General features: G+C 40.3%; 112 protein-coding genes, 1 tRNA gene, 1 pseudogene and 1 riboswitch (2 of these 115 cut by a window edge). Of the genes and pseudogenes, 76 read left to right on the forward strand and 38 right to left on the reverse strand.

Features of this window, described 5'->3' with window-relative positions; translation table 11 throughout:
- Positions 1–178, forward strand: the 3' end of a protein-coding gene (locus M3204_RS10730; RefSeq protein WP_251481277.1) for a hypothetical protein. The gene continues 338 nt to the left of window position 1, outside the view; only the last 178 of its 516 coding nucleotides appear in the window; the start codon falls outside the window, past its left edge; it ends in the stop codon at positions 176–178.
- A 54-nt stretch (positions 179–232) separates the two neighbouring features.
- Here M3204_RS10730 and M3204_RS10735 read toward each other — a convergent pair whose 3' ends face one another.
- Together M3204_RS10735 and M3204_RS10740 are read right to left on the reverse strand one after the other, a co-directional pair.
- The gene (locus M3204_RS10735; RefSeq protein WP_251481279.1) at positions 233–2,317 is read right to left on the reverse strand and encodes a peptidoglycan D,D-transpeptidase FtsI family protein; all 2,085 of its coding nucleotides are present in this window, start codon (positions 2,315–2,317) and stop codon (positions 233–235) included.
- Between the two features lie 135 nt (positions 2,318–2,452).
- Entirely contained in the window at positions 2,453–3,364 is a 912-nt protein-coding gene (locus M3204_RS10740) for a VanW family protein (RefSeq protein WP_251481281.1), read from the reverse strand.
- 146 nt (positions 3,365–3,510) lie between these two features.
- Between M3204_RS10740 and M3204_RS10745 the strand changes: the two genes are divergently transcribed.
- The 12 genes from M3204_RS10745 (at position 3,511) to M3204_RS10800 (ending at position 16,003) form a co-directional block, all read left to right on the forward strand.
- Positions 3,511–4,641 carry an acyltransferase family protein gene (locus tag M3204_RS10745; RefSeq protein WP_251481283.1) on the forward strand — a complete coding sequence of 377 codons (1,131 nt, stop codon included), beginning with the start codon at positions 3,511–3,513 and terminating at the stop codon, positions 4,639–4,641.
- A 412-nt stretch (positions 4,642–5,053) separates the two neighbouring features.
- The gene (locus M3204_RS10750) at positions 5,054–5,434 is read left to right on the forward strand and encodes a GntR family transcriptional regulator (protein WP_251481284.1); all 381 of its coding nucleotides are present in this window, start codon (positions 5,054–5,056) and stop codon (positions 5,432–5,434) included.
- 1 nt (position 5,435) lies between these two features.
- Positions 5,436–6,335: an ABC transporter ATP-binding protein gene (locus tag M3204_RS10755; protein WP_251481285.1), complete on the forward strand. Its 900-nt coding sequence runs from the start codon at positions 5,436–5,438 to the stop codon at positions 6,333–6,335.
- Positions 6,310–8,265: a DUF6449 domain-containing protein gene (locus M3204_RS10760; protein WP_251481286.1), complete on the forward strand. Its 1,956-nt coding sequence runs from the start codon at positions 6,310–6,312 to the stop codon at positions 8,263–8,265. Before M3204_RS10755 ends, M3204_RS10760 begins: the two co-directional genes overlap by 26 nt.
- Positions 8,266–8,455: 190 nt before the next feature.
- Positions 8,456–8,977 (forward strand): RNA polymerase sigma factor, encoded by a 522-nt coding sequence (locus M3204_RS10765; RefSeq protein WP_251481287.1) that lies wholly within the window; start codon positions 8,456–8,458, stop codon positions 8,975–8,977.
- Between the two features lie 106 nt (positions 8,978–9,083).
- Complete coding sequence (locus M3204_RS10770; RefSeq protein ID WP_251481288.1) at positions 9,084–9,782, forward strand: ABC transporter ATP-binding protein; 699 nt, start codon at positions 9,084–9,086, stop codon at positions 9,780–9,782.
- Positions 9,772–11,115 (forward strand): ABC transporter permease, encoded by a 1,344-nt coding sequence (locus tag M3204_RS10775; RefSeq protein ID WP_251481290.1) that lies wholly within the window; start codon positions 9,772–9,774, stop codon positions 11,113–11,115. Before M3204_RS10770 ends, M3204_RS10775 begins: the two co-directional genes overlap by 11 nt.
- 638 nt (positions 11,116–11,753) lie before the next feature.
- A complete protein-coding gene (locus tag M3204_RS10780) occupies positions 11,754–12,665 on the forward strand; it encodes an ABC transporter ATP-binding protein (protein WP_251481292.1) in 912 nt (303 codons plus the stop codon).
- The gene (locus tag M3204_RS10785) at positions 12,658–13,488 is read left to right on the forward strand and encodes an ABC transporter permease subunit (RefSeq protein ID WP_251481294.1); all 831 of its coding nucleotides are present in this window, start codon (positions 12,658–12,660) and stop codon (positions 13,486–13,488) included. Before M3204_RS10780 ends, M3204_RS10785 begins: the two co-directional genes overlap by 8 nt.
- A 163-nt stretch (positions 13,489–13,651) precedes the next feature.
- Complete coding sequence (locus M3204_RS10790) at positions 13,652–13,999, forward strand: hypothetical protein (RefSeq protein WP_251481295.1); 348 nt, start codon at positions 13,652–13,654, stop codon at positions 13,997–13,999.
- 132 nt (positions 14,000–14,131) lie between these two features.
- On the forward strand, positions 14,132–15,490 hold the full coding sequence (locus M3204_RS10795) for an amino acid permease (RefSeq protein WP_251481297.1): 1,359 nt from the start codon (positions 14,132–14,134) through the stop codon (positions 15,488–15,490).
- A gap of 57 nt (positions 15,491–15,547) precedes the next feature.
- On the forward strand, positions 15,548–16,003 hold the full coding sequence (locus M3204_RS10800) for a YndM family protein (protein ID WP_251481298.1): 456 nt from the start codon (positions 15,548–15,550) through the stop codon (positions 16,001–16,003).
- A gap of 59 nt (positions 16,004–16,062) precedes the next feature.
- Here the strand turns inward: M3204_RS10800 and M3204_RS10805 are convergent, their stop codons facing one another.
- From M3204_RS10805 to M3204_RS10815, 3 genes are all read right to left on the reverse strand, one after another.
- The gene (locus tag M3204_RS10805) at positions 16,063–16,707 is read right to left on the reverse strand and encodes a phosphatase PAP2 family protein (RefSeq protein WP_251481300.1); all 645 of its coding nucleotides are present in this window, start codon (positions 16,705–16,707) and stop codon (positions 16,063–16,065) included.
- 557 nt (positions 16,708–17,264) lie between these two features.
- Positions 17,265–17,338: transfer RNA gene (locus M3204_RS10810), tRNA-Arg, on the reverse strand.
- Positions 17,339–17,575: 237 nt separating this feature from the next.
- Positions 17,576–18,388, reverse strand: coding sequence for a YitT family protein (locus M3204_RS10815; RefSeq protein WP_251481302.1), 813 nt, complete (start codon positions 18,386–18,388; stop codon positions 17,576–17,578).
- 208 nt (positions 18,389–18,596) lie between these two features.
- Here M3204_RS10815 and M3204_RS10820 point away from each other — a divergent pair, with 208 nt between their 5' ends.
- Both M3204_RS10820 and M3204_RS10825 read left to right on the forward strand, forming a co-directional pair.
- Positions 18,597–18,854 carry a DUF1292 domain-containing protein gene (locus M3204_RS10820; RefSeq protein WP_251481304.1) on the forward strand — a complete coding sequence of 86 codons (258 nt, stop codon included), beginning with the start codon at positions 18,597–18,599 and terminating at the stop codon, positions 18,852–18,854.
- A 103-nt stretch (positions 18,855–18,957) separates the two neighbouring features.
- Positions 18,958–19,485 carry a GNAT family N-acetyltransferase gene (locus M3204_RS10825; RefSeq protein ID WP_251481305.1) on the forward strand — a complete coding sequence of 176 codons (528 nt, stop codon included), beginning with the start codon at positions 18,958–18,960 and terminating at the stop codon, positions 19,483–19,485.
- 214 nt (positions 19,486–19,699) lie between these two features.
- Here the strand turns inward: M3204_RS10825 and M3204_RS10830 are convergent, their stop codons facing one another.
- Positions 19,700–20,593: a YitT family protein gene (locus tag M3204_RS10830; RefSeq protein WP_251481307.1), complete on the reverse strand. Its 894-nt coding sequence runs from the start codon at positions 20,591–20,593 to the stop codon at positions 19,700–19,702.
- A 200-nt stretch (positions 20,594–20,793) separates the two neighbouring features.
- Here M3204_RS10830 and M3204_RS10835 point away from each other — a divergent pair, with 200 nt between their 5' ends.
- Positions 20,794–21,939, forward strand: coding sequence for a cation:proton antiporter (locus M3204_RS10835; protein ID WP_251481309.1), 1,146 nt, complete (start codon positions 20,794–20,796; stop codon positions 21,937–21,939).
- A gap of 91 nt (positions 21,940–22,030) precedes the next feature.
- Here the strand turns inward: M3204_RS10835 and M3204_RS10840 are convergent, their stop codons facing one another.
- Both M3204_RS10840 and M3204_RS10845 read right to left on the reverse strand, forming a co-directional pair.
- Positions 22,031–22,225, reverse strand: a complete 195-nt coding sequence (locus tag M3204_RS10840; protein ID WP_251481311.1) for a YwbE family protein — start codon at positions 22,223–22,225, stop codon at positions 22,031–22,033.
- Positions 22,225–22,413 (reverse strand): hypothetical protein, encoded by a 189-nt coding sequence (locus M3204_RS10845; protein WP_251481313.1) that lies wholly within the window; start codon positions 22,411–22,413, stop codon positions 22,225–22,227. The genes M3204_RS10840 and M3204_RS10845 overlap by 1 nt, the downstream gene beginning before the upstream one ends.
- 831 nt (positions 22,414–23,244) lie before the next feature.
- Here M3204_RS10845 and M3204_RS10850 point away from each other — a divergent pair.
- The 3 genes from M3204_RS10850 to M3204_RS10860 all read left to right on the forward strand — a co-directional run bounded on the left by M3204_RS10850 (position 23,245) and on the right by M3204_RS10860 (position 25,789).
- Positions 23,245–23,955 carry a hypothetical protein gene (locus M3204_RS10850; RefSeq protein ID WP_251481315.1) on the forward strand — a complete coding sequence of 237 codons (711 nt, stop codon included), beginning with the start codon at positions 23,245–23,247 and terminating at the stop codon, positions 23,953–23,955.
- Between the two features lie 243 nt (positions 23,956–24,198).
- The gene (locus M3204_RS23855) at positions 24,199–25,023 is read left to right on the forward strand and encodes an STAS domain-containing protein (RefSeq protein WP_251481317.1); all 825 of its coding nucleotides are present in this window, start codon (positions 24,199–24,201) and stop codon (positions 25,021–25,023) included.
- Positions 25,024–25,042: 19 nt separating this feature from the next.
- On the forward strand, positions 25,043–25,789 hold the full coding sequence (locus tag M3204_RS10860; RefSeq protein ID WP_285856806.1) for a Cof-type HAD-IIB family hydrolase: 747 nt from the start codon (positions 25,043–25,045) through the stop codon (positions 25,787–25,789).
- Between the two features lie 94 nt (positions 25,790–25,883).
- On the opposite strand, the gene M3204_RS10865 is transcribed toward M3204_RS10860, so the two are convergent.
- Positions 25,884–27,566, reverse strand: a complete 1,683-nt coding sequence (locus M3204_RS10865; RefSeq protein WP_285856807.1) for a glycosyl hydrolase family 28-related protein — start codon at positions 27,564–27,566, stop codon at positions 25,884–25,886.
- Positions 27,567–27,796: 230 nt separating this feature from the next.
- On the opposite strand from M3204_RS10865, the gene M3204_RS10870 reads away from it, so the two are divergent.
- From M3204_RS10870 to ppc, 8 genes are all read left to right on the forward strand, one after another.
- The gene (locus M3204_RS10870; protein ID WP_251481319.1) at positions 27,797–28,879 is read left to right on the forward strand and encodes an FUSC family protein; all 1,083 of its coding nucleotides are present in this window, start codon (positions 27,797–27,799) and stop codon (positions 28,877–28,879) included.
- Positions 28,880–29,207: 328 nt separating this feature from the next.
- Complete coding sequence (locus M3204_RS10875) at positions 29,208–30,593, forward strand: M48 family metallopeptidase (protein ID WP_251481321.1); 1,386 nt, start codon at positions 29,208–29,210, stop codon at positions 30,591–30,593.
- 26 nt (positions 30,594–30,619) lie between these two features.
- Positions 30,620–31,051, forward strand: coding sequence for an RDD family protein (locus tag M3204_RS10880; RefSeq protein ID WP_251481322.1), 432 nt, complete (start codon positions 30,620–30,622; stop codon positions 31,049–31,051).
- 101 nt (positions 31,052–31,152) lie between these two features.
- A complete protein-coding gene (locus M3204_RS10885) occupies positions 31,153–32,124 on the forward strand; it encodes a glycerophosphodiester phosphodiesterase family protein (protein WP_251481324.1) in 972 nt (323 codons plus the stop codon).
- Between the two features lie 35 nt (positions 32,125–32,159).
- A complete protein-coding gene (locus tag M3204_RS10890; protein WP_251481326.1) occupies positions 32,160–33,131 on the forward strand; it encodes a DMT family transporter in 972 nt (323 codons plus the stop codon).
- 45 nt (positions 33,132–33,176) lie between these two features.
- Positions 33,177–34,025 (forward strand): GNAT family N-acetyltransferase, encoded by an 849-nt coding sequence (locus M3204_RS10895; protein WP_251481618.1) that lies wholly within the window; start codon positions 33,177–33,179, stop codon positions 34,023–34,025.
- 197 nt (positions 34,026–34,222) lie between these two features.
- Entirely contained in the window at positions 34,223–43,330 is a 9,108-nt protein-coding gene (locus M3204_RS10900; protein WP_251481328.1) for a carboxypeptidase regulatory-like domain-containing protein, read from the forward strand.
- Positions 43,331–43,579: 249 nt separating this feature from the next.
- Complete coding sequence (gene ppc, locus M3204_RS10905; RefSeq protein ID WP_251481330.1) at positions 43,580–46,342, forward strand: phosphoenolpyruvate carboxylase; 2,763 nt, start codon at positions 43,580–43,582, stop codon at positions 46,340–46,342.
- Positions 46,343–46,540: 198 nt separating this feature from the next.
- Here ppc and M3204_RS10910 read toward each other — a convergent pair whose 3' ends face one another.
- Complete coding sequence (locus M3204_RS10910; protein WP_251481332.1) at positions 46,541–47,002, reverse strand: hypothetical protein; 462 nt, start codon at positions 47,000–47,002, stop codon at positions 46,541–46,543.
- 130 nt (positions 47,003–47,132) lie between these two features.
- Between M3204_RS10910 and M3204_RS10915 the strand changes: the two genes are divergently transcribed.
- The 4 genes from M3204_RS10915 to M3204_RS10930 all read left to right on the forward strand — a co-directional run bounded on the left by M3204_RS10915 (position 47,133) and on the right by M3204_RS10930 (position 49,334).
- Positions 47,133–47,420: a hypothetical protein gene (locus tag M3204_RS10915; protein WP_251481333.1), complete on the forward strand. Its 288-nt coding sequence runs from the start codon at positions 47,133–47,135 to the stop codon at positions 47,418–47,420.
- A 56-nt stretch (positions 47,421–47,476) separates the two neighbouring features.
- A complete protein-coding gene (locus tag M3204_RS10920) occupies positions 47,477–48,082 on the forward strand; it encodes a CBO0543 family protein (protein ID WP_251481335.1) in 606 nt (201 codons plus the stop codon).
- A 191-nt stretch (positions 48,083–48,273) separates the two neighbouring features.
- Positions 48,274–48,600, forward strand: a complete 327-nt coding sequence (locus tag M3204_RS10925; RefSeq protein WP_251481337.1) for an MGMT family protein — start codon at positions 48,274–48,276, stop codon at positions 48,598–48,600.
- Between the two features lie 98 nt (positions 48,601–48,698).
- Entirely contained in the window at positions 48,699–49,334 is a 636-nt protein-coding gene (locus M3204_RS10930) for a metal-dependent hydrolase (RefSeq protein WP_353056009.1), read from the forward strand.
- A gap of 93 nt (positions 49,335–49,427) precedes the next feature.
- Here M3204_RS10930 and M3204_RS10935 read toward each other — a convergent pair whose 3' ends face one another.
- Positions 49,428–49,586: an aspartyl-phosphate phosphatase Spo0E family protein gene (locus M3204_RS10935; RefSeq protein WP_251481340.1), complete on the reverse strand. Its 159-nt coding sequence runs from the start codon at positions 49,584–49,586 to the stop codon at positions 49,428–49,430.
- A 262-nt stretch (positions 49,587–49,848) separates the two neighbouring features.
- Between M3204_RS10935 and M3204_RS10940 the strand changes: the two genes are divergently transcribed.
- The 4 genes from M3204_RS10940 (at position 49,849) to lepB (ending at position 52,686) form a co-directional block, all read left to right on the forward strand.
- Positions 49,849–50,532, forward strand: coding sequence for a DUF2294 domain-containing protein (locus tag M3204_RS10940; protein WP_251481342.1), 684 nt, complete (start codon positions 49,849–49,851; stop codon positions 50,530–50,532).
- 791 nt (positions 50,533–51,323) lie between these two features.
- Complete coding sequence (locus M3204_RS10945; protein ID WP_251481343.1) at positions 51,324–51,692, forward strand: YbaN family protein; 369 nt, start codon at positions 51,324–51,326, stop codon at positions 51,690–51,692.
- Positions 51,693–51,732: 40 nt separating this feature from the next.
- A complete protein-coding gene (locus tag M3204_RS10950) occupies positions 51,733–52,005 on the forward strand; it encodes a hypothetical protein (RefSeq protein WP_251481346.1) in 273 nt (90 codons plus the stop codon).
- 129 nt (positions 52,006–52,134) lie between these two features.
- The gene (gene lepB, locus M3204_RS10955; RefSeq protein ID WP_435367707.1) at positions 52,135–52,686 is read left to right on the forward strand and encodes a signal peptidase I; all 552 of its coding nucleotides are present in this window, start codon (positions 52,135–52,137) and stop codon (positions 52,684–52,686) included.
- Between the two features lie 64 nt (positions 52,687–52,750).
- Here the strand turns inward: lepB and M3204_RS10960 are convergent, their stop codons facing one another.
- Positions 52,751–54,298 (reverse strand): HD domain-containing phosphohydrolase, encoded by a 1,548-nt coding sequence (locus M3204_RS10960; protein ID WP_251481349.1) that lies wholly within the window; start codon positions 54,296–54,298, stop codon positions 52,751–52,753.
- 183 nt (positions 54,299–54,481) lie between these two features.
- Here M3204_RS10960 and M3204_RS10965 point away from each other — a divergent pair, with 183 nt between their 5' ends.
- On the forward strand, positions 54,482–55,249 hold the full coding sequence (locus tag M3204_RS10965) for an alpha/beta hydrolase (protein ID WP_251481351.1): 768 nt from the start codon (positions 54,482–54,484) through the stop codon (positions 55,247–55,249).
- Positions 55,250–55,400: 151 nt separating this feature from the next.
- On the opposite strand, the gene M3204_RS10970 is transcribed toward M3204_RS10965, so the two are convergent.
- The 3 genes from M3204_RS10970 to M3204_RS10980 all read right to left on the reverse strand — a co-directional run bounded on the left by M3204_RS10970 (position 55,401) and on the right by M3204_RS10980 (position 58,132).
- Positions 55,401–55,847: a hotdog fold thioesterase gene (locus M3204_RS10970; RefSeq protein WP_251481355.1), complete on the reverse strand. Its 447-nt coding sequence runs from the start codon at positions 55,845–55,847 to the stop codon at positions 55,401–55,403.
- A 276-nt stretch (positions 55,848–56,123) separates the two neighbouring features.
- Positions 56,124–56,486, reverse strand: a complete 363-nt coding sequence (locus tag M3204_RS10975) for a cyclic-phosphate processing receiver domain-containing protein (RefSeq protein ID WP_251481362.1) — start codon at positions 56,484–56,486, stop codon at positions 56,124–56,126.
- A 308-nt stretch (positions 56,487–56,794) separates the two neighbouring features.
- Entirely contained in the window at positions 56,795–58,132 is a 1,338-nt protein-coding gene (locus M3204_RS10980) for an FAD-dependent monooxygenase (protein WP_251481366.1), read from the reverse strand.
- Between the two features lie 133 nt (positions 58,133–58,265).
- Between M3204_RS10980 and M3204_RS10985 the strand changes: the two genes are divergently transcribed.
- Together M3204_RS10985 and M3204_RS10990 are read left to right on the forward strand one after the other, a co-directional pair.
- Entirely contained in the window at positions 58,266–58,634 is a 369-nt protein-coding gene (locus tag M3204_RS10985) for a MazG nucleotide pyrophosphohydrolase domain-containing protein (protein ID WP_251481371.1), read from the forward strand.
- 54 nt (positions 58,635–58,688) lie between these two features.
- Positions 58,689–59,294 (forward strand): methyltransferase, encoded by a 606-nt coding sequence (locus M3204_RS10990; RefSeq protein ID WP_251481375.1) that lies wholly within the window; start codon positions 58,689–58,691, stop codon positions 59,292–59,294.
- Between the two features lie 90 nt (positions 59,295–59,384).
- Here the strand turns inward: M3204_RS10990 and M3204_RS10995 are convergent, their stop codons facing one another.
- A complete protein-coding gene (locus tag M3204_RS10995) occupies positions 59,385–60,305 on the reverse strand; it encodes an aldo/keto reductase (RefSeq protein WP_251481379.1) in 921 nt (306 codons plus the stop codon).
- Between the two features lie 244 nt (positions 60,306–60,549).
- On the opposite strand from M3204_RS10995, the gene M3204_RS11000 reads away from it, so the two are divergent.
- Entirely contained in the window at positions 60,550–61,032 is a 483-nt protein-coding gene (locus tag M3204_RS11000) for a PaaI family thioesterase (protein ID WP_251481383.1), read from the forward strand.
- Positions 61,033–61,138: 106 nt separating this feature from the next.
- Here M3204_RS11000 and M3204_RS11005 read toward each other — a convergent pair whose 3' ends face one another.
- Positions 61,139–61,648 (reverse strand): hypothetical protein, encoded by a 510-nt coding sequence (locus M3204_RS11005; protein ID WP_251481389.1) that lies wholly within the window; start codon positions 61,646–61,648, stop codon positions 61,139–61,141.
- A gap of 189 nt (positions 61,649–61,837) precedes the next feature.
- Between M3204_RS11005 and M3204_RS11010 the strand changes: the two genes are divergently transcribed.
- Together M3204_RS11010 and M3204_RS11015 are read left to right on the forward strand one after the other, a co-directional pair.
- The gene (locus M3204_RS11010; protein WP_251481621.1) at positions 61,838–62,611 is read left to right on the forward strand and encodes an SDR family oxidoreductase; all 774 of its coding nucleotides are present in this window, start codon (positions 61,838–61,840) and stop codon (positions 62,609–62,611) included.
- A gap of 14 nt (positions 62,612–62,625) precedes the next feature.
- Entirely contained in the window at positions 62,626–63,339 is a 714-nt protein-coding gene (locus M3204_RS11015; protein WP_251481392.1) for a nucleotidyltransferase domain-containing protein, read from the forward strand.
- Between the two features lie 29 nt (positions 63,340–63,368).
- Here the strand turns inward: M3204_RS11015 and M3204_RS11020 are convergent, their stop codons facing one another.
- Both M3204_RS11020 and M3204_RS11025 read right to left on the reverse strand, forming a co-directional pair.
- The gene (locus M3204_RS11020; RefSeq protein WP_251481395.1) at positions 63,369–63,830 is read right to left on the reverse strand and encodes a hypothetical protein; all 462 of its coding nucleotides are present in this window, start codon (positions 63,828–63,830) and stop codon (positions 63,369–63,371) included.
- A gap of 24 nt (positions 63,831–63,854) precedes the next feature.
- A complete protein-coding gene (locus M3204_RS11025) occupies positions 63,855–64,271 on the reverse strand; it encodes a hypothetical protein (RefSeq protein WP_251481397.1) in 417 nt (138 codons plus the stop codon).
- Positions 64,272–64,405: 134 nt separating this feature from the next.
- Between M3204_RS11025 and M3204_RS11030 the strand changes: the two genes are divergently transcribed.
- From M3204_RS11030 to M3204_RS11050, 5 genes are all read left to right on the forward strand, one after another.
- Positions 64,406–65,170: a hypothetical protein gene (locus tag M3204_RS11030; protein ID WP_251481400.1), complete on the forward strand. Its 765-nt coding sequence runs from the start codon at positions 64,406–64,408 to the stop codon at positions 65,168–65,170.
- Positions 65,171–65,234: 64 nt separating this feature from the next.
- Positions 65,235–65,570 (forward strand): hypothetical protein, encoded by a 336-nt coding sequence (locus M3204_RS11035; RefSeq protein ID WP_251481402.1) that lies wholly within the window; start codon positions 65,235–65,237, stop codon positions 65,568–65,570.
- A gap of 24 nt (positions 65,571–65,594) precedes the next feature.
- The gene (locus tag M3204_RS11040) at positions 65,595–65,888 is read left to right on the forward strand and encodes a hypothetical protein (protein WP_251481404.1); all 294 of its coding nucleotides are present in this window, start codon (positions 65,595–65,597) and stop codon (positions 65,886–65,888) included.
- Between the two features lie 22 nt (positions 65,889–65,910).
- Positions 65,911–69,558 carry a multicopper oxidase domain-containing protein gene (locus tag M3204_RS11045; protein WP_251481406.1) on the forward strand — a complete coding sequence of 1,216 codons (3,648 nt, stop codon included), beginning with the start codon at positions 65,911–65,913 and terminating at the stop codon, positions 69,556–69,558.
- A 25-nt stretch (positions 69,559–69,583) separates the two neighbouring features.
- Positions 69,584–70,507, forward strand: coding sequence for a hypothetical protein (locus tag M3204_RS11050; protein ID WP_251481410.1), 924 nt, complete (start codon positions 69,584–69,586; stop codon positions 70,505–70,507).
- A gap of 50 nt (positions 70,508–70,557) precedes the next feature.
- Here M3204_RS11050 and M3204_RS11055 read toward each other — a convergent pair whose 3' ends face one another.
- Positions 70,558–71,112, reverse strand: coding sequence for a hypothetical protein (locus M3204_RS11055; protein ID WP_251481411.1), 555 nt, complete (start codon positions 71,110–71,112; stop codon positions 70,558–70,560).
- A 169-nt stretch (positions 71,113–71,281) separates the two neighbouring features.
- Here M3204_RS11055 and M3204_RS11060 point away from each other — a divergent pair, with 169 nt between their 5' ends.
- The 5 genes from M3204_RS11060 to M3204_RS11080 all read left to right on the forward strand — a co-directional run bounded on the left by M3204_RS11060 (position 71,282) and on the right by M3204_RS11080 (position 74,413).
- The gene (locus M3204_RS11060; protein ID WP_251481413.1) at positions 71,282–71,668 is read left to right on the forward strand and encodes a hypothetical protein; all 387 of its coding nucleotides are present in this window, start codon (positions 71,282–71,284) and stop codon (positions 71,666–71,668) included.
- Between the two features lie 234 nt (positions 71,669–71,902).
- Positions 71,903–71,945: riboswitch (PreQ1 riboswitch) on the forward strand.
- A 55-nt stretch (positions 71,946–72,000) separates the two neighbouring features.
- Complete coding sequence (gene queC / locus M3204_RS11065; RefSeq protein ID WP_251481415.1) at positions 72,001–72,654, forward strand: 7-cyano-7-deazaguanine synthase QueC; 654 nt, start codon at positions 72,001–72,003, stop codon at positions 72,652–72,654.
- Between the two features lie 2 nt (positions 72,655–72,656).
- Positions 72,657–73,133 (forward strand): 6-carboxytetrahydropterin synthase QueD, encoded by a 477-nt coding sequence (gene queD / locus M3204_RS11070; RefSeq protein WP_251481417.1) that lies wholly within the window; start codon positions 72,657–72,659, stop codon positions 73,131–73,133.
- On the forward strand, positions 73,126–73,854 hold the full coding sequence (gene queE / locus M3204_RS11075; protein ID WP_251481420.1) for a 7-carboxy-7-deazaguanine synthase QueE: 729 nt from the start codon (positions 73,126–73,128) through the stop codon (positions 73,852–73,854). Before queD ends, queE begins: the two co-directional genes overlap by 8 nt.
- Before the next feature lie 19 nt (positions 73,855–73,873).
- On the forward strand, positions 73,874–74,413 hold the full coding sequence (locus M3204_RS11080) for a VUT family protein (protein ID WP_251481422.1): 540 nt from the start codon (positions 73,874–73,876) through the stop codon (positions 74,411–74,413).
- 17 nt (positions 74,414–74,430) lie between these two features.
- Here M3204_RS11080 and M3204_RS11085 read toward each other — a convergent pair whose 3' ends face one another.
- The 3 genes from M3204_RS11085 to M3204_RS11095 form a co-directional block, all read right to left on the reverse strand.
- The gene (locus M3204_RS11085; protein WP_251481424.1) at positions 74,431–75,450 is read right to left on the reverse strand and encodes a hypothetical protein; all 1,020 of its coding nucleotides are present in this window, start codon (positions 75,448–75,450) and stop codon (positions 74,431–74,433) included.
- Positions 75,447–76,373, reverse strand: a complete 927-nt coding sequence (locus M3204_RS11090) for a hypothetical protein (protein ID WP_251481427.1) — start codon at positions 76,371–76,373, stop codon at positions 75,447–75,449. Before M3204_RS11090 ends, M3204_RS11085 begins: the two co-directional genes overlap by 4 nt.
- 97 nt (positions 76,374–76,470) lie before the next feature.
- The gene (locus M3204_RS11095; RefSeq protein ID WP_251481429.1) at positions 76,471–77,301 is read right to left on the reverse strand and encodes an SDR family oxidoreductase; all 831 of its coding nucleotides are present in this window, start codon (positions 77,299–77,301) and stop codon (positions 76,471–76,473) included.
- Between the two features lie 372 nt (positions 77,302–77,673).
- Here M3204_RS11095 and M3204_RS11100 point away from each other — a divergent pair, with 372 nt between their 5' ends.
- The 3 genes from M3204_RS11100 to M3204_RS11110 all read left to right on the forward strand — a co-directional run bounded on the left by M3204_RS11100 (position 77,674) and on the right by M3204_RS11110 (position 80,616).
- The gene (locus tag M3204_RS11100; protein ID WP_251481432.1) at positions 77,674–78,708 is read left to right on the forward strand and encodes a fatty acid desaturase; all 1,035 of its coding nucleotides are present in this window, start codon (positions 77,674–77,676) and stop codon (positions 78,706–78,708) included.
- Positions 78,709–78,880: 172 nt separating this feature from the next.
- Positions 78,881–80,020: a sensor histidine kinase gene (locus M3204_RS11105; protein WP_251481435.1), complete on the forward strand. Its 1,140-nt coding sequence runs from the start codon at positions 78,881–78,883 to the stop codon at positions 80,018–80,020.
- Positions 80,017–80,616 carry a response regulator transcription factor gene (locus M3204_RS11110; RefSeq protein ID WP_251481436.1) on the forward strand — a complete coding sequence of 200 codons (600 nt, stop codon included), beginning with the start codon at positions 80,017–80,019 and terminating at the stop codon, positions 80,614–80,616. Before M3204_RS11105 ends, M3204_RS11110 begins: the two co-directional genes overlap by 4 nt.
- A gap of 421 nt (positions 80,617–81,037) precedes the next feature.
- Here M3204_RS11110 and M3204_RS11115 read toward each other — a convergent pair whose 3' ends face one another.
- The gene (locus M3204_RS11115) at positions 81,038–81,412 is read right to left on the reverse strand and encodes a nucleotide excision repair endonuclease (RefSeq protein WP_251481439.1); all 375 of its coding nucleotides are present in this window, start codon (positions 81,410–81,412) and stop codon (positions 81,038–81,040) included.
- A gap of 379 nt (positions 81,413–81,791) precedes the next feature.
- On the opposite strand from M3204_RS11115, the gene M3204_RS11120 reads away from it, so the two are divergent.
- Positions 81,792–83,459, forward strand: a complete 1,668-nt coding sequence (locus M3204_RS11120) for a DEAD/DEAH box helicase (protein WP_251481441.1) — start codon at positions 81,792–81,794, stop codon at positions 83,457–83,459.
- A gap of 52 nt (positions 83,460–83,511) precedes the next feature.
- On the opposite strand, the gene M3204_RS11125 is transcribed toward M3204_RS11120, so the two are convergent.
- Complete coding sequence (locus M3204_RS11125; RefSeq protein ID WP_251481444.1) at positions 83,512–83,631, reverse strand: DUF4023 domain-containing protein; 120 nt, start codon at positions 83,629–83,631, stop codon at positions 83,512–83,514.
- 161 nt (positions 83,632–83,792) lie between these two features.
- Here M3204_RS11125 and M3204_RS11130 point away from each other — a divergent pair, with 161 nt between their 5' ends.
- A complete protein-coding gene (locus tag M3204_RS11130; protein ID WP_251481446.1) occupies positions 83,793–84,356 on the forward strand; it encodes a GNAT family N-acetyltransferase in 564 nt (187 codons plus the stop codon).
- Between the two features lie 176 nt (positions 84,357–84,532).
- Here M3204_RS11130 and M3204_RS11135 read toward each other — a convergent pair whose 3' ends face one another.
- Entirely contained in the window at positions 84,533–85,069 is a 537-nt protein-coding gene (locus M3204_RS11135; RefSeq protein WP_251481449.1) for a histidine phosphatase family protein, read from the reverse strand.
- Positions 85,070–85,319: 250 nt separating this feature from the next.
- Between M3204_RS11135 and M3204_RS11140 the strand changes: the two genes are divergently transcribed.
- The 5 genes from M3204_RS11140 to M3204_RS11160 all read left to right on the forward strand — a co-directional run bounded on the left by M3204_RS11140 (position 85,320) and on the right by M3204_RS11160 (position 90,430).
- The gene (locus tag M3204_RS11140) at positions 85,320–86,324 is read left to right on the forward strand and encodes a LacI family DNA-binding transcriptional regulator (RefSeq protein ID WP_251481453.1); all 1,005 of its coding nucleotides are present in this window, start codon (positions 85,320–85,322) and stop codon (positions 86,322–86,324) included.
- 54 nt (positions 86,325–86,378) lie between these two features.
- The gene (locus M3204_RS11145) at positions 86,379–88,061 is read left to right on the forward strand and encodes a glycoside hydrolase family 13 protein (RefSeq protein ID WP_251481455.1); all 1,683 of its coding nucleotides are present in this window, start codon (positions 86,379–86,381) and stop codon (positions 88,059–88,061) included.
- Positions 88,062–88,235: 174 nt separating this feature from the next.
- Positions 88,236–88,964, forward strand: coding sequence for an SDR family NAD(P)-dependent oxidoreductase (locus M3204_RS11150; RefSeq protein WP_353056010.1), 729 nt, complete (start codon positions 88,236–88,238; stop codon positions 88,962–88,964).
- Positions 88,964–90,004 carry an S-adenosylmethionine:tRNA ribosyltransferase-isomerase gene (locus tag M3204_RS11155; protein ID WP_251481457.1) on the forward strand — a complete coding sequence of 347 codons (1,041 nt, stop codon included), beginning with the start codon at positions 88,964–88,966 and terminating at the stop codon, positions 90,002–90,004. The genes M3204_RS11150 and M3204_RS11155 overlap by 1 nt, the downstream gene beginning before the upstream one ends.
- 21 nt (positions 90,005–90,025) lie before the next feature.
- Entirely contained in the window at positions 90,026–90,430 is a 405-nt protein-coding gene (locus tag M3204_RS11160; protein ID WP_251481461.1) for a VOC family protein, read from the forward strand.
- Positions 90,431–90,455: 25 nt separating this feature from the next.
- On the opposite strand, the gene M3204_RS11165 is transcribed toward M3204_RS11160, so the two are convergent.
- On the reverse strand, positions 90,456–90,932 hold the full coding sequence (locus tag M3204_RS11165; RefSeq protein ID WP_251481463.1) for a DUF2062 domain-containing protein: 477 nt from the start codon (positions 90,930–90,932) through the stop codon (positions 90,456–90,458).
- Between the two features lie 260 nt (positions 90,933–91,192).
- Here M3204_RS11165 and pssA point away from each other — a divergent pair, with 260 nt between their 5' ends.
- Both pssA and M3204_RS11175 read left to right on the forward strand, forming a co-directional pair.
- On the forward strand, positions 91,193–91,888 hold the full coding sequence (pssA, locus tag M3204_RS11170; protein ID WP_251481467.1) for a CDP-diacylglycerol--serine O-phosphatidyltransferase: 696 nt from the start codon (positions 91,193–91,195) through the stop codon (positions 91,886–91,888).
- Between the two features lie 451 nt (positions 91,889–92,339).
- A pseudogene (locus M3204_RS11175) lies at positions 92,340–92,544 on the forward strand (hypothetical protein); the annotation flags it as partial.
- Between the two features lie 154 nt (positions 92,545–92,698).
- Here M3204_RS11175 and M3204_RS11180 read toward each other — a convergent pair.
- Positions 92,699–92,893 carry a CsbD family protein gene (locus M3204_RS11180; RefSeq protein ID WP_251481469.1) on the reverse strand — a complete coding sequence of 65 codons (195 nt, stop codon included), beginning with the start codon at positions 92,891–92,893 and terminating at the stop codon, positions 92,699–92,701.
- A gap of 108 nt (positions 92,894–93,001) precedes the next feature.
- Here M3204_RS11180 and M3204_RS11185 point away from each other — a divergent pair, with 108 nt between their 5' ends.
- Positions 93,002–93,787: a nucleotidyltransferase domain-containing protein gene (locus tag M3204_RS11185; RefSeq protein ID WP_251481472.1), complete on the forward strand. Its 786-nt coding sequence runs from the start codon at positions 93,002–93,004 to the stop codon at positions 93,785–93,787.
- 63 nt (positions 93,788–93,850) lie between these two features.
- Here the strand turns inward: M3204_RS11185 and pduL are convergent, their stop codons facing one another.
- A complete protein-coding gene (gene pduL, locus M3204_RS11190) occupies positions 93,851–94,414 on the reverse strand; it encodes a phosphate propanoyltransferase (RefSeq protein ID WP_251481475.1) in 564 nt (187 codons plus the stop codon).
- A gap of 156 nt (positions 94,415–94,570) precedes the next feature.
- On the opposite strand from pduL, the gene M3204_RS11195 reads away from it, so the two are divergent.
- Both M3204_RS11195 and M3204_RS11200 read left to right on the forward strand, forming a co-directional pair.
- On the forward strand, positions 94,571–95,617 hold the full coding sequence (locus M3204_RS11195) for an ATP synthase beta subunit C-terminal domain-containing protein (protein WP_251481478.1): 1,047 nt from the start codon (positions 94,571–94,573) through the stop codon (positions 95,615–95,617).
- Positions 95,618–95,759: 142 nt separating this feature from the next.
- A complete protein-coding gene (locus tag M3204_RS11200; protein WP_251481480.1) occupies positions 95,760–96,647 on the forward strand; it encodes a hypothetical protein in 888 nt (295 codons plus the stop codon).
- Between the two features lie 78 nt (positions 96,648–96,725).
- Here the strand turns inward: M3204_RS11200 and M3204_RS11205 are convergent, their stop codons facing one another.
- On the reverse strand, positions 96,726–97,214 hold the full coding sequence (locus M3204_RS11205; RefSeq protein ID WP_251481483.1) for a hypothetical protein: 489 nt from the start codon (positions 97,212–97,214) through the stop codon (positions 96,726–96,728).
- On the reverse strand, positions 97,207–98,571 hold the full coding sequence (locus tag M3204_RS11210) for a GGDEF domain-containing protein (RefSeq protein WP_251481485.1): 1,365 nt from the start codon (positions 98,569–98,571) through the stop codon (positions 97,207–97,209). The genes M3204_RS11205 and M3204_RS11210 overlap by 8 nt, the downstream gene beginning before the upstream one ends.
- Positions 98,572–98,912: 341 nt before the next feature.
- On the opposite strand from M3204_RS11210, the gene M3204_RS11215 reads away from it, so the two are divergent.
- Positions 98,913–99,920: a DUF3231 family protein gene (locus M3204_RS11215; protein ID WP_251481488.1), complete on the forward strand. Its 1,008-nt coding sequence runs from the start codon at positions 98,913–98,915 to the stop codon at positions 99,918–99,920.
- A 154-nt stretch (positions 99,921–100,074) separates the two neighbouring features.
- On the opposite strand, the gene M3204_RS11220 is transcribed toward M3204_RS11215, so the two are convergent.
- Positions 100,075–100,443 carry a hypothetical protein gene (locus M3204_RS11220; protein WP_251481491.1) on the reverse strand — a complete coding sequence of 123 codons (369 nt, stop codon included), beginning with the start codon at positions 100,441–100,443 and terminating at the stop codon, positions 100,075–100,077.
- A gap of 55 nt (positions 100,444–100,498) precedes the next feature.
- Positions 100,499–101,578, reverse strand: coding sequence for an AbrB family transcriptional regulator (locus M3204_RS11225; RefSeq protein WP_251481494.1), 1,080 nt, complete (start codon positions 101,576–101,578; stop codon positions 100,499–100,501).
- A 112-nt stretch (positions 101,579–101,690) separates the two neighbouring features.
- On the opposite strand from M3204_RS11225, the gene M3204_RS11230 reads away from it, so the two are divergent.
- Both M3204_RS11230 and M3204_RS11235 read left to right on the forward strand, forming a co-directional pair.
- Positions 101,691–102,311 (forward strand): pyridoxamine 5'-phosphate oxidase family protein, encoded by a 621-nt coding sequence (locus M3204_RS11230; protein ID WP_251481497.1) that lies wholly within the window; start codon positions 101,691–101,693, stop codon positions 102,309–102,311.
- 302 nt (positions 102,312–102,613) lie between these two features.
- On the forward strand, positions 102,614–103,360 hold the full coding sequence (locus M3204_RS11235) for a Type 1 glutamine amidotransferase-like domain-containing protein (protein WP_251481500.1): 747 nt from the start codon (positions 102,614–102,616) through the stop codon (positions 103,358–103,360).
- Positions 103,361–103,367: 7 nt separating this feature from the next.
- Here the strand turns inward: M3204_RS11235 and M3204_RS11240 are convergent, their stop codons facing one another.
- Complete coding sequence (locus M3204_RS11240) at positions 103,368–104,234, reverse strand: glycerophosphodiester phosphodiesterase (RefSeq protein ID WP_435367696.1); 867 nt, start codon at positions 104,232–104,234, stop codon at positions 103,368–103,370.
- Positions 104,235–104,353: 119 nt separating this feature from the next.
- Entirely contained in the window at positions 104,354–105,661 is a 1,308-nt protein-coding gene (locus M3204_RS11245; protein WP_251481506.1) for a MerR family transcriptional regulator, read from the reverse strand.
- A 362-nt stretch (positions 105,662–106,023) separates the two neighbouring features.
- Between M3204_RS11245 and aspA the strand changes: the two genes are divergently transcribed.
- Positions 106,024–107,448 (forward strand): aspartate ammonia-lyase, encoded by a 1,425-nt coding sequence (gene aspA, locus M3204_RS11250; protein ID WP_251481509.1) that lies wholly within the window; start codon positions 106,024–106,026, stop codon positions 107,446–107,448.
- A 72-nt stretch (positions 107,449–107,520) separates the two neighbouring features.
- Here aspA and M3204_RS11255 read toward each other — a convergent pair whose 3' ends face one another.
- A complete protein-coding gene (locus tag M3204_RS11255; RefSeq protein WP_251481512.1) occupies positions 107,521–108,777 on the reverse strand; it encodes an MFS transporter in 1,257 nt (418 codons plus the stop codon).
- 12 nt (positions 108,778–108,789) lie between these two features.
- Positions 108,790–109,392, reverse strand: coding sequence for a PadR family transcriptional regulator (locus M3204_RS11260; protein ID WP_251481514.1), 603 nt, complete (start codon positions 109,390–109,392; stop codon positions 108,790–108,792).
- A 190-nt stretch (positions 109,393–109,582) separates the two neighbouring features.
- Between M3204_RS11260 and M3204_RS11265 the strand changes: the two genes are divergently transcribed.
- Positions 109,583–110,428, forward strand: a complete 846-nt coding sequence (locus M3204_RS11265) for a formate/nitrite transporter family protein (protein WP_251481517.1) — start codon at positions 109,583–109,585, stop codon at positions 110,426–110,428.
- Between the two features lie 31 nt (positions 110,429–110,459).
- On the opposite strand, the gene M3204_RS11270 is transcribed toward M3204_RS11265, so the two are convergent.
- Entirely contained in the window at positions 110,460–111,248 is a 789-nt protein-coding gene (locus M3204_RS11270) for an HAD family hydrolase (protein WP_251481521.1), read from the reverse strand.
- 159 nt (positions 111,249–111,407) lie between these two features.
- On the opposite strand from M3204_RS11270, the gene M3204_RS11275 reads away from it, so the two are divergent.
- The 5 genes from M3204_RS11275 to M3204_RS11295 form a co-directional block, all read left to right on the forward strand.
- Complete coding sequence (locus M3204_RS11275; RefSeq protein WP_251481524.1) at positions 111,408–111,563, forward strand: lmo0937 family membrane protein; 156 nt, start codon at positions 111,408–111,410, stop codon at positions 111,561–111,563.
- A gap of 129 nt (positions 111,564–111,692) precedes the next feature.
- Entirely contained in the window at positions 111,693–112,322 is a 630-nt protein-coding gene (locus M3204_RS11280; RefSeq protein ID WP_251481527.1) for an NUDIX hydrolase, read from the forward strand.
- Positions 112,323–112,802: 480 nt separating this feature from the next.
- A complete protein-coding gene (locus M3204_RS11285; RefSeq protein WP_251481529.1) occupies positions 112,803–113,627 on the forward strand; it encodes a M55 family metallopeptidase in 825 nt (274 codons plus the stop codon).
- Positions 113,628–113,684: 57 nt separating this feature from the next.
- Positions 113,685–114,617 (forward strand): ABC transporter permease, encoded by a 933-nt coding sequence (locus tag M3204_RS11290; RefSeq protein WP_251481532.1) that lies wholly within the window; start codon positions 113,685–113,687, stop codon positions 114,615–114,617.
- Positions 114,617–115,343, forward strand: the 5' portion of a protein-coding gene (locus tag M3204_RS11295) for an ABC transporter permease (RefSeq protein WP_251481627.1). The gene runs 227 nt beyond the window's last position; only the first 727 of its 954 coding nucleotides appear in the window; its start codon is at positions 114,617–114,619; its stop codon lies off the right edge, out of view. The genes M3204_RS11290 and M3204_RS11295 overlap by 1 nt, the downstream gene beginning before the upstream one ends.

Raw genomic sequence — 115,343 nt, forward strand, 5'->3', positions numbered from 1 at the left:
TCTTGAAGCTGCACTTAAGGATATTGCTGAGTCTTATAAGTTGAAGTCTGAGGAATTGAAGAAGGATGCACCAGTTTTAGATGCCGCTGATGAAAAATTTGCTCAAGGTGAAGAGAAAATTGGCGCAGCGTTCGAAAGCCTGGAAATGAACAAGCCATCTCTTGCAAAAGAACTATAATTCTATTATGAAAATGCTGTGCCAGATTTGGCACAGCTTTTTCATATTCAATAATCATTCTTCCTCAACTGTTTCTATCACACCAGAATTTTTTTTCAAGTTAAAATAAGCATCCATAACAGCTCTGCCAATCTTAAGATTCGCCCTGTGGTCTACGCTGCCCTGGTAAGCCCAGGGAACCAAGACTGCCATTGCTACTTCTGGTTTTTCCGATGGGGCAAAGGCTACCAGGCTTAAATTCATAGTATCCATTGGTTTATCACCTTTTTTCCGCAATGGACCGTCATAAAATGCTTGAGCTGTCCCAGTCTTTCCTGCGGGAGAATATGGTGCATCACTGAAAAATCGGTATGCGGTACCACCAGATTCCTGCATCACTTTTTCAAAACCTGAATGAACACGATCCAGCCATTGTTTTTCCACGCCTATATCATTCAGTACATTAGGAGGATAAGAGATATACACCGGTCCAAGCTGATCGCTGGAAGAATCTGGATCTCGTATTTCCTTAACGATTCTAGGCTGCATTCTTTTCCCTCCATTAGCAATAGTAGAAATATACTGTGCGAGCTGCATATTTGAATAGGTATCATACTGGCCAATAACTAAATCGAGGACCTTACCTACAGGATAATTAACACCCTTAGCACCAGTTTGTTCGTTCGGCAGGTCAATTCCAGTACGAATGCCCAGACCGAAGGAAGCAAATGAATTACGAATTGTATCCCAAACTTGTGGATTAAGGTTCAAAGGCTGTTCATATCTGTAAACTCCATTGCCAATCCTGATTGCAGTATGGAACATGTATACATTTGAGGATAGTTTAAGTGCATTTATATCATTGAGAACACCCAAATATCTATACGACTTCTTCCAATCAGTATCCGCTATTTTAATCCCTTTATCATCAAAACGAGTGGATGAATTGATTGCACCATTCTTATAGCCTGTCAATACAGTCGCCCCTTTAACAACAGAACCTGCGTTAAAGGTATTCAATATATTCCCAAGTGCATCGTCTTCAAGATAGATCTCATTGGTTTTCTTATCTTTTACGATTTTCTTGCCTGCCATTGTTAAAACTTCCCCTGTGTTGGGGTCCATCAATACAACATAAGCTCTGTCGAGTAAACCAGTTCCGGGGGAGCTTTTCGCAGTCCATAATTCTTTTGCTATGATTTCCTCTACAGCAATCTGCAAGTCCATGTCGATGCTCAGAACCAAATCTTTCCCTCTTTGCCCTTCAGACACAAGCTCCTTTTCTAAAAGCTCACCGGCTTTATCAGTGACATTGGTTACTTTTTCTTTTTTTCCCTGGAGAACATCTTCATACTCCAATTCCAGGTAACTCTTGCCAACGCGGTCGTTTCGCGTATAGCCTCTGGACATGTAATAATCGATTCTTTCCGCAGGAAGGCCTTCATTAGAAGTCGTGACCCTGCCAAGGACTGGTTTAAAAGTATCTTCATATTTGTATTCTCTGTTCCAATCTGTAGTCGCATTCACACCCGGAAGCATATCAAGGTTTTCGTTTACGACCGCAAATTCCTTAGAGGTCACATCCTCATTCTTGATGATTTGGGGTGTGAATTTATAGCCGCTGTTCATGATTCTGAAGATAGCCAATTCTTCAATATCCTGCTTGGATAGTTGTGCTAAATGGTTATCAGTTATCCTCTCAAGCTGCTTTTTATATAGGTCTTTATCTTTTAGTTTTTTGTTCTTGAATAATTCCATTTCTTGATTTGTAATCAATTTCTTGGCTTCATCAGGATTTTTTATCATCCAGAAGTCTTTCTTGTCTCTTTCGCGGACCTTATCCGTCTTTTGGTCGATAATCCTGGCCAAATTTTCAGCCACCTGGAGCATTTCCTTTTGTGACGCACCTTCATTCGTATATGTAATGGCGTTAAGCGGCTTGTTATCGACAATCACCTTGAGGTTTCGATCGAGCATTTTACCGCGGGGGACAGGGTTGTTGACGGTCACATCTTCTTTTCGGTCTATTTCACGCTTATAGTCCTCACCATGGACAATCTGGACAATACCAAGCCGAAGCACAAGAAGGGAAAAAAGGATAAACACGGAAAAAAACAGGATATTGACCCTTAATGGTGTTGGATTTTTCTTTTTAGGCAAGCATCTCACATCCTATGAAGATATTATTATATTAAATCCATCTATTACCATAAGTGTACGTAATATTTGTATAAGATGTAAAGGTTTTCCTGTAAATATAAAAGAACCTGTTACTTAACAGGATTCTTTTTTAGATTATATTGCTTCCTCAGGAATAAGAGTACTGCTGTCTGTGCTCGGAACATTTCGTTTTTCAATGTTAATTTCATCAGAAGAATAAATCATTACAACCATTTTTCCATAATAAGTTTTTGCACGGATCAAAATCGGCTGATTGTATCTATTTGTGAAGGTGAAATCAGGTCCATACCAACTTACTGTTGCATCTCTTCCTGGCGGGACATAGGGAACCTGCTTGCTATGGGAATAGCGCTCGAGAATTTTCAAGCCAGACCTGTCAGCAGCGTTGAATAGAGTTGATGACACCTGGCAGATGCCTCCGCCAATTCCTTCCGATAGTTCACCACGTACAATGATTGGCGCAGGCTGATAGCCCTTTGATGCTGTCCTTTTGCCTACCACCTTGTTAAAAGAAAATGTTTCTCCCGGAAAGACGACATTGTTATTGATTGCTTCAGCAGCCAAAGCAATATTATGCGAACGTTCCTGATTGCCGCTATTAAAATAGGTTATGTAATGGCCTATAAGCTTTGTGCGGATATTTGAGATAATCTCACTATCAACTTTTGGATGGACAGGCTGTGTTGGGATGTCAATCCTTATAGGTTTGTTCCCAAAGAAGCTGGCAGTGAACTGTTCTTTGAATTTTTCTTGATCGAGCATATAGCCGACTTCTTCAGGAATGATTCTTCCGTAATCATCCAAACCAGCATTCGTCGGAGATTTTTTTATTTGCCGTTCAAGCTGGTTGTTTAAGGTTTCAAGCATTGTATGGTTAAGCAATGGATAGCCGAACCAGGGGATAGAGAAATCCGACCGGTTCACCTCGACCACGGGTTCACCATCCCATATAATCGAAATTTTATCATTCTTATCCACAGTGGAGCTTGTAAGGACCAATCCAAGTATCAATAAGAATCTCAACATTTTCACCTCTCAATTTATTATGGTTAACCTGGATTAATTTAATGTGCTTTTCGTTTATTGGTTTTTAATGGAAGTGAAAAAAGGAATTTATAAAAATATGCCGAATAAGGAATATTACCTATTGTAGAGGAGTGAAAAGGTGTAATATGGTACAGAATCGAAGGGCAGACTTGGATTGGATTAGGATCCTTGCAACTTACGTGGTTTTCCTTTTTCATTGTTCGATGTTTTTTAATCCCTTTCCCTGGCATGTAAAAAATGAAATTATCAATTCAAGTTATATCCTAGTGTTCAGTTTGTTGGTAGGGACTTGGATTATGCCCATTTTTTTTGCATTATCGGGAATTAGCACCTATTTCGCGCTAACTAGAAGGACAGGCAAAGTGTTTTTGAAGGAGCGAATAGTGAAGCTTGGGGTTCCACTTTTGTTTGGAATCCTCATTTTAAGCCCGCCACAAGTTTATATAGAACGTTTGAGTCACCAGCAGTTTTCAGGATCATTCCTTTCCTTCTTACCTAAATATTTTGATGGGCTTTATTTGGAAATAGGCGGGACTGGCAATTTTGCTTTTGTTGGGCTTCATTTATGGTATCTCTTTGTTCTTTTTCTTTTTTCCGCAATAACCTTGCCACTCCTGACTAGAAAAAGGAATAACGTGAAATCCTTTAAGCTCAACCATTATGCGGTAATACTGGTGATCTTGGTTGTCATAGCGCGTTATTTCAACTTCGTGAATTTAGGCGGCTGGGGTATACCATATTACTTTGCATTATTCCTGTTTGGCTATTATTTTTTTTCAAATGAATCGTTCAAGGAATTTTTAATGATGAATAAAAATACTATTGCGATTCTGGCAGTTAGCATGACCGGTATTTATATAACATGGTTCATGCTAGGGATTCCAAAGATGACCGAATTGACGTTTTTCTTGTTCACAATCGTCAAAGTAGTAAGCAGTTTGAATAGCATGTTATTTATTTTTTATTTGGCAAATCGTTTTTTGACTCAGGAAAACAATTTTTTCAACTATAATTCTGCCTTATCAATGCCGTTTTATGTACTGCACCAGCCGGTAATTGTTATGGTGGGCTTCTTGATTTACCAATTAGACTGGCCAATTGCTGTCAAACTGGTCTTTTTAATCACCACATCTCTCAGTATGATCTTATTTAGTTACGAATTTTTCATTAAGAAAATTACGGTATTGCGTGTCTTATTTGGCATGAAGGGAAAGAAGCCCAGCAAAATAGAATTGGATACGGCATTGAAAGGATAAATCAGTTTGAATAACGAGGTTATAGCGAAATCCGGACTAAAAAGAACAGGTAGATGAACTAGGATTATCTATTATAAGTTCAGCTCATGTTAACAACACTCTAGACTTATAGAGTGTTTTTTTCCTTTTTTTATTGAATAATTAGAACTTTATGTTATAATTTGTGTAAAATTACACCACAAAAACATAGTCAACATGATTTTTTAGTGGGAATTGTCTCAATTACTCTCCAAAGTTTTTTATCCTCATTAGACATCTGCATACATCTTCCTTTAATTTCACAACCGAAATCATTTCTTAACTTTTCTTAAGAAATTATTAAGAAATTAACACCTATCTTTTTGGAAGAGGTTGGCATATAATTTAACTGTATTAATAATAATAGTACACTTAGTACAGTTAGGGGGTCATTATGTTTGAGCTTGACCTGAGAAGCCGCAAACCGATTTACGAACAGCTTATCGATAAAATGAAAGAGCTGATCATTAATGAAGTGCTCAAACCTGATGAACAATTGCCTTCCGTCCGCCAGCTGGCACAACAGCTGACGATAAATCCGAACACAATCCAAAAAGCATACAGGGAGCTGGAATTACAGGGGTTTATTTATTCCCAAAAAGGCAAAGGGAGCTTTGTAAATCCGATAAGTCCTGGCAAAGATAACGAAAAAATCGAGCAAGTGAAACAGGAGCTGGAAAAATTGCTGCTAGAAGCTTTGTATCTTGGCGTTCAAGCAGATGAACTTCATGCTCTAATAAAAGATTTAGACGCTTCAAAAGGGGGGGGCAAGTGAAATGATTCAAATGAGAGAGATAAATAAAACATTTGAAAAACATCCAGCCATAAATGATGTCAATTTAACGATAGAAAAAGGTTCGATCTATGGATTGATTGGGTCAAATGGGGCCGGAAAAACTACTGTCATAAAATTGCTCGCAGGGATTTATAAACAGGATTCAGGCGAAGTGCTTCTTAATGGAACATCGATTTATGAAAATGAACAATTGAAAGCAAAGTTATTTTATATATCAGACCAGCCATATTTTTTCCCGCAATATACAGTCAAACAAATGGCCCAGTTTTATAAAAGTATCTATCCATCCTGGAATGAAAGCAGATTCATCAAACTTGCAGAAGTCTTTGAGTTCAGCATGAACAAGAAGATTCAAACTTTCTCAAAAGGAGTCCAGCGGCAGGCAGCGTTTTGGCTGGCTTTATCGGCCATGCCTGAAATCTTGATTCTTGATGAACCAATGGATGGCTTGGACCCGGTAGCTAGGAAAAAAGTCAAAAACCTGTTAATACAGGATGTCGCAGACAGGGAAATGACCATTTTAATTTCATCCCATAACCTGCGTGAAATCGAGGATATTTGTGATCATATCGGAATTTTACATAACGGCGCACTTCTTCTCGAAAAAGACCTTGATGATCTGAAATCTGATATTCATAAGGTACAAGTAGCATACAAGGGTGATCCTCCTGCTTACCTGGAAGATAATTTAAAGGTGCTCCATTGCGAAAAGAGAGGAAGCGTAATGCTTTGTATTATCAGAGGCAAAGAAGAGGAGATTGAAGAAAAGATTCGCAAAAGCCAGCCTGTCATCTTCGATTTACTCCCATTGACACTTGAGGAAATATTCATCTATGAAATGGGGGATATCGGCTATGCAATCAAAAATGTCATTGTTTAATAGAGAAATGATTCTTCAGGTTGGCAGAAATGTAGGCTGGATCTCGGTCATTTACTTCCTTGGTTTATTTTTCGTGATTCCGTTAAGAATCATGATGAATTACTCCGGAGATAATTATCAGTATTTTAGACCGATTCACAGCATCTTTGATTTAGAGTATGGTGTTCAGTTCATGATGTACATTACAGTACCGGTTATTCTCGCTGTATTCCTTTACCGTTTCCTTCACGTAAAGGCGGCTGCAGACTTAATGCACAGTTTGCCGCTGAAAAGGGGAAAAATCTATCAATTTTATACGCTGACAGGTTTTGCTTATTTAATCCTCCCTGTGATCCTAATTGCTTTGATTTCAATCTTTATACACAGTGTCTATGATTTAAATCTATACTTTCAGCTAGAAGACGTATGGAGATGGACTGGAACGGTCATTCTCTTTAACGCTGTCTTATATATGGCAGGAGTGTTTGTTGCCATGGTTACCGGTATTTCAGTGGTACATGGGGTATTAACCTACATTATGCTGCTGTTTCCGGCAGGTTTCACCTTACTGATTATCTATAATTTAGGGTTAATGCTTTACGGCTTCCCCAGTGATTACTTTCAGATAAGGAATATCGAAAAACTTTCACCAATAACACATCTTTCACTAATGGAAAGTCAGAATCTTTCTTTTAAAGGAATATTGATATATTCAGTATTTTTGATCAGCTTTTACATTCTGTCACTCATCCTTTATAAAAGAAGAAAAATTGAAGCAGCATCTGAAGCAATCGCATTCTTCAGCCTGAAAGTAATCTTTAAATATGGAGTAGCTTTTTGCATGATGCTTCTTGGCGGAATGTATTTCGATGCAATGCAAAATAAGTTTGGCTGGCTGTTATTTGGCTATGCTGCTGGCGGAACCATTGGTTATTTTGCCGCAGAAATGGTCCTTCAGAAAACCTGGAGAGTCTTTGGACATATTCGAGGACTTGGCATTTTCGGTGTTGCAGTGGTCATTTTCGTATTGATTATCCAAGCTTTCGCTCCATACGAAAAAAGAGTTCCAGAGCTTGAAAAGATAAAGAGTGTCACATATACGAACATGATCTATTCTGGTCTGGATGAGGACCAGGCTGCTAAACCGTTAAAAGAACTTGAAAACATTAAAGCAGTCAGGAACCTTCATGCAGATATCATTAAAAACGAAAAACGCAATGAATTAGATATGAAGTCAACTGAATTCGCACTCTTTATCTATGAACTAGAATATGGAACAAGAATGGTCCGCCAATATTCCATTGACCGACTTGATTACGTAAATCATCTTAAAAAAATTAATGAATCTTTGGAATACAAACATGCCAACAATCCAATTTTCAAGGTGAAATCTGATGAAGTAGTTTCAATCAGAATCATCAATGGCAGTAAAGACAATAACTTGATTATCTCAGATCCCGATAAAACCAAAGAGGCAATGGATATTTTAAAGAAGGAAACCGTAATTGATCCGTACGATTCTGATTACTACCCACGCGGCAATCGATCAACCGTGGAAATTCAAGCAGGTAAGGGTGATTATGTCCATACTGAATTGAAACAGTCGTATTCACTCATGATTGCCTGGCTGAAGAATAACGATATGCTAGAGCAAGCCTTGGTTATGCCGGAAGATTTAGAGTATATCCTAGTGACAAATGAAGCAATAAAAGAAAATCAGTTCAAAGAATTTCCTGAGGCGGAAATTCAGGAGACGCTTGAGGCAAATGAAAACACACTTAAATTGACTGATAGAGACGATTTACAAGCGGCTATTGAAAATGCTGGTTACGGATGGTTCAATGAAGAACCCTATACAGCCATTTTCGTCTATAAGTCCGGAAATCGTAAAGAAATTCGAACCTTCAGCGAGAAGCATGTTCCCGACTTTATTAAAGAACATTTTAAATAAGGGTTATTTTGCAATGATTGTTCCTGTTCGGAAAAACAATAATACAGTATTTTAATGGGTTCGACTACTTTTTTGAAGATCCAATATGCAAGAAAGCATTAAAACCATAAAATCTGAAAAGCCAAATTGTACTTTTGTTTGTAAAACAAGGAAGTTAGGAACTTAGTAACAAATGCAAGGGGGATGGAATATGGCTTACATTGACTTTGACGAGCTTTACAGAAAACATGAGAAAAAGCTTTGTCACATCGCATTTAGCATAACGAAAGACAGGCATTTAGCAGAGGACGTAGTTCAGGAAACATTCATCAAGGCTTACAAAAAAATCGAAACGATTGAAGACACACAAAAAATCGGTGCATGGCTTGCTGCTATAGCGGGCAGAACAGCAATTGATTATTTGCGAGCGGAAAAAAGAAGAAAATGGCTGCCTTCCGACCAAAGCTTAATGGAGCAAATATTCAGCGACCAAGACATTATCCACTCGATTGAAAAAGAAGTGGAAATCATTCTCTTCAAAGAGGAAATCCAGCATCTTCTCTACATGCTGACCCAAGAATACCAGCAGGTGCTTGTCCTGAGGCTTCAATACGGATTAAAAGAAGATGAGATTGCTTACAAATTGAACCTTAAATCTGGAACGGTGAAAACAAGGCTACACCGAGCCCGGAAACAATTAAAAAAGGTCATGACCGAAAAATACCCAGCCTAACATTCCATTTACAGGGCGATTTATTAAACGATCGCCTATTTTTTTTCATCAATTCCATCTGGAAATTTTTTATATTATTTCAATTTAGTAGAAAAAGAGGTGCTGCATGATTACGATAAAAGATATAAGCCACGAATTCGAAATTGGTAAGAAAGGCAACAAAACAATCATCCCTGTTTTAAAGAATGTATCCTTCGAGGTAAACAAGGGTGAGATTGTAACCATCGTCGGCCGAAGCGGGTCCGGCAAATCCACATTGTTAAACTTGGTCAGCGGGTTCATAAGACCAAAAAAAGGTGAAATCATAATTAATGGTGTCGCTATTTCTACCATGAACGAATCTAAATTTGCTGATTTCCGTATTGAGCATCTGGGGTTTATATTCCAAAGCTTTCAGCTTATTCCCAGCATGACTGCGTATCAAAATGTTGAGCTTCCTCTAATACTAAAGGGAGTTAAGGAGAATGAACGGAAACACAGGACTAATGAAATTTTACAGATGGTTGGATTGTACGATTATAAGGACCATTATCCTGGCGAACTCTCAGGAGGCCAACAGCAGCGGGTCAGCATTGCACGTGCGCTTATTGTGAACCCGCCGATCATTCTTGCCGATGAACCAACAGGCAGCCTTGATTCTGAGACAGAAGAGGATTTATTAAATTTTATCATTACACTTAACAAAGAATTAGGGATTACTTTTTTAATTATTACCCACGACGAAAAAGTATCGCAGATAGGACATCGAACGATTGAATTAAGGGATGGTCGTGTTTTAGAGGAGGCATATGCATATGAGGCTTAAAGATCAATTCCAATTTGTTAGGCAAAATATGAAAAAGAACCGCACAAGACTGTTCATGACAATCCTTGCTACGGCTATGAGTGTAGCATTCCTGATTGTCCTTGCTTCTGTCGGATTCGGTCTACATAAGTCAATCGTCAAGGAAACATTGGAGAGGCGGATTGTGACAGAGATAGAGGTACCGGGAAAAGAAGACGAAAATGGCGGGTACAAACAGCTGACTGATGAAGATATCGCCTACTTCGAAAAGATTATAGATGTCAAAGCGGTAACAAGAAGAAAAAGCCTCCAGGAGTATTTATTCGTGACCGGGAACCATGAAGTTTTCGCCCAGGCGGTTGTAGCCCATATGCCATCCGAGACCAAAGCCGGACTTGAATTATCGAAGGGGCGTCTCCCAAAGGCAGAAAATGAAGTAGTGGTAGGTTATCACTTTGTTGAAGAACTTCATCCAAAGGATGCCAAGGATGATTTATATGATGAACGTGGCCAAATTAAAGACGAGTATCGCTATAAAGAAGATTTGATAGGGCAAAAGATTTCCATGAACGTCATTAAGCTGGAAGAAGGCAAAGAAGTAAAAGAGCCTATCGAAGTCACAGTAGTTGGAATCCGGAAACAGCCAACCAAGGAATGGAATTACGATAATATTGTCTTTGTATCAGAGGGAGTTCTTAAACAGGTGGAAGATTTCACAGGAACTCCGCGGGGTATTCTGAAAGATTCAAATAATCCTGATGTGGAGGTTCCCAATATCGCTGCCGATCAATATGATCAAGTAAAGGTTTATGCAAAAGATATGGAATCTGTAAAAAATATCACCAATGAGTTAGAAGCAAATAATTATCCTTCCTACTCAGTGATAAATGAATTAAAGGATGTCAATATGATGTTCACAATCGTAAAGACTGGCTTGATTTTTATCGGGACAATCGCCATCCTCATCGCATCAATAGGAATATATAATACTATGACAATGGCTGTTACCGAGCGGGCACCTGACATCGGAATCATGAAAGCGATTGGAGCAAATCCAAGAACAATCAAGAAAATTTTCTTGCTTGAAAGCAGCTATATTGGTTTGATTGGGGCTACAATTGGGACACTTGTTGCCTATGGCATTAGTTTTATCGTAAATTTTGGTCTGCCTTTAATCATAAAACAAGCATTTGGAGAAGAGCCACCCGAGGAGCTGACTTTTAGTTACATTCCGATAACTCTGCCAATCATTAGTTTTCTGATCTGCTATATCGTAACCATTCTTTCTGGTCTTAGACCAGCCCAGCGCGCTACGAAAGTCGATGTTCTTCAAGCAATGAGAAGAGAAGTATAGAAAGAAATGACAAGAACCAGCCACAGCGCAGGTTTTAGTCATTTCTTTTCTTTTGGCTCTGTAATAATAGAATGTTGATTTCACTGTGATAGAAAAATAAACGGAAAATTTCCGGTTAAATTGGGAAATACCAACGTTTCCCTAAAAATAAGGGGAGTTTTTCCGTATATATTAACCTAATCTTTAGATTTAGTTATATATAGTGGAGTTAATCGGAATATCTCCGCTTATATCTGCTTCTTAAGCCCCTACTTTATACTTTAGCCGGAATTTCTCCGCCTATGAATTCCTATACCTAAGCGAAAAATAAACAAATTATAATAACAGAGCCTTTCTTTTATGAAGGCTCTTTTCGTAAACATTGTTGCTTTCACAACATAAAGGAAAAATCAGCATTTGAATTTTCACGATTTATAATGCCTTCCTGTACAGAATCCTCCCGAAAAGAGCTCGAATTCAAGAAATATGCGAGATGAAAACTTGACTAGAAAAACAACAATTTATGCAAAAACAGCCTTTAAGAAAAATTTTTCTATCTACTGTATTATTGATTTGCTAAAATCAATCTTAGAATATTTTGAACGATTTTCAGATATCGACCGTCCTATAGAGAGAATTGTAAACCAGGGGGAATGTGCATGGCACTAAATATGATTGAGTTGGAATCAGTTTCAAAAAAATTCTGTGAACAGCTGGTACTTGCAGATGTTTCAATGACTGTTAAAGAAGGAGAAATCGTTGGTCTGCTTGGCCCGAACGGCTCAGGAAAAACCACTATGATCCGTCTGATGAATGGTGTCATCAACCCGACGAGCGGTCAATTGTCTGTAAACGGACTGAATCCACAGCATGATGGGGATGAACTCCGTAAAAACTGCGGAATCCTTACTGAAAACGCTGGTTTATACCACGAAATGTCAGGGATGGATAATCTGATTTTCTTCGCAAAGCTTTACGGACATTATGATAAAAATCAAATCGCAAATCTTTTGGATGAGTTTGAGCTTGCTGAGCACAAGCATAAAAAAGTTGGGACTTATAGTACTGGGATGAAGCGAAGGCTAGGAATCATTAAAGCGATCTTGCACAAGCCAAGGATTCTTTTCCTTGATGAGCCTACGAACGGACTGGACCCGGAAGGTATAAAGCTTGTGCTGAAATTTATTAAAGAGCTAAACGAGCGTGAAGGAACGACAATTTTTCTCTGCTCGCACATATTGCATCAATTAGAGAATATATGTGAGCAATATTTATTTCTTAATGATGGAAAGATTATCGAGTCTGGGACATTAACTGAGTTACAGACCAAACATGTTAGCCGAATCCAATTAAAAGTAGTGACAAACCTCGAACCTGAGGAAGACCATTGGGCTGACTATCCTGTCATAAAGAAGGGGAAGAATACGCTGCAATTCACTTTGCCTTCAAGGGACCATATTTCACCTCTGCTTGAAAAAATCATTCGAAAATCATGGATTCACCATGTTGAGATAGAAAATAATGATTTAGAATCAATATACTTCAGGGTTAGGGGTGGGAGAGATGAATAATAAACTCATCTGGCTGATCGCTTCAAAGGATATAAAGGCTATAACCAGCTCTACCCAGGTTTGGCTCGGATTAGTATTATTACCGTTTATCTTTTCCGTCATTTTTCCTTTAGTCTTTATTTTATTGATAAAAAACTTCCCACTTTCCTCTCCGGAATTAACAGATTTAGTCAATAATGTACTCAACGGCCTAAAGGAAGCGAATAGCGGGGGGCTGATCAACAGTCTTCCTAGCATGAAGCATCAAATCATTTATGTAGTCGTGAATTACCTCCTCGGATCTATATTTTTGCTGATCCCAAGCTTAAATGCGATGATGATCTCTCTGCACAGCTTTGTCGGGGAAAAGGAAAGAAGAACTCTTGAAACATTATTATTCTCGCCAATTACAGTGAAAGAGTTATTCATTGGTAAGGTACTTGCCGCGTTTATCCCGTCTATTGCCATAACATGGGTTAGCTTCTTTTTATTTGGTCTAATCACAATAAGCATGACATACGAGATGTTTGGTTTTCTGATCTTTCCGAACGCAAACTGGCTAATTTTAATGTTGTGGGTCGCACCCATGATCACAATCCTGACCATCCTTGTAAATGTATTCGTTTCTGCGAGGTCCAAAGGTTTTCAGGAAGCCCAGCAACTAGGCGGAATTCTGATTCTCCCGATCATGGGTCTTTTCATTGGCCAGGCAACAGGATTCCTTATTATTAATCCCATGTTATTGACTTTAATTGGGGTAGTTATTTCACTGATAAACTTCATATTATTAAAAGTGATGACAAAATATAATGATCGAAATACGTTATTTGAGAAACAGATTTAAGTTGGCTCCTATCATAAGCCAAACTATTTTGCGTATAAGGATGTCTTACCTAACAGCATAAATCATATTCCTCAAACCATGCTTTTGATAAACCCAGCATGCATAGATGGTCCAACTTTTGAAAAATCTAATCCTATCGAAGAATTTTACAGGGGGATAGGATATGTCTGTTATCGTTATACAAACATTCGAAATAAAGCAGGATAAGTTTCCCGATGCTATTAAAAATTTACGATTGATGCAGAACTTCCGGAATGAACAATATGATCACAGAGTCGAGTTGTTATCACCTATTTCCGGCGAGGACCATAAATATGCTTTAATTTCAACCTACGAGGGATTGGCGGAAATGGAGCTTCAAAACAAAAAGATGTTTGAAGATGAAGAATATAAAAAGTTGATCGGGGAATTCTTCCTGGAAAATATCGTACAGGGTAGTATGTTCACACAGATGTACCGTACAATGACTGGCCTGAAAAATGATTCCGAATCAGAGAAAAACAAAAAATGATTAAAGCTGCGACAAAAAGCCGATTCCTTTGGAGTCGGCTTTTTAAGTAACTCGACGCCGGCATGGAGAGGATCAGTACATAAAATAACTTTATTACTCGAATGATAATACGTGTTGAAGGAGGTAATGGGTATGGATTTCTTTCTCCCATCAGGAAATTCGAGTAAAGGGAATGCCTCTAATGAAGGAGATTTAAAATGGTGGCAATTATCCCTGATAGGGGTAGGCTGTACAATTGGTACCGGATTTTTTCTTGGTTCGGCCATTGGAATTAAAATTACTGGCCCATCTATCGTATTTTCATTTATTTTGGCGGCAATAGGAACCTATATTGTATATAACTTACTGGCTAAAATGACCGCTGAGGACCCTCATGAAGGATCATTCTGTTATTATGCCAATAAAGCCTATGGCCAGTGGGCTGGATTCAGCTGCGGATGGAATTATTGGAGCTCCAATATCTTGATCATGGGCAGCCAATTAACAGCCCTTTCAATTTTATCGCAATTCTGGTTTCCGGACGTCCCTTTGTGGGTTTTCGCTTCTGGCTATGCAGTCTTGTCCATTGGTGTTGTCCTCACGGGAAATAAGGGGTTTGATAAGGTAGAGGATTTGTTGGCGATCATTAAAACGGCAGCAATTATAATGTTCATTATCATCGCTGTTGCAGCTTTCTTAGGCTGGTTCAACTTGGATGCAAGAGAACCCTTGATCCCCAATTCCTCACAAAAATTATTCCCTGAGGGTTTTAAAGGCTTTTGGTCTTCATTGATTTATGCCTTTTATGCATATGGAGGAATTGAAGTAATCGGTCTGATGGCCACCAGGCTTAAGAAGAAAAAGGATGCCCCAAAAGCCGGCATAATCATGTTAATCTTACTGGTTATTACTTATGTTCTTGCTCTGGGACTTGCTGTGCTGATGGCTGCACATGGATCCTTCCATGAGAAAGAGAGTCCCTTTGTAACGGCTCTTGGTGAATACGATTTAGCTTTCTTCCCACATGTATTTAACGGAGCGATTATCGTGGCAGGGTTCTCTACCATGACGGCATCATTGTTTGGCGTTACGACTTTGCTGGTCACACTAGCTAACGATGGAGATGCACCAAAGGTCTTTTCTAAAAAACTTAAGAAATGGAAGCAGCTGCCTTTGCCGTCTCTGGGTTTAGCGGTAGTAGGCCTGATTGCTTCGATTGTAACAGCCTTGCTGCTGCCAGGAAAAATTTATGAATACATTACAACTGCAGCAGGTATCCTCATTTTGTTCAACTGGGCTTTTATCATCATATCCTCGCTTAAGATCCTTGAAATGAAAGCCTGGGGAAAATTGGCTGCTTTCACCGGTATAGCATTGATTCTCGCAGCTGTTAGCGGAACACTGATGGAGAAAAGCATCAGAATGGGGTTCTTCGTGAGCATAGTTGTGGTCTTTATCATCGGTATTATTGCGGCAGTCTTACAAAAAAAGGTATGGAATAAGAGAAGTTGAACAAAGTAATGGATTAACCGGTCTCTTTAAAACAAATTTCATAAAGGAGATTCAAATATGAAGCATCTTAGAGCAATTGCTACAAAATTCGTTGTAAGCCTCGTTGTTCTATATGTCATTCTTGGAGTAATGTATGACATGTCATTTACGAACGTATTTTGGATTTCTCTGGTCCTTGGACTAGCTTCTTATGTAATAGGAGACTTGTTCCTTCTGCCGAAAACCAATAACACGATTGCCACAATGGCAGACTTTGGACTGGCATTCATGGTCATCTGGCTATTGGGGGAGAGCCTGACATACGGGGAAAGTTTATTGTTACCTTCACTTATTGCAGCAGCAGGAGTAGCGGTTTTTGAATATTTTTTCCACAAGTATATGGCAGACAGAGTATTGGAAGACGAAGATAGAAGACATCAACCTCATACAAATTATCGTTACCAAACAGAGGCTGCTGAAGAGCTTTACCCCGTCAAACCTGATGTAAGAAGCGACGACCCAGAAAAAGAATAACCAAAAAGAGCTGCCCTCGGCAGCTCTTTTCAATTTACTAACTTGGACGGCAGGAATACTCATTCTTTTATATATACAGTATTCGACTTTGCAGCGAATTTAAGTTCATAGAGTTCAAAAACGATTCCATAAATGAAGGACGTTAAAAACATAGAAGCAAACATGTCCAAGATGTAATGCTGTTTTACAAAGAGGGTAGAAATAATGATCATCGAACCCATTACTGATACAAAGACTGAATGAAAAATATGTTTATTGCGGATATTGATGTTTCCGAGAATGATTGCAAACGTCGTTAAAACATGGATGCTCGGAAATGCATTAAAAGGCTGGTCATGGCTATAAATCATCCCTACCAGGTCGACCAGAAATCCATCTCCAACGAGTTTAGGCCGAGGAACTGTCGTTTGAAAATAAAAGTAAATCACAAAACAAACTAATTCGCCAACGACTATTACACTCAATGTTTTTAGATATACACTAATATCCTTATACCAGAAATATATCAGATAACCCAGGATGAACGCATACCAAACTATATACGGCACAATAAAAATCGGCAGGAAAGGAATCATTGTGTCCAGATTGGTTGAGAGGATAACTGGATTACGAGGATTGGTATTTAAAATCTTATATATTAATCCTAAAACTGGCATCACCAGTAAAAATAATAAATAAGGCGTTTCTTTCAATTTAGCGTTCATAATTTGTCCCCTTTAACTTAATTGGTCCTGATGTATAAATACCACAAAACATCATTAATAATCACAAAGAAGATAATAATACTTTTCAGAAATATTATAGTTAAAAAAAACAACTCCAATTATATAGACGTTCAGAACTTCATGATGGTTCCAACGCCCTAATAAAAATTGTTTAAAATAACTCCCTTTTAAGGACAATCTCTCTCATTGGGAGCATTGCATATTAAATTGGAAAGCACCAGGATAGGCTACAAAATTTCAGGGATTATTTATGTTGGCCGAATAAGAAGGTTATGTGGATTAAATAAAAGAAAATAATCAAGGGGAAGCAAAATAGTAGAAAGAACAAAAAGCGCAAGCGCCTCGTTCAGCCCCGACAAGCGCTGGAGGGCCGACCGGTGAAGTCGTTCTTTGACTTCATTGGGCGGACCGAAGCGACTCGAGGGGCTAGGCGCTGGAGCTGGATTAAGAAGACTACATATAGTTATCCACAACTAAATAATTTTATAATTTCCTAAAGAATAAAAAAAACCTTGATAAGTCAAGGCTTTTAAAAGCGTCCCAGAGAGGATTCGAACCTCCGACCTACAGTTTAGGAAACTGTTGCTCTATCCTACTGAGCTACTGAGACAAGGATATAATTTTAACGACTCAATTATTATATGATGAAACTCGAGATATTTCAAGATGAATTTTAATGGAATTTTTAAAAGCATTCATAAAGCTAAATTTTCAGCTTAATGAATGCTTTTAAATTAAGGGTATTTATCCATGTAATACTGCTTACCAGGCTTACACCATGAATATCTCCTAGCTTCGTAAAATCCAGAATTAGGTGTGATAGCAACAAATTCAAAAAGAGTCTATATTAATGATGTTTTCTGTGAAATAGTCCCATGACTTCCAATGTTTCCGTTATGTTCACGAAAGCATCGGGATCGATTTCTTCGATCAATGTTTTCACTTCTGTAAGTTCGTAGCGGGATATTACCGTTATGATTACATTACTTTTTTCGTTTGAATAGCCGCCCACAGAATCAATGACAGTGACGCCTCGATAGACATTCTTCAGCAGGTGCTGTTTTACTTCCTCACCTTTTCTTGTGATGATCATCAATGTGAGTTTGACATGGTGGGTGTGAACTTTATCTATTACTTTGCCTAGAGCATAAATGGAGACAAGTGTGTTCAGTGCTGCATCCCAGCTAAACAAAAAACCAGATAGTAATATAACAATCGAATTCATTGCAAACAGCAAAGTCCCCATCGGGAAATCCTTCCGTCTTGTAAGCAGCATACCAATAATATCAAATCCGCCGGAGGAACCTGAGGAACGAAAAATGATTCCAATACCCAGGCCGGCTATCGCACCGCCAAAGATGGAAGAGAGAATAGGGCTTTTGGCAAGAGGCACAACTGGAATTATATAGAGTGTCAACGAAATGGTAATTACAGACAGAATCGTGTACAGGATGAATTTCCGTCCCAATTTAAAATATCCAAGGACCAATAATGGGAAGTTTAAAATAAAATTGAATACTCCCGTGTTAATAGAAGTGAGCATTGAGAAAATAATTGAAAGGCCGCTGATTCCACTGCTCATGATTTCGTGCGGAATTAAAAACAGATTAAATGCAAATGAAACGATCGTGGATCCAATGATGATTCCTGTGGTTTTCACATATGACGCCTCCAAAAAACATGTTCGTTAGAAATATTATATAGATGAAAAGAAAGAAGTAAATTTAATAGTTTATTTAAAATTAATTAAGAATTTAAATTTGAGGTTCCTAATTAATATTGTTAGACATTTGACCCTGAAAAAATCCTATCAGATTGGAGAGAATAGGAGGGAAAGTTAAAACAGAACTTCTGGAGGTGACCAAACAATGGAAAATGATTCAATCAGAGACCTGGTAACGGTACTGGATGAAAAGGGAAATCAACGGCAGTATGAAGTGGAAGCGTTGTTTGAGATGAATGGGGAAACCTTTGCAATGCTGAGGGATCAAGAGGGAACAGTATTGATGCGGGTGGAAGATCAGGATGGACAACAATTTTTAGTGGGCCTAAATAATGAAATGGATAAATCAAATTTGCTAAATGCTTATCAGATTGCTGTTGATGCTGCACCTGCAGAAGAGTAATCCAAGTCGTCCAATAATGGACGGCATATTTCAATTTTTAAAAGGGAATTTCATCTCAATAAAGAATAGAATAATTAGATCGATTTAAAATCACGGAGGGCTTATGGAATTCCCTAAATTAGAAACAGAAAGGCTTATACTTAGAGAAATTACCGAGGAGGATGCGGATGAATTATTCAACAATTTTTCTAATCAGGAAGTGATGAAATATTACGGATCCAATCCGATGGAAAATAAAGAGGAAGCTGTAGGTTTGATTAATGGATTCACGATTAATTTCAGACAAAAAAGAGGAATTAGGTGGGGAATCCAATTAAAGGGCAAAAAGAATTTAATTGGCACTGTAGGTTTTCATGCTTGGTCACCAAAAAATAATAGAGCTGAAATTGGTTACGAGCTTAACCCTGAATTCTGGAACCAAGGGTTTGCCAAAGAGGCTATCAGTAAGGCAATGGAATATGGATTTCAGGAAATGCAACTGAAGAGAATTGGCGCGGTGGTATTCCTTGAAAATAATTCTTCAGAAGAATTACTGTTAAAACTCGGTTTTATCAAAGAGGGGATATTGAGAAGTTATATCGTACAAAACTGCATATCATATGACACAAATATTTATTCAATTATTAAATAAATGCCAGGTTTTAAGTTTGGCTGTGAAAGCAACAAATTTTACGAAAAGAGCCGAAATAAAACCGAAAAGGAAAGAGACAGACTCTTTCCTTTTTTCTTTAAGCTGGGTTAATTTACTGGTGATTTCCGCTTTGGTGAGGCCGCAGGAGTCGACTGATCACATCTCCAATCACAAGGTGCTAGAAATCAACAATTTCCTATAACACAGCCTTTCTTTAATGAATATTCCTCTTCTTAAATCTTCCGCCGCGGACTTCTGCTATATTACCAACAGCCAGGAACGCTGATTCATCCAGCTCTTCAACTATGGATTTCAATTTCGCTTCCTCAAGACGAGTGATGACACAAAAAATGACTTTTTTATCATCTCCCGTATAGGCCCCTTCACCAGTCAGGTATGTAACCCCACGGCCAAGACGTGCCATGATTGCTTCCCCAATTTCTTTATGCCGGTCACTGATGATCCATGCGGCCTTTGATTCATCAAGACCGGCAATTACAACATCTATTGTTTTGAAGGCGATAAAATAAGCAAGGATAGAATACATGGCGCGATCCCAGCCAAAGACAAATCCAGCAGTACCAAAAATAAAAATATTAAAAAACATGATTACTTCACCGACAGAGAATGGCAGCTTCCTATTAGCCAGAATAGCCAATATTTCCGTCCCGTCCAGAGAACCGCCATACCGGATGACAATTCCTACTCCAGCCCCAAGAACGATGCCGCCGAAAACAGTTGCCAGCAACAGATCCTCTGTAAAAACAGGAACATTATGCAGGAAAGTAGTGGTCAATGATAATACAGTGATCCCCAATAGGGTTGATAAGGCAAAGGTTTTTCCGATTTGTTTATAACCGATGAAAAAGAAAGGGATATTTAAGATAAAGATGAATAGTCCAAGGCGAAATCCTGTTATATGAGAAAGGATTATTGAAATACCAACAATACCACCGTCCAGTATTTTGTTAGGAACGAGGAATTCCTCAATTCCAACACCCATCAATACAGCACCAAATATTATAAAAAAAATTCTTTTTGCCAGTTTTGTTTTAGAAATTCCCTTATGCTGATATTGGACAAGGGCTTCCGCAGGAATGTTGTTCATTTTTTCCCCCTAAACTAAAAAAATAAGATGTTTCAAATTCTTTACATAACAACTTAATTTTAGCATATTTTCGTACTCATAACCGAAATTAGCACTGAGATTATTTACTTTTCCAGTGTTGATTGCTAATAAAATGGGTACAAAAAAGAGAAGTTAATTAGGTAGATTGCTTTTAATTATAGAAAAGGTGTTGTTGACTATTGAATTTAACCTTAGCGATCGGGCTATTTTTACTGGTGCTGTTTCTTATTGGCATCATCGGAATCAAATTAATTAAAATACCCGATATATTATTATATATTTTACTCGGGCTCATTTTATCCAAGTTTATTGAGGAATCAAAGGTGATAGAGGTCGCAGGGGAAATAGGTCTGGTATTATTATTTTTCCTTCTTGGCATGAAGTTTTCCGTCAAGCGACTGATTACCAAGAGCGGGAAGGTATGGAAGGGTGGGTTGCTTGATGCATTCCTGGGGGTTGTCGTCACTGCAGGAATTAGTTATCTCTTTGGCCTGGATTGGGTATCTTCGTTAATAGTCGGGGGAATTGTTTATGCAACTAGTTCCTCTATTACTGCTAAACTGCTCGAGGATAAAAACAGGACGGAGAACAAGGAATCCGATTTCATCTTGCTTATACTTATTTTTGAAGACTTGATTGCTCCAATTCTTGTAACGGTTTTGATCGGTCTTACGGGTGAAGGGTTTACCTTTACAGACTTCTTAGTCATTTTACTTAAAATCGCACTTCTTGCAGGAGTAGCCATTTTCTTTGCAAAAGTAATCTTTAAAAAAGCTGAACCCATTTTGAAGGAAATAAACCAAGATGATATATTTATTGTTTTGATAGCAGGTATCGCGCTTACTTACGGAGGTATTGCCATCCTGCTGGGATTGTCAGAGGTCATCGGTGCATTTCTGGCAGGTATGATGCTATCAGAACTGACAATCAAGGATAAGGTCGAAAAAGTTGCTTTGCCTGTACGGAATATCTTCCTGCCATTTTTTTTCTTGAATTTCGGACTTCATATCGAGTTGACAAGTGAAATACCGTACGCAGGATTATTAATTGTACTTGTCATTTGGTCGCTGATTCACAAGTTAATAGTAGGATATTTCGGTGGTCAATGGTATGGTCTTTCAAGAAGCCACTCATTGAAGGCTGGCTTGTCCCTGACACAAAGGGGAGAGTTTTCGGTCATTATCGCTGCGCTGGCCACAGGAGAATTAAAGATGTTTGCCAGCATCTATATATTAGTCATTGCCTTCATTGGTACAATCCTATTCCAGTTGGCGCCGAGGCTGAATAAAAGGATAGTGGAAAAAGTAAAAGAAAAAACGAGTTAAAATAGAGCCAAAAAAGCATCAAAGGATGGAGATCCTTTGATGCTTTTTTGATATCTAACTATTGTTTTTCATGCTAAAACAGCAGAAATATTTATTCCGAAATTCCCTTAACCCGGCCGACTTGGCCATCTTCGAGCCTTACCTTGATTCCATGTGGATGTGAACTTGATTTTGTAAGGATGTCTTTAACAATTCCGGACGTAAGCTTGCCGCTTCTTTGGTCCGCTTTTAGTACAATATTCACTTTTAGCCCGGGTCTGATATCATTGCGGTTCTGGCCGTTCATTATACACCCATTTTCCGGCGTTGATTGCTTACTTTTTTCGTTTGCTGGCTCTTCATTTTCTTTGTCTGGTCCAGTTGATTAGAAACGCCTTTACCGCTTGCTGCATTCTTTTTCTTATTTTCAAGCTGCTGCTTAATTGCTTCCTGCAGGCTCATTTTCTTTTTAGGTTCTTCGTTATTGTTAACCATGAGTGTCCTCCTGAACTAATTTTTGGTACATACAGTATAATCCTTTTTAAATAAAAAGGGAATTATGTCTTTAACGAAATGCTCTATTAAACTAGTTTGTTGATTTTCGTTCCAGGCACTTCGCTTTCCGCGGGGCTGGCGATGAGCCTCCTCGTCGCTTCGCTCCTGCGGGGTCTCATCTGACCAGCTAAGCCCGCAGGACATTGATTGAGCTTCCTCGAACCTGCCCACGCACGATGGAAATGCGTTAGCATTTTCGGAGGAGTCTACGCGCCTTCCACTACAATCAACAGGTCTTTAAAACAACAATGGGCTTTAACAGGGCCTAACGAAAAAAATCAGGATTTTATTCTTCCATTATTTGCATTATTATAGATTATACAATTAGGCTCTTTTTATTAGTGTAACTTATTTTTAGGCTCTGTTAAACAAGGCTGTTGATTTTCGTTCCAGGCGCTTCGCTTTCCGCGGGGCTGGCGCTGAGCCTCCTCGTCGCTTCGCTCCTGCGGGGTCTCACCTGACCAGCTAAGCCCGCAGGACATTGATTGAGCTTCCTCGAACCTGCCCACGCACGATGGAAATGCGTTAGCATTTTCGGAGGAGTCTTCGCGCCTTCCACTACAATCAACAGGTATTAAAAACAGCAATGGGATTTAACAGAGCCTATTTTTAATAGAAAACTGTGTTAAATTATACAATTGCGCTCCGGTCACTCGCTTTCCGCGAGGATTCCGATGATCACCTGTTAACCGAAAGATGGCAACAAATGCTAAACAGCTTTTTATCATATACAATTCATATAGAAAAAAGGGAATGGGGGACGCATTTAGCTTGAAAAAAACTGCTATTGTTATCTTTTTTATTTTGTTATTTGCAGGAGGTTTTTACGTTTACCATCAGGAACAAAAGGAAAGGTATAACGGGATGACCTTCATACCCGAACACTCAGAAGATGTTCCCCTCTATAAAGGCTTAAAGCCTAAAAGTACGGAATACACCATTGACGGCGATTCTTGGCAGGATATACTGAGTTTTTATAAAAGAGTGCTCCCTGAGCATGGATGGAAAGAGATCTATGTTCAATCTTCTCCTGATTCTACGGAGGATGGTGCCGGTTTCATGTCTGCCTGGCAAAAAGAAGGGCAGGAATGGGAATTAACAATTAATGCATCGTATTTTCACAGTAACAATCAAACCGAGGTTGTTTTTGATAAGAGAGAAAAAATATCGGCGACAAACTGGATTGAGAACGAACCTGTAGAAATCTGTATCAATGAACAGCCTGATCGAAGTGATGATTGTTTTAAAATGACAGATAAACCAACAATAAGCAAGATTGTTGAACTTGTAAATGGCGCAAGTGACTGGAATAGAGAACGTACTCTTTATAGTGGAATAAGTACGATTGATTTTGGATCAGTAAGTGTAGAAGTTTATTATGAAATGGATAAAGGAATCTATTTCGTTTCCGAAAAAGGTACGAAATGGATGAAACCTGAACAAGAGTTTTTTGAGTTATCAAGAATATCAAAGGAATATTAAATAGAGTGGTAGGTGAAGGAGCATTTACTGAAGCACAAATCCTATTGCGATTCCTTTCACAAAGCTAAAATGAGGATTATCTACCTAGGACAACCAGAGTGTTTTTCATAGAGAGTCTTTAATCCTGCACCTTGAGACAAGATATTTCTTCTGTAAAAGTGTATTCTAGTATTAAAACGGTATTACTACGGAAAATCTGATTAAACTAGAATGATTTTAGAGAAGAAAAGGGAAGTGACCTCGGTGAACTCAATTTCAGCGGTAGCAAATGATCTTCAGAAAAATTCCGAATCGATCGCGAACGAAATAGTCGAAAAAATAATTGAAAAAATCGGGATGGAAATACCACAGCCTGAAATAGACCAGGCAGTTGTTGTTTATACAGAGTACTTAGGATACTTAGGTGACGCTATCAAAAGTTTTGATGAAACAACTCCTGATGCCTTGCTGGAATGGAGCAGGGCGAACGGGGAACGGGAAGCGGCAAAAGGAGGCAGGGTCTCGGATATTATTCTCCGCTATCCTCCGACGAGGCTTGTATTTATAGATAAAATGGCTGACATCTGTATAGAGCACAAGCTAAAAATAGAGGATTTGCTCTGGATCAATAAACGAATCAACAATATGCTCGACATCAGCATAAATGAAACTGTTTTTGCATTTGAAAGACAGAATGCCAAGCTGATGAAGGAAGTCCAAGATGAAGTGGATAATTTGTCGGCACCAGTAGTCCCAGTTCAGGAAAATGTTGCAGTACTGCCTCTGGTGGGAAAAATGGATCATGACAGAGCCACATTGATCATGGAACGCGCTGTCCCATTAGTAGCTAAACAGAAAATCCAATGCCTGATCATTGATTTCTCGGGAATAGTAACTATTGACGCCACGATTGCCAAGCATATTTTTGATATACACAATGTATTGAGATTGTTGGGCGTGGATTCGATTGCTACTGGCATGAGGCCTGAACTGGCTCAGGCAGCAGTAGAGGGTGGAGTAGATTTCTCCAGCATTAACACGTTCTCAACAGTAAAACAGGCAATTGAAAGTATTAATAATAATTTTTAAGAAGAGAAGGAGGTACGTTTTGGATCATAGCAGACCAGAAATCAAACTAATTGCGCTCGATATGGATGGGACACTCTTAAATGAGCATCATGAAGTGTCTGATGAAAACAGGGAAGCCATCAAGGAGGCCGAGAAAAAAGGCGTCCATGTTGTATTAAGTACAGGTCGCAGCCTGAAAACAGCGAGAGATTATGTCATTTCGCTTCAACTATCTTCTTATCTTGTCACTGTAAATGGGAGTGAAATATGGGGCCCTAACGGCGAGTTGGTCGACAGAAATCTTGTATCGTCAGAGGAAATTCAATGGATGTATGATTTATCCGTAAAACACAAGGCCAAATTCTGGGCTATCAGCAGCGAGGAAAATTGGAACAATAATATGCCTGAGGATATCCTTTCATTAGAATGGCTGAAGTTCGGCTTCCATATTGAAGAGGACGAAATACGGGATAAAGTGCTAAACGAGTTAAAGGATAAGGGAATATTTGAAATCAGCAATTCAAGCCTTAAAAATATTGAAGTCAACGCTATGGGAATCAATAAAGCCAGGGGCTTGGAAAAGGTTTGCAGCCTGCTTGGAATTACTTTGGACAATGTGATGGCTGTAGGAGATAGCTTGAACGATATAGCTATGATTACCGAGGCCGGGCTCGGGGTTGCAATGGGAAATGCACAAGAACTCGTCAAGGAAGCCGCTGACGACATCACCGGAAAAAATACCGAGAGCGGTGTCGCCCAGGCTATCAGGAAATGGGTTCTCTCATAATCTCAAGGAAGCAGATTCAAACTGCTTCCTCATTTTATTTATGATTTAGGTTTTCAGGAAACGAATTCCTGTTCATTAAACTAATATTCTTAACTTATCCTAATGTCCGACTGCCTTCACCGTGATGCAAAACCGTTGTCTTAAAACCCTTAGCATGAATATCTGCAAGCCTGGCATTTTTTACTGCTACGTCTACAGCTGCTCCGCCATTAACTGCCTCCGCATACATATTCTCAACTGCAACATTTTCTATCTCTTTGCCAATATGAATTGCTTTTGGAGCTGAATGCCTCACAGTTATATTGCGGATTTTGACATTGTCCGCATGGTTGCTGCCACCAAACACTTTTAGATCATTGCCGGCACTTGTAAAACCACTGACATGAACATTCTTTAAAATAACATTCCTTGAACGATATTGAATCGCAATAACAGGCTCGCCTCCATAATCGTAAGACGGATCACCAATAACGGTAAAATGATTCACAGCGACATTTTTATAAGCTGAAACGACCATCGCACGAGGCGATGAATTGGCATATAAATCTGTATGGATCGGGTTGACTGAAACTAAATTGGCTGCTCTGATATTAATTGCCGTTTTGGATTCCGGATCATTTTCTTTGTGATGGCCAATATGCCTGAAATTATAGGAACGGTTATCATTTACTGAAATATGGCCAATGATGACAATATTATTAGCGGCAGATGATGTATGGTGGGCTTTGATTTCTACTCCCCCAAAACATCTTGCAGACGAATTATTCAAAAGCCATACATTGCGGGAACCATCATCAATTTCAATTCCATTGGAATTTGAAAATCCTTTTTTATGCGCTCTGCCGCTCGGGTCGCTCATATGGCAATTCGAGATGAAGATATTGTCACTATGGTGGGTGGTGATGCCATCATCTCCAAAACCATAACCAGAAAGCTTGTCCATCCAGATAAATTCACTCCCTCCCCGCGCACGATAACCATCGCCATAATAATTATAGAGAGGAGATGAAATATCGAAGCAATGCAAACCTGGATTAACACCTTCCACATCCTTAACCCATCCATATTTCACGTTGGCATACAACAGGCAGCTAGAATGATTCCCCCATGTACTTGTCTTATCAACGTTTCCAAGACGTTCAACATTCCAGTCAAGCGTCATTCCTTTTACATATATATTTCTGTTACCTGTCCGATGATTTCGATTTGTAACGAGCCTGTTGCCTTTCGGTGCTAAATTATGGAGCTTAATGATTGTTTTTCCTTTTCCGGCACCTGCTAGTATAGTCCAGGAAGGGAGTTTGATTCCTTTAGTAACAAAAACACCTTCCGGAATATACACCTTCACTCGTCCATTGCCAAGGGCGATTCTGAAAGCTTCAGTACAATCAGTAATACCATCGCCAACAGCACCATAATCCTCGATGTGAACCTCGCGATCTATTTCTTTCACTAAGCGATTGTATTCTTCATTTAACAATTCCATCCATTCGGGATATACATTCCCGTTCTGGTCGGCTATTGTTTCATAGTGTTCAGCTTCATCAAACGCAGATTTCGTCTGGACTATCTTTCTTAATGTAGCCCTGAAATTTGTTAACCAAGAATATATAGCTGTAGTTTTTCTTGCTATAAAAGGAGAGTAGTCCTTGCTAGCTTCTAGAAATAATGCATTTGTGTCCTTTACTAATTCTTCTATATCTAAACTTTTTCCAGTAATATCAAAGATAATTTGGGAATTCTTTTTAGGATCATGATTTCTATCCAAATGGATCATATTTATCCCACCTTTTTAAAAATGCTGCTTGAATATTATTTCCCGCTCTGGGGGATGATAACCATTTTTCGGGCCAATTTGAATAAAGCATGCTGGGTAGCTAAAAAAGCTGTCTACGCGGTTTCATTTAAAGTTTCCTTCAATATCAGTTATGATGATATTGGTTTCAATTACCTCTTAAAGGTAATTATAGACTAGAATGATTCTCTTGAGAGAGTAGGGTGTTTTAAATGATTACACTAGGTCCGCGTGTCTTAAAAACCGGACTCGCCGTGGTGCTTGCCCTTTACATAACGAAGTGGCTTGGATTGAATCCTCCCGTTTTTGCAGCGATAGCAGCTACATTTACAATCCAGCCGTCGATTTACCGTTCCTGGAAACAAGTGCTGGAGCAGTTTCAGGCGAATACTCTTGGAGCAATCATTGCAGTAAGTTCCATTTACCTTTTTGGGAACAACCCCATTGTCATCGGCCTTGTCATGGTCATAGTCATTATCGTAAGTTTGAAACTTAAAATGGAAGGTTCGATTTCATTAACATTAATTACCGTTTTGATAATGATGAGTTCGCATGAATTCGAGGGAATTGTTGCAGCAGGAAATAAATTTTTAATCGTCCTTGTTGGCATGGGATCAGCCTTTTTCATAAATCTTGTCATTTCGCCGCCAAATTTCAATAAAAATTTCATCGAAAAAATGAACTCCAGCTTCAGGAATATGTCATTGCTGATCAGGACAGCAATTTCAAATGAATTGACGGAAAAAACATTCCAGGATCAATGGAGCGATCTTAAGAAAGACGTTTCTAAATTAGAGGAGCTTTATAAAATCCTCGACGAAGAACGGGAAAAAATTTCAAAGCTGAAGCCGCTTGACGTGAGGGAAATAGTTGTTTTCAAACAAATGCTTTCCTGCCTGCAGCAGGGCTTAAAGCTGCTGGATATCATTGAAGATCACTTTTTCCAAAGCCGGCCAGACGAGCAGGAAACCAAGGAATTCGATCAACAGCTTGAGGAATTGATCAACTATCATGAAATGATCCTGCTTAAATATGCTGGGAAAATCAAAGAAATAGACAACGAGGATTTAATTGGAGAGAGTGCCCATTTCCTCGAATCAATCATTAATGATATTACCTTCGAACGGGAACATAAGCTGCGCATAATCATCATCGGCTCAGGAATTTATGATTACGCACTACAGCTCGAAAGGCTGGATGAATTAATCGATCAGTACCAAAAGAAAAAGCAGCCCATTCAAAAAGCACAATTAAAGGATATTTTAAAAAATCCTAAGTCATTTCTAAAAAGATGAAATGGAGAAGGCCGGTACTGGCCTTCTTTTTCATGTTTAGAAGAACGGAGAGCAAAAGGGTTAAGAAAGTCAATTTATTTTCAGTACTCACAGGCGCCAATCTTTTTGGTTAAGAACCAGAAAAATTTAATTAGACTAAACAACATCAACATCTTTTAAACTTTCATTTGCATTTATCTGTAAGTTTTGTAAAATTATATAGAATATTGTCAAAAGGAAGGTTTCTAACTGGCAAAATAAGGTCTAAGAACCTATAAAACTCTTCTATGCCAATTTATTAATTTTCTTTATAATCATCTTAATTGTGCCTAAGGAGACCGGAAACCAAATGACAGAACAAACATTAGCTCAGAAGGACCTTATTCATAAAAACGAGAATAAATACTTCTGGATCGTATTAAGTATAAGTATTGTGTCTTATATCCTTTTTGCTTTAAGCGTAGTTGGTATTTTGATTATTGCTGCGTTTTTAACTGTGTCACTATTGCTTCACGCTTTGATGATTGGACATATACGCCTTAATGGTGTGAAAATTGGAGCAAATCAATTTCCGCTGATCCATAATACAGTCGAAGATCTCTGCGCAAAAATGGAAATCAAGCAGATTCCTGACATTTACGTCATGCAGTCAGGAGGGGTACTAAACGCGTTTGCAACCCGTTTCTTTGGAAGGAACATGGTAGTAATTTACTCTGAAATTTTCGACCTTGTGGAACAGAATGCAGAAGATGAAGTCCATTTTGTACTTGCACATGAACTTGCCCATATCAAACGTAATCACTTAGGGAAGATGTTGTTCATTTTACCGTCTATGTGGATACCAGGTATCGCGGAAATGTATTTGCGTGCTTGTGAGTACACATGTGACCGCTATGCAGCTTACTATACGGGGAATTACGCTGCTGCAAAAAACAGTCTTACGATGCTGTCCATTGGCAAAACATTATATAGAAAAGTGAACAGGGCTGCATATCTTGACCAAATCAATAATGAAAAGGGATTCTTCGTCTGGTTAGCGGAAATTTTGTCCACACACCCGCCACTCCCTAAAAGAATTAACGAAATCAGCGCCTTTTTTGGTGAAGAGGACCAGGTTTTTATCAAGTATACCAAATCAAAAGGACCGATTGTTTTTGCTGTAATTTCTCTCATGCTTATTGTTTTTGTATGGGCAGGAAGCTATTACGCTATAAATATCTTTAACTCCTCTTTCTTCGCAGAAGAGGAATACATGGATGAGGATGAAACAGAGGTTTCTCCATTAACAGAAGCCGTTCTCTCACGAAACATGAAGAAGGTTGAAAGCCTGATCAATGATGGAGAAGAGATCCATACAGTCGATTATAATGGCTATACGCCTTTGGATTGGGCCATCAAGGATGGAAATGAACAAATGGTGAAGTTACTCATAGATTTAAAAGCAGATCCAAACTTTGAGTCCGATTATGGAATGACTCCATACATGACGGCCGCTGAAACGGGAAATACCGCGATGATAAGAATGCTCCATAAGGCAGGCGGGAAACCAAACTACCAGGAAGCAAGCGCAGGATATACTGCGTTGACCTACTCTGTGTTCAGCGGAGAAATCGAAGCGGTGAAACTGCTTCTCGAGTTAGGTGCTGACCGCAATAAGAAAGACTATTCGGGTATGACTGCAAGAATGCACGCCCTGCAATCAGGCGAGCAGGAAATTGCAGATTTATTAAAATAAATAAGAACAACCAGGAGGAAAAACGAATGAACAGACCAGCAGGATTTTGGGTAAGACTTGGTGCAGCAATTTTAGATGGATTGATTATTGGGGTACCGTTAGCAATTATCAGTTACTTAGTAACAGGAAGTGCAGAGGATAATATTTTCACTTCTACACTTAATTTCTTATACACCCTTCTCGTACCTGTTGTTTGGGCAGGCTATACGGTGGGCAAGAAAATTGTGGGAGTCAGGATTGCAAAAGTCAACGGAGAGAAACTCGGTTTCGGAACGATGTTTATGCGTACGATAGTTGGTGGACTTGTATATCTTTTAACTTTAGGAATTGGTGTTATCGTCAGTGCATTCATGGTGGGTCTACGGCAGGATAAAAGGGCGATTCACGATTTTATCGCTGGAACATATGTGACATATGAAAAGCCAAATGAAGTAAGCTATGAACAAAAAGTGATGTAATGTTTTAGAACGCCTGGGAATCCCAGGCGTTTTTATATGGGAAAAATCGGTGATTCATTTCCTCTCGATATGATATATTCTAAATAGATTGGAGGATCCTAATGAATTTTTTTAAAAATAAAATAGTCATTTCCATATTAATTTTGGTCGCTTTCACCTTTTTTAACAACACTACACTCTTTACAACAACGAATACCAAACCACGATTGCTTGCACACAGGGGAGTGGCGCAGACATTCAACATGGAAGGAGTCACTGGTGAATCTTGTACAGCAGAACGCATTCACAAGCCTGAACATAATTATCTGGAAAATACCATTCCGTCAATGGATGCTGCTTTTACAGCAGGTGCAGATATCGTCGAATTCGATGTGCATCCGACCACTGATGGTGAGTTTGTCGTTTTCCATGACTGGACACTCGAATGCCGTACAAACGGTAAAGGGGTTACAAGGGAACACAGCCTGTCCGAATTGAAAGCCCTGGATGTCGGTTATGGATACACAGCTGATGATGGCAAAACATACCCTTTTCGCGTTAAAGGTGTAGGGATGATGCCGACTCTGGGGGAAGTTTTGACAAACTTTAATGGTAAAGAACTTCTCATCCATGTTAAGAGCAATGATCCCACAGAAGGCAGGAAGCTCGGAAAGTACCTAAAAAGTTACCCCATAGAAACTGTGAAACATATTTCCGTATATGGAGGAGATGAGCCTATAGCCGCTCTGCAAAAGGAAATCCCGGAATTGCGCACAATGTCAAAGGAAACGATGAAAAGCTGTTTATTGCCATACATAGCGGTTGGCTGGACCGGCTACGTACCTGAAGCCTGTAAGTATACCCAGCTGCATATACCTGAAAAAATCGGTCCATGGCTTTGGGGGTGGCCGGAAAAATTCGTTCAACGGATGGAGAAAAACGATTCAAGAACAATTATCGTTGGCGGAAACGGCAGCGGATTTTCGGAGGGTTTTGATTCACAAGATGACCTGAAGCGGCTCCCTGAAGATTTTTCCGGATTCATATGGACTAATAAAATCGAAAAAATGGCTCCGGCTGTAACAAATCCTTAGTAAAGATAATGAGAAATGAAACAAGGGGTGACTGAATGGGACCGATACTGTTAGGCGTTTTAGCGGCTTTCTTTTTTGCCTTTACTTTTGTTTTGAACCAATCGATGGAGTTATCAGGCGGAAGCTGGATTTGGAGCGCTTCACTAAGGTACATTTTCATGGTGCCATTCCTGCTGGCAATAGTCGCGGCGAGGAAGAACTTAAGCCAATTAATCCAGGTAATAAAAACGAACCCCTTACCATGGATGCTCTGGAGTTTTGTGGGCTTTGTTTTATTTTATGCACCATTAACCTACTCTGCTGCTTATTCACCAGGCTGGCTGATCGCAGGTACCTGGCAGGTTACGATTATATCGGGTGCCTTGCTGACACCGTTATTTCACGAAAAGATCCAGACACCATACGGATTGATTAATGTCCGCGCTAAAATCCCGTACAAAGGTGTTGGGATGTCCCTGATCATTCTGTTAGGGATTATCCTGATGCAAGTGGAGCATGCAAGGCATATCCCACTCGAAAAGGTATTCCTGGGGGTATTGCCAGTAATGATAGCTTCATTTGCTTATCCATTGGGAAACAGGAAAATGATGGACGTCTGCGAGGGAAGATTGGATGCTTACCAGCGTGTCCTGGGAATGACACTGGCAAGTTTGCCATTTTGGATCCTTCTTTCGTTATACGGTTTATATACTGTGGGACCGCCGACGATGAACCAAAGCTATCAATCTCTTTTAGTAGCTATAAGTTCTGGCGTGATTGCTACCGTACTATTTTTTAAAGCAACTGATCTTGTTAGGGGAAACATGCAAAAACTAGCTGCGGTAGAAGCAACTCAGTCAATAGAGGTGCTTTTTGCGTTAGCTGGTGAATTCATTATTTTATCAATGGCTTTGCCTGCATTAATGTCATGGGTTGGCATTTCCATCGTGATGGCAGGCATGGCACTCCATAGCTATTCATCCCACAGCACCAAGGAAGATCATATCAAAGGTCAAAAAACTGCATAAGTGAATCCAATTGGCCGCTAATAATTTTAGGGAGGTGACTTCTTGATGGTTTTAACGAATGTAAAGCTTACAAGACAAATGGAAAAAGCATTCATGCTTGCAGAACAAGAGTGCCTTAAGGAAAATATTCATTGTTTATATCCAATGCACTTATTGATCGGCTGTTTGGATGAACCTTCCTTTCCTGTAAAAGAAGCCTATGAAAAAAGCGGGATTGATATTGATTTGATTAGAGAATCAATCATTGATGAAGCTCGGGATTTTTCATTAGCAATCTGCGAACCTTTTAAAATTCCGTTAAGCCAAGGAACCATACAGGTCATCGACCAAGCAATAAAAAATATGGTCAACTACAATCAAATTTTTCTTAATGAGGGGCATGTACTGAAGGCAATCATCACTACTGGGCATGCAGATGGACTTTTATCAGAGGAGCAAAAACAAGCTCTCATTACCTTCTCGGTTGTTTCAAGGGATATGTTGCTGAATCTCACTGACTACGTGTCTCCTGAAACTAGCTACAAAAATATAAGGAAAGCAACCAAAACTGATGAAGAAGCATTAAGAAGGTTTATTGACGAAGAATTTTCCGGTCGCTGGAATGAATCGATTAAAAAAGGATTATCAGCAGATGAGCCCCCGATTTTCGTCGCTTTGGATTCTACAGGCAATATAGTTGGCTTTGCAGCGTTCAATGTTACAAAAGGCAATGGATATTTTGGTCCAATGGGTGTCTCTATTAGAAAAAGAAATGAAGGGATTGGTGAATCGCTGCTTCATCAAACTCTGGATAAAATGAAACTCCTGGGTTACAAAGAAATAATTATTGGCGAGGCAGGGCCGATTGAGTTTTATGAAAGAGCATGCGCTGCTAAAGTTATTCCTGTTGATTGATATAGTGAAACTGAAAGGCCATATTAATGGTCTTTTTTTCATAGCTTCTGTCTCGATAATATTTCCTATATATTACAAAAATAGTAATACTATGGAATCATTTTTATTAAAATAGATTTAATATTCAAAAATTTAAAGGTATTTACAAAATTTTGCAGTATTTTTTCGTTAATCATATTTTCTGGGGGTGCAAGTAATTGAAGTTGACAAAGAAGAAAACTGCAAGAAAACTTTCTACAATGATGCTTGCTTTGCTGATGGTAATCTCTACATTTACCCCACAGCTGGCATATGCTTCTGTAGAAAAACCAAAAAGTTTCTCTGAACAAGAACTAACACTCGAAAAACAACGGGAAAAGGCCTATGAAACAGGGGAGGAACTGCCAGAATCAACAGCGAAGACAAGAACTGGAAGTGAAGAGTTGACCAACCTGCTTAATGGTCTCGGGATTGAGCCACCGCCTTTAAAAGGTGAAACTGAAGCAGGGACAGGCGATGAGAAAGATAAAGCAGCTAATCTTCTAAAAGCATTTGAAAAGGAACAGGAAGTCAATGTCATCATCAGGATGAAGGACAAACCAGACCTCACCCAGATCTATCCTCAGGTAAAAACAAAGAAAAACCGCTCAGAAAAAATCCAAACCATCCAGGATCACCTCAAGGATAAAGCAAAAAACTCACAAAAAGGAATTCAGCAGGCATTAACTGCTCTCGAAAGCAAAGGGAAAGGGAAACAGAAAGATTCACTATGGATTATTAATGGTATTACGGCTTCAATTACAATTGAGGCCCTAAATGAATTACAAAAGCGTGATGATATCGCGGAAATATCACTTGACGAAACGCTAAGTTTGCCAGAAGTAAATGTGGAGGAGAACCCGCCTCGTATGCCTCAGTGGGGACTCGAAAAAATCTTTGCTCCGCAGGTATGGGGAGAATATGGGTTAAAAGGAGAAGGAATTGTCGTCGGAATCATGGACTCCGGCGTTGATGGCAACCATGAAGCGCTCAAGGGAAATTACCGTGGCCGGGATGGTAACCATCAATATTCGTGGATCGATTTATCAGGAGAAAAGTATGAAAGTCCAAATGATGGGTATGGACATGGGACTCATGTTGCGGGAACAGCAGTTGGCGGAGGTTCTGGAGAACCAATCGGGGTGGCTCCGGAAGCTGAATGGATCGCAGCAAAAATTTTCAACGATGGAGGATCCACGACTCTATCTGCAATTCACCAGGCATTTCAGTGGTTCATGGCACCAGGCGGGGACCCAACAAAAGCGCCGCATGTAGTCAACAACTCATGGGGCAATTCAAATGCTTATAACCTTGAATTCTATGAAGATGTCAAAGCTTGGGTATCAGCAGGTATATTTCCATCTTTTGCTGCAGGGAATGACGGACCGGGTTCACAGACAATCGGTTCCCCAGGAAGCTTTCCACAAACCTTTGCAGTTGGAGCAACTGATATTTTCGATCAAACAGCATCCTTTTCAAGCCGTGGACCAGTGTTCTGGAAAGATGAAAATGGCCAGGAACAAAGGATCATCAAACCTGATATTTCAGCACCAGGACATAAGATTTATTCTGCATGGCCGGCCAAATTGAATGAAGGAAAATACAACACTATCAGCGGGACATCCATGGCCACTCCACATGTCTCTGGGGCAGTGGCATTACTGCTGCAGGCGAATCCAAACCTGACAGTTGACCAGGTAAAAGAACTGCTAAAGCGGACTTCAAGGGTTGAACCACATATGGGAAACTTGCCTAATGACTCCTATGGAAGCGGAATCATGAATATATACCAGGCAGTGACTGAAGCCGCCTTTGCAGGTGAACTCACAGGCAAGCTTACAAATAAGGATGGGAAGACTATCGGAGGGAAGCTTGAAATAAAAGAAAAAGGAATTTCCTATAACATCGAAGACGAAGGGGATTTCAGCTTTAAGATCAGGGAAGGCAGCCATAAAGTCAGGATCACAGCCTTCGGCTACAAAGATTTCGAAACTACAATCGAGATAAAAAAAGGCGAAGCACTTACGGTTAATTGGGTATTGGAGAATGCCCAGACATTTTCTCTATCGGGAAAAGTAACGGATGAAAATGGGAAAGCTGTTCCTTATGCGTATGTAAGAGTAAATGGGACACCGTTACCAATATATCGTACAGATTCAAACGGGACATTTGAGGTCAAAAATCTGCCTGCTGGCAAATATGTCCTCCAGCTTACAGGCGAAGGAATAAACGGCTTGCCGAAAGAAATTGAGGTAGACAAGGATACTTCCCTCGAATTGAAAGTCAACAATAAGACATCAACGTTCAATGGTCACTGGGGGATGGCAAACGGCAACATGCATCGTAATGCAGTCTCAGCAAACGGGATAGACCTTGATGCACTTGAAAAAAGCTGGGAGTACGATGCCTCAGGAAAAGGGAAAATCTTATTTTCCACTCCTGCCGCGGCAACGAACAAAGTGGTCCTGGTAACTGACAGCGGTTATGTGGTAGCGCTTGATTCAGCTACTGGTAAGGAACAATGGACCGTAAAAATCGGAAACACGAATAGATCGTCACCTACGATTGCAGGAAATACTGTATATCTGTCAGGCGGGGAAGACGGGAAGATCTATGCCCTGGATTTGAAATCTGGAAGCATTGTTTGGACTACTGATGTTGGATCTATGGCAATCTATGAATCTCCAATATTCCTTGATGGTACTCTGTTTGTCGCATCAGATCTGACAGATAACGCAAAGCTAAACGCATTAAATGCAGAAACTGGTGAAAAGAAATGGAGTGTAGCTCTCGGTGCTCCAACCTATTTTGGGCCAAGTGCAGGGGATGGGATGCTATTTATCGGAAGCTATGATAATCAAAAGCTAAGGGCGCTTAGAATCGAAGATGGTTCCGAGGTATGGAACAAAACGCTCGTAAATGAAGGAGTTGCCTCCAAGCCGGTATACGACAATGGGACACTTTATCTGGCAGGCACCAATTTTAACACTGGAGGAGGTACCCTTTATGCCCTTGACGCCAAGACAGGAGAAGAAATCTGGAACGCTGAGGGAATAGGGGATACACAGGCTGGTTCTCCAATCGTCTATGAAAATATTGTCGTCATCGGTTCTGCGGCACAGCCAGCACTGCGTGCGTTCGACGCTGAAAATGGACAACTGCTTTGGGAAAACCGTTTAGTTGGCACAACCCTGAACAATGGTTCAGTTTCCGCCAATGGACTCTTATTTTTTGCAGGCACAAGTGGAAACCTCTCCGTGATAGATGTATACACCGGTGAAAGATTGAAAGATTTCAGCCTCCCTGTCTATAGTACGTCCGGGATTCCAATTCTGGCAGGTCAGGTTATTGTTCCTTACCAGACTGGGGTCCAAAGCTTTAAGGCGCCAGGTACAATAAAAGGTGCACTTAAGGATAGCGGTGGAAAGGCTGTCAAGGGTTCTGTCACTGTAATTGAAACGGGAGAATCTGTCAGCACAGATGAAAATGGAAGCTTCTCATTGAAACATACGCCTGGTGATTACACAATAAGAATTTCCTCTTATGGTAAAAAGCAGATTACAGAGAAAGTAAAGTTCGCCTCAGGTTACCAGTATACTAAAAATTATGACCTAGTAGATGCAGACAAGGGTTCATTCTCCATGCTAGTAAAAGATAAGCGAACGAATCAGCCTTTAGAGGGAGCATTGATCAAATTTTCGGATTCACCAGTAGAGGGGAAGACAAGCAGTGATGGATCCTTTACCCAAGAAGAAGTATTTGAAGGAAATTACTTTGCGACGGTTGCTTTAAATGGCTATAAGCCAGGCAGCGTGGAAATCGTTGTCAAAGCTGGTGAAAAAACTGAAATAAAATACGAATTGCAGCCGATCGACATTGCTGTCCTTAACGATTATAAGAGTGAAATTACCAGCCTGTTGAATGTCAATGGATACATCGCCGAAGAACGCGGCTGGGATGTGGTGGAAGATATCGGCCGGTATAAGGTCCTCTACTTAAACGGCAGCTATGGTTCAGATGGAATCAAGCCTACAGAAGCTCAATTTAAAGAATTGGCGGAAAAGGCAAAGAATAATAATGTAAGCATCATTTTCACTGACCAGTGGGGAGCAAATTATGGATCAATCCACCATTTGAAAGATTTCTTGCAGAACCCTAAAGAGCTTGGGCACGATTATGATGGCGGTGAAGTGAGAATCCAGGTTGAAGCAGAACATCCTATTTTCAAAGGATATAAACCTGGGGACAGAATAAATGTATTAGAAAATAACGCTGACTTTGCATGGTTTAATCAGTATTCCGGCAGGACAATAGGAAAAATCGGCAATACTGACCAGGGGTTTGTAGGATCAGGTGTCGCTTATAATGCAGTATCAGAAGATAGCGCCCATTTATTATTGTCCAGCCATGCTTCCGTTCTTTGGGAATCAGCAAAAGGATGGCTGCGCGGGCAACAGCAGATTCTCTTCAACAGTATTGATTTTCTTTACAACGCGAAATTCGGAAAAATTTCGGGTACAGTAACCAACGCAGCAGGTGAACCTGTCGAAGCGAATATTGAAGTGATGGAAACTGGCGTGAAAACGCAGACGGACGCTAATGGAAACTTCACAATATTCCATGATCCAGGTGTCTATAAACTCGAAATCCGTTCCAAAGGTTTAGGTTCAAAATCGGAAACTGTAACAGTGGCTAAAGGAGCACCTGCAAATGTCCTGATTGCCCTGGGGGAATCGGAGAAAGGATTGCTGACAGGGCTGGTAACGGATTCTATTTCTGGTATGGAACTACAGGATGTCAATGTTGCAGTGAAAAACGAAGCAGGGGATCTTATCGCTGAAGTAAAAACTGCAGCGAATGGACGATATCAAGTATCAGGGTTAGAAGAAGAGGTGTATGAAATTTCATTCAGCAAGGCGGGATACATCGCCCATTCACAGAATGTCGATGTCGCACGCCATTCGGGCGATCTTGATATCCAGCTTCATACGATGCCATCCGTGGGAGTTGTGGGAGATTACTATTCATCTGATAAAAATTTCAAGGCTCTTTTTAATGAATTAGGTGTGAATGTCTTAGATGTGCAGCCTGCTGATTTGGTGAAAAGGATGGCTGAATTTGATGTTATCTTCTTTAATGACCCAATCTCCTCAGCTATTTCCGATGAGATGATGGAAGCGGCAGACAAAGCACAAACAAGCTTGATTTTTGGTGATGCTGTGTGGGGTGGAGGCATAAAGCAGCTCGTGAACGTCAGAAAGGATCCAAAAGAACTGAAAACGATAAGGAAAACTACAGAAGCAGCCCAGTATAAGGTACTCGAGGAGCATCCGATCTTCAATGGATCAAAGGTAAATGATCTCATTGACATCCTTACACCAGCAGCCAGCTATGTCGGATATTTCAAAGATTACAGCGGCTACCCTCTTGCTGAAATCAAACATGAAGGATCAGATGATACACATGGTCTGGGTATTGCTTATAAACCAAGATCTGCGGGCAGCGTCGAATTGCTGATGAGTGGACATGGTTTTGCCTATTACCACGGAGCGAAAGACTATACCGAGGAAGGGAAACAGCTGCTCGTCAACTCCGTTCTCTGGGCGGCAAATGTAAACTTCCCGGTTGTAAGCGGTACAGTTCTTGATGAAGAAGGCACTCCATTAAAGGCCGATATCAAGGTAAAGGGGCAGCCTTTCCAAACCAAGTCAAACAGTGTGGATGGCAGTTTTTCAATTGCAATGTTGTCAGGTGAGTATGAAATTGAAATCAGTGCTTTTGGCTATGCCAATAAAACAATAAAAGTGACGGCCGAAAAGGATAGTGAACCTAAAACGATTCAGATGGAAGCATCTGGAAATATCGGTTCAATTTCTGGTTCAGTCGAGAACCTCAAGGATGGAAATGCAGTTGAGGGAGCAATACTTACGGTATTAGACAAACCGAGAGAAGCTGTGACCAATGTCCAGGGCCAGTACAGCATTTCAAAAATTGAACCTGGAGATTATATGTTAAGGATTGAAAAGGAGGGGTATGTACGACAGGATATTGCGGTGAAAATCACGGACAATCAGAAGGCTTCCCTAAAGGTAAAACTAAGGCCATCACCGACAGTGGGAATCATAGGGGACTTGACTGCTTCTGGCACCACTTATAAGCAATATCTTGAGGAAAGAGGATATAAGGTACTTTACCTGGATTATAAAGATATAGCTAAATTGGATGAAGTAGATCTTGTTTTTGCAAACTCTGATTATAAACCTGATGTTATACCGTCGAAAGAGGTATTTTTGACATTCCAGAAAGCACTAGATGAAAAGAGGAAATCCGTTATCTGGACCGGTCAGGCTGGAGCCCGTGGTTCAATCCGCTACCTTCAGGAATTCTTGAACGATCCGAAAACAATTTATGAACATAACAACAGGCCAGGGGCACAAGGAACAGTACTGGCAGAACATCCATTGACATCCGGTTTTAAACCGGGAGAAACAATCGCGATTCCTGGCAAGTCCGGTTATTATTATGGGTTCGATGGATACTCTGGCAAAACAATCGTGGATTTCTCCCATAGTGGAACGGGTGAGAAGGGCAGCATGGTTGCGTACAAAGGCAGGACAACCGATTCAGTAGAAATCCTGCTTGCCAATATGACGATCAGTCATGTTTTCAAACCAAATGATTCTTTTGACCCGGCCAGGGAACGCCTTTTGGCTAATGCATTGAACTGGGCTCTCGACGAAAAGGAAGCACTCGTCGGTGAATTACATGGTATTGTCATGAATGAAAGCGGCCCTTTAAAAGGTACAGTCACAGTCACAGTAAAAGAAACAGGAAAGAGCTATCAAACGGATGACAAAGGGAAGTTCTTTGCCGCTTTGGAGGAAGGAACATATACCCTTACTGTTGAAGCATTCGGTCATTCAGCAAAGGATTTCACAGTAACCTTAAAAAATGGAGAGGCAGCTGCCGAAAACTTCATCATCAAATCTGTAGATTCCGGTATTCTAGCTGGCAAAATTGTAGATACAGCTACTAAAGACCCCGTTCCTGAAGCCAGGGTAGAGGTAATTGGCACACCTGTGACAGTAAAGGCAAATGAGGAAGGTAAATTTCAAGCGACACTTCCTGCTGGCAGCTATGAAGTAAAGGTAATCGCAACAGGATTTAAGCCGGTTTTCCAGACTGTGGAAATTGTAACCCGTGAACAAACAGAAATAAATGTCTCTCTTGTTGTTGCGGAAAAAATTGCCGTGCTGGCGAATCCGTATCAAAAGGATAAGATCTTGCCATTCCTTGAATCAAATGGATATGACTTTGATTTCTATCCTTATGCAGAATACGAAAGCTTGATAGAGAATGTACCAAATTACAAATTAATCATCGCCAATGACACATCTTATTATATGAAGGATGACCGATTTAAAGCGATGGTCGAAAAAGCGAATGAAAATGAAGTCAGTATAATGTTTACTGCCATGTTTGGTGGAGTTATCGGAGATTTAAGGGATGCATACGGAGATCCGGAAGAACTTGTGAACAGTTATGTCGACAAGGAAATCAACCTGAGAGTGGAAGAAAGCCATCCGATTCTCAAAGGATTGAATAAAGGAGATGAAGTTCCTTTCCTTTTAAATCCGAAAGGCGCTGTACAGTATTCTGTCTATAAAAACTACAGCGGCACTACCCTTGCTACTCTTACCAATCCCGCTAAAGGAGATCTTGGAAGTACGATCGGCTACAAATTCAGTTCATCGAACAGCGTCCACATTCTATTGTCCGCTCTGCAAATTGGCAACTACGGGCAGCCAAATGACAGATGGACGGAAAATGCAAAGGCGATTTACTTAAATGCTATTGATTATGCGTTGACAGCAAGCCAGGGTGAACTCAAAGGAGCAGTAGTAGACAGCCAAGGAAAACCAATTGCAGGGGCATTAATCACCATCGAGGGAACCAGCCAAAAGACAACAACCAACGCAGCTGGTCAGTATAAGTTTGGCATCGGTGCTGGCGATTATGAATTGAAGGTACAGGCAAGAGGGTTCGCCGAGCAAACAAAACAGGCGAAAGTTGCAGAGCTGGGAAGCAGTGTAGAGCTGAATTTTACGCTTGAAGCAATTGATGGTTCCGACTTGAATGGAATGATCACCGGCAAGAAAGGTAAAGAACCAGTGGCCGGGGCTTCACTAACACTGATGCCTAAAGATGATGCAGATTTTAAAATGGAAATTGCCAGTAAAGAAGACGGGACCTTCACATTTGAGAATTTGCTGCCTGGAGACTATACCATGAATGTACTTGCAGAAGGTTATCTGCAGGAAACATTCGATGTTGTGATCGGAACAGAAGATAAGAAATTCAACCTCGAGCTAAATGCATTTGAAGCTGCTGTGCTGGGTGATGTCAACGGTTCACTGACAGGATTGCTTAACGAGCAGAAGCTCTATGCAGAAGAAAAAGCCTGGGATATCTTAGGGAACGTAGGTGCCTACGATGTTATTCTTGTCAATACGGGCAAAGGAACTAAGGAACAGTTTGAGCAGCTGATTAAAGAGAGCGATGAACATAAGACAAGCCTGGTATTCACTGGAACATGGGGCGTCGCTGAAGGTTCGATCCAAAGACTGAAAGAAAATCAGGGCAGTCCGGAAATGGATCAACAAGGATATAATGAAGGAGCAATATATGTCGAGGCCGCAGATGGACATCCGTTATTTGAAGGAATCAATGCAGACAATAACGGCAAAGTTAAAATCCATGCAGCGAAGAGTCCTTACTCAACCTTCAAGAATTACACCGGTATTCCTATCGCAAGCCTATATGTAGACGATGAGAGCAAAGGTGATTCGATTGCATATGAATACAGAAGCAAAGAGCACATGCACCTTTTGATGTCTTCCTTTGCGGTAACGAATATCATCGGTCCAGACTATGGATGGACTCAAGATGGCAAGCAGTTGTTCGTAAATGCACTTCGCTGGTCAAAGGATGCAGACCAGGAAATTCCTGAAGAGCCAACATGGGCTAAAGAGGAACTCATGGTCAAGAATGAGCCAGCATTAATAGAAGGCAGTGCAGAGCTTGGTACGACAATCAATATTTATGAACAGCATGGCAATGACGTATCTCTGTTAAAATCGGTCAAAACTCGATTGGATGGGACTTTCTCGATTGTGTTAGATCTTGATAATGGAAGTCACACTTTGATCGCTGAAGCCGAAAACTTCGCCGGAAAAACAAAAGCATTAAAATCAATGAAATTGATCGTTACTGGCAAACCAGAGTAAAAGGACAGAGCAAGCTAAATAATATGAGGCAAATGCTGATATTGGCTTCCCATTTAGGGAAGCCTTTTCTTTGGAAGGGGATTGAGAAAAAGCAAAACTGTGGAAAATTATTTGATGAATAATGATGCTCAATCTAATAAAATTCCAAGCTAACAATTAAAGGTTATATGCATAACATTTCACATTCTATGTATTTTTATGATATATTAATATTTAAAATATTCTTACAAGTATTAGGAAGGTGACACTATGACATCAGGAATCGAAGTGAACGACAGCAGTTTACCATTACGCAGAGATGTAAAGATGCTTGGAAACATCCTTGGCGACATTCTAGTCTACCATGGCGGGGTGGAACTATTTGAAAAAGTTGAAAAAATACGGGCAATGTGTAAAACGCTCAGAAATGATAGTGACCCTGACACATACCTGGGTCTAAAAGAAGAAATCACAGGTTTGTCTGTTCCTATGAGAAGAAATATAATCCGTGCATTTTCCGTCTATTTTCATTTAATCAATGCAGCGGAACAAAACCACCGGATCCGCAGGCGCCGCGACTATCTGCTCAAGTCTGAAATCAGCGCACAGCCAGGCTCAATCGAAGCAGCCGTCCTTTCATTAAAAGACAATTATATATCCTCTGAAATTATCCAAAATGTACTCAATACCATTTCCTTGGAACTGATTATCACCGCCCATCCGACGGAAGCAACTAAACGTTCTATCCTGGAAATCCAAAAAAGGATTGCTGATATCTTAAAAAGCTTGGATAATCCGCTCCTGTCAAATAAAGAGCGCGAACAGATCGAAGAAAGCTTGTTCAATGAGGTATCTGTCCTATGGCAAACAGATGAATTGAGGGACCGAAAGCCAACTGTTATTGATGAAGTAAGGAATGGACTCTATTATTTTGACCAAACCCTTTTCGACGTCCTTCCGGAAATACACCAGGAAGTTGAGACAAGCCTAAAAGATCATTACCCTGACCATGTATGGAAAGTGCCTCACTTCCTTCGTTTTGGCTCATGGATTGGCGGTGACCGCGATGGGAACCCGAATGTAACGCATGATGTCACATGGGAAACCCTTCAAAGGCAAAGGCGTCTTGTCCTGAAAAAATACAAGGCTGTTCTTGTCGATTTAATGAAACGCTTCAGCCATTCAACAACTCGTGCGGCAGTTAGTGAGGAGTTAGTTGAATCTGTCGTGAGGGACGAGGAAAAATTCCTGACAGAAGAGCAGAAATGGAAAATCGAAGGTGAAGTATACCGCAGGAAATTTGCTGTCATCATCCAAAGACTGAAAGAAGCAGGTAGATCCGAGGTTGGTTATAAATCGTCCGAAGAAATGCTCAAAGATTTAATGATGATCCGGGAAAGCATTTATCTCCATCACCCTGTACATCATGAGCTTAAAACACTGCAAAAGATGATTCGCCAAGTACAGCTGTTTGGTTTTCACCTTGCGACGCTTGATATTCGAAACCATAGCGGAGAGCATGAAGCCGCAATCACTGAAATCCTGCGGAAGGTAGGAGTTACTCAAGATTATCCATCTTTATCGGAAGAAGCGAAACAAGATCTACTGTCAAAAATTTTAGCTGATCCGCGCCCATTGCTGCTCTTGCATGATGATTATTCAAAAGAAACACAGGAAATGCTCCAAGTGTTTGAAATGATCAAACGCGCGCACAGTGAATTCGGTAAAAGATCGATCACAGTTTACCTAGTAAGTATGACTCAATCAGCAAGTGATTTACTTGAAGTGCTAGTTCTTGCAAAAGAAGCTGGCATTTACAGGCTACATGCAGACGGAAGCTTTGAGACAGACTTGAATGTAGCACCATTGCTTGAAACGATAGACGATCTTACAGCGGGACCTAAAATTATGGAAACTTTATTTAAGATGCCAGTATACCGGGATCACTTGAAGAAGATGGGCGACCAGCAGGAAATCATGCTCGGTTACTCTGATGGAAGCAAGGATGGCGGAACATTGACAGCTAACTGGAAACTATATAAAGCCCAGTTGGAAATCAATGAAATGGCGAAAAAATATCAGATTGGACTGAAATTTTTCCATGGACGTGGCGGATCCCTAGGCCGTGGCGGCGGACCGTTAAATAGGAGCCTTCTTTCACAGCCAGTCGAAACGCTTGGACAGGGAGTAAAAATTACTGAACAAGGAGAAGTTCTATCGTCCCGCTACCTGCTCAAGGATATTGCCTACAGAAGTCTTGAACAAGCTACATCGACAATGGTCAAGGCAGCCGCAAACGTATTGAAGGAATCTGAACAGGGACATTTACGTGATCAAAGATGGGTAGATGCAATCGAACAAATCTCTGCTGTATCACTGAGAAAATATCAATCCCTTGTTTTTGAAGATCCGGATTTCATTACGTACTTCAACCAGGCTACACCATTAAAAGAACTTGCCGAGCTAAATATCGGCTCTCGTCCCATGAGCCGTAAAAACAGCAGCAAATTTGAAAACCTGCGCGCAATTCCTTGGGTTTTCGCCTGGACACAGAGCAGGCAGCTATTCCCGGCATGGTACGCAGCAGGTTCCGGGCTGGAAAGCTTTGTGCAGCAAAATCCAGAAAACTTGAAGCTTTTGCAGGAAATGTACGAGGAATGGCCTTTCTTCAGAAGCACTGTTGACAACCTGCAAATGGCATTGATGAAGGCCGATATTACTACGGCACAGGAGTATACTTCTCTTGTGGAAGATAAATCGATCGCAGACCGTATTTTCGGCAATATTGTAGAGGAGTATGAACGGACCAAGAACATCTTGCTTCAGATTACTGAGGATGATGAGCTTCTTGACCATACTCCAAATATCAAGGATTCTGTGCATAGACGAAATCCATATGTTGATCCACTTAACTTTATCCAAGTCGAACTGATCAAGGAACTTCGCAGTGATGAAGATCCGGATGATGAATTGCTCACACAAGTACTGTTAACGATCAGCGGCGTTGCTGCAGGATTAAGGAATACAGGTTGATAAGAAAAGACCCGCCATCTTAAAAATGGCGGGTTTCTTAATTTAAAAAATATATTTAAACCTCGAATTTCCGATGCTATTATCCAGTTCTCAATACTAATGCTGGTTTATTCAAAAAAAATCAAGATTTAGCCCACAAGATTATGGTTCTTGCTCGTAAAATGGCATTATGTTATTAAGCTTCAGCTAGCTGCAACTTTAGCCCAGAAGTTTCATTTGCCGTTCCGTAGTAATCTGACTCAAAATTTCATGATTAAGCGAAGAGGCCATTTTCAATGTGAGTTCGAGCACTTTGCGCATACCCTCTTTATGGCCGTTTTTGATTGCCAGGCCATCGCATTGAATTTCGCTGTCAACGTTCAGCTCCTGTTCATATACCGGATACTCAATATGTCCCAGCTCATGCCAGATTATCGCCTCTTTAATTTCTTGGTCGGCGCAAAATGCAGGATAATCATACACAACGATAAACCAATCAAATTCTGCCTCATACGATTTATAAAACAGGGTCAAAATCCGCGGATCAATATTCCATACCTTAAGCCATTGCTCTTGTTTCAACCCAAATACCTTCATGACTGCTTCCTTATTTTCAATGATAGCGATCCGGCCATTGACATAATACTTTTCTGAGTCCAACAGTTCCCCGATACACTTCAAATAAATCCCCCTTCGCGGCATTGACCTGTTATTATTGTTAAATATATTAGTTATTCCTAATCAACATGAGTAAAATAAAAAAGATGGGATATAAGACAGTTAAGCAGAATATCTGAAAGGGGGGCTGCAGGTGCTATGTTCACATATTTACTTAACAGTGAAACGCAGAATTAAAGATAATGAACAAATATTTGAAGAGAATGAAGAACTAATTAAGGTGTTTGAAGACAGAATAACAACAGCTTCCGAGGATTTTAAACTGCACGACATTTTAGATATTTCTTTTAAGAATATGTCCGGGAAAAAAGGATTCCTTTATCTGCACACAACAAGCGGAGTTTATTCTTATATCACAAACATTGAGCCCGTCCGGCTTATTGAGGTATATAAAGAGCTAAAGAATCAACATTTAATCTAAAATAAATACATATAAACAACAAAAAATCACACTCTATATACAAAGGGTGTGATTAAATGCTTTCGTGGACTATAGAACTTATACAACCACTCATGACTTTCCAAGGAAAAGTTCTAGCCTCCATCTCATTGCAAGATTTACTTGAAGCTGAGAAGAACTATCATAATGTTTTAAAAGCTTATTGGCATGATAATAATTTTCTTACCTTAAGATGGTGGTTCCTAGTAGTTCTATCAATTATACCTGCTATAATTTGGTGGCTTGTAGTCGATAAAAAGAAATTGGTTGAAAATACAGCCTATGGATTATTTTATGGTGTAGCAGCCATTTTTTTAGATTCGATTGGAAGCAATGCAATGGTCTGGACTTATCCTGTCCGATTGACGCCATACTTGAACCCGCAGCTCTACCCATATGATGTCGGAGTAGTGATCATCCCCTTCATGCTCATTTATCAAAAATACGGATATTCCTTAAAAAAATTTATTCTCGCAACAGCAATTTTATCTCTATTTCTCGCTTTCATTGCTGAACCATCTATGGTTTACCTTGGTATATATAAAGAGCTGACATGGAAACACATTTATTCGTTTCCTATTTACTGGCTTTTAGGGTTGAGCTGCTGGGCAATCATTAAAAAATTCAAATCATATGAAAAATAGGAAAGAATGCCTGTTTCGATGGGATTTTTTCATTGAACAGGCATTATATATTCTATTATCCACTGCAGGAGCCTCACCGGACGTTCTGCGCATGACCGGAACGGAAATCAACAGTATAATGTAAGAAAGCTAAAAAATTAAATCTTTCTCTTCTAAATTGAAATTCTTGATAAAAGATAGGATGAAAAAACATGACGAGTTTTACCGAAAAAGCCCTTCAAATCATCCAGAGTATTCCTTCTGGAAAAGTGATGACATATGGCCAAGTGGCAAGCGAAGCAGGAAGCCCAAGGGCTGCCAGACAGGTGGTACGTATTCTGCACTCAATGTCCAATAAATACAATCTGCCATGGCACAGAGTTATTAATTCAAAAGGCGAAATAGGTTTTAAAGATGAAGAAATGCTTTTTACGCAAAAAACGCTCTTGGAATCAGAAGGAGTCGAATTCGTAGAAGAAAAGAAAATTTTAATTAGCCGATTCCTATGGCAAACGGATATGACTGATTTTAATCAATAACCCTAAGATCTTTTCGCCTTATAAATAAGCCATTTACAGGATTGTCACTATTATTATATTAAAATATAATTAATAAATATTTTACATAGAAAGTAAGGGTGGAAGGGTTGAAAGGTACAATGCATGCAGCATTAGGGGCCGGAGCAGGATTCATAACAGCTAATTCCTTGCAGAGCGATCCTTCTGCTACCATGTTTTTAGTGACGGTGGGAGGCATAGCAGGTTTGCTCCCAGATGTGGATGTAGATGGAAAGTTGAGCAACAAAATTACTTTTTCTTATAAATTGATACGAACTGTTGCCCAGCTTATAGGATTTCTTATGATCTTATACAGTTTTTTGGAGGGAAGCAGTTCTGAAAAATGGATCGGGATAATTATTGGGGCAGGGATGATGATTATATCATCCTTTCTTACACAGCGACGAATGCTGACAGTCACAGGTATAGGAGTACTGGCGGGGGGACTGTCGCTGCATGAAAGTTGGCTGATCTTGCTGGGCATCTATATTATCGTCGCATCATTTATTTCTCACCGAAGCTACACACATACCTTAATAGGAATGCTGTTCTTCGCTGCAATAGCTTTAAGATTCGAGCAATCAATAGGGGTAGAAGGTACATTTGCCGCTTGCATGGGGGCATACGCCAGCCATCTGATTGCCGATATGAAAATCCTGCCGTTTAATAAAAGAGGCGTGAAATATTTCTTGCCTATTTCTAAAAAGGAATTTTAAGTCTGGAACTGAAATCAACATTCTAATTTAATATTGCCTAAAAATAAAAGATCACCGACTATGGTGATCTTTTTTGGGGTGTAGCTAATCTATTTAATGAAGCATTTCCTGGTATTTTAAAATTAACTCATCAAGCGTTTGGCTGATCTGTACCGTTTCAGGACTTCCAAAACCAGTTTTTAGTCCCAATTTGATCATTTCTTCTCTAAACAATTCAATTTTCATCGTAAGAATTTCTTTAGAAATATCCATGGCAGGCTCCTTTGGAAGTTTTAATTCTGACTTACTAATAATATCGGCAAAAAAAGGGGAATTTACAGGGGAAAAGGTATTTTTCTTTTAGGCTCTGTTAAAGCTCAATATTGTTATTTAACCCTGTTGTTTGTAGCGGAAGCACCCATACTTTTTTATACATAAATTATCAGGTTCCAAAAATTTATAGAAGACGTTTAGAGTTTTATTATTTATAAAATAGGGAAAATGAAGAGGAGTATATTGTATAGCGAGGTATATTATGGAAGCAGTAATTTTAGAAAAAGAAATAAGTGGTTACATTGGTAGATTGCTGCGTGAAAATTTCGGCCGCGGTCCTGGCAATGTATTTTGTACAATATCCCGACCTTTCGTCTCTATTTATATTACAAATTTTTTATCACCGATGGAGAATACACTAATTTCGAATCAGCAAAGCGTGTATGTCCAAAAGACAAGGGACCTGATGATGGAAACTTTAGAAGAAGAGATAAAATATTTTATAGAGCTGCATACAGAGGATAAAATAAAGGAATTTCATTATGACTGGAATCTGGATGCGAAGTCAGGAATGTTTTTATTTGTTTTTGAGAATGGCCAGCCATATGACTTTGCGTCATATGAGAACAAAGAGAAGATCCATGAGGAAATTGGCGAGCTGAGCATGGAAATCCAAAAGGCACCGGAACACACACATTCCCTGCTCATGAATGAACGCACATTGATTATTATTAGGCATGGTATCTTAATCAGTCTTGAAAAGGAGTTTATTGGACTGGGCTTCCAGGAAACATTAAAAATCGCAAAGCGGAACTTGGAGAAAAGAATAATAAACCGGCATAGAGTGAAATTTGAAGCCTTTCTAAATGCAAAGGTCATTGATTATTTCATCGACTGGAACTTTGACCAGGATAAAAGCTATACATTATTCATATTGAAGCCATGAGTGGATGACCTTGATTTATTTTAATATAGATGATATTATAATCATCAGGGTAATGATTAAAACTCTTAATCATACTAAATAGCAATAAACCACCATTTTAACAATAATATAAACTTATAATATTTATTCTGATAGCAATGAATGGGCATAGAACCAGACATAAGTCAGAAAAGGATTTGTTTGCTTATAGTCCTTTTCTGGCTTTTTTTATTGGAATTTAATAAATGGTAAGAATTTAACGGCAGGATTGACAGAGACAATGGATAAATAAGATGCAAAGGAATGATTCTTTATAATAATGACCAATAACAACACCGATTTAACTTCATTCATCGATCAGTTTATTAAAGAAAAACAACAAATCAGTTCAGAAGTGCAACGACCTAATACTATTAAAAGAAAAGAATTAGAGTTATATTTAGAAGAATACGCAGAGAACCATGCAATCGAATTTCAAAAAATATCTGAACCAACAAAAACCATTTATACCTTTTCAATAGTGGACCAAGATACCCTAGTTGAATTTTTCTATAGATATAGCAATTATTATACAAGGCATTCAATCACCGTCAAATAAACTGCTGTCCTTAGGGAACAGCAGTTTTTTATATACGGAAAGGTATTGTATTACCACCCTGCTTATAGGATAATTTTGTCATTGTTAATAATAGGGGTATACTTATGCAATTGTCATTCAACTGTTCTTTCGATCGGTATCCCGATCAATATTTACAAATTAATAGTAAATTTATAGAGACAAATTGCAGCAAAAAGCAGGAGGGAGGACTCAAGTGAATTTCGCAGTCAGAGCTTTATTGATTACTATTGGCACAATCTCCATCTCACTAGGAGTAATCGGGATTGTACTTCCTCTTTTGCCAACCACGCCGTTAATTCTGCTAGGTGCAGCCTGCTATGTCAAAGCATCAGAAACACTTTATCAAAAATTGATTAGGAACAAATGGCTTGGCGGCTATATCAGGGATTTCCGCGAGAAAAACGGAATCACCCTCAAGAATAAAATCCTCAGTCTCACCCTGATGTGGCTCTCTATTTGCGGTACCATTTTGTTTATGGATCTCCATTTTTGGCTGGCAGCAATTTTAATCATAATTGCAGTGACCGTCAGTGCATATATTTTATCTTTTGATACCCTATAACAAAGTTGAATATTTAAATGAGCAAAGGTGAGAGCCAGGCATGTATGAATTCAAGCATGAACGCGAGCGCAAAGAAAAAATTCTCAAGATCTATCTAATTATATTTGGTATTACAGCGATTGCTACTTTCTTTTATGGTTTATATACGAATAGAAGTTCACTTGCAGGTTCGTTTTTCAGCCTAGTATTTTCGTTGATCATCTTAATTTTCGCAAGAAAAAGGAAAGGATGGGCCATCTTTTTGATACAACTCTTAGTATGGATGCATGTGGTTGTATTATTGCTCGTTATTGTTGTTAGTATTTTACAATAGACGTATGGATTCATTCCCACAAATACTTTACCAATTCATTATCACTAATAACTAATATATAATCATAAAAATAGCAGGAGAGTGAAAGGAAAAAATAGAATATATTCGTTAAGAATCTTCAGTTTTAAAATGCAGGGAGTGCTGGAAATGAACCCTAAAAAAGAATTGATATCTTGGATAAAATCCTTGATGCTGGCCATAATTTTGGCCTTATTCATGAGGACTTACCTTTTTTCCCCCTATATAGTAGAAGGAGCATCAATGGAGCCGACCTTGCATAATCAGGAAAAGATTTTCGTCAATAAATTGGGCACCTCGAATGACCTAAAAAGAGGCGATATTGTTATCATCAAAGGAAAAGGTGAGAACTACGTTAAAAGAGTGATTGGTTTCCCTGGTGAAAAAATAGAAATGAAGAATGATGAATTATATATTAACAAAGAAATAATGAGAGAATCATATTTGACAGCGAATCTTCATTCAGCTAACAAAAGCGGAAGCAAGTTGACTGGAGACTTTGGACCATTAGTGGTTCCGGAAGGACATTTATTTGTGATGGGGGACAACAGGCTGCACAGTATGGATAGCCGGAATGGGCTTGGTTATATCAAAAAAAGCAGCATCGTTGGTAAAAGTGAGATTGTCTTTTTACCGGTAAAGAATATCCGGAAGATAAAGTGATATTAAACCACTTTAAGAAAGGAGCAATGGAATAATTCCATTGCTCTTTGCGCATATAAATAAATTAACTTATATTCCTTATATAATCTTGAAACTGGACAGTTCCAAAAGACGTCTCGTTGAAAACACCTTTCTTCATCAAATCTCCGAACAAACTTGAGAATTCCGGATCCCATTGAACTCCTTTACCATCTTCAATTATTCGAAGGGCCTTTTCGAACGGCATTCCTTTGCGATATGGCCTGTTTGAAGTCATGGCATCAAACGCATCCGCTACTGCAATAATCCTTCCGAAAAGAGGGATATCATTTCCCTTGAGCCCGGATGGATATCCATTTCCATCATAACGCTCATGATGATACATGATGCCTTCGATTACTACACTCATTTCTGAAAATCCTTGTACTTGCTGGACAATATTTGCACCTATTTCAGGATGTTTTTTTATTTCGTAATATTCAGCATCTGAAAGCTTTTCGTCTTTGAGCAAAATTGCATCTGGGATGCCTATTTTTCCAATGTCATGGAGAATGGCTGATTTCTTCAATAAGGATAAATCGTATTCTAACAGGCCGTACCTTTTTCCAATAGCGAGGGAATAAGCGGTTACCCTAGTTGAATGTCCGGCGGTGTATGGATCCCGCGCGTCCAATACAGCCGACAAGCTCTCGAGAAAACTCTCAAACATTAACTGTTTTTGATTATCGCGGTCCTTAATCGCTTCAACCATATGATTGAATCCGCTAACCAAACCGGCAAATTCATCAGAATACAATTCATCTGTTTTTATTAAGTTGCCTTGCTGAATTTCTTTCATCGATTCCTGGAGCTGAAGGATTGGCTGTTGGACATCTAAAAACAATAGCTTTGCCCCGAAATAGGCAAACGCCAAACCTATGAGAATAATGACAAATGCCCAGCTCCAATAATTCTGACCCGATTCTTTCAAGATATCAAGTTTCACCTGAGTTGCAAGGCCGAATAATAGAATAGGAAAAACAGTGATATAGAGGAAGCTTAATTGGAATTTCCGCTTGATGGACATGACCATTTTACCCTTTTGCGTAAAAGTGTGATTGAATTGTGTTGTGGAGATTAGATCCAATTCCTTTAATAATGGCTGGACTGCTTTAATCGTCATGAAAAATTCAATAATAGCATGCATGCCGGCAACCAGAATTGCCCCGATGATTGCGAAAGTAATGAAGATATAAGGTATACTTAACAGGTTGAAAGAAATAAATGAAGCAGCCAAAATTACTGCAGGAATTGTCAAGCCAAATAGATGCGGTCCCATAATCCTTTTGAAGGTCTGGATAGGAAAACAGTGCAGTTTGTTAAACGCATTGTGAAGATCTTCCAAATCCATTTTGTCATTTTCAAATACCTGCAATATAGGCTGGATATCTTTAGAGAATGCACGATATTCAAAGAAAGCCATCACCAAAAAAGATATCCCCAAAATGACTCCCATGTAGTAGACTTCAGTTATGGAGAGTGAAAGAGTGAAGAAAATAAAAACACCGCCAACCCCGAGAACAGCTAATGTCGAGCCAAAGATATAATTATATAAAAGCTGTTTTCTAAATAACAAAAAAGATTCCACGTACATTTCTCCTATAAACAAGTTGTTTTGTTAATTATTAACTATCAAAGGATATCTGTAAAGCAGATTTATATTAAGACTGGAACAGGAATTATGTGACTGCAGGAGCGTCAAAATGGGAGCGAAGAGTACAAGAAAATTAAATTATCACCTTGTTCCATACAACAACAAAAAAACAGGAGGATTAGCATGTTTGAACATTTCAATGTTACTATTACACCTTTGAATAGAGAAAGAATGGTAAGAGTTTATCTGCCTAACAAGTACAATGAAAGTCAAGAAAAAAGATATCCTGTCCTCTATATGCATGATGGCCAAAACCTTTATAAAGACGAAGATGCTGGCTACGGTATGTCTTGGGGCATTTCGGATTTCCTCGACCACAGAGAGCTGGAAATGATTGTAGTGGGAATCGACTGTAATGATGGCTATAAAAGGCTCGATGAATATTCACCATGGGCAAGCTCGGAAATGCGGAAAATTTTCGCGCCAGAACTTGATGGGATAGGCGGGGAAGGGAAGGATTATATCGAGTATATTGTCCACGAATTGAAGCCAATGATCGATAAGAAATACCGGACAAACCCGGAAGAAACATCGATGGCCGGCAGCTCCATGGGAGGCTTGATTTCTACATACGCAGCCTGCAAATATCCTGATATTTTTAAAAAAGTAGCATCTGTATCATCCGCATACTGGTTTACTCAAGAAGAAATTGAACAACTTATTAAAGATAGCGATTTATCAAGCATTGAAAAATTTTATCTTGATGTTGGCACAAATGAATCTTCGGGCACGATCGACAGCAGAAGGTATATTGAGTCCAGCGAGGCTGTATACACGTTATTAAAAGATAAGGTTAAGGATGTGGAATTCATCGTTGCCGAAGGCGCAGTCCATAATGAACTCGCATGGCGCGAAAGGGTACCTGCAATTTTTAACTATTTATATGAATAAATTAGGCTCTTTTCGTAAACTTTGTTGCTTTTCAAACGAACAAAAGTTTCCGGTTTTCACGCTATCTTGGGTAGGGACCGATTCGAAACGCAACAATCCATGTGAAAACAGCAAAAATAAAGTGGACCAAGCTAACCTGGTCCACTTTTTATCAATCCACTTGAATGAAATATTGTTCCTTCCGGTAAGCGACTGCTTCCATGGTCGCGATTAATTCCCCGTTGCTTTCTACCCTGATTTTATACCATGCAGTCCTGTAATTCTTCTTTTCCTCTTCCGCTGTGGCCATTACAACTGTGCCAAGATGGCCGGCTGACATATAATTGACTGTAGTTGTCAAGCCAACTGATACCCTGCCATATGAGTTGCATGCAGCCTGGAAAACGAAATCAGCGAGGGCAAAAGTAACAGCACCATGTAGTGATCCATGCATATTTAACATATTGTCTTTCACTTCCATTTCAGCAGCTGCTGAGCCCTCGCCAAGATCGATAAGTTTAATTCCCAAAGACTTAGCATAGGTATCTTTCTCAAACATATCAAAAATCACTTGCTTATATTTTTGATGAATATCATGTTCATTGATTCGATTTTTCATAAGATTGGCCTCCATTTTTTTATCTATTCGATAATTTAGAGGCCATATCCTTTAAATTGAAGATTGTTTTTCTTAAAAACAGTTTTCGCATAGATTGTTGTTTTTCGAAGCAAGTGACCATCCCGCATATCTCTGTTAACATTTCTGAACAAGTAATGCATTTAAACTCGTAAAATTTGGTTGTAGAAGCAACAAAGTTTACGAAAAGAGCATTTTGAAATTACCTGCTAATAAGCGAGTTTAATTTGTGGAACCTTGGATTATAGGGAAAGGGAATTATTTGTAAGTCAATAACATCCGTGAAGTAAAGGAATGGAGGGGCAGAGGACGTAAGTTAATATTGATGGACGGCGGCATCTGGTAGTCATGTTGGGCTTGTTTAAACCATTTATACATCGCTTTTCCACCGACCGAATTGGCAGAATGGATCGTAATCCGATTAGCAAAAAGCTGTTCTTCAACCATAATTTTAACGAGTAACAAACCATTCCTTGTATAACTGGTAAGATCGTGATCCAAGGAAAGATGGTCGATGTCATAGTTTTTCAAAAGAATAAGACATTCATCAATTGTCTCTGCTAAAACATAGCCTTCAGGTGGTTGTCGATAGTCATCCAGGAAAACACTGATTTTCTTCATTTCTAGCACTCCTTCCCAAAAGAGGGGTGACTGGCTAAGAAAAGATGGATAAAACCTAGACAGTTTTTGTTCTTCTCTTAAGCCTAACACATTAACTGACAGAAAGGGACAATATCAACTTGGGAAATTCTACTATATTTGTCTCGACGAGATTCCACAGACACTTTGAAGAAAGTCAGAGTCTTCGAATTCACCTTTGTAAACCTTTAGTGTGAGGCAGCAACAAAAGCTACGAAAAGAGCCTGCTAAATCTATTCTTAAGACACCGAATCTCATTGATAACGGTGTCTTAGTCTTTTAAGTAATTTCTATTTAATAATCTTATGTTCTCCGAACACCCCAACAAGAACCATAGGTTTAAATAAACTGATTGGGTGAGCTTTCAGATGGAGAACGTTCATAAATTGCCCGTAAACTTTTTCATTATGGGAACATGCTTTCACGACTTTTTTTACATACCACTGAAGGAATGGAAGTCCAAATGGTCTATTTCCACTTGTATTTTTAAAACGAAAGTCTTCGGTAAGGGCGATCAGCCATGGGATATCAATAATCTTGCTAACTTTATTGTGAAAATCCTTCGTTAATTTCTGTTTACTTCTATACCTTAGAAGCAAGGACCTCATAGCATAGGCTTCTAGTGCAGCAATGCTCATGCCTTGCGCGAATACAGGGTCTACCCGGCCGAAAGCATCCCCAATAACGAGCAGACCTGCTGGGAAATTCCTGTATTTTTCATAATGGTAGCGACTAAGTGCAGGGAAACGGTAGACCTCAATCTCTGAATCGGGAACGGCGTTTTTTATCATTTCATGTAGATGTGGTTGTCCAAGTGTTTTGGTGTATCTTAAAAACGATGTAAGATCATTAGGTATTTCCTTTTCTCCATAACCAAGAAGTGTAACCAAAAATCGATTTCCTTCTATCGGGGATATGCTGCCGCCGCGCTCGATTTCCGGAGGATTAGGATAGACGAGAATGCTATGCCAATTACACTCTTTATAGCAAAGATTTTTGTATATCATGCTCGCATAAAACAAATCAACCTCAACCTCTGTTTTCTGAGGTTGTTCAAACCCGAAATCTTTCAGCCAGCGTGTTGTAAATGCCGCTGCCCCGGAAGCATCGATCACTATATCCGCCTCGAGATCTACTGTACTGCCATCGGCATTTTCTGCGACAACTCCGCTAATTTCATTTTCGAAGAAAATAAGCCCTTTAACTTTGGAACTATATCGATACATGATATTAGGAATAGCTTCAAGTTTTCTCTGGATATGCCACTCAAGGAACGGGCGGCTCTGTTGAATGATCGTTAAACCTGAATCATACCTGGCTTTCCAGCTTCCGTGATGAAACCAGGATAGGTCTTCAGCGAAATCAGATTGTTTCGAACCATCCTGGACCAAATCCTGAATGATACCAGGAAATAGTTCTTCAAGAATTTCTTCACCGCTTTTAAGCAATACATGTCCCTGGGCCCCCTGTGGAACTCCTTTGGTCGTTGCGACATTTTCATCCTTATGGTCTTTCTCTATTATTATTACTTCCGCAAAAAAATCGGAAAGGACCCTTGCAGCAAGCTTGCCGGCAAAGCTTCCCCCAATCACTACAACTCTTTTGCCAATTTCTCTTTGTAATGCCATCACCAAACCCCCGAATACGAACTCTCTATTAAAATGATTTATTATTATCAGCTGGATGAGTTGTGTTACATTTAATAGAATAATAAACTCATGTCATAACAACACGGATAATTTTACCTAAAGAGGTGTGAAAATGAAAGAGCTGCAAATATTTTCGAGACAATACCAAAAAGAAATGGGCTGGGACATCAATGCAGAAAGCTATTCGCAAACAAGGGAATCTTTACTGAATAATTATATGCTGTTGACAACCGAGATAGCCGAGGTGGCAGAAGAGTTAAGGAAGGCATTCAATCAAACTCAGCAGGGAATCCTTTATGGCATGGATGAGGAAAAAGCTTTCATATTGGCGAAAGCGACTATAAAAGAGGATATAGGTAAAGAACTGGCAGATAGCCTGGCATATTTGCTGAAATTTTATAATTACTTTGACATCGATATAGAAGAAAGCTTCTATGAGAAAATGGCAGAAGTAAAAGCCCGGAAAAATAAAGATATATAAATCGCCTGGGCTTAAGGATTTTACATTACAGAAGCAATGAATGGAGATTAACTGATGAAGGAACACCAATTTGATAAAATGATGAACGTAAAAACCACGGGTGATCAAAAAGGTTTCCTGCGGTCGCTTCATTACCATCGGTATGAGCCTACTCCATACGCTGCATTGGAGCTATTCGTTAAGGAGTATACCTTCAACTCAAATGACACGGTCGTTGACTTTGGCTGCGGAAAAGGCCGGTTGAATTTCTACTTAAATTCCCTATTCAACACGTTTGTTGTCGGGATAGAAATGAATGAAGTCTTTTATCATGAAGCACTTGAAAACAGAAAAAGCTATTTGAAAAACTTTAAAAACCTGTCAGATAAAATTAATTTCCAACGCTGCCTGGCAGAAGAATATTCAATTGCACCAAATGAAAATCGTTTTTATTTTTTCAATCCCTTTACTGTTCAAATTTTCATGAATGTAGTGAAAAACATTATGCTTTCAGTCGAAAAATACGGAAGAGAAGTCGACCTTATTTTATATTATCCATCTGAGGATTATATTTACTTTCTAGAGAATCAGACACCCTTTGAATTGGCACTTGAAGTTAACCTGCCTGACAATAATATCAATGAGAGATTTTTAGTGTACAGGATGTCTTATTATGATTAGAAGGTCAAATGCCTCAAGTGCTATGGCGCAAGAAACTCACTCATCGCTTAAAGAATTAAAGCCCCAGCATTAATGCCGGGGCTTTGTATATTATAGATTTACATTTTGTGGATGATTGTGATCTGCCAATTCGGCTGCTCTGGCATTCAGTTCAACCTGCTCTGGTGTTTTGCATCCTGGAATGACCGCTGTGACTGCCTGATGCTTCAAGACCCAGGCCAATGCCCAGGTAGCCATCTCGACATCTTGAGGAACTTCGTGTTTCCTTATTTCTTCAACCTGCTTCAACAAATGCGCTGTTTCTTTACTGTCATGCTTCGAACGGACATCGTCACTGCTGAAGATAGATCCCGGCTTGTATTTACCGCTTAAATAGCCACTGGCAAGTGGAACCCGTGCAAGCACACCAAGATTTTGTTTTTGGCTGGAAGGGAAGATGTTCTCTTCCGGCTTTCGGTCAAGCCGATTGTAGACAACCTGAATCGCACCAACATTCACTTTTGAGGCTTGGTCGGTCTGGTAGCTTTCCTCATTTGAACGAAGTGATATTCCCAGGTGGCGGATCTTTCCGGCCTGTATCTGTTTGTCGAGCATTGTCCATAGTTCGTCATTGCTGAATTCTTCATCGGTACAAGAGTGTGCCTGGTATAAATCAATGTAATCTGTTTTCAGTGATTTAAGTGAAGCGTCGAGCTGGTCTAACACATCACTTGCATTCCAATGGCGTGTCCGGTCAAAATTCCCATGGAAATGGTGGCCGAATTTTGTTGCAACAATCCAGTCATCACGGTTGCTTCGATTTAGGTAATCTCCAATGAGGCTTTCAGATAAATGGTCCCCGTAGCATTCTGCAGTATCAATAAAATTGATACCTGTTTCTCTCGCTTTGTTTAATATTGCATCGACTTCATATTGAGTAAAATCCTTGCCCCATTCACCACCATATTGCCAGGTTCCTATCCCAACTACAGATATATCTAAACCCGTTTTGCCTAATTGTCTGTACTTCATGTCATCACCTCGAAAATGTAGTTTGGACAAGCTTAACATGGAATGATTATTTTTTGAAACCTGAAGCAGCCGTGTTATTTATGAACCAAATAATCTCTAACACAGAATATAGATAGTAGAAATCTCATCGAAAAGATTATTCCTTTTTTAAAGTCTAAGAGCTTTTTTATTTTTCCTGGTTTGAAGGAGATTTTGCCTATTAAAAAGAATTTTAAAAGCTAAGGCAGTAAAAGGAGGATATGTCATGGAAGATCAAATCTTGAAAGCAATACAGGATGAATACCCGGAAGATTTCGCCTGGTGTTATGGATGTGGGCGTATGAATGAACACGGCCACCATTTTCGGACAGGATGGGACGGAGACAGAACAGTGACGATATACAATCCAAAGCCAGAGCATATGGCACTCCCTGGTTTTGTGTACGGAGGTCTCATAGCATCGCTAGTGGACTGTCACGGGACAGGGTCTGCAGCCCTTTTCCTGCATCGGAAAAATGGCAATGAACCTGGTGATGGAGAAGAACCGCCAAGATTTGTAACGGCTTCACTTCATGTTGATTTCTTAAAACCCACTCCTCAGGGAGCGGCTCTGAAAGCTGTAGGGAAAGTGGTTGAAATTCATCCAAAAAAATACAAGGTGGAAACAGAAGTATATGCGGGTGAAACCGTATGTGCAAGAGGGGAAGTAGTCGCTGTCGTAATGCCAAGCACTTTTACAGCCAATTAGAACTCAAGCTTTCATTACATATCAAAAGCCCAAACACTGGACAAGGCCCTGAAATTTTTCAGGGCCTTGTCCAGTTAAATTATTAGATTCTGGAAATCAAACTAAGTTATTTAACAGGTTCAAGCAAAGACGTTGGCAAATATCCTTCATCACCAGAATCCTTCATTTTCACTTTCGTTCTCCTGATGTCTCTCTCTATGATTTCAGCTTCACTGTCCTGGCTTATTTCCGATACCTGCTTTTCCTTAACAAACTGGTCCACACCTTCAATGTCATTGACCTCGATCAACTGATATAATTCATCGTATACTTCAGGGGTAAGAGCAAGATAGGCATCTTTTTGGACAGTTGCTGTATCTCCTTTTTGAAGGGTATTGTCTTTGATTTTCTGTTCACTTTCTTTGTAAGTATCTTTCATGTTCTGGATAATGCCCGGAGTTTCAGCCTTAACCTTATCTGCAACTTCTTTGGACTTTTCTTCTGTAGCGTTTGCGGCATTTTTTGTTTCTTCTTCGATTTTCTTTGCGCCTTGTTCGGCTTCTTCACTGCTGCAGCCGCTGCCTATAAAAACGGCCAAACCAAGCGGTATTATCACACTTTTTAATGAAAAGGCCATTGGTTATATCCTCCCTTAATTTGTGATGCCTATAAGGTAGGATACCACTGGAGCATTGATGTAAAACATGCAATACAATATGAATATACTGGCATCTCGGGTAGGAGTAAAAGGTTTTTTCACAACAAATCATCGACAATAATTTGGAAATGAACAATAATTATATTTAAACAAATTAAAGGAAGGGGGATTAGCTTGATAGGAAAAAAGGTTGCTATTGTCACAGGTGCCAGCCGGCTGCAAGGAATTGGTGCTGCGATTTGCCATGAGCTGGCGGATACAGGTTATGATCTTTTCTTTACATATTGGACCAACTATGACCAGGAAATGCCCTGGAGTATTGTAAATGACGAACCACAGAAGCTTCAGGCCGAGCTTTTAGAAAAGGGTATAAAAGTTTCATGCATGGAGTTGGACTTAACTGAAAATGCAGCAGCAGCAACATTGTTTGATACTGCGGAAGCGGAAATCGGTTTTGCTGATGTTTTAGTGAACAATGCTGCTTATTCTACAAGCAACGACTTTTCGAATTTGACTCCAGCTGAGCTGGACCGGCATTACATGGTAAATATCCGCGCCACTACTCTCATGAGTATTGAATTTGCCAGAAGGTTTAATAAAAATGATGGAGGAAGGATAATCAATATGACCTCGGGCCAATTCAAAGGACCCATGCCAGGAGAGTTAGCATATGCAGCCACCAAAGGAGCAATCGACGCATTGACGATCACGCTGGCAGCTGAACTTGCAGCTAAAGGGATTACCGTTAACGCGATAAATCCTGGACCAACTGATACCGGCTGGATGGATGAAGCAATTAAAAACGATTTGCTGCCGCGGTTCCCGTTTGGGCGTGTAGGGCAGCCAAAAGACGCTGCAAAGCTTGCGAGGTTTTTAGCTAGTGGAGATGCTGAGTGGATAACAGGGCAAATCCTCCATTCAGAAGGCGGATTCATACGATGAAAGGGGGAGAATACATGAATTTAAAAGATAAGCTTAATCCTTTAGGGGCAGCGAAGCTTTTTATAGAAGACCGGTTTCCCGCATGTGACGCCGCATTGCTAGCCGGCAGTGTAACAAGAGGAGAAGCTACCTCCACTTCAGATTTAGATATTGTTGTATTTGATCACCTTGTCCCCTCGGCATACAGGGAATCATTGACTGCATACGGATGGCCTATAGAGGTTTTTGTACATAATTTACAATCCTATAAATATTTTTTCGATAGTGATGTAAAACGAGCTAGGCCCAGTTTGCCAAGAATGGTTGCAGAAGGAATACCAGTCAAAAAAAACACTCTTCTTCCCACTATCCAGGCAGAAGCTGCAAGAACCATAGAGTATGGACCGGTAGAGTGGACCACAAAAGAAGTAGATATGAAACGGTACTTTATAACAGACATACTTGATGATTTCATCGGCTCAGAAAATAGGGCTGAAGAGCTTTTCATCGCAAACGCTTTAGCTGAGAGTTTGCATGAATTTGTGTTAAGGACTAACAAGAGATGGATTGGGAAATCCAAATGGATGATCCGGGAATTAAACAATTTTGATCCGTTCTTTACAAACCGTTTCGTCGATGCATTTGACAACTATTATCGAACTGGCGAGAAGAGCCTGATCATAGATCTGGCAGATTCGGTGTTGGAACCATTCGGCGGAAAGTTTTTCGAAGGTTTTTCTATAAAATAAACAAAAGCAGCCAATTAAGCTGCTTTTTCCTATGCTCTAAAAGAAAAAATAAGCAATATAGCGGAAATACCCTGGATACAGATACTTAGCAGCGCAAAGAAAATGATGATTTGCTGTTCCGTCAATGCGGTTGCCGGCAATCCGCAAATAGCAGGATTCATGATAACAGCACCAGCCATCGTCCCCATAATTCCACCTATGCCGCCATTATAAATGCCGGCAATCAGTGATTGGGCATTCAGCATCGAACCAAACAGCCAGCCAATACAAATGCCGAGCAATAAATTAATCATACCAAGAATTTCGAAATGATCAGGAAAAAGTAAAAAAAGGTTAAGCGCAGCTATCAGACCAAGCGTGCTGCTTGCAGAAAAGGTTGCTGTAAATCCGAATCTGTCATTATACAAAACTCGGGATTTATTAAGGACATAGTAAAGCCAGACACCGAATGTGAGATTAATAAAAGTTGTTGAGATTAATATTATGTGCATTAGAGACCTCCGATGCAAACTCCATTAACTTTTGTAGGCAGAGGATGCCAGTATGAAGAAGCAGCTGATAATGAAAACCTCAATCATGATCAAAAATAAAATCCCTTCTGACGCGGCGGCGCCTACCATCGGTGCCATGATTCCCATCATCAGGCCGTTAATATATCCGGTCAGCAAAGTTTGATAGTCGAATAGGTTTCCGAATAAAATTCCCGTTATACTGCCAATAACTACTGCAAACAGGGTGGTCTCCAAAAAATACAAAGGATATAGATTAATAGAGATAATCCCTGTCCCCAGTGCCATTCCCCCAGCCGCAACCATGGCAATATTCATTCCTAAATGGAACCCAATTTGCTTCCTGCGATTGTAAATGTAGATATACAAAATATACGCTGAAAAAAAATTCAAGGGATAAAACAGAATAATCCATTCTGGCAAAACACATCACCTCTTCTCTTTAATGTATTCGTATATGAATTTTATGGTGTTTGAATTTTTTACCAATTCATATGTCAATTAGGGAAATCTGCTCATAGGATAATGAGATACTTTGCTCGAGAGGAGTGACAATTTTGAAAACGGGGATGCGCCATTCGGATTATATTAAAGTTCTTTTAGATAAAAGAAAGGACGAAATCAGGCAAATCGACCCTATTCATGAAGTAGGCGATCGAATCACCTCGCCCCCTGGTGCAACACCTCTGGAAGAAAGCAGATTCATGATCGAATATATGGAGCAGAAGAATCTGCATACTGTTGTAACCGCGAAGCCAGACATGAAAAAACCATTATTGTTAAAAAAATTCTTTAAAATGCGGAGAAATCAAGAAGTCATCGTTTATATACTCTCTAAAGGTGATACATCTGAAATTACCGGAAAGGTAAGTGCAATCGGTAGGGATTTTGTCATGCTGACAAGTTTAAAGGACCGTATCTGGATTCCATATAATACAATCCAGTCCGCAAATGTCCCGGCTGGTGTACCAACTTTTGACAGTGCACATCAGAACTTTATTTATGATAACGACCTGAAAAGGAAGCTGACGACAAATTTTGGTGAAACTGTGGCAAAAAGAGATGTACTCGTTCAACAGTTTTTTGAAGAAACCCTCATGACCAATTTGGGCAGATGGCGAGGGGTATGGGTCAAGGTCATCACTATAGAAAATACCTATTGGGGAAAAATCATCTCTGCAACGGATAAAAGTGTAATGATCAAACCTCTTACGGATCCAATTGAAATTGAGCTAAATCAAATAACACATATATACTCTATGCGGCTGTTAATGCGGTTGTACATGATGGGGAAAAACATGATCAAAAGTTTTGCAGGTTGAGATTGTTGCTGTTTTAGTCCAATTCTCTAAATCAAGATTTATTCTACAAAAGAAAGGGTGAATTATGTTGCATGATGAATTATTAAAGTCGTTAGCACCTTCACCAGATCCATCACAGGTTCAGGATGAATTACTTGAACTCTTCCAGAACATGATGGGGAAACAGGTACTGATCATTACAGAATCCTCACAGCTAAATTTGCTCGGGCAAACCTTCAGACCCATTTTTTGCGGCAAAATTGCGGAAGTGGAACCAGGTCATATTACACTTACTCCAGTTACAATCAAGCTATTAAACGCACCATTCTACCAATTCCCAACACCAATATCGATCCCTTTTGAAAAAATTGCCCATTTCACAACTGATGTTGATTGCACTATGAGATTTCCGCTCGTTTAAAAAAGCATATAAGGAGGCTTTCGTATGGCACTAGATTTTTCACAAGTGACAGACGTTAATGAAATTCATGATCAGGCGATCATTCAACATTTCAAAAATGGAATTAACCATAAAGCTCTCGTTCTGTCGCCATCCTATCCTTATATTTTTATAGGGATAATTAAGAAGGTGCTTGGCGATACGGTAGAAATTGACGTTGAAACCACACACTTTGCCCAACTGGAAAACAGGAAGTGGTATATCCATATCCACAATATTGAAGTTTTTTATATCGAACGTCCAGGTGCGCCCAAAATACCAAAATTAGACGACTTGTAAAAAAGTTGAAGGGGGGAACTTAATGATACGGAAATATCATGTCGTCGCCATCTCCTTAAGGATTGTCGTTAATAATTTTGGTGACCACAATCCCAACGGGAGAATTTATGTATTAAAGGAAAATGAATCAAAAATAAAAGATCTAGTCAGCAAAAATCCATTTAAGCCAGTAGAACTCGTTCAGCCGTTGGCGATTCGAGCCAATGAAGGGGATGTAGTTGATATTCTATTTGAAAACCAGCTGCCATTTTCAGCTGGGATGCACTTTCAGGAAGCAGATTACAATGTATTGACTTCAGACGGTGCAGATGCAGGTTTCTATCCCGATACCACCGTAAAGCCCGGGGAAAAAATCCTTTATCGCCTCAATGCAAGCCAAGAAGGAATTTACTTTTTCACTGACCTTGGCAATGTCTCGAGCACTGAGCAAGGATCAAGCGTCCAAGGATTATTCGGAGCCCTACTAGTACAAAAAAGGGGATCAACCTGGACCGACCCCATTACAGGCGGCCCAATTAACAGCGGGGTTTACGCAGACATCCATCATCCTTTCCTGCCATCATTCAGGGAATATGCCTGGTTTTTCAACGATGAAATGGAGGTCAAGGATTTAACAGGAAATAGGCCGCTTAATCCGATGACGAATCAGGAAGCGGAGTCCTTCCATGGAGTTAACCTGCGATATGAACCTATGACGAACCGGAAAAGGCTGATTGAAGAAGGCGTCGTTTGCCCTGATTGTGATTCAGAAGAGGTCCACCATGATTCTTGGGTTTTCGGCGATCCCGCTACACCGATTCTGCGCGGTTATGTCGGCGACCCAGCGATCATCCGGCTGATACACGGCGGTGTGCGGGAAACTCATGTATTCCATTACCATGTCCATCAATGGCTGGGGGATTCGAAAAATATTGAGGCAGAGATTTTGGATGCTAAAGCAATTAGTCCCCAATCGCATTATTCAATCCAGCCGCTTTATGGCCTCGGAAGTCTTCATGGTGCCAAAGGGGATGTTATCATCCATTGCCATTTGTATCCTCATTTCGGGGCTGGTATGTGGGGTATAAATCGCGTATTCGACACATTGCAGGATGGAAGCCAATGCTATCCTAACGGGGTGAAAATTGAAGCCCTGCAGCCTCTGCCAGATCGGCCACTGCCGCCAAAACCTACACCTGAAAAACCGGGATTTCCTAATTTTATTCCCGGGAAGGTTGGCTTTAAGGCTCCCCGTCCCCCGCTTGGTATTGTTGGCGGACGTGAAATGACAGTCTTAGAAGAGAATGCAGCTATCCCTAATGCAAGACCCGGGGCTGTCTTTGCTGATCCATGCCTTGATAATCCTGTCGTTGTTGAATTCGATATTTCAGTCATAGAAATGCCCGTAGTTTATAACCGGCAAGGCTGGCATGATCCTAAAGCGCGGTTTTATGTGTTCGACGAAGACTTTGATGATATTCTTTCAGGAAAAAAAGAGCCAGAGCCATTGGTATTTCATGTACCCGCCGGAACGTGCATTCGGATTAATTATACGAATCGTGTGCCTCATATTCTTGATGGCGATGCATTTCAACTAGTTACAAGAACATATGAAAATGGATTTCACATCCACTTTGTGAAATTTGATGTGCTCGTTTGTGATGGAGGAAATGTAGGCTGGAATTATGACAGTTCGGTTTTGCCGGGACAGACAATCAGATATGAATGGTTTGCCGATACAGAGTTAAAGGCTTTCTTCTTTCATGATCACCTTTTTGCCAACTCACATCAACAGCACGGAATATTCGGTGCAGGCGTCATCCAGCCGAGGTTCTCTAGGTGCCTTGATTCAAGGACAGGAGAAGAGGTTGATCATGGTACTCAAGTTACAGTAGAACACCCTCTAATTCCGGACTACAGAGATCAAACACTTTTTGTCCACGACTTTGCCTTGTTGTTTGATAAAAATGGCTGTCCTATCCAGCCGCCGGATTATCCAGGATCTGAAGATGATCCAGGAGTGTTCGGGGTCAATTATAAATGTGAACCATTGAAATTCAGACTTGGGAAAGATCGTGATCCTGCTTATTCATTCAGTTCCTATGTGCATGGCGACCCTGTTACCCCGATCTTGCGTGCATATGAAGGGGACCCGATAAGGATCAGGCTTTTACAAGGGGCACATGAGGAATCACACAGCTTTAATATTCACGGCCTGAAATGGAAGGAAGAGAGGCCGGATTTGAGCTCCTCAATGAAGGCACAACAGCATATCGGTATTTCTGAGTCGTTTACATTTGAAATGGAGATCCCTTCATCTGGAGATTATCTTTGGGCGTTTGAGGATGAAGAGGATATTTGGCTAGGCACTTGGGGATTGATCCGAGCCTATGAAGAGAAAGTCGATGATTTAATTACTTTACCTGACCGAAATGATCCTCCTGGACGAACTGAAAAACTTCCAAAACAAACAGGCAAACCACCTGAACTTGCAGATCCGCAGGGAAGCCTGCCACCGAATGCGTATCCAGATGCACCTGTTAAAAAGTTTGATGTAATCGCCTTCCAAACGTCGATAAAATACAATTCATACGGTGACCATGACCCTTATGGAATCATTTTTGCTCTTGAGGAAGATGTTGATGATATCCTGTCCGGAAAAAAGAATCCGGTTCCATTGATTCTTCGGGCAAATGTAGGCGATCTTGTAGAAGTAACACTTACAAGTAAATTAAAAAAGGAACTATTCCCTTTCCCTGATGGGATCCATCCTTATCCTCCAGTAAAAGAACAGGCCTTTTATCCACCGTCGCTTCGTATTTCGCTGCACACCAGTCTTCTTGATTATGATGTAAAAACTTCGAGCGGCGACACGATTGGATTCAATCCGGACCAGACAGTCGGCCCTGGCGAAACAATCACGTACAGATGGTTTGTGGATGGACAATTTGGCACTTGCTCAATGTGGGATATGGCGGATTTACGGAATCACCGATCTTTTGGGACGTTTGGTGCTTTCATTGCCGAACCCCGCTTCACAACCTACCACGACCCATACAGTCTGGAAGAAGTGAAGACGGGTGAAAATGTTGTCCTGCGCAATCCACTGCTGCCAACCACCCGTGAATTTGTACTAATCATGCACGACGGCGTACGGTTGGAAGACAAAAACGGGAAGGTAATTATTGACCCGATCGATGGAGTCATCCCGGAAACGGAAGTATTGGAAGAAGTGGATACCTATGATTATGGATCAAGAGGATTTAATTATCGGAGCGAAAGATTGATTAACCGTTACAAAGAACATTCTGTCATGCACGAACTTTTTTCATCAGAGGTGTTTGGGGATCCATCCACTCCTGTATTTGAAGCATATCCTGGCGAACCTGTCGTCATTCGGCTGACCAATCCGGCAGAACGAAGAAGAGCTCACACTTTTCATCTACACGGGCATTCCTGGAAGTTCGATACCAAGGATTTGGATTCACGAACCCAATCCTTTATTGGACATATAGTCGCTGGACATTCAGATGATTTACCTTTAATAGGCGGCGCTGGAGGCGTCTTCAATTTCCCCGGCGATTATCTGTACCGATCTGGCAATATCCGCTGGGATATCGAACTGGGAATGTGGGGAATATTCAGGGTTCATCACGAGCTTCAGGAAAACCTGCCGCGGCTTAGTGACTGAATAAAGAGAGAAAGGATGTGACTGCATGAAGAAAAGGCACAAAATAGAGCAGACCGAGTTCGAAAGCGAAAGCTCAGAGGAATGCGAAAGCAGTACTTCTTCAATTCCGGTGGACGATTTTTGTATACCAGATGGGTGCCCTGAAAGAATTGAAACACCAAAGTTCCCATCACCGACCTCCTGCCTTTCGGAGGAAAGGCTGCATGCGCTTGAGGAAAGGATTGACGCTGCCAATCGGCTCCTTTTAGATCTGGGATTATCTAACGAACAATCTGAAAACGGCCGACGGATTTTATTTGATCGCTTAAAAGGGAAGACAGTCAAGATCAAAGTCCGCTGCTCCCATGAAGAATTAGAGGAACATCCCGAAGCAGAGGCAGGAACCGGAACAATAGGAGCGGATGTGCAATCTGATATAGAATTAAAGAATCATTGCAAAAAAAGCAAAAAGAAAAGATTGCTGAAGAAAAAGCTATCAAAGAAGAATCGTTTACAATTCAAAGCAAAAAGAAAAACCTGGAGAAAGAACAAAAATATTATTGAAGGAGTAGTCGAGCTGGTTGGCCGGGATTTTGTACAGCTCAAGAAAAAAGGTCAAAAGTTCCTCATACCGTACAGCAAGGTTTGTGTTACCTTAACTAAAAAACATTACCAGCTACCTGTCCACGAACCCTCTCTCATTGACATAGAGCCTTGCTTCCGCAGGGAACTTACTTTTAATTTTGGGGAGACTGTCGCAAACGATCCGGATTTGATACAGCTTTTTTTTAGGATAAAGTTATCCATGTACTTGAAAACCTCGGTGGGAGAAAGGATACTCGTTAAAACGGATCATGAACGACTGCAAGGAATTGTAAGAAGCATCGACAGCCATAACATAATAATAGATAATACAGCCGCCAGTTCAACTAGCATTTCCATGAATTCAGTCTGTTACATTATAAAATAAGAGTAAAATAAAGAACGCTCGAATCAGCAGGATTCAAGCGTTTTTTATGTTTACGCCTCAAAGGAGGTATCATTATCAAAATCCATCCAATTAATTGTATCAAAAGGGATCATGGTGTATCCTTTTTGTTTATGCTTTTTCTTACCTTTACTTTTATTAAGCTCTGAATCAGAATCTTTATCTGTATGGATTTCAACAAAATCAGCTCCAACATGAGTGATTTTGCCAGATACTTTTTCCACCATGCTTTCACATTGAATTCCAATTTCGATTTTGCAACCTAAGTATTTCCTTAACTTAGACGCCATTCGATTCCCTAATCCGCCGAGCCGCAAGCTGAAATTCCTGCTGCATATCTCTCGGTCACTATATTCATACCTTCGGTCAAATATGATAGCCGACTTCCACGCATGCCTGTGATGACAACCACATTGTTCAGCAGAAGTTGATTCTAAATTTTCATCCCCTGGTGATTGATGATGACTTCTACAAGAATCAATTGAAGCAAAAGGTGAATCGTGTTTGTTGCATTCAGGATTCTCACATTCCTTATGAAAAGAGTGCAGTATATCGTTAAACTGCTGCCGGTTAAATTCATTTTCCATACTATCCCTCCTTGTTATTAGTCCAAGCAATATTAATATGCAATATTTCTTGTAATCAGTTTATGAATAGAATAGTAAAACGCTTGAACAAATGCCCGGGTTTATAAAAAAACTCCATTGACCATTTAGTTCAATATGTAATATTGTTTTTGTAAGCACAGTTGGAAGGATGAGTTTTTTGGAAGAATTAATTAAAAAGCTGCGTTATAAGCAGGGGCCTGCTTTGGTATTAAACCCACCCGAGGGATACATTCTAGGCATTGAAACGGACAAGGGCGCTTCAGAACATTTTGATTTCATCCAGCTATTCGTCAACAACAGTGAGGATGTAAGAAAATGGCTCCCAGATGCACTCCCATTGCTAAATGAAGATGCACTGTTCTGGATTACATATCCTAAGCAAAGCTCCAAAGTGAAAACAGACATCAACCGTGACAGCTTATTCAAATTGGTACAGGAGCTTTCACATTTTAGGGCTGTCAGCAATGTCTCCGTCGATGAAAAGTGGTCTGCGCTGCGTTTCAGGCATAAGGACAAGGTTAAGTCCAAGAAATAATACATGAAAAAGAAAAGCGCAAGCGCCTTGGTCAGCCCCGACAAGCGCTGGAGGGCCGACCAGTGAAGTCGTTCTTTGACTTCATTGGGCGGACCGAAGCGACTCGAGGGGCTAGGCGCTGAAGCTGGACAATTCTCGAAGTGAATTTTATACTTTCTGATTTTGTAAGAAAAGCTTTCCTTTTATAAAATGTATGATAAAATTAATAAGTCAAAATTATATAAGTCCGTCTTTACGGAAGAGGTTCTAGCTACCCTCTCAAAAAAACTAAGGAAAAACAGTACTGCTGTCTTAGTGGTGCTGTTTTTTTCTGTGTAAAAGGAGATTTCGGGATGAAAAAAGACAAAGCCTTAGTCGTTTTTAGCGGCGGCCAGGATAGTACGACCTGCTTATTCTGGGCAATTAAGGAATTTGCAGAAGTGGAAGCGGTGACCTTTGATTATAACCAGAGGCACAAAACTGAAATTGAATGCGCGAAGGAAATCACGAAGGAACTTGGGATTAAGCATCACATTCTCGATATGAGTCTATTGAATCAATTGGCGCCTAATGCTCTGACAAGAACCGATATTGAAGTGAAAGATGGGGAAGACGGGGAATTGCCTTCAACGTTTGTCCCAGGCCGCAACTTATTGTTCATGTCTTTTGCCGGCGTGCTGGGAAGCCAGGTTCATGCAAAACACATCGTGACAGGTGTTTGTGAAACTGATTTCAGCGGGTATCCGGATTGCCGGGATGTGTTTATAAAGTCTTTGAACGTCACGCTAAACTTGTCATTGGATCAAAACTTTGTTATCCATACTCCGCTGATGTGGCTGAACAAGGCCGAAACATGGAAGCTTGCTGACGAACTTGGAGCATTTGACTTCGTTAAAGAAAGAACTCTAACTTGTTATAACGGAATCATTGCCGATGGATGCGGCGTTTGCCCTGCCTGCAAGCTAAGAAAAAATGGGCTGGATGAGTTTTTGAAAGGAGCTGTATAAACATGTTCGGATTTCGCATCGTAGAACAGCTTCAAAAAATAGATCAAGATATTAAGAGGGAACAGTTAAAGTATCATACAAAACGTGTACTTGTTAGCAAGGAATTCACGTTTGACTCGGCGCACCATCTGCACGACTATGAAGGTAAATGCAAAAATCTTCACGGGCATACGTATAAAGTCATTTTCGGCTTAAGTGGTTTTGTAGATAACCGAGGATTGATGATCGATTTTGGCGATATTAAGGAAATTTGGAAATCTGAAATCGAGATTCACCTTGACCACAAATACCTGAATGAGACCATGCCTCCGATGAATACAACTGCTGAAAACATGGTAGTCTGGATCTATGAAAAAATGGCTGAGGCCTTGTCTGACAGGCGCGAACTTTATTTTGGAGCGAGAGTGGAGTTCGTCCGCCTCTATGAAACTCCTACAAGTTATGCAGAAGCAAGACGGGAGTGGATCGAGAGTGAGTAAGATCCCCGTTATGGAAATCTTCGGGCCTACGATTCAGGGAGAGGGAATGGTCATCGGCCAGAAGACGATGTTTGTGCGGACTGCCGGCTGTGACTATTCCTGCTCCTGGTGCGATTCTTCTTTCACTTGGGATGGGTCCGGAAAAGATTTGATCAAGCAAATGGATGCAAGCGAGATATGGGCAGAACTTAAATCGCTTGGCGGTGAGGGCTTTTCATTTGTCACAATCTCTGGCGGCAATCCGGCGCTTCTAAAAAACTTATCTAGTTTGGTAGAGTTATTTAAAGAAAAAAATATCAAGGTTTGCCTGGAGACACAGGGAAGCAGGTGGCAGGATTGGTTTTTACAAATCGATGAATTGACTCTTTCGCCAAAACCGCCAAGTTCAGGTATGAATACAGATTTTGAGATACTGGACAGTATCATCGATCGTCTGCAAGAAAATCAATCCTCGCAAAATGTCAGCCTGAAGGTAGTTGTTTTCGATGCGGTTGATTATGAATATGCCAAGCTGGTTCACCATCGTTATCAAGATCTGCCATTTTATATGCAAGTGGGAAACGACGATATTGTCTCTTCCAAAAAAGAAAAATTGCTGTCAGACCTGCTTGATAAATATGACTGGCTTATCAATAAAGCCATGCTGGACATTGAACTTAAAAATGTAAAAATTCTTCCACAACTGCACACTTACATCTGGGGAAACAAAAGAGGAGTTTAGATTAATAGGAGGAGAGAAAATGAGAATCTTTTTATATTTAATATCTATTGTCACTGCAAACGTCATAACGGCTGCGTTTGCACCACTTACGCTGGGAATGTTCATCGTGCCAATGGGAACATTATTGATTGGTGCGACTTTTATATTCCGTGATTTGGTTCAAAACAAATATGGGCGCGCGAAAACGTATATGTTCATCGGGGCAGCACTTGTCCTGTCTGCCATCGTTTCTTTCATTCTTGGAGATACACTTTTAATCGTATTCGCTTCTGCATTGAGCTTTGCCGTTGCTGAAACAACCGATACGGAAATCTACTCAAGGCTTAAGCTGCCGATGAGCTGGAGAGTTTTCTACAGCGGATTAGTAGGAGGATTACTAGATTCAGTTATTTTCGTCATTATTGGTTTAAGCCCAATAGGAGCGAATTTCCTTCCATGGGAAGCAGTTCCCGCAGCGATTTTGGGCCAAGTGATTGTGAAAACTATTATTCAGGCAATCGGTGCGATGCTGCTGAATCCTATAAATACTATTTTCAATAATAAAGCTTTGTCCAATTAGAAGAAGGAGGTGCTCGATCATTGATCAAGCACCTTTTGTTCTATAGGATTAAATTTTCCAGGGCTAATGTCTCTTTTTACTGTTTCTGTGTTCATTTCCAGCTTATTTTTAGAGAAGACGCTGTACTGCTCCATTTTCCCTTCTATATTAGCGACCAGTTCATTTTTTATGACATTCACCAAAATGAAGATAATCAACAACATCCCCAGTGAGCTGAAAGCAACCCAGGGAGCGTTTTTTAGGGTCCAAAAATTTTGCCCAGTAAGTCCTGCAAGTTCGTTCGTAATTGATTTATTATATGGCGTATTATATATTTTTTCTTTATGAGGGCCGCCAAGGAAAAGAGTGAACATTGCCAGGCCCATCAAAATTTGCAATGTCTGAAGAACCTGCTGAACAAACATAATGACAAGCTGCGGTTTTAGATGGGGCAAAATCTGCTTCATAATAATATGCAGTTTGCTGCCACCCAATAGATAAGAACTCATCACATATGACTTTGATTTGATTTCATTGACAAAATCTGTTGTGAAGAAAAATACCGTCGGGAAACCAAGCAGAAATAACACAATAAGCTGGAATTCAATCTTTACGATTATGGGAATTTCATTATACAGAAATATTACTGGGTCCATTAAAAGGACGCCGATTAGCAGTAGCGGAACATAGTGAAAAGGCAGAAAAAATGCTTTGAACATTGATTTACATGCTGGCATCCATGTTTCAACAATCATACCCAATAATGATCCTATAACCACCCTCATAAATGACACAACTAAAACCGCAGCAAACGTGTACTTGAGTCCATCGATTATAAGAAGCAGATTATCCCGTCCATCCCGGTCGGTTCCGAGCGGGTATTCTTTGCTTGGTGGATAAGGAGGATTTTCAATTACTTTTCCATTTTCATCATAAAGCTGGTTGATCATGGTGCGATAATCTTCAGGGCCTACAAAATCGTATAGAATACTGCTTATCAAAAAGACGAGAAGTATGCCCAGACTTATTTTGGTTTTTTTATAGTTTTGTGTTCTCATAACGGCAGTGCACCCCGTTTCCTGATGACAGTCACTTTAACAATGAATTTTACTAGGTACTCAAGCAGGATCACAGGAAGAACAAACATGACAATACTATAAATCAGAGGCAGGACATGTTCGCCCCTGAACATCTGCATCATGATTAGGTTAGTATGAGCTGTTTCGTAATAATACATATGCTCTACCAGCACAAGATTAGAAAGCAGCATGTATAAGATGATCCTGAATTTAATAATGAATACAGGCAAAATATTTCCGGTCAAATGAATAAGGTATACGTAGCTTTTTCTTAGACCTTTGGCAAATCCAAATTGGATATAATGTTCTTGTTCTTCATCCTCCATGCTCTTCAATAAAAACAATCCAAAGAGAATCGCGGGCAGGAAAGAGATCACAATAACCGGAAAAGCGATTGGCTGGGTTGAACCAAGTCCATACATAGGAAAAATTTTAAAGTTATATTCTTTAAGAAGGATAATGTTAAGCATATTAATGGCAAATATGAACACAAGGTCGGGCAATCCTTCAAAGAAATCAAGAAACTGATGGAGCTTCCTCCTTAGATTGACAGGGGAGAGCATGGTAATGATAGAAAGAATACTTCCTACGGTTATTATTATGGCTAGAGAGATTCCAAGAATCGTATGGGAATGCAGGAAGCCATCCAATACCGTCGGGTTTGATGCGTATTCTATAAAGCTTTTTGGGGTGAAATCCATAAATTGATTTAGAACATATTTAAGCTGCTTATAAAACCCATCAAATGAGAAGCCTAAATGTTCCCCTTTCTTTTTATTAAAATCAAACAAATATATAAAGGATAGGAAAAATGCAATTCCCAGAATGAAGGTTCCTGTCATGACTAAGTAATAAGCTGTTTTTTTAATTATCTTTAAAAAAGTCCTCGAATTTATTTTCATGAGAATTCTCCTTTCAGACTTTTTAAATTTCTACACGATGGTAAAAAAAACCTTTTTAAAATAAAAAAAACTCCTTTCGATTGAAAAGAGTCTAATGTTATTTATATAACTTCTTCGTTAGGAATTTCTCGATCACTTTCCAGGGGAGGAGATTTTTAAGCAGGATTGTCCTGTTTACTCCTTTGCCGATCGGATACCTTAATCGGCTTTTTTCGCTGGCTGATGCAATCTTCGTTACAAGCATGGCGACTTCCTGAGGATGGCCATACTGCGTTTCTCCTTTCTTAACCTCTTTAAGGATTGCAGCCATTGATGAATTGTAGGGTGACTGTTGTCCCAATTGGACATTTTCAATGCTTGACCAAATATTTGTGTTATATGATCCAGGCTCAACAAGAATAACATCGATACCAAAGGGTCTAAGCTCCAGCCGCAGACTTTCGCTAAATCCCTCCAAAGCATGTTTCGAGGACACATAAGCGGACAATCCAGGAAAGCCAAACCTGCCGCTGATGCTGCTCATATTGATAATTTTTCCTGAGCCCTGTTGCCGCATAGCAGGTATGATTGCCTGCGCGACAGCAACCGCCCCAAAGAAATTTGTCTCAAATTGAACTCGATATTCATCCAGCGAAAGCTCCTCACAAAAACCGCCTTTGGCAAAACCCGCATTATTCACAAGCAAGTCCACTGAATTGATATCCTCTATATAAGCTTTAAATCCATTTATTGAAGCAGCAGAAGTGACATCCAGCGGATAAACATCGATAAATTCGGTTAGTTTTTCAGCTTTGGCTATTTCCAGCAAACTGTCTGCCTTCTGCAGGTCTCGCATCGTTGCGATTACATTAAATCCGGATCTAGCTAACTCGATTGCAATCAGCTTCCCAAAGCCGCTCGACGATCCAGTGACAATTGCGTTTTTCATACTATACTCCTTCTGCAACATCTTTTTAGACCATTCTACAGTTTAAAAATACATTTGAATATGTAACTTTGCTTGTTCAGCGAAAAAAATGGATTAATTTAAAATTTTTTTACATTCAAGGCGTTGAATCCTAAGTGTTTTAATAAAGCGTTAAAAAATTGCAGGAAAAATGAATTCTAAAAAATTTAACAGCAAATAATATTACCTGGTAACAATACAAAAAAACCGCTATATATAAGGATTTAAAGGGAAATTTTTATCCGAACATGACATTTGTCATGTGTCACATATGACACCTGCTACTGCACAAAAGCATTTCCCTTATTTATAATTTGGTTAACTAACAAATCCGAAAGGGGAAATTTTATCAAGATGACAACTCACAACGCAAAAGAACTTAGAAAACAGGTCGCCCCTTATGAAAGCTCAAACACAAAGGACAGCATCATTCAAATGCTGAATACAATCGTGCCATTTTTGGCATTTTGGTTCTTGGCTTATCAGAGCCTTGCCATTTCCTACTTGCTGACACTGGCATTTGCTGTGCTTGCGGCAGGATTTATGATCAGGATCTTCATTATTTTTCATGACTGCACACACCATTCGTTCTTTAAAAATCGTAAAGCCAACAAAGTAGTTGGCACATTGACTGGAGTATTGACGCTGTTCCCATATAGCCAGTGGGGTCATGAACACTCCGTCCACCATGCAACAAGCAGCAATTTGGACAAACGTGGCACGGGAGATATTTGGGTAATGACAGTTGATGAATATTTGGCTGCTCCATCATTGCAGAAGCTTGCTTACAGAATGTACCGCAATCCTTTTGTCATGTTTGTATTGGGACCGATTTATCTAGTGTTGATCACCAACCGTTTCAATCGTAAAGATGCAAGACTTAAGGAACGATTGAATACCTATCTGACTAATGTATTGATTTTTGGCATCTCTGCCCTGCTTATATGGGCAATTGGCTGGGAAGCTTTCTTGATGGTAGAGGGACCGATTTTCTTCATTGCTGGTATGTTTGGCATCTGGTTGTTCTATGTTCAGCATACTTTTGAAGATTCTTATTTCGAAGGAGACAAGGAATGGGAATACGTAAAGGCAGCAGTCGAGGGCAGCTCATATTACAAGCTTCCAAAGGTACTTCAGTGGATTACCGGAAACATCGGATATCACCACGTACATCACTTGAGTCCGCGCGTACCGAACTATAAGCTTGAAGAAGTGCACAATAACACTAAGCCTCTGCAAAATGTACCAACAATCACACTTGCAACAAGCTTAACTTCTTTGCGATTCCGATTATGGGACGAAAAAAGCAAACAATTCATCAGCTTCAAAGAAATTAAATCATTGCAGCATAACAGTAAAATGACGGCTCAGACTAAGCCTGAACTTTAAAAATCACTCCCCTTATGACAGGTGCAACTCTGAAGAACGCAAAGCGTTTTTTCAGGTGAGAAGCCTGGAGCGAGGGGAGTAATTTTATGTAAATTTTTATTGGAGTTTTCCTGGCTGTGAGGTTCCCTTATGATAAAATTAAAGCAGTTATTAATAAAGCAGAGGTTTTGATATGTTTAAGAGATTTTTTAATTCACTTAAAAGTACTGGCATTTCACCCTACATATGGACAATTCTCGCAATATTGCCTTTTTATTTTATTTGGCAAATGCCATCTACAACTGTTAAAGTAGCCGGCACTATTCTGACTCTCATGTTCTTTCTCGTATACTGGCTGGCTTTCGTATCGAAAAGCTGGACTGTATATATTTGGACATGTATTCTGATAGGCATTTCCATTGCGTCTGCAAGCTTGTTCAGCTACGTATATTTTGCGTTTTTCATTGCCTATTTCATCGGAAATATAAAAGACCGAATCCCGTTCCTGGTGCTCTATTTTATTCATCTTGTGGGCACTTCGATTGTCATCAACTTGGAGATTGTCCTGAAGGAAGAATTTTTTATAAAGCAGCTGCCGATTATCGTGATTGTCTGGATCAGCGTCATCCTGCTGCCGTTCAGCATCTATAACCGAAACAAGAGAGGCGAGCTTGAAGAGAAGCTGGAGGATGCGAACAAGCGGATTTCTGAGTTAGTAAAAATAGAAGAACGCCAGCGGATTGCGCGTGATCTTCATGACACTCTTGGACAAAAACTTTCTTTGATTGGACTAAAAAGTGATCTCGCCCGTAAATTAATATATAAAGACCCTGAACAGGCTAGGGAAGAATTAAAGGATGTCCAGCAGACAGCGAGGACCGCATTGAATGAGGTCAGAAAAATGGTGGCGGAAATGCGGGGGATACGCGTCAGGGATGAACTCATCCATATCAAACAAATACTCAAAGCCGCGGAAATAAAATTTGTTGGCAAGGATGAGGAATTCAATATAAACAATGTGTCCCTGTTATCAGAGAATATTCTCAGCATGTGCTTAAAGGAAGCGGTAACGAATGTTGTCAAACATAGCGAAGCATCCATTTGTTCCATTTCAATTATGCAGACTGAAAAAGAGCTGATTGCCGAAGTCAGTGATAATGGCGTTGGCAACATTACTGAGGAAGATTATTACAAAGGAAGCGGACTTCTTGGGATGAGAGAGCGCCTCGAATTTGTTAACGGCACACTAGAGATTTTTTCGAAAGATGGGATAAAGCTCTTGATTAAAATACCTAAAGTTCTAAAGCAAACTTACAGGGAGGACCTGATATGATTCAGATTGTCATAGCGGAAGATCAGCGCATGCTGCTGGGGGCATTAGGATCCCTGTTAAGTCTTGAGGATGATATGGAAGTAGTGGGAAAGGCCACTAACGGGGAGGAAGCAGTCGCTCTCGCTAAGCAGCTTATGCCCGATATATGTATTATGGACATTGAAATGCCCGGAAAGACCGGACTAGAAGCAGCAGAAGAGTTAAAAGGCCTAGGCTGCAAAGTAATCATCTTGACGACGTTTGCACGGTCAGGGTACTTCCAGCGTGCGTTAAAGGCCGGTGTGAGCGGCTATTTGTTGAAGGACAGCCCTAGCGAGGAGCTGGCAAGCTCGATTCGCAGTGTCATGGGAGGAAGGCGTGTGTACGCACCTGAACTCATGGATGACGTGTACAGTGAGGAAAATCCGCTGACAGAACGGGAAATGGAAGTACTCGAGCTTGTCGCTGATGGTAAGAACACAAAAGAAATCGCCGGGCAGCTTAGCATTACAACCGGTACTGTCAGAAACTACATCTCTACAATTCTAGATAAACTAGAAGTAACAAACAGAATCGAAGCAATCACTCAATCAAAGGAAAAAGGCTGGTTCAAATGAAAGTCGAAAGCGAACTAAAGAGCAAGTAGCTTCCTGTACATCCTGATGAGTTATAAATTAGATTTGTTATCTATAATAAAGAAAAGGTTTAAAGTGACCATCTCTAATCGATCTCGTTGGATTATATTGTATTTTGAATTCATCACCTCAATCGTTATATGTATCTATTTTAGATTAGACTTTGTTATAGTTACACGCTAAGTATAGAAGCCCTGTTGATTGGAGTGGAAGGCGCGCAGACTCCTGCGGGATCAGCTGGACAGGTGAGACCCCGCAGGAGCTTGCGACGAGGAGGCTCACCGCCAGCCCCGCGGAAAGCGAAGCGCCTGGAACGCAAATCAACAGACTTATTTTCAAAGAAAAGTGCCTGAAACACGTTTCAGGCACTTTTCCATATTCAGATTTCTATATGCAGTAAAATCTACTTATAAAAAACTTTTTCGATGTTGTATTTTGCTTTTAACGTATTAATCGCATACGTCTCATAAATTTCTCTATCCATCGGGTCTTCCACAGTACATACGGCAATCTTGTGTACTTCGTGGCGATGGTTTTTGATAGGAGAAACAGTATCCTCGAAATGTTTCTTTACCCGTGGTCTTAGCTTCCGCGCTTTTCCGACGTACATCAATTCATCATCCGCGTTGAAAAACATGATGATTCCGCCTTTATCTCTTGGAATCCGGTGGTAATCCGTAAAACCATATTCGCTGCTGATTACTGCTTCAACCTTTTCTCCTAGTTGCCTGCTTCTTGTGATCACAACATCCGGTGAAGGTAGTTCGATTTTAATCATTCTAGTCACTTCCTATTCTTCAATTAGTAAATCGTACCACACGCTAAATTGAAAATCCACATATATTATTTTACCCAATAAAATTAAGCCTGACCCACATAGCAGTAATTCATTACTGCAAAGGGCCAGGCTCATTTAGCTTATTAACCTGCATATTCAGTTATACAGACGCCATCCAGTCCCGCTTTATTTGCTTTATATTCAGCACTGTCTGCACAGTAAAAAGTTGCATTACCTAATGCCTAACACTGGGCATGAGCTTTAGACACCATTTTCTATGCAAGGTTTACTTGCTATTTTTCCATACTAAAAGCAATAATTAGTGGTTGAGGACAGAAATATATCTACTCAGCTCATTAAAGAAAGCAGGGATCTAATTTTGGATAAATTTATATCACTCGGAATCTCGGAAGCAATCGCGGAAACGTTGAAAATACATGGAATCTCAGAACCGACACCGATTCAAGAAAAAGCGATACCGTTACTGCTGGATGGCAAAGATATCATTGCCCAGTCACAGACTGGGACTGGGAAGACTTTCGCATTCGTTCTGCCAATCCTCGAAAAATTGGATGCCAGTAACCCGAACATCCAGGCATTGATCGTCACGCCGACAAGGGAACTTGCCTTGCAAATCACACACGAAATACAAAAATTAGTCGAACATGTCGATGGCATCAATATTCTCGCTGTCTATGGCGGACAGGATGTTGCATCACAGCTTAAGAAACTGAAGAAAAACATTCATATAGTCGTTGGCACTCCTGGACGTTTGCTGGACCATATCCGCAGGGAGACGGTCGATTTTTCAAAAGCTGCATTCCTTGTACTGGATGAAGCCGATCAAATGCTCCATATTGGATTTTTAGATGAGGTAGAGGAAATCATCAAGCAAACACCAAAGACTAGACAGACATTGCTATTCTCAGCTACAATGCCAGATGAAATACGGAAGCTCGCTAAGCGACATATGTATAAACCTGAGAATATTCAAATTGAAAAGACTCAAGCTCCATTAGCTAATATCAAACAAATTGCTATCAGTACCGCAGATAGAGCCAAGCAAAATGATTTGATTGAATCTCTTAGGATGTATCAGCCATTTTTAGGAGTCATTTTTTGCCGGACAAAAAGAAGGGTCAGCAAGCTGAATGACGCATTGAAAGCCAACCATTTTAACTGCGATGAGCTTCATGGAGATCTATCTCAGGCGAAGAGAGAACAGGTGATGAAGAAGTTCCGTGATGCTAAAATCCAGTATTTGATTGCCACAGATGTTGCAGCCAGAGGGCTGGATGTGGATGGTGTCACGCATGTGTTTAACTACGACATGCCACTTGATACAGAAAGCTATATTCATCGAATTGGACGAACAGGCAGAGCAGGCAATGAAGGGTTGGCAGTAAGCTTCTATTCGCCGAAAGACAAACCATTGTTAGATATGATTGAATCAGATCTTAATGTAAGGATTGAAAAGAAAAATATCGGGAATGCAAGAAAAGGACAATCCGAAAATGAAACAGATCCTGATCTTTCTAGTAACCGAAAAACAAGAACAGGAGATTATAAAGGTAAAAATACCAGGTCGAGAAGGCGTGAAGATGGGAAGGTTGAAAGAGATCGCCGCGGAGAAAAGATCACAAAGGATCGTTTTTCTCGGAATGATATAAAAGACAAGCGTGAACGCAGCCCTGAAGGACCAGCTATGAGGAATAAAGATGGGCAGGCGCCTTCACGTGATCGAAGAAGAAATCATTCACAAGAAGGCCAGCAAACGAGGCAGGTAAAGGAAAGAAGTGAGAATTCACGAAATCAAAGAGACAGAAGGCAAGAATCTGATCGGTCAGAATTTATTGGCAAGGAGTCCAGGGGCTCCAAAAATGAAAATAGCGGAACACGCTTTGAAAGAACCAGAAGTAACAATGCTTCAGGCAAATCCGGCCAAGAACGGAATGTCAGAGATGGAAGGCACACTGGTTTGCCAGAGGGCCGCAAAAATAAAGGAATAAATAAGCGAACAGTTACAAAAAATCGCCGAAGCAGATAACTAATAGGCAGTGCAAAGAAAATAGACCGCAAATTGGCGGTCTATTCTCTGTTTAATGCTGCTTATTCGGGAGTTTATCGCTAGGGTTTTCTTTGCCTTGCCTTTTTTTGTTCTGTTCATTCTTTCGCTGGTTTTCATTCAGTTTCTGTACATATTCATGGGTATTTTCCATTGCGGTACCTCCTGATTTTAAATGGCTCGTCGTTACTTTTTCCATTAACCAAAGAATTCATTCAAGCAACAACCACTTAAGAGAGAACTAATTAAACAAATTTATCAGCAAATAGAAATTACGTTATAATGACGATAACTGACTGCTAGGAGTGAAATAAATTGAAAATAGAAGATATATACAGTGATCTTCCGGCACTGGAAACAGAACGTCTGATCCTAAGGAAAATCAAGAGGGAAGACGTCGAGGATATACATACATATGCTTCTGATCCTGATGTCTCAAAATTCGTATTCTGGGACTCTCATCAATCATTATCCGCTACTGAGGACTATGTAGATTTTATATTGGGTCTTTATGAAAATGGCAAGATCGCACCATGGGGCATCCAACACAAAGAAGATGGAAAACTGATTGGGACTATTGATTTTGTATCCTGGCAGACACAGCATAAAACCGCGGAAATGGGTTATGCGTTATCCAAGGATTACTGGGGGAGAGGGATTGCAACCGAAGCAGCAATGGAACTTATAAGGTTTGGGTTTAACAATATGGAATTAGTAAGGATCCAGGCAAAGTGCCTTGTTGCCAACACTGGTTCAGAAAGAGTAATGGAAAAAGCGGGAATGAGCTTCGAAGGTGTGTTAAGAAAGTTTATTTTCATCAAAGGAGTCCATTATGACGTAAAAATGTATTCTATTTTAAATGAGGCTGTTTTCGCATAGATTGTTTTTTTCGAACTGAGCTTTCATCCCGCATTTTCTTCACCTCGGGCTCTTTTTGAGGAGGTTTCTGTACAGGGAATGCCTTAAAACTCGTATACTTTTGGTTGTGAAAACAACAAAGTACACAAAAAGAGCCTTAAATGAAGACGCCTAAGCATTTGCTTGCGCCTACCGGATTATTCTTTCTCAAAAATATATAGTTTTGCGTTTTCCGGTCGATTGAATTTCGGACCGGAAAAACCTCTTTTTATCAATTCCTTCCGCATGAATATCATAATCCCTCCATGGCCAACGATCAGTACATCCTCACCTTGTGCTATTGCCTTATCTAACACTTGATTTATCCTTTGGACGACTTCAATTTTGCCTTCTTTTTGAGATTTATGGCCTAAAAGCCAAGCCATCCTGATCAAGAAAATATGCAGAGATAGGGGCAGCCTGACATTGCCTTGAATCAGAGGATAGATTGCCATTTCGCGCAATTCCTCTAAATAAATAATTTTTCCGGTAAAAGCCTTCTCTGCAGTTCGCCTTGCTCTGTCCAAATCGCTTGAATAGCACCTGTTCCAGTTCTGACCCAAAAGTTCAATTTCTGTTTCCTCAATTTCTGATTCATTATATTCCCTTTGCCAGCTTAGCAATTCCTGAGAGGAAACAAGCTTTTTAGGGTAACCTAACGTAACTTTAAAATGCCTTAATAAACCTATCTTCACAAAAAACCCCATCCTAATCGAATTTTTCAATGATTAATATAGTTCACTGTCAGGCAGTGAAATTCCTTTTTTCAGCAAAAGGAAAATGCAAATTATAGGTGTTTGTTATTCAAATTAAGGAACTTAATTACAGGAGGTTTTTTTGTACATATGCTGGCAGTTAAAGAGGAGAAATTAAACTTGAAAAAATTTAAAAAAACTATTATTATTAACACGCAACGTAAACGTTTACTCAAAAGGTATGGTGAGTATGAGTTCTACAATTAAAGATGTAGCAAAACAAGTGAATGTGTCCATCGCTACCGTATCAAGGGTCCTCAATGGCCAGGGCGGTTATTCAAAAGCAACGGAAGCGAAGGTACTCAACGCTATTAAAGAGTTAGGATATCAGCCTAATGCGTTTGCCCGTGGATTAATAAACAATAAATCCAATACAGTCGCCATTCTTTTCCCGGAAGTATCAAGCCAATTCTCATCAAAAATCCTCAGGGGTGTGGAGGAGACTGTGCATGGTTTCGGTTCGAGTGTGATCGTTTGCAATACAGCATCACACGGCCAGAGAACAATGAAATATTTACAGCTTTTAGCTGAGAAAAGGGTCGACGGAATTCTGTTTGTGAGTGAGATCATTACCGAGGAGTATTATGACAAGCTTGAGTCTATGCACACACCGGTTGTCCTGGTGGCCACAGAATCCTATCAATATCCTTTGCCATTCGTAAAAGTCGATGATAAGCATGCAGCCTTTACCGCTACTGATTACTTAATGAAAATGGGCCATCATAAAATAGGCATGATCAGCGGCAACAAGGAAGATATCATTGCAGGCCAGCCACGTATTGATGGATATAAACAAGCATTAGCCAATAAAGGATTAACATTCGACGAAAAAAATATCGTCCATTCAAAAGGCTTTTCCTTCACTGACGGCCTGGATAGTCTGCCCAACCTGCTTGAGCAGGCCCCCGACATTACTGCGGTTTTTGCCGCTAGCGATGCAATCGCCATGGGAGCAATTTCCTCTGCTTATAAAATGGGGATTAAAATTCCCGAAGATCTCTCAGTTATCGGCTATGATAATCTGCCTATATCAGAAATGTCAATACCGCCACTGACAACAGTAGCGCAGCCATTGGAAAAAATGGGATCTGTTGCTGCAAATATGCTGTTTTCGATGATGAATGCAGGGCAGAAGATTGAAAGCAGAATTATGTCACACACTATAATAGAGCGGGAAAGTGTAAGAATCCTATAATTTTCGCATGTTACGTAAACGTTTACTCAAATTTAAAACTATGGAGTGATATTCTTGAAAAAGCATTGGTGGAAAGAATCGGTCATTTATCAAATATACCCTCGCAGTTTCATGGATTCCAATGGAGATGGAATAGGCGATATCCCTGGGATTATTTCTAAATTAGACTACTTAAAGGAACTTGGAATAGATGTTATCTGGCTTTCTCCTGTCTATAAATCCCCAAATGATGATAACGGATACGATATCAGCGATTACCGCGATATAATGGATGACTTTGGAACAATGGCAGACTGGGAGCTTCTTTTAAAAGAAATGCACGACCGCGGGCTCAAACTGATCATGGACCTTGTCGTTAATCATAGTTCAGACGAGCATAACTGGTTCGTCGAATCCAGGAAATCAATAGATAACCCATATCGCGATTATTACATATGGAGACCTGGAAAGGATGGCAAGGAACCAAATAACTGGGAATCAGTCTTCAGCGGGTCAGCCTGGCAATATGACGAAGCTACAGATGAATACTATCTTCACCTTTTCAGCAAAAAGCAGCCTGATTTGAATTGGGAGAACCCTAAGCTGCGCCAGGAAGTGTATGATATGATGAAATTTTGGCTGGACAAGGGCATAGATGGTTTCCGGATGGATGTGATCAACTTCATCTCCAAAGTAGATGGTCTTCCGGATGCACCGAATCCTGAAGGAAAGCAATATGCATCAGGTAGCAAATTCTTTATGAACGGACCAAAAATTCATGATTTCTTGCAGGAGATGCATAACGAAGTAATGGCTCATTATGAAGCCATGACAGTTGGAGAAATGCCCGGTGCAAATGTTGAACTGGCAAAGCTTTATACAAATGAGGAACGAAATGAAGTGAATATGATATTTCAATTCGAACATGTTGATTTGGATTCTGGCCCAGGAGGCAAATGGGACCTAAAGCCATTGAAGCTTACAGACCTAAAAAGAAGCTTTACAAAATGGCAAAAGGGACTTGAAGAAGAAGGCTGGAACAGCTTGTACCTTAACAATCATGACCAGCCAAGGATGGTATCCCGTTTTGGGAATGATAAAGAATATCGTGTTGAGTCAGCAAAAATGCTTGGTACCTTCCTCCATATGCTGAAGGGAACCCCATACATTTATCAGGGCGAAGAAATCGGGATGACAAATGTCCGTTTTAACTCTATTCAGGAGTACCAGGATATCGAAACACTGAACATGTACAATGAAAAAGTAGTTCAAAACGGTGAAGATCCTGCAAAGGTAATGGAATCCATTTATGTAAAGGGACGCGATAATGCCCGTACTCCATTCCAATGGGACGAAAGTGAGCATGGAGGATTTACAACAGGTACACCTTGGCTTCAGGTGAACCCGAATTACAAAGAAATCAATGCAAAGCAGGCTGTGGAAGATGAACATTCCATTTATCACTACTACCGCCAATTAATCCAGCTTCGCAAAGAACATCCTATTATCGTGCATGGCAGCTACGACCTGCTAGTGCCCGACGATGAAAAGATTTACGTATATACAAGAGCTCATGAATCTCAGACTTTACTTGTGGCATTGAATTTCTCATCAGAACAGCAAAGCTTCAATGTACCAGAAGAGCTTCAAGGCAAACAGGGCAAAGTCCTGATTTCCAATTATAATGGCAATGTTGAAATCAAGCCAACACTTGCGTTGCGGCCATATGAAGCGATTGTTTATTTAATAGAAGATTAACCTTAGGAAGGCTGTGGAGACACAGCCTTCTTTTTTATAGGCTCTTTTCTATGCGAAAACAACCTTTTTATAAAACTTAGACTAAAGTCGCAGAAAAAATCAAGCTTCTCTACGAGGAAGAGTTTTCTTCTAAATCTTATGATGAATACAAGAAGAAAACAAAGGAGGAACTTGATGATGTTAAAAAATAAAGTAGTAATGATAACTGGAGTCACACAGGGGCTTGGAAAAGCATTGACACTCACATTTGCAAAGGAAGGAGCAAAATTAGCTGTCTGCGCACGCAGGGAAAACGTGCTTGCGGAAGTAAAAAGGGAAGCAGAAGCATTAGGCGCTGAAGTGCTTGCAATCAAAGCGGATGTATCGCTTTCACGGGATGCAGAAAAATTTGTTGCACTAGCAGTAAAAGAATATGGACGAATAGATGTTCTAATCAACAACGCCTCCATACTCGGGCCAAGTCCGATGCCACTGTTACTGGATTTTCCAGAGGAGGATTTCGTAGAAGTGATCAGGGTAAACAGCATCAGTCCATTCTTAGTTGCACGCCGTGTACTGCCTGTTATGCTCAAGCAAAATGAAGGCTCAATCATTAACGTAACATCCGAAGCGGGCCATATAGGCTATGCTGGCTGGGGAGCATATGGCATATCGAAGTTCGCGGTCGAGGGTCTGACAGAAACCTGGGCCGATGAATTAAGCGATACAAATGTAAGAATGAATATGGTTGATCCTGGTGAAATGAACACAGAAATGCATGCACTCGCCGTACCCGATTGTGATTACGAGCTTGCAGACCCAAGTGATGTAGTGAATGTCTTTCTATACCTTTCATCGGATGATTCAAGAAAGATTAACGGTCAGCGTTTCCAGGCTCAGGAATTCAATCAGGAGGGGTTATAATGCGGACTAAAACAAAATCAAATGGTTATGATTTTTATCTGCCACCTGCACTTAATGCTTCCCATCCACCGGAAAGACGAAGTCTGCGGAGGGACCATGTAAAAATGATGGTGCTTGACAGGGAAACAGGCGTTGTAAAGCACGATCGTTTCTTCCAGATTGACCACTATTTGAATCCTGGTGATGTTCTCGTACTTAATACCAGCAGAACCATTCCAGCTATTTTTAAAGCTGATTGGCTTCGAAAGGGGAAGGTACTTGCCAATAAAATTGAAATAAGGCTTGCGAAGAAAAAGAACGCTTCTGCTTGGGAGGTCCTGATTGTCGCAGATGGTATCAAAGCCGGAGATGAATTATGCTTTGCGAATACCCTTCAGGCAAAAGTGATCGGTGAAGTTTTCAAGTCCCCATTAAAAATCATCCGGTTTTCCTTGCAGGGAAGAGAATTATTCGAAGCATTTTATTTACTAGGGGAGCCCGTGAGATATGAATATATCAATCATCCATGGAAGCTGGATTACTATCAGACTGTTTTTGCATGCCAGCCGGGTTCAGTTGAGATGCCTTCAGCTGGCAGGGCTTTCAGCTGGGAACTCTTATGGAGACTGCAGCGAAAGGGGATCAAGCTAGCCTATCTCCAGCTCCATACCGGGCTAAGTTATCTGCTTGATGATGATTATGGTCATTCACCTGAAAATCATTTTGAAGAATATTCAATCTCTGAAAAAGATATGGCAGCAATCGTTGAAGCTAAAGCTTCAGGTGGAAAAGTAGTTGCAGTTGGCACAACCGTGGTTCGTGCTCTGGAAACAGCAATTGCAAAATCAACCTTAGAAGGCTGGACAAATTTATATGTAACAGCCGAATATAAACTGCGCCTTGTAGACGGAATCATTTCTGGCTTTCACGAGCCAAAGGCAAGCCACCTGGATTTGCTGACAGCCTTCGTGCCGGAACAGACACTATTTGCTGCTTATGAAACAGCGGTTGAACAGAAATATTTATGGCATGAGTTCGGTGATATTAATTTGATTATCTAGTCAATAACTGGGAGGTATCCTATGAGAATTCATCATTTTGCAATGGAAGTGAAGGATTTGGCTTTATCGAAAACTTTCTATGAAAATGTTTTGGGGTTTAAAGAACATAGCAAACCCACATTTCTTGGAGAGAAAATAGTATTTCTCGAATTGGCGGGTTTCAAGCTTGAACTGACTGAACTGATCGGGAACAACAAACAGACTATAATAGACCGTGAACATGTCCACCTCTGTTTCGAAGTAGATGATTTAAGGGAGAAGATCCGTAGATTTGAAGAAATGCATATCGCACCTGAAGAGGGACCATATCAACTCAACAACGGTTGGGAAACTGTTTTTTATCAAGGCCCCGATAATGAAATACTTGAGTTCCTCGAGATAAATATCCCGAATAATATAATAAGCCAAGAAACTAAAAACGAGTGAAAAATCATGAGGATTTTTCACTCGTTTATTTTCTAACATCCCATTTTTTTATAAGGGAAAGGAAATTAAGGCGATATTTCTTAATAATCGTAAAGATTAAGTAGTATACAATCATTCCAAAAAGAAGTAAGTTAACGACCATGCCCAGGAAAAAGGCAGCTCCTATATGCATGCCGGCATCCAAAGACATTCCATGATGGGGCATACCAGCAGCAGAAGGGAAGATTCCATATGGAAATAAAGTTTCACCAACTACTACATTCAGATAAAATAAAAAGGGAAATAGCCATATTAATGCCACACCGCTAATAAATCCTGCAACTGGATTTCCTTTAAAAAGTCTCGCACTCGCAGTTGATAAGATTGGACCCAACCCAAATGACGGAATAAAGTGAATTAAAAATCCCAATGTGAATCCTAAAGAAATGTTATGAGCATTTCCTTTAATTCTAAATAGCTTTATAAGAAGGAATTTTAATCTTCGCATGTTTTTATTCATCATAATTCACCAGCCCCAAAATAGTATACAATTTGATGAATCATTTTAATAGTCCTTTTTTTAACCATATTTTTACTTCAGACTAAACATTCTTCGAAATCTTAAAATTTTCTTATAAACACTATCCGGATTGAGATATAATGATATAGTTCACCTCTATTTTTGGCGATAATTTGATAAAATAAACATGATTATTGTTTGCCTTGGGTAAAAATAGGAATAAAGAAGATGTAAAAATAGATTTCGGAGAGTGATGACAACTGATGCGGTTTACTAAAATGATTCCAAATATGTTTACCTTGGGGAATCTATATTGCGGTTTTCTTTCAATTGGATTTGCGGCTACTGGCCAATTTAATAATGCGGCAATTTTAATCTTGATCGGCATGATGCTGGACAGCATGGACGGAAGGCTTGCCCGGATGCTAAAAGCCGATACCCAGCTCGGCAAGGAATTAGATTCCCTGGCAGACATTGTCACTTTTGGAGTTGCACCTTCATTTCTGGTTTACTATACATACTTTTATCAATTTGGAATTTGGGGATTAATGGTTGCAGGTTTGTTTCCTTTGTTTGGCGCGTACCGTTTAGCTAGATTCAACATCAGTACTGATAAATCTTCACTGAACTACTTCATTGGTGTGCCAATCACTGCAGCTGGCGGAATCATGGCTATCCTTACGCTTTTTGGTGATATGATTCCAAACATTGTCACTACTGTAGTATTTACAGCTTTAAGCTTCTTGATGGTAAGCAGGATTCGAATCCCAAGCTTTAAGGAAGTCCCGCTTCCTAAATACGGGACCATCGTGACGATCTTCCTTGGATCCTTGCTATTCGTTATTTGGAAAGGAACATATGGGCAATTTCCTTATCTTATCTATATTGCCACACCATTGTATATAGCTTACCTTGCCTATCGTTTTGTAAAAGGGAAGAATAAATCCAATATAGATTAAGACAAAAAAAGCCTTTGCTGGATAGGAGGCCTCTGAACAAGTCCTTAAAGGATAGCTTTATTAAATTGGACGGTTGATTTCCACTCCAGGATGCTTCGCTTTCCGCGGGGCGTGCGGTGAGCCTCCTCAGCGCTAAAGCGCCTGCGGGGTCTCACCTGTCCCGCTGATCCCGCAGGAGTCTACGCACCTTCCGTTCCAATCAACCTAGTGCTACTAAACCTATATTTTAGACAAACTTTAAACCGTTCAAATCCCTGACTTTTTTAAGGGAATTGGACGGTTTTTATTTTATTATAAAGGTAATCTATTCGAAATGGGTGGTTCCATCGATGCCAATGCAACAATCGATCAAGCTAAGTCCTTATATGGATCTCTATGATCTTATCGTTCCAAAGAATAATTTGTTGCGCCAGATTAATGATCTGGTCGACTTTTCCTTTGTATATGAAGATCAATCGGGAAAGCTCGACAAGGGAAGAAAAACACTGGAGTAACGGCAAGAACCAGGTAGATACCTATTATTTTGATATTGAAAAATGCAAGCGTTGCCCGTTAAGGGAAGGTAGTTATAATGAATTGGCATGGAAATGAAAGGTGCTATGGCCATATTTACAGTCAATTTAAAAAGAATTCTAAAACTAATGCTACAAAAATAGAAGCAAAAAATAGACAAAAAACAGAAAAAGAACCGATTCATTTCCAAAAACATGGAAGTGAATCGGTTCTTTTCGTTTGGATTTTCTAGAAAATCTAAAAAATCGTCAGATTTTCAGTGCCCTCCTAGATAGCAAAGGCTTTTCTTATATAAAACTAGTCCCTTGAAGCGTTATTGAATGCACGGGAGATATCTTCTTTCACATCACCGGCCGTTTCTTTAAGTTTTCCTTTTCCTTTGTCAACGCGGCCTTCCGCTTCCATGGATTCATTGTCAGTCAGTTTGCCAAATTGTTTTTTTGCTTCGCCTTTAACTTGGTCAAATGCACCTTTAGTTTGCTCGTCATTCATTTGTTTTAACCTCCTTGAAGTTGGTATATTCATTTATACCCTGACAAAATAGTGGCAAACTATATAAAGCATATTGGATGAAATTACTATAGGGGGAAGGGGACTGGCATGAAAGGTCATATTTTAGCTGTGTTAAAACAGATTGAAGAAGATTATGATGTAAAAATCATTTTTGCTAGTGATGCTGGAAGCAGAGCATTAGGTTTTTCATCAGAGGAAAGTGATTATGATCTTCGCTTTATCTACATCCACAAACAGGAATGGTATTTATCGATTGACCAGCATTCAGATGTATTGGAAGTGCCCAATCATGATGGGCTGTCTATCACTGTAGATCCGCGCGTGGATGCTAGCGGGTGGGAAATCACCAAAGCCCTCAGGCTGTATAGAAAATCTAACCCTTCACTGCTAGAATGGCTTAATTCCAAAATAGTTTACTGCAATGAACATGGCATGGCTACTAAATTGAAGTTTATTCAACATAAATTTTTTTCGCCAAAGCCTTATATCAGCCATCATTTGAACCTAGTAAAAAAGAATTTCACATCATTTCAAAAAAATGAAAAGATTAAAATTAAATTGTACCTCTACGTCCTGCGGTCGATTATGGCGGCTAAATGGATTGAAAAGCATCAGTCATTGCCACCGATAGATTTTAAGGAGCTATTGAGGGTATTGCCTGATTGTATGGTTAAGGAGGAAGCACAAAGACTTCTGGTATCCAAACAGTCCGGGGAAGATTACATAGATAAAAACTTAATAATAAATGAATTTGTAATAGATGAAATGGATCGCATAGAAAAATACGCAAAGGACCTCAATAGGAAAGTAGCTGATCCGACAGAAACTCTCAACCGGATTTTCAGAGAAACGTTAAAAGAAGTTTGGGAGTAAGATGGTATTTTTTACGTTACTTAACAAAAATGCCAGGCAGCACTATGTGCAAGCCTGGCTTCTCTATTTTACGATTTCGACCTGATCACCTGTCTTAAGCCCAGAAGCATTGGCTTCATCCGTATCGATGTGCATATCCAAAGCGTAGGTGTCTTTCACTCTGATCAGGACATTATTGAATACCAGGCTTCTTTCGCCTTGGCTCTTGACACTTACATATTGGCCGTCACTAACATCAAAGTTCGCAGCGTCCACTGGTGTCATGTGAATGTGACGCTCTGCAATAATAACCCCCTCCTGAATGTCCAGCTCTCCTTTTGGACCAACAAGCTTGATGCCTGGAGTTCCTTCAATATTGCCAGACGAGCGTAAGGGGGCTTTTACTCCCAAAGAAAATGAATCCGTTTTAGAAATTTCAAGCTGGGTGAACTTCCTTACCGGACCAAGGATCCGCACGGAGGGAAATTCACCCTTAGGCCCAATCACTTTGACAGTTTCATTTGCTGCGAATTCGCCAGGCTGTGACAGCTCCTTGGCAATCGACAATTCATACCCCTCTCCAAAAAGAGTATACAAATCCTCTTGTTTTAAATGGAGATGGCGGTTTGATACACCAACCGGAATCATTCTTACAACTCCTTTCACGAAGATTTTTTTATTTTACCCATTAAGATACTTAAAACACTTTCATAGGAAAGTAAAAAAGATTACTTTCAAAAGCAAATAAACTTATTGCTTTTGAAAGTAAATTATATTACTCTTTAAAGTAAGGAGGTGGCAACTATGGAAAATCTTAGATTGAACGTTGCACTGCTCAGAAAAAGGGTTCCTAATTTAACGACCGCTGCCAAGTCTGTAGGATTGAGACCGGCGACTGTATCTAACTTGTCAACAGGTAAAATTCCGGTTGGCAGGGCTGAGGTACGTACGCTTGTAGCATTGGCAACTCTGGCTGGATGCACACTGGATGAGCTGATTATAAGAGGGGAGAGTGTTGAAATGATTGAAACAGGGATTAAGACATTAGATTTATTCGCTCCGATTGCAAAGGGAGGAACTGTAGGGCTTGTAGCGCGCCCAGGTATGGGACAATTGGTTGTACTGGCGGAAATGTTACACCGATTGAAGAAAAATGGATTTATTACAATTCTCATAAAACCAAAAGGAGAGCATCCTGAACTCAGTGATGTAGTGGATGGTATTGATTATGTCACTGATTCTATTGAGGAAACATTCCAAGTAATGCTTTCAGCAGGGTCAGATCAAGAATTCGTGTTAACCGCTGACCGCTCATATATTTTATCAGGAGAGATGTACTGCCTGCAGGAAATGATGGAGGACAAAGAAATCAACGAGGTAACGACCTTTCTTGTAGATTTAAAAGGGGAGGCTGTCGATGAAGACTTGCCATATGGACCACTCGACACTTTATGGCAATTTGATGCCGACCTGGCAGCGAGACATAAATATCCTGCCGTTAATCCCATCTACTCAACTTCATCCATCCTAGAGGGCTCCTATTTAGACCCCGTTCATCACAGCATCCAACAGAGAGCGCAAAAATTGCTGCGCCGGTACCGGGAATTACGGTCAATCGTCAATGTTCATGGACTGGATCGTTTGCCAATGACCGAACTTCAAACTTATCAGCAAGGAGAGAAGCTGGAAGCGTATCTTACCCAGCCATTTTTCGTCGCGGAAGCCTTTACTGGAAAGAAAGGTGTAATAGTGAGCTTGCATGACACATTGAAGGATGTTCGGAAGATACTCGAAAGCCCATCGAATATGTATGAAGCTGCAGATCTCCATTTTATAGGGCACCTTAAATAACATTACAACTACTTAAATCAAGAGCCTAATGACAGTGTATTAGGCTTTTTTACTTTTAACATATGATGATGTACATATTACTAACCTAATACGAGAATCTTAAGGAACATACGCAGAATTCTAAGGAAGGTGAATAAAGTTTATGAACAGGAACAAAAAGAATTACATTCCATTTTTCATTCTCCTAATCATCCATACTTTATTATTGATATACACCTTCTATAAAAATCAGGACCGGAAAAGATTAACGATTTTGCTCCTTTCGGGAATGGGTCTGTGTTTCCTGTTTGAGTATATCGTTCTCAGCCTGTTCAGCGCATACCGTTATAAACCAAAATTGTTCCTAAATAAGGACCTGGACAATTTTTTCGGAGCTATTTTATCCCAGGCAGTATTTGTCCCATTCACTGCTGCCTTCTTGACTGCATTTAATCTTAGCTGGAAGTGGAAAGCGTTTTTTGCGCTTTACTTTGCTGCCATTGAAAAAATATTTCTTAAATTAAAAATCCATCAAAATAATTGGTGGAAAACGAAATTCACGGCCACATTAATTCCGCTCTATTTTTACATAAATGATATTTGGTACAATCAGCTAAAAATTGGAACTCCAATCTTTCAATTCGGCTCATTATTTCTCGCTATTTTGGTTAACGGCATGAATTTATTTTATTCAATGTCAATCGTGAGAAAGTTCAGGTTCGGATTGGGACGATGGCATAACTGGAAGGAGCATTTCAAGATAGGCCCTCTTTATTCCATAGCCCTGTCATTGGCAACCGCAAGTATCATAAAAAATGACTCCACAATCAATGGGATGGCAAAAGCCTTTGCTTTCACAAAAATCATGGACTTGCTGGTCATGAAAACCGGCATAGCTAAGCAAAACTTCCGGCATACTCTTATCAATAATTCAATCCATGTCCTGATAATCTATCTGGCAACTCGCTTCAAGAAATGGATTTACATCGATCTGAAGCGACAAAAAGAAACCCTTACCACCCTAGCGGACAGTGAAGAAGCCAGCACCTAGATGCTGGCTTCTTTAAAAAATGGTCCTAAGAATAAAAGTCTTTTTTATTATGGAGCATTGCGTTTATAAGAACAATCTTTAATAACGGCCTACCTGTAACTGTTTATATACCTCTTCCCGGACTTCTTGAAGTGTTTTCGGGTGCAGAAGTTTACTAATGCTGATTTTCAAATAAGTTTGCTCATCAATCTGGCCATCATTTTGAAGCTTATCAAGGTGAGGAAGACGGAAATTCCCAATCGGGAGGTATGCAAGATAAAGTTTTTGTCCCTTATCATTCAAAGAAATCCTAATTCCTTTTAATACGGGATAAAAGAAAGATGAATAATCCTGTTCTATGACCAGGTCTTCTTTTACAGCAGATTTCACATATGGAAGCGTGGTAGGAAGGGAAATGAAATAAATCATCTGGTCATAGGAATAGTGCAGCTCCGATACCTTAAATCCAAAATGAGCCGTTATTTGTCTCGAATAAGATTTCATCGAAAAACTGTATAAATGCCTGCTTGTAAGTGCAGCTGTCATCAGAAAGATTAATACACCCATTATAAATGTCAATTCAATCAATGCTCACGAACTCCTTAAATGAAACTACGGTATTCTTGCCTGCGTTCTTTGCTTTATAGAGAGCCTGGTCGGCGGCGTCTATTAATTCGTTCTTGGTGGAAATAGCAGGGTGACTTGTGCACGCTGTCCCAATGCTGACAGTCAATGTACCATTAGGCTGCGTATCTTCTCCAGGGAAGCTTGCTGTTTCGACATTCTGTCGGATTATTTCTGCAATGACTTCGGCTTGTTCTAAGGTAGTATCGGGAAGAAGAACAACAAATTCTTCACCGCCGAAACGGAAGGAATAGTCGCCGTGCCTGAGAGATTGGACAATTACTTTTGCCAGTTTCATCAAAACTTCATTTCCTAGCAGGTGACCATTTTTGTCGTTGAACACTTTAAAAAAGTCAATATCAAAAATAATCAGCGAAAGAGGGCCGCGACATTGGCCTTCAAACGGGAAATGATCGTTAAGGATGGTCTGGAAGGCGCGCTGGTTAAGCAACCCAGTCAAGCCGTCTCTTAAAGCCATTTCTTCTATTTGCTCATATAGGTTCGCATGATCCAGGGCAATAGCTGCCTGGTTTGATAGCGGTATGATATTCTCCGTATCCTGCAATGTGATGGGGCGTTTATTGACAATGTTATCTATGAGTAAAATCCCGATATTCTTACCCTGGTTGATCAGCGGGATAACCGCGAATTCTTCAGTTCGGAAAAGGGCGTTAATAAGAACCTGGGATGAGTCATTCTTGTCAATATGGTTTACAATCACAGGTTTTTGGCTTGATAAAGCCATCCCAAAGACGTTTTGCTCATCATAGGGGATATCAAGTGATTTGAGGATGTCATTTAATTCAGGATCTGTAAAGTTGCTGTCAAAATTGTGTTCTATCAAATCACGAAGCTTCAGTTTGTCTTCTGAAATCTTTTCCCACACTTCATATCCTTTCTTTACATCCATTGGGCCGACACCGACAACCCCTTTTAATGACTTTGATCCATTTGCAGAAAGAAAAATCATCGCGCGATTAAACCCTAGCCCATGACCTGCCGTCACCGATGTCAAAATGACCTTTAACAGCAAGTCCTGTTGAAGGGTACGCTGCATAGTCGTACTTACTTCGCGAAATACTTGCAGGTGCTTCGACTGCTCCATAAGCATATTCGTCCACCTATGGTGGTCTCTTTTCTTGTGAATTAAATAATGCGTAACAAGTCCAGATCCTGCTCCAATTGTTAGGTAAACGGGCAAATCAAGAAGAAAGATTCCTTTAGTTTGCACAGCGACGAGAATGAAGCTAAATCCCGCAGCATTCAAACCACCCTTTAATTTATAGGAGTATCCAGCTATACCAATAAAAAAAAGAATCATCCATCTTAAATGTTCTAAGCCGTAAAAAGCCACAAAAGCTTCTATAAGAAGAAGGGGGGCGACAGAGAAAATTAGTTTATTAAGATAAGCGCTTACATGAAATCGAAATAAATTAGCGGCCAATGCTAACCCAATGGCCGTACCGATTAATAAGAAAAACACATCCAGTTTGCTCACTCCTAATCAGGAATCTTACTTCTTATTTTACTACTATTTTATGAAATAGATAGGACAATTTTACCAAGTTGGAATTGATGTTAAAATCGTATTTCCAAGTACTTCATAAAAATCCTTTGTCTAAGGAAAGATAAGTATATCATCAAGTGTATTGGGGTGTGAAGATGGAGGACAAGACAAAAATCCGCTTAACCGCAGCAGAAATGTCTAGTTTGTGGTCACAATATATCAATGATACTGTGTCTATCTGTGTATTAGAATATTTTTTAAACAACACAGTCGATGAGAGCGTGATGGAAGTTATAGAATTTGGGTTAAAAGCATCGAAGAATAACATCACCATGTTAAAAGAAATTTTCGAACATGATCATTTCCCTTATCCAGTCGGCTTTACTGAAAATGATGTGAATATACATGCTCCACGGCTTTTTTCAGATACTTTTAAAATGATGTACTTAAGGCATATGTCCATACTGGGTATGGCAGCAAATTGTGCAGCCATAGGTCTCGGCACCCGTCCAGATGTCATCGTTTTCCATAAAAGAGTGTTAAAATCCGGAATTGGCCTTCAGGATCTAACGAGAGAATTGATGCTGAAGCAAGGAACATATATAAGACCTCCGTTCATTTCGGTACCTGATAAAGTAGATTTTGTTGAGAAACAAAGATTCTTATCAGGCATTAAAGGCAGAAAACGTTCACTTTCTTCTATCGAAATTACCCATCTGTTCATGAACGTCCAAACCAATCAAATCGGCAAGGCATTGATTATGGGATTCTTACAGGTAGCACAGGACAAAGAAGTCAAAAGCTTTCTTCAGCGAGGAAAAAAAATCGCCCAAAAACATGTTGATTTGTTCAGTGACATCCTGAAAACAAATGATATCCCTGCTCCGATGTTTTGGGACTCTGCAATTACCGACACGACCACACAAATATTTTCGGACAAGCTGATCATGTTCCATGTTTCTGCAATGATTGCTGCAGGTATTGGCAATTATGGTGCTGCGATGTCGGCAAGTCCCCGCAAGGATATTGGTATTCAATATGCTTCTCTGATTCCCGAAATTGCTTTGTATGCTGAAGACGGAGCAAATATTATGATTAAGAATGCCTGGCTCGAGGAACCACCAATGGCTGATGACCGTGACCAGCTTGCCGGGCAGAAATAAGAGCGAGAATGCATGAAGCAATATTAGGTTATTACAATAAAGCTGACTAAGGTTGAAAACTGGCAATGGCAGGTGATAAACAATACTTGAAGTGGGATGTGCTTTCAAATATAGAAAAAGCTTCTGCATACCTGCAGAAGCTTTACATTTGAAATTATGATTTTGTGCTATGCAAATCAGGAAATTTAACCGGCGTATCGAGCGAAAGCTGGTCACGGTAGGAGCGATAAGCAACTACACTTTGATTGAGAGAATGCACGTCCAGCTGCAATATTTTCGAATTGTTCGTTTCCAAATAATATTTCATATCGCCTTGTTGCAGCTGATAAAATGACAATGTCACACCTAGAAAATGGTTTTTTGTTACTTTTGTGTCCGGATGGTTCTTGATAAAGTCAGCAATTTGCTGAACAGAGGCTGAAGAAGTACCTGTCACTGAATAGATTGTTTCTTTGGCGTGGCCATATGCTTGATTCAAAGTCATTTTGGCCTTATTAATAAAGTTATTGATTGATTGGTTCATTTTATCCCTCCATACCAAACTTCTTAAAATATGTTAATTAATATACCCCCGAATCTTAAAGTGATTCCTGTTTACTGCCTAATTTTCTCTTAAAATACCACCTTAATAGTGGAGGCACCGCAAAATAAACAAAGAGCAGCCTGAATAATTGAAATCCGGTAACCATTGATAAATCGGCGTTCACCTCATGCGCAATTATTCCCATCTGGTCCATTCCGCCCGGGGCTAAGCTCAGGAAACTTGTAACGATTGAGATATTTAACTTCTCTGATAAAAAGAAGCTCATTGCCAATGATCCAGAGACAAGAAAAAAACCGCTTAACAAGGCCAGAAAGATGGTCAAAGTTTTACGCTGTAATTTTTCCGGTTTTAATAGCATGCCTATATATCCGCCGATCAACAATTGTGAGGCGTCCAGTACGTTTGATGGCAAAATCGGGCCAGTAAAACCAACGTTTGTTAATAATGCTGCTGCAAGGATCGGCCCTAATAAAAAAGGGGTCGGAAATCTAAGTCTTTTTCCGACAAAAGCACCTATGATACAGGCAGCTGCGAACAACAGGGCAGAATATGACCCAGCATCATGCTGGTATTGGCCTATTGTTTCATATTCTGTGTGCTGTAAGTTAAGAATCGGGCCAAAAATGACGAACGGAACAAAGAATACTATCATCAATAACCTGGATACTTGCATGAAAGTAACTACTGTAATATCAATGCCTTTCGTTTCCTCGGCGAAGACGATCATCTGTGACAGTCCTCCCGGTATGCTGCCTGTTAACATCGTGGGGTAATTTACCCCTGAAAGCCTAGAAATGATAAAGGCCATGAATGCTGCGAATGACACCAATAACACTGTCATGAAAAACATTGACGGAAGATTTGCAATGATATTTTTTACTGCGGTCCGAGTAAAGGAAAGCCCGATTGAATAACCGACTATTATTAAGGCTGTATCTCTTAGAAAAGGCGGCCAGTACAAATTGATCCGTTTAAATCGGGAAAAAATCAGGATCGACGACATTGGACCAAGAAGCCATGGAATTGGAACTCTAAAATATGAAAATAATAAACCGCCGAGCACTGCTATGAGTAATGCATATAAGAATGAAGTAACTTTGCTGTTTTTGCTCAAATCTGCACCTTCTTTTAAAATGATAAAACGGAACTAATTAATCCAGATTGTGGTAATATTATCATATCATAAACCAACAAATATGATTGAAACCACCTGGGGAGATGAAATAATGGACCATAAAATAAGTAGTTTCGCAGAGTTAAGGACTTTATTTGGAAAACCAAGTGAACTAGCGAAACGCAAAGTTATCACATACATAGATGAACATTGCCAAAATTATATTGCGCAATCGCCATTTTTAATATTATCTACCTCGGATGCTAATGGTTACAGCGATGCCTCACCAAGGGGAGACGCTCAAGGCTTCGTGCTCGTATTGGACCAAAATCGGATCGTCATCCCGGACCGTCCAGGCAACAAAAGAATGGACTCTTTAAAAAACATATTATCAAATCCCCGTGTAGGACTATTGTTCCTTATTCCCGGCATGGCTGAAACATTGAGAGTTAACGGCAAAGCCAGCCTTACCCTCGATCCGGTCCTGCTTGAAAAAATGATTGCCGGAGGAAAAAAACCACTTCTGGGAATAGAAGTAGAAATCGAAGAATGCTTCATCCAATGTGGTAAAGCATTAAAACGATCCGGTCTTTGGAACCCTGAAACATGGACAGACAAATCAAGCTTACCTTCAGGTGCAGAAATTCTCGCTGCACACTCCAAGCTTCCAGGGACCACAGCAGTTGATATTAAAGATAGATTAGAAGATGGGTATAAGAATCGGCTTTACTAGAGTAGGACGGATTTGAACTCCCTGCCGAAGTCTCCACGATCATCTTCATATCTCATACTGATAAATTTCAATGCATCGCTTCCTGATAGTGTCAGTTGCGAAATGACAGATATACCGCAAAACGATAAGGATGCCAGGAATGAAATACACCAGCTGGAAATTAAAGGTGAAGGGCAAAGACTTTACAATGAGGAATCCGGAAAGGAACTTTCCTTTTTGGTCGTATCTCAGGAAGAACACCAAAGGCTACAAAGATCTTTAAAATCACACTAGAGATAGATAACAAAGGCAGGGGAAGAATCTTGGGAAAAATCGTAGCAATTGGCGGGGGAGAAATCAGCGAAAACGAAACCCATCACATTGATAAGGAAATTGTAAAGCTTACCAATAAAGAAAATCCTTTAGCACTTTTTATCCCCACAGCCAGCGGAGAGCCTGAAGGGTATATTGATACCTTCAAAAAAGTATATAGCGAATTAGGCTGCAAAACCGATACCTTATTTCTCATCGATGGAGAACTATCAAATGATCAAATAAAAGCAAAAATACTCTCGGCTGACCTAATTTATGTTGGCGGCGGGGATACTGAAAGAATGCTGGAAATATGGAAGGGCAAGAAGGTAGATGAATACTTAAGAGAAGCTTATCATCACGGGACAGTCCTATCAGGATTAAGCGCAGGGTCTATATGCTGGTTCGAGTATGGACACAGCGACTCATATACGTATAGGACAGGGCGGCAGCAGGATTTCTTTAAAATAGGAGGATTAGGAATCGTTCCAGGGATTCATTGTCCCCATTATACCGAGGAAGGCCGCGAAAATGATTTTGAAAGAATGGTCGAAGCAAATGACCTTATTGGTATTGCTATTGACGACAATTGTGCGATTGAATTCAATGGGGGAAATTATCGAATCTTAAAATCAAGTCATACAGCAAAAGCTTTTAAAATTTATAAAAATGAAAATCAGATCATTAAGATCGAACTTTCCAACACAGAAAACTATTTACCTTTGAATAGTTTGTACAGCAAAAGCTGCCCGGAGTAGGCAGCTTTCATTTTGATTTCCTGTTTGAGATGACCTCTTCGAGCCTGTCTGGATAATTAGTGAACATGCCAGTGACTCCCCAATCCAGTAACATTTCCATATCTTCCTTCTCATTGACTGTATAAGGATATATCCGCAGACCTGAATCAAGAACCCTTTTGACATATACAGGGTTGATTGCCGTGAAGTGCATGCCAATACCGGAAGCATACTCTTTAATTTTCGTCACTTCTACATTTGTAATGACTGCTGGAGCATAATAGGAAAGAAGTTGGACCAACGGGATTGAATCATCCAATTGACGTATTTTTTTAAGACTCTCCGCACTGAACGATTGAATGATTACTTTGCCGCTTTGTCGTTCTTCACCAACAAGATTGTACTCATATAATATCTCCACTAGCTTTTCTTCCAGCCCTGGGTACACCTCGGGGGATTTTGTTTCAATAAAAAAATTAGCATCAGCTCCGAACCGATCGATTACCTCACGAAGAGTCGGCACTTCAAGGCCCATGTATTCAGGCTTTGCTTTATCAGGATATGCCTCATTAAACCAGGATCCCGCGTCAAATCTCTTTAATTCCTCCAAGGTAAACTCCTTGATCGTCCCTGTGCCGTCGGTCGTACGGTCAATGGTTTCATCATGCATGGCAATCAATTCTCCGTCCTTTGTCATCTGGAGATCGATTTCAATATAATCACCTTTCATGATTTGCCCAAGTTCATAAGCCGCGAGAGTGTGTTCAGGTGCATGGCCGGAAGCGCCCCTGTGTGAAATATTCACGGATTGTTGCATCGTTCCGGCTTGGACATGGGAAAAGGTTAAAACAACTAAAGAAGCAGCGCATATAGCTGCGCGACACATCCAATTCATCTCCAAATTCTCCTCTCAAGGTTGTTCGAAACAGATATGATTGGGAGACTTTTGAAAATCCGTCGCAAAAATAATGGTTAACGACTAAGTGTAACTATTATTTACTTAAACAACCGAAACTATTTCCAAACCTTCCACCAGTTGCGTTTCGTGTGTTTAGAAGCAGCGGTTTCCCTGAAACTTTCGACCATACCTTTGAACATATCATCCCGCTGCTTGATTTCCCTGCGGAATTCGTCACGCTCACTTTTAATCGTACGTACTAAATAGTCTCTTTCTTGATTGATCACTTCATTCAGATTAGACAACTCCTGGTTGGTTGCCTCCCGGCTGTTGGAAACATAGTCAGCCAGAATTTTAAACTCTTCGGATACTGTTTCTGTTGTCTCGTTCAAGCGTTTTGCCAACAACGTCAGTTCCTTGTTAGTGCCAGATGATAATTTCTCGACGGAATTCTCCAGTTTAACGATTTTATCGGTTGTACCTTTTGATGTTTTTGTCAGGCTGTTTGTCAGAAGGGAAATTTTTTCAGAAGTACCTTTTGAAACATTCGCAATGCTTCCTGACAAAACATTGATTTTTTCGGAAGTACCCTTCGAAACCTTCGCAACGCTCTCAGTCAGCTTTGTTATTTTATCCGTTGTGCCTTTTGAAGTCTTTTGGATACTGTCTGAAAGCTGGGAGATTTTTTCTGTCGTCCCTTGTGAAGCTTTTATGACACTATCAGAAAGCTTACTGAACATTTCAGTTGTGCCTTTTGATACCTTAGCAATGCTACTGCTCAATTCGGAAGTCCCTTTCGAAACATTCGAAAGTTCTGCCGAAAGTGTTCCGAGTGTTTCGGAATTCTCTTCGGAAGTCTTGGCTACAGTTTCAGACAATACCTTTATTTGTTCTGTTGTCCGCTCGCCTGATTTATAAATAGAATCTGAAATTGTTTTGACTGTAGTAAAAGTACCTTTTGAAATCTCCTTTTTAACTTCTTCCAAAACTTCCTTGCGAATACCATTGCGGATTTCAGCTTTTACTTCCTCGATAAGCGCTTCCTTATATTGCTCCATAACGGACATGAACGAATCATAGCCTCCGTCGTATTCAGGTGTGGACTGGGTAGGTAAGGTCGATTCAAGCGTTAGGGCGTTGTTATCTGCAAATGGTTCAGGACTAGTATTTTCATCATGATTCACATGCCGCTGCAGAAGATCTCGGATCATTTCTTTGCTTAAGTTTTTATCTCGCATCTGTTTGATTTTCATCAATAAACCAATTTCCATATCAGTATAAAATCTTGCGCCTTGCTTCGTCCTGGGGACGATTAGAAGGCCTGCGAGATCCTTTTCCCATTGCCTGATGGTCCCGGAAGGAACATTTATTTTCTTGGACACCTCTTTAATCGTATAAGCCTTCATGAATTGAGTGTCAGTCATCTTGCACATTCCTTTCTGTTTAGGTTTTCAAATAATATGTGTAATGATAAAATTCAGCATTGATATTCCAGTTTTCCTGCATGGTGACAAAAGCTCTCAAAAATAGTGAAGTTTCTGCATAACAAGCAGAAATCATACACACTTCGCACCAATTTTTGCACTCCTTTATAAAAAAGATGATTTATCGTGATGAAATCCGCAATTTGATTTACAATAGACATGTAAACGCACACTGAAGTCCAAGGGGGATATGAATAAAAAGCATGCCTGGTTGGGTTGTCGAAAACTGTAAGGAAAAGGTATCCTTCAGTACATAATTAGCCATTAATTTAAAACATTAGATACTTTCTGGAGGGGTAGACATGTCAGAGCTGAATGTCCGGATTGAAAAAGATTTTTTAGGTACGAAGGAAGTATTGGCTGATGCCTATTACGGAATTCAAACCTTAAGGGCAGTTGAAAACTTCCCAATTACAGGTTACAGAATACATAGTGAATTAATTAAAGCCATGGCAATGGTAAAAAAGGCAGCAGCACTTGCTAACATGGAAACCGGAAGACTATATGGAGGTCTTGGCGAGGTAATCGTCAAAGCTGCTGACGAGATCATTGACGGAAAGTGGCATGACCAGTTTATCGTCGATCCAATTCAGGGTGGAGCAGGAACATCCATCAATATGAATACGAATGAGGTCATCGCAAACCGTGCTTTGGAATTGCTTGGTGAGAAAAAGGGTGATTATTTTACATTAAGCCCTAATTCTCATGTTAATATGGCTCAATCAACTAATGATGCATTTCCAACCGCAATCCATTTATCAGTCCTTTCCTTATTGGATCAACTGCTGAAGACAATGGCCACCATGCGTGAAGTGTTTTCACAGAAGGCGAGGGAATTTGACGGCATCATAAAAATGGGGAGGACCCATCTTCAGGATGCAGTGCCTATCCGCCTTGGCCAGGAGTTCGAAGCATACACACGCGTAATCGAACGTGATATTGAACGGATCCAGCATACCCGCGGCCATCTTTATGAAGTCAATATGGGTGCGACTGCAGTTGGGACAGGCTTAAATGCCAATCCTAAATATATTAAGGATGTTGTCCGACATCTTTCTGAAATAACTGGATATCCGTTAAGAAACGCTGAACATTTAGTAGATGCAACGCAAAATACCGATGCATATACAACTGTATCAGCCGCTTTGAAGGTTTGCATGATGAATATGTCGAAAATCGCTAATGATTTACGGTTGATGGCTTCAGGACCTAGAGTAGGATTCAATGAGATTTCCCTTCCTGCAAGACAGCCGGGATCATCGATCATGCCAGGAAAAGTGAATCCCGTCATGCCTGAGGTCATTAACCAGGTCGCGTTCCAGGTCATCGGCAATGACCATACAATTTGCCTAGCATCCGAGGCCGGACAGCTTGAACTGAACGTCATGGAACCAGTCCTTGTGTTCAATCTGATACAGTCGATCAGCATCATGAACAATGGTTTTAAAGTCTTTACAGACCATTGTTTGGCAGGTATTGAAGCGAATAAGGATAAACTGCAGAAGGATGTAGAAAGAAGCGTCGGCATCATTACCGCGGTGAATCCACATCTTGGGTACGAAGCGGTATCAAGGATAGCGCGCGAAGCGATCCTTACAGGAAAGTCCGTCCGCGAGCTGTGTCTTGCGTATGACGTGTTGACAGAAGAAGAACTCGACCTGATCCTGAATCCGTACGAAATGACGAATCCGGGAATAGCAGGGGAAGATCTGCTTAATAAAGACTGAACAAAAAGCCGTTGTCTGATGACAACGGCTTTTCTGTAGACCATTTCGTATAATAGAACATGCCTTCATAGCTCAACTGCCAAAACTGTTCAATTCTGCTTTTTTAGAGTGTCTGTTGGACCGGAAAGCTAGAACGGTCGCTCCCAGGATAAATGTTGCAATTCCTGCACCAATCAGGACACCGGACACTCCTATCAATTTCGCAAGCAGGGCACCGGCGGCAGGAGCGACCAGCATTGAAAACGTCTGCAACGACATTGCAGCTGCCGATACTCTTCCCATCATTTTCTTTGGTGTTTCTGATTGAAGGACATATCCGTATGGAACTCCTTCAGCTGAAGCAAGGACACCAAGGACGAAAGCACCCGCCATCCAGCCAACCTTAGGCAAATCAAAAATCCCTTTCGTCCCTAACCCTATTGTGAGGATAAAGACTCCGCTGAATAAGGATGCAACAGCCATTAACTGAATCGGCTTCATCTTCCAATCAGTCCATCTCCCGAGAAGCAAAGCACCCACGACGCTTCCAAACCCTACCGAGCTAATCAGCCAGCCGAATTCTTCTTGGCCGAAATCAAGCTGTTGTGCTACAAACACAAATAACCCATCGTATAGGAAGATAATAAAGAATGCGATAGAGGAGAGAATTATTGCCGTTTTTAAAATACCCGCAGAAAGGATATGACGTATTCCTTCTGAAAAATCCCTGAAATACGAACCTTTCTGAGATTCACGTTTCGATATTTCACGCTCCGTCTCAATATTCGGCAAGGTTAACAAAAACAATACAGCAATAAAAAAACCGACAGCTTCAAATACAAAGGGACTTTTTACTTCAAATATGGCAATAAGCCCTCCTCCAAACGCCGGCCCGATAATTTTCATTGTATTGACTGAAAGCTGGCTTAAGGTAACAGCTTCCGGGAGCTCATCATCGGGGACCGTATACCTGATCGCACTTTGTCTGGCAGGATCATATAAAGCGGCTACAGTTGCCTTAAGAAAAACAAAAATTAAAAGAACGTAAAGGTTAGGAGCAAAAAACAACCCTGCTACGAAAACGATTCGGAGCATAAGGCAGGAGATCATGATCATTTTTTTTGGAAGCCTATCGACAAACACGCTTGCAATCGGCCCAATAATTACCCATGGCAGACCAAGAACAATGATGACCGATGCGATCGCTGCCTCGCCAAGTCCCCAGTGATAGGCTACTATAACCTGAATCGCCACAAAATCGAGCCAGTTTCCAAGGTCAGAAAACACCTGGGCACCAAAAAGCGACCGGTATGCCTTGTTACGCAACGGCTTAAACATTCCAGACTTCATCCGGCAGCCCTCCTAAATGTCAGTTTTTAATGCAGCTTTTCTACGTTCAAGCTGTTTCCCCCCAAGGTCAAAAGGGTCCTGGCTAGCAGGCAACTCATCGTTTTTAATGGCATCTATCGACTCTTTTAACCATTTCAGCTCTGCTTCTAGCTTCAGTTCTGCATAACGAATCGCAAGCATTCCGACCTTGTTGATGTATGACGTGTTATTACCCTTCCAGATCTTAACATAGGAAAGAAGCTCTTCCGATTCATTTTCCCTTTTTCTCAAATGGTCTGAAAGAGTGTGCATATCCATTTCTTCATGCCATGCAGCCATCTTCATAAACAGTTCATCCTTGATTGCAGGAGCAGCTGGTGTTTGCGCAAGCCAGCTTTCCAGCTCAAGCCAGCCTTTACCAGTCAATTCATATAACTTTTTCTTACGGCCGTCATTGTCAGACTCGACTGTTACGATAAAACCTTCATCTTCAAGTTTCTTAAGCTTCGGATACAGGCTCCCATAGCTTAACCCCCAATATAAACCCGCCGCTTTGTGTTCAAACTCTGCTTTAATGTCATATCCCGAACTTGGGCGAAAGCTAATTACCGCCAATATGGAATGTTCAATCGACATGAATTTTCACCCCTTATTTATATATATCATTGTGATATATCAATATGAATGTTTAGAATAAAAAATGTCAAAAAATAATCAAACAAAAGTAAAAACAGTTTGTTTAATGGACAAAGGGGAATTAAGCCAGTAAAAGTAAACGCTCACGCCAATGAGGAATACAAGCATTTAAAGAACAGGAGGAATGAAATTGGCATTTAGAAAACCGCAGGAGATTGCACAACTCGCTGTAGACGCTGGGACATATAAAGCCTCCATGCCGCTCAGGAATATGCTTGTGCTAGGTTTTTTGGGAGGAGCGTTTATTGCTATAGGTTATTTGCTGGATATCAGGGTGATTGCAAACCTTCCGCATGAATGGGGAACTTTCGGGACCTTTTTAGGTGCAGCAGTTTTTCCACTTGGTTTAATTTTGATTCTGCTTGCTGGTGGTGAGCTTCTAACCGGGAATATGACGGCCATTTCGATCGCAAGCCTTGCAAAAAAAGTGACCGTGCCGCAGCTGCTGAATAACTGGTTCTGGATTACCCTAAGTAATTTCGTCGGTGCTTTGTTCGTCGCTTATATCTTCGGGCATGTTGTCGGGCTTACCGAATCGGGCCCATATTTGGATAAAACCGTTGCGGTAGCGGGAGCAAAAATCGATGACAGTTTTTGGGCAGCCTTTTTTTCTGGTATCGGCTGCAACTGGCTTGTTGGACTTGCAGTCTGGCTTTCGTACGGTGCTTCTGATATGACCGGGAAGATTCTCGCAATCTGGTTCCCTATTATGGGCTTTGTGGCAATAGGTTTCCAGCACGTCGTTGCTAACATGTTCGTCATCCCGGCTGCGATTTTTGCAGGGCACTATAGCTGGAGCGAATACTTCGCCAATTTTGTACCAGTATATTTAGGGAATGCAGTGGGCGGGGGCGTCTTTGTCGCATTGATGTATTGGATCAGCTATAAAGCTCACCTTCAAAAACAAGCTGCACAGCCTGAGAATCAGTTTTCTCAAGCGAGCTCCCGTGAACGGGCAGCCAGGCGAATAAAATGAAAATGGAACCTCACCAGCTGAGGTTCCATTTTCATTTTATTAGTCCGATTGATTTTAAACCATTATATATACCTGCATCAGTTACTGAGGTTGTCCTATGCTTTGCATGCTGAAACAAATCCGGATGTGCGTTTCCCATTGCAAACCCTTCACCCACAAAGGAAAGCATTTCCTTATCGTTCATTCCATCACCAAAAGCGATAGAGCTTTCTCTTTCAATCCCAAGACGATTGAGCAGGAATTCCACTCCGACACCTTTATTCACCCTGTCACGGATGACATCAAAACAGTGCTGCATACCTTCAATGTTAACCTGGGACAAGTGGATTCCATCATTAAACTGATATAGTTCATGCCCGGATTTACCTGAAGTGATGATGGTCATCCCTAGAATATCATTGATGACAGCCTCACTAAAAAGGGCGTTCTGCCTTAAATGGAATTGCTGGAGGAAAGACTTCACTAAGTCCGAGTCAAGGGTTGTCAGGTAATTTTTTGCAGCTGTATATAATACTACTTCGTGTCCATTTCCAATGGCAACATCGAGGATATACTGCACATCAATGGATTTCATCGGTTCAGCAAAGATTGTCCTGCCTTCATAAATGGCTAGAGCCCCGTTATAGCCGATAAAGGAAGTGATGTTAAGCTCCTCGCCAATTTCGGATATCTCATGAATTGGTCTTCCAGTCGCAAGCACAACTTCAATTTTTTGTTTCTTCATTTCAGCAATTGCTGATTTTGTAGACACCTCAATAGTGTCGTCAGGCTTCAAAATTGTCCCATCAATATCTAAAAATAAAATTTTGTATATTGGCATATCATGCTCCTAACTTTAAGTTGATCACTTATATTTAGTTTTACATACAGGAAAAGAAGTAATCAAATTTTTGCATGTAATTCAATGACTCGTTTGTTTAATGGAAAAAGCTTAAGGGTAATCTACTGATAAGAAAATCTTTGAAAGGGGATGTTCATTATGTTATGGACCATTGCAGCCATACTGCTGGTTCTTTGGGTTCTTGGGCTGGTCTTTGAAATTGCAGGGGGCATTATTCACATCCTCCTGGTAATCGGCCTGATTTTGATTGCATACAATGCCATTAAAGGAAGAACCTCAGGCACAAGACATTAATAAGTGGGCAGCGGCTATTGCCGCTGCCTTTTTCCGTGAAAAAAATAAAAAAGCCATTTTCTTTATTTTCTGATCTCACTCATAATAAAATAGTATACAAACTGGTGTAGGGAGCGTGGAAGTCCAATAATGAATTTTAAAAAAATAACTAATACTTTATCGGGGCGGACGCCCACAATTCTTGGCCATGAGCAATTCATGAAATTCGCGGTGCTTCTCCCGCTGGTGGAAATTGAAAATGAAGTACATATTTTATTTGAAGTACGTGCACTGACGTTAAGAAGGCAGCCAGGAGAAGTTTGTTTCCCTGGTGGCAAAATTGAAAAAGGGGAAGATCCACAAAAAGCTGCGATCAGGGAAACCTCGGAGGAGCTCGGCATCAAGGAAAGCGATATAACTGATGTCTTCCCATTGGATTTCATGGTGTCTGCATTCGGTACGATCATTTACCCATTTGCTGGAAAGATTACAGATACGGAAAAAATCGCCCCAAATGTAGCTGAAGTAGGTGAGGTATTTATGGTACCCCTATCGTTTTTTAAAAAGAATCAGCCCGATAGCTACAAAATTAATTTCCAGGTTGAACCCGAAGATGGATTTCCATTCGACTTAATTATTGGCGGGGAAAATTATAACTGGCAAACAAGGACAATGCATGAATATTTTTATCGTCACAATGAAAAGGTGATATGGGGCCTGACAGCAAGAGTCCTGACCCATTTTATTGAATTGTTGGATAATCATAAGCAAAATGAGTAGGAGCGCAAAATTGTCTGCGGTCCTATCTTTCTTTTTACAAGGCATCAATCAAAAGCTAGTCTTTCAATACCGAAGAATTACCCGCTTTTTTATATTGACTGTTTACGTATAGATTCGAACCAAACTTCTATTCCATATATCTAGTGGCTTCTAATACCGATTATTGCTTTTGATCGGGAAAGCAGCATAGTTTTCAAATAGAGCTTAACTATTTAACCATTATTTTAAAAAAATTGTTTTTAGTATTTGCCTTAGCCTCTCTGACTCACACTCGATACTACATCCAATTCTTTTCCATTTCTCCACTAGAAAAACTTCAAAAAATATTATTCTACAAACACATTTTCAACGATCCGGATAGGAGTGCCAAATCTACTATTTCTTTGCAATACCTGAAATTTCTAGGATTAAAGGTTGCTTATGGTAGATTTATTATTTATAATTTTAAGATAATTATTTAAAGAAAGTTGGGCAAAAAAAATGAAATTGTACATATCAGTGGACATGGAGGGAATCACTGGCCTGGTAGATCATACCCAAGTGGATTCGTCTAAGCATAACTATGAACGTGGTCGGCGGATCATGACACAGGAAGCCAACCATGTAATCAAAGCTGCTTTTGAAAAGGGCTGTGAAGAAGTCATTGTGAATGACAGTCACTCTAAGATGAACAACTTGCTTATTGAAGAATTGCATCCAGAGACGCAGCTGATCACAGGAGACGTCAAACCTTTTTCGATGGTTCAGGGTCTTGATGATAGTTTTGCCGGTGCCATTTTTGTCGGCTACCACGCAAGGGCTTCGATGAAGGGTGTGATGTCGCATTCAATGATTTACGGAGTTCGGCACATGTACATAAATGATGTTCAAATTGGTGAATTAGGCTTTAACGCATATGTAGCAGGGCATTACGGAGTACCAGTCATCATGGTAGCAGGTGATGATGGGGCGGCCCGTGAGGCTGAGGCCCTGATTCCAAATGTAACAACGGCGGTTGTCAAGGAATCGATTTCCAGATCTGCAGCAAAATCACTGACTCCTGCAAAAGCCGGGGAACTTCTGGCTGCAAAAACAGAATTCGCATTAAAAAATAAGGACTTTGTGAAACCGCTTACTCCTCCAGAAAATCCGGTATTGAGAATCGAATTTGCCAACTATGGTCAGGCAGAGTGGGCAAATCTCATGCCAGGAACCGAAATAGAGGAGGGCACGACAGTTATCCGCTACCAGGCTAAGGATATTCTAGAAGCCTATCAAGCTATGCTTGTCATGACCGAACTGGCAATGAGGACTACTTTTTGCTAGAAGGATCAGCCCTACATCATATGAAAATACAGAAACACATGATAAGGAAGTGAGTTAATGCTCGGATATTTAGTCAAAAGGATTGGTTCGATGGCAGTTACATTGCTAGTCATCATCACTCTTACATTTTTCTTGATGCACTCAATTCCCGGATCTCCTTTTAACGAAGAGCGGGCCACGAGCGAGGCTGTCCAAAAGAACCTGGAATCCTATTATCATCTGGATGAGCCGCTTTACGTACAGTACTTTTTATATCTCAAATCTGTGGCAACATTCGATTTCGGGCCTTCGATAAAAAAATCATCTCAGACTGTGAATGAAATGCTTGGAAGAGGCTTCCCGGTTTCGTTCGAACTTGGAATGGTCACTCTCATCGTGGCAATTTTTTCAGGCATCTTATTAGGAATCATTGCAGCACTGCGCCATAACGGATTCATTGATTATCTTGCAATGACAGTTGCCGTACTAGGAATATCTGTCCCAAACTTTGTGATGGCCACGCTCCTCATCCAGCAGCTTGCCGTAACATGGGAAATACTGCCTGTAGCAACATGGACAAGTCCAAAGCATATGATCCTGCCTACACTGGCACTTGCCACAGGTCCGATGGCTATTATTGCCCGACTGACCAGAGCGAGCATGCTGGAGGTACTTACCCAGGATTACATACGTACAGCTAAAGCTAAAGGATTGTCGCCTGTAAAAATTGTTTTTAAACACGCATTGAAGAATGCTTTACTGCCTGTTGTCACCATTCTTGGTTCACTGGCTGCCAGCATTTTGACAGGGACATTTGTCATTGAAAAAATCTTCGCAATTCCGGGAATGGGCAAATACTTTGTTGAAAGCATCAACCAGCGTGATTATCCCGTGATCATGGGGACGACGATTTTTTACAGCACAGTGTTGATCATCATGCTGTTCCTCGTTGACCTCGCATATGGGATTCTTGACCCAAGAATCAAGCTTCATAAAAAGGAGGGGAAATGATGGCTCTGCGCAAACACCAGGAACCACAAACACAATCTTCGATTCCAGACGACTGGTTCGTTCCTATCAAAAAAAACGAATCAGATGCAGAAGCTGTTGTCAGACCAAGCCTGTCTTATTGGCAGGACGCTTGGAGACGCCTCCTGAAAAACAAGCTGGCAATGATGGGTCTATTCTTTTTATCGTTTTTGACTTTCATGGCGATTTTTGGTCCTATCATATCGCCTCACACAGTGGATTATCAGGATTTGGTCAACCAAAACCTTTCGCCGTCAAGTGAACACTGGTTTGGAACCGATGAGCTTGGCCGAGATGTATTTACAAGAACATGGTATGGTGCACGCATTTCTTTATTTGTAGGGATTGCGGCAGCCCTGATCGATTTCTTGATCGGCGTCATCTATGGAGGAATTGCCGGCTATAAAGGCGGCAGGACGGACCACTATATGATGAGAGTGATCGAAGTTCTTTATGGTCTTCCATATTTGCTCGTTGTTATTTTAATCAGCGTAGTCATGGGACCCAGCCTTGCGACGATCATTTTCGCACTTACCATTACCGGATGGATTGGCATGGCCAGAATTGTCCGCGGGCAGGTCCTGCAAATCAAGAATTATGAATTTGTATTGGCATCTAAAACATTTGGAACTAAAACAGGCCGGATCATCCGTAAGAACCTACTGCCAAACACAATGGGACCGATTATCGTTCAGATGACTCTTTCTG

The sequence above is a fragment of the Mesobacillus subterraneus genome (genome assembly GCF_023715485.1).
Lineage (GTDB): Bacteria > Bacillota > Bacilli > Bacillales > Cytobacillaceae > Mesobacillus > Mesobacillus subterraneus_B.

Bases quoted from the DNA above. Each gene is read 5' to 3' on its own strand.
- M3204_RS11150 (WP_353056010.1), top strand. From the start codon at position 88,236: ATGATGTTAAAAAATAAAGTAGTAATGATAACTGGAGTCACACAGGGG.
- M3204_RS10935 (WP_251481340.1), bottom strand. From the start codon at position 49,586: ATGGATATTTCTAAAGAAATTCTTACGATGAAAATTGAATTGTTTAGA.
- M3204_RS11060 (WP_251481413.1), top strand. From the start codon at position 71,282: ATGAGTTTTTTGGAAGAATTAATTAAAAAGCTGCGTTATAAGCAGGGG.
- M3204_RS11185 (WP_251481472.1), top strand. From the start codon at position 93,002: ATGAAAGGTCATATTTTAGCTGTGTTAAAACAGATTGAAGAAGATTAT.
- M3204_RS11040 (WP_251481404.1), top strand. From the start codon at position 65,595: ATGGCACTAGATTTTTCACAAGTGACAGACGTTAATGAAATTCATGAT.
- M3204_RS11165 (WP_251481463.1), bottom strand. From the start codon at position 90,932: ATGATGAATAAAAACATGCGAAGATTAAAATTCCTTCTTATAAAGCTA.
- aspA (WP_251481509.1), top strand. From the start codon at position 106,024: ATGTCAGAGCTGAATGTCCGGATTGAAAAAGATTTTTTAGGTACGAAG.
- M3204_RS10755 (WP_251481285.1), top strand. From the start codon at position 5,436: ATGATTCAAATGAGAGAGATAAATAAAACATTTGAAAAACATCCAGCC.
- M3204_RS11240 (WP_435367696.1), bottom strand. From the start codon at position 104,234: ATGAATTGGATGTGTCGCGCAGCTATATGCGCTGCTTCTTTAGTTGTT.
- pduL (WP_251481475.1), bottom strand. From the start codon at position 94,414: ATGATTCCGGTTGGTGTATCAAACCGCCATCTCCATTTAAAACAAGAG.
- M3204_RS10805 (WP_251481300.1), bottom strand. From the start codon at position 16,707: ATGAACGCTAAATTGAAAGAAACGCCTTATTTATTATTTTTACTGGTG.
- M3204_RS11080 (WP_251481422.1), top strand. From the start codon at position 73,874: ATGAGAATCTTTTTATATTTAATATCTATTGTCACTGCAAACGTCATA.
- M3204_RS11090 (WP_251481427.1), bottom strand. From the start codon at position 76,373: ATGAAAATAAATTCGAGGACTTTTTTAAAGATAATTAAAAAAACAGCT.
- M3204_RS11275 (WP_251481524.1), top strand. From the start codon at position 111,408: ATGTTATGGACCATTGCAGCCATACTGCTGGTTCTTTGGGTTCTTGGG.
- lepB (WP_435367707.1), top strand. From the start codon at position 52,135: ATGCAGGGAGTGCTGGAAATGAACCCTAAAAAAGAATTGATATCTTGG.
- M3204_RS10840 (WP_251481311.1), bottom strand. From the start codon at position 22,225: ATGAACGGCCAGAACCGCAATGATATCAGACCCGGGCTAAAAGTGAAT.
- M3204_RS10875 (WP_251481321.1), top strand. From the start codon at position 29,208: ATGACAGAACAAACATTAGCTCAGAAGGACCTTATTCATAAAAACGAG.
- M3204_RS11200 (WP_251481480.1), top strand. From the start codon at position 95,760: ATGAACAGGAACAAAAAGAATTACATTCCATTTTTCATTCTCCTAATC.
- queD (WP_251481417.1), top strand. From the start codon at position 72,657: ATGTTCGGATTTCGCATCGTAGAACAGCTTCAAAAAATAGATCAAGAT.
- M3204_RS11285 (WP_251481529.1), top strand. From the start codon at position 112,803: ATGAAATTGTACATATCAGTGGACATGGAGGGAATCACTGGCCTGGTA.
- M3204_RS10845 (WP_251481313.1), bottom strand. From the start codon at position 22,413: ATGGTTAACAATAACGAAGAACCTAAAAAGAAAATGAGCCTGCAGGAA.
- M3204_RS10865 (WP_285856807.1), bottom strand. From the start codon at position 27,566: ATGATCCATTTGGATAGAAATCATGATCCTAAAAAGAATTCCCAAATT.
- ppc (WP_251481330.1), top strand. From the start codon at position 43,580: ATGACATCAGGAATCGAAGTGAACGACAGCAGTTTACCATTACGCAGA.
- M3204_RS11230 (WP_251481497.1), top strand. From the start codon at position 101,691: ATGGACCATAAAATAAGTAGTTTCGCAGAGTTAAGGACTTTATTTGGA.
- M3204_RS11215 (WP_251481488.1), top strand. From the start codon at position 98,913: ATGGAGGACAAGACAAAAATCCGCTTAACCGCAGCAGAAATGTCTAGT.
- M3204_RS11105 (WP_251481435.1), top strand. From the start codon at position 78,881: ATGTTTAAGAGATTTTTTAATTCACTTAAAAGTACTGGCATTTCACCC.
- M3204_RS10765 (WP_251481287.1), top strand. From the start codon at position 8,456: ATGGCTTACATTGACTTTGACGAGCTTTACAGAAAACATGAGAAAAAG.
- M3204_RS10820 (WP_251481304.1), top strand. From the start codon at position 18,597: ATGGAAAATGATTCAATCAGAGACCTGGTAACGGTACTGGATGAAAAG.
- M3204_RS10960 (WP_251481349.1), bottom strand. From the start codon at position 54,298: ATGTACGTGGAATCTTTTTTGTTATTTAGAAAACAGCTTTTATATAAT.
- M3204_RS11110 (WP_251481436.1), top strand. From the start codon at position 80,017: ATGATTCAGATTGTCATAGCGGAAGATCAGCGCATGCTGCTGGGGGCA.
- M3204_RS10940 (WP_251481342.1), top strand. From the start codon at position 49,849: ATGGAAGCAGTAATTTTAGAAAAAGAAATAAGTGGTTACATTGGTAGA.
- M3204_RS11280 (WP_251481527.1), top strand. From the start codon at position 111,693: ATGAATTTTAAAAAAATAACTAATACTTTATCGGGGCGGACGCCCACA.
- M3204_RS11155 (WP_251481457.1), top strand. From the start codon at position 88,964: ATGCGGACTAAAACAAAATCAAATGGTTATGATTTTTATCTGCCACCT.
- M3204_RS11015 (WP_251481392.1), top strand. From the start codon at position 62,626: ATGAATTTAAAAGATAAGCTTAATCCTTTAGGGGCAGCGAAGCTTTTT.
- M3204_RS10825 (WP_251481305.1), top strand. From the start codon at position 18,958: ATGGAATTCCCTAAATTAGAAACAGAAAGGCTTATACTTAGAGAAATT.
- M3204_RS10970 (WP_251481355.1), bottom strand. From the start codon at position 55,847: ATGAAAAATCGAATCAATGAACATGATATTCATCAAAAATATAAGCAA.
- M3204_RS11160 (WP_251481461.1), top strand. From the start codon at position 90,026: ATGAGAATTCATCATTTTGCAATGGAAGTGAAGGATTTGGCTTTATCG.
- M3204_RS10885 (WP_251481324.1), top strand. From the start codon at position 31,153: ATGAATTTTTTTAAAAATAAAATAGTCATTTCCATATTAATTTTGGTC.
- M3204_RS11045 (WP_251481406.1), top strand. From the start codon at position 65,911: ATGATACGGAAATATCATGTCGTCGCCATCTCCTTAAGGATTGTCGTT.
- M3204_RS10830 (WP_251481307.1), bottom strand. From the start codon at position 20,593: ATGAACAACATTCCTGCGGAAGCCCTTGTCCAATATCAGCATAAGGGA.
- M3204_RS11245 (WP_251481506.1), bottom strand. From the start codon at position 105,661: ATGACTGACACTCAATTCATGAAGGCTTATACGATTAAAGAGGTGTCC.
- M3204_RS11020 (WP_251481395.1), bottom strand. From the start codon at position 63,830: ATGCACATAATATTAATCTCAACAACTTTTATTAATCTCACATTCGGT.
- M3204_RS11055 (WP_251481411.1), bottom strand. From the start codon at position 71,112: ATGGAAAATGAATTTAACCGGCAGCAGTTTAACGATATACTGCACTCT.
- M3204_RS10745 (WP_251481283.1), top strand. From the start codon at position 3,511: ATGGTACAGAATCGAAGGGCAGACTTGGATTGGATTAGGATCCTTGCA.
- M3204_RS11255 (WP_251481512.1), bottom strand. From the start codon at position 108,777: ATGAAGTCTGGAATGTTTAAGCCGTTGCGTAACAAGGCATACCGGTCG.
- M3204_RS11000 (WP_251481383.1), top strand. From the start codon at position 60,550: ATGGAAGATCAAATCTTGAAAGCAATACAGGATGAATACCCGGAAGAT.
- M3204_RS10785 (WP_251481294.1), top strand. From the start codon at position 12,658: ATGAATAATAAACTCATCTGGCTGATCGCTTCAAAGGATATAAAGGCT.
- pssA (WP_251481467.1), top strand. From the start codon at position 91,193: ATGCGGTTTACTAAAATGATTCCAAATATGTTTACCTTGGGGAATCTA.
- M3204_RS10775 (WP_251481290.1), top strand. From the start codon at position 9,772: ATGAGGCTTAAAGATCAATTCCAATTTGTTAGGCAAAATATGAAAAAG.
- M3204_RS11005 (WP_251481389.1), bottom strand. From the start codon at position 61,648: ATGGCCTTTTCATTAAAAAGTGTGATAATACCGCTTGGTTTGGCCGTT.
- M3204_RS11100 (WP_251481432.1), top strand. From the start codon at position 77,674: ATGACAACTCACAACGCAAAAGAACTTAGAAAACAGGTCGCCCCTTAT.
- M3204_RS10800 (WP_251481298.1), top strand. From the start codon at position 15,548: ATGAAGCATCTTAGAGCAATTGCTACAAAATTCGTTGTAAGCCTCGTT.
- M3204_RS10880 (WP_251481322.1), top strand. From the start codon at position 30,620: ATGAACAGACCAGCAGGATTTTGGGTAAGACTTGGTGCAGCAATTTTA.
- M3204_RS10920 (WP_251481335.1), top strand. From the start codon at position 47,477: ATGCTTTCGTGGACTATAGAACTTATACAACCACTCATGACTTTCCAA.
- M3204_RS11260 (WP_251481514.1), bottom strand. From the start codon at position 109,392: ATGTCGATTGAACATTCCATATTGGCGGTAATTAGCTTTCGCCCAAGT.
- M3204_RS11220 (WP_251481491.1), bottom strand. From the start codon at position 100,443: ATGAACCAATCAATCAATAACTTTATTAATAAGGCCAAAATGACTTTG.
- M3204_RS10890 (WP_251481326.1), top strand. From the start codon at position 32,160: ATGGGACCGATACTGTTAGGCGTTTTAGCGGCTTTCTTTTTTGCCTTT.
- M3204_RS10975 (WP_251481362.1), bottom strand. From the start codon at position 56,486: ATGAAGAAAATCAGTGTTTTCCTGGATGACTATCGACAACCACCTGAA.
- M3204_RS10790 (WP_251481295.1), top strand. From the start codon at position 13,652: ATGTCTGTTATCGTTATACAAACATTCGAAATAAAGCAGGATAAGTTT.
- M3204_RS11125 (WP_251481444.1), bottom strand. From the start codon at position 83,631: ATGGAAAATACCCATGAATATGTACAGAAACTGAATGAAAACCAGCGA.
- M3204_RS10770 (WP_251481288.1), top strand. From the start codon at position 9,084: ATGATTACGATAAAAGATATAAGCCACGAATTCGAAATTGGTAAGAAA.
- M3204_RS10965 (WP_251481351.1), top strand. From the start codon at position 54,482: ATGTTTGAACATTTCAATGTTACTATTACACCTTTGAATAGAGAAAGA.
- M3204_RS11095 (WP_251481429.1), bottom strand. From the start codon at position 77,301: ATGAAAAACGCAATTGTCACTGGATCGTCGAGCGGCTTTGGGAAGCTG.
- M3204_RS10780 (WP_251481292.1), top strand. From the start codon at position 11,754: ATGGCACTAAATATGATTGAGTTGGAATCAGTTTCAAAAAAATTCTGT.
- M3204_RS10950 (WP_251481346.1), top strand. From the start codon at position 51,733: ATGTATGAATTCAAGCATGAACGCGAGCGCAAAGAAAAAATTCTCAAG.
- M3204_RS11270 (WP_251481521.1), bottom strand. From the start codon at position 111,248: ATGCCAATATACAAAATTTTATTTTTAGATATTGATGGGACAATTTTG.
- M3204_RS10925 (WP_251481337.1), top strand. From the start codon at position 48,274: ATGACGAGTTTTACCGAAAAAGCCCTTCAAATCATCCAGAGTATTCCT.
- M3204_RS11115 (WP_251481439.1), bottom strand. From the start codon at position 81,412: ATGATTAAAATCGAACTACCTTCACCGGATGTTGTGATCACAAGAAGC.
- M3204_RS10980 (WP_251481366.1), bottom strand. From the start codon at position 58,132: ATGGCATTACAAAGAGAAATTGGCAAAAGAGTTGTAGTGATTGGGGGA.
- M3204_RS11180 (WP_251481469.1), bottom strand. From the start codon at position 92,893: ATGAATGACGAGCAAACTAAAGGTGCATTTGACCAAGTTAAAGGCGAA.
- M3204_RS11210 (WP_251481485.1), bottom strand. From the start codon at position 98,571: ATGATTCTTTTTTTTATTGGTATAGCTGGATACTCCTATAAATTAAAG.
- M3204_RS10760 (WP_251481286.1), top strand. From the start codon at position 6,310: ATGCAATCAAAAATGTCATTGTTTAATAGAGAAATGATTCTTCAGGTT.
- M3204_RS11035 (WP_251481402.1), top strand. From the start codon at position 65,235: ATGTTGCATGATGAATTATTAAAGTCGTTAGCACCTTCACCAGATCCA.
- M3204_RS10750 (WP_251481284.1), top strand. From the start codon at position 5,054: ATGTTTGAGCTTGACCTGAGAAGCCGCAAACCGATTTACGAACAGCTT.
- M3204_RS11085 (WP_251481424.1), bottom strand. From the start codon at position 75,450: ATGAGAACACAAAACTATAAAAAAACCAAAATAAGTCTGGGCATACTT.
- M3204_RS10870 (WP_251481319.1), top strand. From the start codon at position 27,797: ATGATTACACTAGGTCCGCGTGTCTTAAAAACCGGACTCGCCGTGGTG.
- M3204_RS10985 (WP_251481371.1), top strand. From the start codon at position 58,266: ATGAAAGAGCTGCAAATATTTTCGAGACAATACCAAAAAGAAATGGGC.
- M3204_RS10795 (WP_251481297.1), top strand. From the start codon at position 14,132: ATGGATTTCTTTCTCCCATCAGGAAATTCGAGTAAAGGGAATGCCTCT.
- M3204_RS10740 (WP_251481281.1), bottom strand. From the start codon at position 3,364: ATGTTGAGATTCTTATTGATACTTGGATTGGTCCTTACAAGCTCCACT.
- M3204_RS11050 (WP_251481410.1), top strand. From the start codon at position 69,584: ATGAAGAAAAGGCACAAAATAGAGCAGACCGAGTTCGAAAGCGAAAGC.
- M3204_RS10995 (WP_251481379.1), bottom strand. From the start codon at position 60,305: ATGAAGTACAGACAATTAGGCAAAACGGGTTTAGATATATCTGTAGTT.
- M3204_RS10895 (WP_251481618.1), top strand. From the start codon at position 33,177: ATGGTTTTAACGAATGTAAAGCTTACAAGACAAATGGAAAAAGCATTC.
- queC (WP_251481415.1), top strand. From the start codon at position 72,001: ATGAAAAAAGACAAAGCCTTAGTCGTTTTTAGCGGCGGCCAGGATAGT.
- M3204_RS11290 (WP_251481532.1), top strand. From the start codon at position 113,685: ATGCTCGGATATTTAGTCAAAAGGATTGGTTCGATGGCAGTTACATTG.
- M3204_RS11140 (WP_251481453.1), top strand. From the start codon at position 85,320: ATGAGTTCTACAATTAAAGATGTAGCAAAACAAGTGAATGTGTCCATC.
- M3204_RS11195 (WP_251481478.1), top strand. From the start codon at position 94,571: ATGGAAAATCTTAGATTGAACGTTGCACTGCTCAGAAAAAGGGTTCCT.
- M3204_RS10990 (WP_251481375.1), top strand. From the start codon at position 58,689: ATGAAGGAACACCAATTTGATAAAATGATGAACGTAAAAACCACGGGT.